Annotated in this window: 109 protein-coding genes and 5 pseudogenes (1 of these 114 running past the window's edge); 40 read left to right on the top strand and 74 right to left on the bottom strand. The window is 62.2% G+C overall.

What is annotated here, in order from left to right; genetic code table 11:
- Window positions 1-196: 196 nt before the first annotated feature.
- Genes queE through queC form a run of 3 tightly spaced genes read right to left on the bottom strand, consistent with a single transcriptional unit; the run spans window position 197 to window position 1955 of the window.
- Window positions 197-904 (bottom strand): 7-carboxy-7-deazaguanine synthase QueE, encoded by a 708-nt coding sequence (gene queE / locus A7A09_RS10305; protein WP_106691304.1) that lies wholly within the window; start codon window positions 902-904, stop codon window positions 197-199.
- The gene (locus tag A7A09_RS10300) at window positions 901-1254 is read right to left on the bottom strand and encodes a 6-pyruvoyl trahydropterin synthase family protein (RefSeq protein WP_106691303.1); all 354 of its coding nucleotides are present in this window, start codon (window positions 1252-1254) and stop codon (window positions 901-903) included. The genes queE and A7A09_RS10300 overlap by 4 nt, the downstream gene beginning before the upstream one ends.
- Window positions 1254-1955 carry a 7-cyano-7-deazaguanine synthase QueC gene (gene queC, locus A7A09_RS10295; RefSeq protein ID WP_106691302.1) on the bottom strand — a complete coding sequence of 234 codons (702 nt, stop codon included), beginning with the start codon at window positions 1953-1955 and terminating at the stop codon, window positions 1254-1256. Before queC ends, A7A09_RS10300 begins: the two co-directional genes overlap by 1 nt.
- A 196-nt stretch (window positions 1956-2151) precedes the next feature.
- Here queC and A7A09_RS10290 point away from each other — a divergent pair, with 196 nt between their 5' ends.
- Window positions 2152-3732: a hypothetical protein gene (locus A7A09_RS10290; RefSeq protein ID WP_106691301.1), complete on the top strand. Its 1581-nt coding sequence runs from the start codon at window positions 2152-2154 to the stop codon at window positions 3730-3732.
- Window positions 3733-3756: 24 nt separating this feature from the next.
- On the opposite strand, the gene A7A09_RS10285 is transcribed toward A7A09_RS10290, so the two are convergent.
- The 3 genes from A7A09_RS10285 to A7A09_RS10280 are packed head-to-tail and all read right to left on the bottom strand — an operon-like array spanning window position 3757 to window position 6181.
- A complete protein-coding gene (locus tag A7A09_RS10285; protein WP_245999266.1) occupies window positions 3757-4701 on the bottom strand; it encodes a Zn-dependent hydrolase in 945 nt (314 codons plus the stop codon).
- The gene (locus tag A7A09_RS21445; protein WP_245999265.1) at window positions 4698-4991 is read right to left on the bottom strand and encodes a hypothetical protein; all 294 of its coding nucleotides are present in this window, start codon (window positions 4989-4991) and stop codon (window positions 4698-4700) included. The genes A7A09_RS10285 and A7A09_RS21445 overlap by 4 nt, the downstream gene beginning before the upstream one ends.
- Window positions 4991-6181, bottom strand: a complete 1191-nt coding sequence (locus A7A09_RS10280) for a hypothetical protein (RefSeq protein WP_106691300.1) — start codon at window positions 6179-6181, stop codon at window positions 4991-4993. The genes A7A09_RS21445 and A7A09_RS10280 overlap by 1 nt, the downstream gene beginning before the upstream one ends.
- Before the next feature lie 203 nt (window positions 6182-6384).
- On the opposite strand from A7A09_RS10280, the gene A7A09_RS10275 reads away from it, so the two are divergent.
- Window positions 6385-6885, top strand: coding sequence for a MarR family winged helix-turn-helix transcriptional regulator (locus tag A7A09_RS10275; protein WP_245999264.1), 501 nt, complete (start codon window positions 6385-6387; stop codon window positions 6883-6885).
- 11 nt (window positions 6886-6896) lie between these two features.
- On the opposite strand, the gene A7A09_RS10270 is transcribed toward A7A09_RS10275, so the two are convergent.
- From A7A09_RS10270 to A7A09_RS10255, 4 genes are read right to left on the bottom strand one after another with little or no spacing between them, the layout of a single operon-like run.
- Window positions 6897-7739 (bottom strand): metal ABC transporter permease, encoded by an 843-nt coding sequence (locus A7A09_RS10270; RefSeq protein WP_106691299.1) that lies wholly within the window; start codon window positions 7737-7739, stop codon window positions 6897-6899.
- Window positions 7736-8602 (bottom strand): metal ABC transporter permease, encoded by an 867-nt coding sequence (locus A7A09_RS10265; RefSeq protein WP_106691298.1) that lies wholly within the window; start codon window positions 8600-8602, stop codon window positions 7736-7738. Before A7A09_RS10265 ends, A7A09_RS10270 begins: the two co-directional genes overlap by 4 nt.
- The gene (locus tag A7A09_RS10260) at window positions 8599-9492 is read right to left on the bottom strand and encodes a manganese/iron ABC transporter ATP-binding protein (protein ID WP_211341094.1); all 894 of its coding nucleotides are present in this window, start codon (window positions 9490-9492) and stop codon (window positions 8599-8601) included. The genes A7A09_RS10265 and A7A09_RS10260 overlap by 4 nt, the downstream gene beginning before the upstream one ends.
- A gap of 38 nt (window positions 9493-9530) precedes the next feature.
- Complete coding sequence (locus A7A09_RS10255; protein ID WP_106691356.1) at window positions 9531-10433, bottom strand: metal ABC transporter substrate-binding protein; 903 nt, start codon at window positions 10431-10433, stop codon at window positions 9531-9533.
- Window positions 10434-10578: 145 nt separating this feature from the next.
- Between A7A09_RS10255 and A7A09_RS10250 the strand changes: the two genes are divergently transcribed.
- Window positions 10579-10998, top strand: coding sequence for a Fur family transcriptional regulator (locus A7A09_RS10250; RefSeq protein WP_106691296.1), 420 nt, complete (start codon window positions 10579-10581; stop codon window positions 10996-10998).
- Window positions 10999-11150: 152 nt separating this feature from the next.
- Here the strand turns inward: A7A09_RS10250 and A7A09_RS10245 are convergent, their stop codons facing one another.
- The 3 genes from A7A09_RS10245 to A7A09_RS10235 are packed head-to-tail and all read right to left on the bottom strand — an operon-like array spanning window position 11151 to window position 12990.
- Window positions 11151-12011: a carbon-nitrogen hydrolase family protein gene (locus tag A7A09_RS10245; protein WP_106691295.1), complete on the bottom strand. Its 861-nt coding sequence runs from the start codon at window positions 12009-12011 to the stop codon at window positions 11151-11153.
- The gene (locus A7A09_RS10240) at window positions 12008-12592 is read right to left on the bottom strand and encodes a GNAT family N-acetyltransferase (protein ID WP_106691294.1); all 585 of its coding nucleotides are present in this window, start codon (window positions 12590-12592) and stop codon (window positions 12008-12010) included. Before A7A09_RS10240 ends, A7A09_RS10245 begins: the two co-directional genes overlap by 4 nt.
- Window positions 12589-12990: a ketosteroid isomerase-related protein gene (locus A7A09_RS10235; protein WP_106691293.1), complete on the bottom strand. Its 402-nt coding sequence runs from the start codon at window positions 12988-12990 to the stop codon at window positions 12589-12591. Before A7A09_RS10235 ends, A7A09_RS10240 begins: the two co-directional genes overlap by 4 nt.
- Before the next feature lie 139 nt (window positions 12991-13129).
- Here A7A09_RS10235 and A7A09_RS10230 point away from each other — a divergent pair, with 139 nt between their 5' ends.
- Window positions 13130-14521 (top strand): phosphohexomutase domain-containing protein, encoded by a 1392-nt coding sequence (locus A7A09_RS10230; protein ID WP_106691292.1) that lies wholly within the window; start codon window positions 13130-13132, stop codon window positions 14519-14521.
- A 37-nt stretch (window positions 14522-14558) separates the two neighbouring features.
- Here the strand turns inward: A7A09_RS10230 and A7A09_RS10225 are convergent, their stop codons facing one another.
- The 8 genes from A7A09_RS10225 to cysQ form a co-directional block, all read right to left on the bottom strand.
- A complete protein-coding gene (locus A7A09_RS10225) occupies window positions 14559-15962 on the bottom strand; it encodes a sulfotransferase family 2 domain-containing protein (protein WP_106691291.1) in 1404 nt (467 codons plus the stop codon).
- A complete protein-coding gene (locus A7A09_RS10220) occupies window positions 15962-17647 on the bottom strand; it encodes a DUF5927 domain-containing protein (RefSeq protein ID WP_106691290.1) in 1686 nt (561 codons plus the stop codon). Before A7A09_RS10220 ends, A7A09_RS10225 begins: the two co-directional genes overlap by 1 nt.
- The gene (locus tag A7A09_RS10215; protein WP_245999263.1) at window positions 17644-18672 is read right to left on the bottom strand and encodes a glycosyltransferase family 2 protein; all 1029 of its coding nucleotides are present in this window, start codon (window positions 18670-18672) and stop codon (window positions 17644-17646) included. The genes A7A09_RS10220 and A7A09_RS10215 overlap by 4 nt, the downstream gene beginning before the upstream one ends.
- A gap of 34 nt (window positions 18673-18706) precedes the next feature.
- Complete coding sequence (locus A7A09_RS10210) at window positions 18707-19828, bottom strand: glycosyltransferase family 2 protein (protein ID WP_106691289.1); 1122 nt, start codon at window positions 19826-19828, stop codon at window positions 18707-18709.
- The gene (gene galE / locus A7A09_RS10205) at window positions 19825-20811 is read right to left on the bottom strand and encodes a UDP-glucose 4-epimerase GalE (RefSeq protein ID WP_106691288.1); all 987 of its coding nucleotides are present in this window, start codon (window positions 20809-20811) and stop codon (window positions 19825-19827) included. The genes A7A09_RS10210 and galE overlap by 4 nt, the downstream gene beginning before the upstream one ends.
- 4 nt (window positions 20812-20815) lie before the next feature.
- Window positions 20816-21712: a UTP--glucose-1-phosphate uridylyltransferase gene (locus A7A09_RS10200; RefSeq protein WP_106691287.1), complete on the bottom strand. Its 897-nt coding sequence runs from the start codon at window positions 21710-21712 to the stop codon at window positions 20816-20818.
- A gap of 211 nt (window positions 21713-21923) precedes the next feature.
- A complete protein-coding gene (gene kdsB / locus A7A09_RS10195) occupies window positions 21924-22724 on the bottom strand; it encodes a 3-deoxy-manno-octulosonate cytidylyltransferase (protein ID WP_106691286.1) in 801 nt (266 codons plus the stop codon).
- 2 nt (window positions 22725-22726) lie between these two features.
- Window positions 22727-23524, bottom strand: a complete 798-nt coding sequence (gene cysQ, locus A7A09_RS10190) for a 3'(2'),5'-bisphosphate nucleotidase CysQ (protein WP_106691354.1) — start codon at window positions 23522-23524, stop codon at window positions 22727-22729.
- Window positions 23525-23684: 160 nt separating this feature from the next.
- Here cysQ and A7A09_RS10185 point away from each other — a divergent pair, with 160 nt between their 5' ends.
- A complete protein-coding gene (locus A7A09_RS10185; protein WP_106691285.1) occupies window positions 23685-24506 on the top strand; it encodes an ABC transporter permease in 822 nt (273 codons plus the stop codon).
- Between the two features lie 21 nt (window positions 24507-24527).
- Here the strand turns inward: A7A09_RS10185 and A7A09_RS10180 are convergent, their stop codons facing one another.
- Both A7A09_RS10180 and dapD read right to left on the bottom strand, forming a co-directional pair.
- Window positions 24528-24983, bottom strand: coding sequence for a YaiI/YqxD family protein (locus A7A09_RS10180; RefSeq protein ID WP_106691284.1), 456 nt, complete (start codon window positions 24981-24983; stop codon window positions 24528-24530).
- A gap of 30 nt (window positions 24984-25013) precedes the next feature.
- The gene (dapD, locus tag A7A09_RS10175; RefSeq protein ID WP_106691283.1) at window positions 25014-25835 is read right to left on the bottom strand and encodes a 2,3,4,5-tetrahydropyridine-2,6-dicarboxylate N-succinyltransferase; all 822 of its coding nucleotides are present in this window, start codon (window positions 25833-25835) and stop codon (window positions 25014-25016) included.
- Window positions 25836-25948: 113 nt separating this feature from the next.
- Here dapD and A7A09_RS10170 point away from each other — a divergent pair, with 113 nt between their 5' ends.
- Window positions 25949-26776 carry an LOG family protein gene (locus A7A09_RS10170; RefSeq protein ID WP_106691353.1) on the top strand — a complete coding sequence of 276 codons (828 nt, stop codon included), beginning with the start codon at window positions 25949-25951 and terminating at the stop codon, window positions 26774-26776.
- 170 nt (window positions 26777-26946) lie between these two features.
- Window positions 26947-27627: a ZinT family metal-binding protein gene (locus A7A09_RS10165; RefSeq protein WP_106691352.1), complete on the top strand. Its 681-nt coding sequence runs from the start codon at window positions 26947-26949 to the stop codon at window positions 27625-27627.
- Window positions 27628-27699: 72 nt separating this feature from the next.
- On the opposite strand, the gene rlmN is transcribed toward A7A09_RS10165, so the two are convergent.
- On the bottom strand, window positions 27700-28872 hold the full coding sequence (rlmN, locus tag A7A09_RS10160) for a dual-specificity RNA methyltransferase RlmN (protein ID WP_106691351.1): 1173 nt from the start codon (window positions 28870-28872) through the stop codon (window positions 27700-27702).
- Between the two features lie 115 nt (window positions 28873-28987).
- On the bottom strand, window positions 28988-29512 hold the full coding sequence (locus tag A7A09_RS10155) for an invasion associated locus B family protein (RefSeq protein WP_106691350.1): 525 nt from the start codon (window positions 29510-29512) through the stop codon (window positions 28988-28990).
- A 153-nt stretch (window positions 29513-29665) separates the two neighbouring features.
- Between A7A09_RS10155 and A7A09_RS10150 the strand changes: the two genes are divergently transcribed.
- Window positions 29666-30652, top strand: coding sequence for an asparaginase (locus A7A09_RS10150; protein WP_106691282.1), 987 nt, complete (start codon window positions 29666-29668; stop codon window positions 30650-30652).
- Between the two features lie 162 nt (window positions 30653-30814).
- On the opposite strand, the gene A7A09_RS10145 is transcribed toward A7A09_RS10150, so the two are convergent.
- Entirely contained in the window at window positions 30815-31471 is a 657-nt protein-coding gene (locus tag A7A09_RS10145) for a TSUP family transporter (protein ID WP_106691281.1), read from the bottom strand.
- A gap of 119 nt (window positions 31472-31590) precedes the next feature.
- Here A7A09_RS10145 and A7A09_RS10140 point away from each other — a divergent pair, with 119 nt between their 5' ends.
- Window positions 31591-32622 (top strand): NAD(P)H-dependent flavin oxidoreductase, encoded by a 1032-nt coding sequence (locus tag A7A09_RS10140; RefSeq protein WP_106691280.1) that lies wholly within the window; start codon window positions 31591-31593, stop codon window positions 32620-32622.
- Here the strand turns inward: A7A09_RS10140 and serB are convergent.
- From serB to A7A09_RS10110, 6 genes and pseudogenes are all read right to left on the bottom strand, one after another.
- Window positions 32612-33490 carry a phosphoserine phosphatase SerB gene (gene serB / locus A7A09_RS10135; RefSeq protein WP_106691279.1) on the bottom strand — a complete coding sequence of 293 codons (879 nt, stop codon included), beginning with the start codon at window positions 33488-33490 and terminating at the stop codon, window positions 32612-32614. The genes A7A09_RS10140 and serB overlap by 11 nt on opposite strands.
- 119 nt (window positions 33491-33609) lie before the next feature.
- Window positions 33610-34570 (bottom strand): annotated as a pseudogene (locus tag A7A09_RS10130) (ABC transporter substrate-binding protein).
- Window positions 34571-34587: 17 nt separating this feature from the next.
- Window positions 34588-35559 carry an ABC transporter permease gene (locus A7A09_RS10125; RefSeq protein ID WP_106691278.1) on the bottom strand — a complete coding sequence of 324 codons (972 nt, stop codon included), beginning with the start codon at window positions 35557-35559 and terminating at the stop codon, window positions 34588-34590.
- Window positions 35556-37061 carry a sugar ABC transporter ATP-binding protein gene (locus A7A09_RS10120; RefSeq protein ID WP_245999262.1) on the bottom strand — a complete coding sequence of 502 codons (1506 nt, stop codon included), beginning with the start codon at window positions 37059-37061 and terminating at the stop codon, window positions 35556-35558. The genes A7A09_RS10125 and A7A09_RS10120 overlap by 4 nt, the downstream gene beginning before the upstream one ends.
- Window positions 37036-38133 carry a Gfo/Idh/MocA family protein gene (locus A7A09_RS10115; RefSeq protein WP_106691276.1) on the bottom strand — a complete coding sequence of 366 codons (1098 nt, stop codon included), beginning with the start codon at window positions 38131-38133 and terminating at the stop codon, window positions 37036-37038. The genes A7A09_RS10120 and A7A09_RS10115 overlap by 26 nt, the downstream gene beginning before the upstream one ends.
- Window positions 38130-39185 (bottom strand): sugar phosphate isomerase/epimerase family protein, encoded by a 1056-nt coding sequence (locus A7A09_RS10110; RefSeq protein WP_106691275.1) that lies wholly within the window; start codon window positions 39183-39185, stop codon window positions 38130-38132. Before A7A09_RS10110 ends, A7A09_RS10115 begins: the two co-directional genes overlap by 4 nt.
- Before the next feature lie 103 nt (window positions 39186-39288).
- Here A7A09_RS10110 and A7A09_RS10105 point away from each other — a divergent pair, with 103 nt between their 5' ends.
- Window positions 39289-40320, top strand: coding sequence for a LacI family DNA-binding transcriptional regulator (locus tag A7A09_RS10105; protein ID WP_106691274.1), 1032 nt, complete (start codon window positions 39289-39291; stop codon window positions 40318-40320).
- Between the two features lie 44 nt (window positions 40321-40364).
- Here the strand turns inward: A7A09_RS10105 and A7A09_RS10100 are convergent, their stop codons facing one another.
- The 4 genes and pseudogenes from A7A09_RS10100 to A7A09_RS10085 form a co-directional block, all read right to left on the bottom strand.
- On the bottom strand, window positions 40365-41522 hold the full coding sequence (locus A7A09_RS10100; RefSeq protein ID WP_106691349.1) for an NAD-dependent epimerase/dehydratase family protein: 1158 nt from the start codon (window positions 41520-41522) through the stop codon (window positions 40365-40367).
- 185 nt (window positions 41523-41707) lie between these two features.
- Window positions 41708-42423, bottom strand: a pseudogene (locus A7A09_RS10095) (ATP-binding cassette domain-containing protein).
- The gene (locus A7A09_RS10090) at window positions 42417-43121 is read right to left on the bottom strand and encodes an ABC transporter permease (RefSeq protein WP_106691273.1); all 705 of its coding nucleotides are present in this window, start codon (window positions 43119-43121) and stop codon (window positions 42417-42419) included. The pseudogene A7A09_RS10095 and the gene A7A09_RS10090 overlap by 7 nt, the downstream one beginning before the upstream one ends.
- A gap of 95 nt (window positions 43122-43216) precedes the next feature.
- Window positions 43217-43621 carry a group II truncated hemoglobin gene (locus A7A09_RS10085; RefSeq protein WP_106691272.1) on the bottom strand — a complete coding sequence of 135 codons (405 nt, stop codon included), beginning with the start codon at window positions 43619-43621 and terminating at the stop codon, window positions 43217-43219.
- A 407-nt stretch (window positions 43622-44028) separates the two neighbouring features.
- On the opposite strand from A7A09_RS10085, the gene A7A09_RS10080 reads away from it, so the two are divergent.
- The 7 genes from A7A09_RS10080 to A7A09_RS10055 are packed head-to-tail and all read left to right on the top strand — an operon-like array spanning window position 44029 to window position 48382.
- Window positions 44029-44322: a hypothetical protein gene (locus A7A09_RS10080; protein ID WP_245999261.1), complete on the top strand. Its 294-nt coding sequence runs from the start codon at window positions 44029-44031 to the stop codon at window positions 44320-44322.
- A 1-nt stretch (window position 44323) separates the two neighbouring features.
- Entirely contained in the window at window positions 44324-44704 is a 381-nt protein-coding gene (locus tag A7A09_RS10075) for a hypothetical protein (protein WP_106691271.1), read from the top strand.
- A gap of 10 nt (window positions 44705-44714) precedes the next feature.
- Window positions 44715-44882 carry a hypothetical protein gene (locus tag A7A09_RS20785; protein ID WP_170167057.1) on the top strand — a complete coding sequence of 56 codons (168 nt, stop codon included), beginning with the start codon at window positions 44715-44717 and terminating at the stop codon, window positions 44880-44882.
- Window positions 44883-44893: 11 nt separating this feature from the next.
- Window positions 44894-46315, top strand: coding sequence for an APC family permease (locus tag A7A09_RS10070; protein WP_106691270.1), 1422 nt, complete (start codon window positions 44894-44896; stop codon window positions 46313-46315).
- A gap of 58 nt (window positions 46316-46373) precedes the next feature.
- The gene (locus A7A09_RS10065; RefSeq protein ID WP_106691269.1) at window positions 46374-47069 is read left to right on the top strand and encodes a hypothetical protein; all 696 of its coding nucleotides are present in this window, start codon (window positions 46374-46376) and stop codon (window positions 47067-47069) included.
- Entirely contained in the window at window positions 47066-47347 is a 282-nt protein-coding gene (locus tag A7A09_RS10060) for a hypothetical protein (RefSeq protein WP_106691268.1), read from the top strand. The genes A7A09_RS10065 and A7A09_RS10060 overlap by 4 nt, the downstream gene beginning before the upstream one ends.
- An 18-nt stretch (window positions 47348-47365) precedes the next feature.
- Window positions 47366-48382 carry an NAD(P)H-dependent flavin oxidoreductase gene (locus A7A09_RS10055; protein WP_106691267.1) on the top strand — a complete coding sequence of 339 codons (1017 nt, stop codon included), beginning with the start codon at window positions 47366-47368 and terminating at the stop codon, window positions 48380-48382.
- On the opposite strand, the gene glyA is transcribed toward A7A09_RS10055, so the two are convergent.
- From glyA to A7A09_RS10025, 6 genes are read right to left on the bottom strand one after another with little or no spacing between them, the layout of a single operon-like run.
- Window positions 48367-49662 carry a serine hydroxymethyltransferase gene (glyA, locus tag A7A09_RS10050; protein ID WP_106691266.1) on the bottom strand — a complete coding sequence of 432 codons (1296 nt, stop codon included), beginning with the start codon at window positions 49660-49662 and terminating at the stop codon, window positions 48367-48369. The two genes, A7A09_RS10055 and glyA, sit on opposite strands and share 16 nt — an antisense overlap.
- Before the next feature lie 19 nt (window positions 49663-49681).
- Entirely contained in the window at window positions 49682-52348 is a 2667-nt protein-coding gene (locus tag A7A09_RS10045) for a phosphoenolpyruvate carboxylase (RefSeq protein WP_106691265.1), read from the bottom strand.
- Window positions 52348-53319, bottom strand: a complete 972-nt coding sequence (locus A7A09_RS10040; RefSeq protein ID WP_106691264.1) for a 2-hydroxyacid dehydrogenase — start codon at window positions 53317-53319, stop codon at window positions 52348-52350. The genes A7A09_RS10045 and A7A09_RS10040 overlap by 1 nt, the downstream gene beginning before the upstream one ends.
- Before the next feature lie 9 nt (window positions 53320-53328).
- Complete coding sequence (sucD, locus tag A7A09_RS10035; RefSeq protein ID WP_106691263.1) at window positions 53329-54210, bottom strand: succinate--CoA ligase subunit alpha; 882 nt, start codon at window positions 54208-54210, stop codon at window positions 53329-53331.
- Window positions 54207-55406: a malate--CoA ligase subunit beta gene (locus A7A09_RS10030; RefSeq protein ID WP_106691262.1), complete on the bottom strand. Its 1200-nt coding sequence runs from the start codon at window positions 55404-55406 to the stop codon at window positions 54207-54209. Before A7A09_RS10030 ends, sucD begins: the two co-directional genes overlap by 4 nt.
- Window positions 55407-55429: 23 nt before the next feature.
- Window positions 55430-56677, bottom strand: coding sequence for a pyridoxal-phosphate-dependent aminotransferase family protein (locus tag A7A09_RS10025; protein ID WP_170167071.1), 1248 nt, complete (start codon window positions 56675-56677; stop codon window positions 55430-55432).
- A 231-nt stretch (window positions 56678-56908) separates the two neighbouring features.
- On the opposite strand from A7A09_RS10025, the gene A7A09_RS10020 reads away from it, so the two are divergent.
- The 3 genes from A7A09_RS10020 to A7A09_RS10010 all read left to right on the top strand — a co-directional run bounded on the left by A7A09_RS10020 (window position 56909) and on the right by A7A09_RS10010 (window position 59877).
- Window positions 56909-57526 (top strand): response regulator transcription factor, encoded by a 618-nt coding sequence (locus A7A09_RS10020; protein ID WP_106691261.1) that lies wholly within the window; start codon window positions 56909-56911, stop codon window positions 57524-57526.
- 116 nt (window positions 57527-57642) lie between these two features.
- Window positions 57643-58617, top strand: a complete 975-nt coding sequence (locus tag A7A09_RS10015; protein WP_106691260.1) for an HpcH/HpaI aldolase/citrate lyase family protein — start codon at window positions 57643-57645, stop codon at window positions 58615-58617.
- Window positions 58618-59877 carry a glycerate kinase type-2 family protein gene (locus tag A7A09_RS10010; RefSeq protein WP_211341093.1) on the top strand — a complete coding sequence of 420 codons (1260 nt, stop codon included), beginning with the start codon at window positions 58618-58620 and terminating at the stop codon, window positions 59875-59877. It begins immediately after the preceding gene.
- A gap of 79 nt (window positions 59878-59956) precedes the next feature.
- Here the strand turns inward: A7A09_RS10010 and A7A09_RS10005 are convergent, their stop codons facing one another.
- The 8 genes from A7A09_RS10005 to A7A09_RS09970 form a co-directional block, all read right to left on the bottom strand.
- Window positions 59957-61156, bottom strand: a complete 1200-nt coding sequence (locus tag A7A09_RS10005; protein ID WP_106691259.1) for an aminotransferase class V-fold PLP-dependent enzyme — start codon at window positions 61154-61156, stop codon at window positions 59957-59959.
- Window positions 61157-61165: 9 nt separating this feature from the next.
- The gene (locus A7A09_RS10000) at window positions 61166-61657 is read right to left on the bottom strand and encodes a RidA family protein (RefSeq protein ID WP_106691258.1); all 492 of its coding nucleotides are present in this window, start codon (window positions 61655-61657) and stop codon (window positions 61166-61168) included.
- On the bottom strand, window positions 61644-62609 hold the full coding sequence (locus A7A09_RS09995; RefSeq protein WP_106691257.1) for an ABC transporter ATP-binding protein: 966 nt from the start codon (window positions 62607-62609) through the stop codon (window positions 61644-61646). Before A7A09_RS09995 ends, A7A09_RS10000 begins: the two co-directional genes overlap by 14 nt.
- Window positions 62602-63603, bottom strand: a complete 1002-nt coding sequence (locus A7A09_RS09990; RefSeq protein ID WP_106691256.1) for an ABC transporter ATP-binding protein — start codon at window positions 63601-63603, stop codon at window positions 62602-62604. Before A7A09_RS09990 ends, A7A09_RS09995 begins: the two co-directional genes overlap by 8 nt.
- Complete coding sequence (locus A7A09_RS09985) at window positions 63600-64715, bottom strand: amidohydrolase/deacetylase family metallohydrolase (RefSeq protein WP_106691255.1); 1116 nt, start codon at window positions 64713-64715, stop codon at window positions 63600-63602. The genes A7A09_RS09990 and A7A09_RS09985 overlap by 4 nt, the downstream gene beginning before the upstream one ends.
- 1 nt (window position 64716) lies before the next feature.
- Window positions 64717-65574: an ABC transporter permease gene (locus A7A09_RS09980; RefSeq protein ID WP_106691254.1), complete on the bottom strand. Its 858-nt coding sequence runs from the start codon at window positions 65572-65574 to the stop codon at window positions 64717-64719.
- Between the two features lie 12 nt (window positions 65575-65586).
- Complete coding sequence (locus A7A09_RS09975; protein ID WP_106691253.1) at window positions 65587-66528, bottom strand: ABC transporter permease; 942 nt, start codon at window positions 66526-66528, stop codon at window positions 65587-65589.
- Window positions 66529-66594: 66 nt separating this feature from the next.
- Window positions 66595-68124, bottom strand: a complete 1530-nt coding sequence (locus A7A09_RS09970) for an ABC transporter substrate-binding protein (RefSeq protein WP_106691252.1) — start codon at window positions 68122-68124, stop codon at window positions 66595-66597.
- A gap of 176 nt (window positions 68125-68300) precedes the next feature.
- Here A7A09_RS09970 and A7A09_RS09965 point away from each other — a divergent pair, with 176 nt between their 5' ends.
- The gene (locus A7A09_RS09965; RefSeq protein ID WP_106691251.1) at window positions 68301-69068 is read left to right on the top strand and encodes an IclR family transcriptional regulator; all 768 of its coding nucleotides are present in this window, start codon (window positions 68301-68303) and stop codon (window positions 69066-69068) included.
- A 63-nt stretch (window positions 69069-69131) separates the two neighbouring features.
- On the opposite strand, the pseudogene A7A09_RS09960 reads toward A7A09_RS09965, so the two are convergent.
- The 7 genes and pseudogenes from A7A09_RS09960 to A7A09_RS09930 form a co-directional block, all read right to left on the bottom strand.
- Window positions 69132-70414 (bottom strand): annotated as a pseudogene (locus A7A09_RS09960) (ammonium transporter family protein).
- A 384-nt stretch (window positions 70415-70798) separates the two neighbouring features.
- Window positions 70799-71842 carry a heme-dependent oxidative N-demethylase family protein gene (locus tag A7A09_RS09955; protein ID WP_106691250.1) on the bottom strand — a complete coding sequence of 348 codons (1044 nt, stop codon included), beginning with the start codon at window positions 71840-71842 and terminating at the stop codon, window positions 70799-70801.
- Window positions 71843-71989: 147 nt separating this feature from the next.
- Window positions 71990-72937 carry a PDR/VanB family oxidoreductase gene (locus tag A7A09_RS09950; protein ID WP_106691249.1) on the bottom strand — a complete coding sequence of 316 codons (948 nt, stop codon included), beginning with the start codon at window positions 72935-72937 and terminating at the stop codon, window positions 71990-71992.
- Window positions 72934-73536: a dimethylamine monooxygenase subunit DmmA family protein gene (locus A7A09_RS09945; protein WP_106691248.1), complete on the bottom strand. Its 603-nt coding sequence runs from the start codon at window positions 73534-73536 to the stop codon at window positions 72934-72936. The genes A7A09_RS09950 and A7A09_RS09945 overlap by 4 nt, the downstream gene beginning before the upstream one ends.
- 64 nt (window positions 73537-73600) lie before the next feature.
- Window positions 73601-74733, bottom strand: a pseudogene (locus A7A09_RS09940) (aminomethyl transferase family protein).
- A 37-nt stretch (window positions 74734-74770) separates the two neighbouring features.
- Complete coding sequence (locus A7A09_RS09935; protein ID WP_106691246.1) at window positions 74771-77137, bottom strand: trimethylamine N-oxide demethylase; 2367 nt, start codon at window positions 77135-77137, stop codon at window positions 74771-74773.
- Window positions 77138-77198: 61 nt separating this feature from the next.
- Window positions 77199-78542 carry a trimethylamine monooxygenase gene (locus tag A7A09_RS09930; RefSeq protein WP_211341092.1) on the bottom strand — a complete coding sequence of 448 codons (1344 nt, stop codon included), beginning with the start codon at window positions 78540-78542 and terminating at the stop codon, window positions 77199-77201.
- A 170-nt stretch (window positions 78543-78712) separates the two neighbouring features.
- Between A7A09_RS09930 and A7A09_RS09925 the strand changes: the two genes are divergently transcribed.
- Window positions 78713-80011, top strand: a complete 1299-nt coding sequence (locus A7A09_RS09925; RefSeq protein ID WP_106691245.1) for an ABC transporter substrate-binding protein — start codon at window positions 78713-78715, stop codon at window positions 80009-80011.
- Here A7A09_RS09925 and A7A09_RS09920 read toward each other — a convergent pair.
- From A7A09_RS09920 to folD, 3 genes are all read right to left on the bottom strand, one after another.
- Entirely contained in the window at window positions 79974-80699 is a 726-nt protein-coding gene (locus A7A09_RS09920) for a FadR/GntR family transcriptional regulator (protein ID WP_245999260.1), read from the bottom strand. The two genes, A7A09_RS09925 and A7A09_RS09920, sit on opposite strands and share 38 nt — an antisense overlap.
- Window positions 80700-80784: 85 nt before the next feature.
- Entirely contained in the window at window positions 80785-81669 is an 885-nt protein-coding gene (purU, locus tag A7A09_RS09915) for a formyltetrahydrofolate deformylase (RefSeq protein ID WP_106691244.1), read from the bottom strand.
- A gap of 80 nt (window positions 81670-81749) precedes the next feature.
- A complete protein-coding gene (folD, locus tag A7A09_RS09910) occupies window positions 81750-82655 on the bottom strand; it encodes a bifunctional methylenetetrahydrofolate dehydrogenase/methenyltetrahydrofolate cyclohydrolase FolD (protein ID WP_123225483.1) in 906 nt (301 codons plus the stop codon).
- Between the two features lie 289 nt (window positions 82656-82944).
- On the opposite strand from folD, the gene A7A09_RS09905 reads away from it, so the two are divergent.
- On the top strand, window positions 82945-83847 hold the full coding sequence (locus A7A09_RS09905) for a GlxA family transcriptional regulator (RefSeq protein ID WP_106691344.1): 903 nt from the start codon (window positions 82945-82947) through the stop codon (window positions 83845-83847).
- A gap of 111 nt (window positions 83848-83958) precedes the next feature.
- Here the strand turns inward: A7A09_RS09905 and glnT are convergent, their stop codons facing one another.
- The 5 genes from glnT to A7A09_RS09880 all read right to left on the bottom strand — a co-directional run bounded on the left by glnT (window position 83959) and on the right by A7A09_RS09880 (window position 89045).
- Window positions 83959-85263 carry a type III glutamate--ammonia ligase gene (glnT, locus tag A7A09_RS09900; RefSeq protein WP_106691243.1) on the bottom strand — a complete coding sequence of 435 codons (1305 nt, stop codon included), beginning with the start codon at window positions 85261-85263 and terminating at the stop codon, window positions 83959-83961.
- 70 nt (window positions 85264-85333) lie between these two features.
- A complete protein-coding gene (locus A7A09_RS09895; protein ID WP_106691242.1) occupies window positions 85334-86659 on the bottom strand; it encodes an FMN-binding glutamate synthase family protein in 1326 nt (441 codons plus the stop codon).
- 12 nt (window positions 86660-86671) lie between these two features.
- Window positions 86672-87355, bottom strand: coding sequence for a GltB/FmdC/FwdC-like GXGXG domain-containing protein (locus A7A09_RS09890; protein ID WP_106691241.1), 684 nt, complete (start codon window positions 87353-87355; stop codon window positions 86672-86674).
- A 1-nt stretch (window position 87356) separates the two neighbouring features.
- Entirely contained in the window at window positions 87357-88244 is an 888-nt protein-coding gene (locus A7A09_RS09885) for a class II glutamine amidotransferase (RefSeq protein WP_106691240.1), read from the bottom strand.
- Window positions 88245-88400: 156 nt separating this feature from the next.
- Window positions 88401-89045, bottom strand: a complete 645-nt coding sequence (locus tag A7A09_RS09880; RefSeq protein WP_106691343.1) for a helix-turn-helix domain-containing protein — start codon at window positions 89043-89045, stop codon at window positions 88401-88403.
- A gap of 385 nt (window positions 89046-89430) precedes the next feature.
- On the opposite strand from A7A09_RS09880, the gene A7A09_RS09875 reads away from it, so the two are divergent.
- Both A7A09_RS09875 and A7A09_RS09870 read left to right on the top strand, forming a co-directional pair.
- Window positions 89431-90234: an NAD-dependent epimerase/dehydratase family protein gene (locus A7A09_RS09875; RefSeq protein ID WP_106691239.1), complete on the top strand. Its 804-nt coding sequence runs from the start codon at window positions 89431-89433 to the stop codon at window positions 90232-90234.
- Window positions 90231-90836, top strand: coding sequence for a sugar transferase (locus A7A09_RS09870; RefSeq protein WP_106691238.1), 606 nt, complete (start codon window positions 90231-90233; stop codon window positions 90834-90836). Before A7A09_RS09875 ends, A7A09_RS09870 begins: the two co-directional genes overlap by 4 nt.
- Here the strand turns inward: A7A09_RS09870 and A7A09_RS21440 are convergent.
- Window positions 90767-92562, bottom strand: a pseudogene (locus tag A7A09_RS21440) (polysaccharide biosynthesis protein). The gene A7A09_RS09870 and the pseudogene A7A09_RS21440 sit on opposite strands and share 70 nt — an antisense overlap.
- 593 nt (window positions 92563-93155) lie before the next feature.
- On the opposite strand from A7A09_RS21440, the gene A7A09_RS09855 reads away from it, so the two are divergent.
- Complete coding sequence (locus A7A09_RS09855; protein WP_106691235.1) at window positions 93156-94892, top strand: carbamoyltransferase family protein; 1737 nt, start codon at window positions 93156-93158, stop codon at window positions 94890-94892.
- Complete coding sequence (locus A7A09_RS09850; RefSeq protein ID WP_106691234.1) at window positions 94883-95746, top strand: polysaccharide deacetylase family protein; 864 nt, start codon at window positions 94883-94885, stop codon at window positions 95744-95746. The genes A7A09_RS09855 and A7A09_RS09850 overlap by 10 nt, the downstream gene beginning before the upstream one ends.
- A 16-nt stretch (window positions 95747-95762) precedes the next feature.
- On the opposite strand, the gene A7A09_RS09845 is transcribed toward A7A09_RS09850, so the two are convergent.
- Window positions 95763-96785: a glycosyltransferase gene (locus A7A09_RS09845; RefSeq protein WP_170167069.1), complete on the bottom strand. Its 1023-nt coding sequence runs from the start codon at window positions 96783-96785 to the stop codon at window positions 95763-95765.
- 198 nt (window positions 96786-96983) lie between these two features.
- On the opposite strand from A7A09_RS09845, the gene A7A09_RS09840 reads away from it, so the two are divergent.
- The 9 genes from A7A09_RS09840 (at window position 96984) to A7A09_RS09810 (ending at window position 104939) form a co-directional block, all read left to right on the top strand.
- Window positions 96984-98441 (top strand): NfeD family protein, encoded by a 1458-nt coding sequence (locus A7A09_RS09840; protein ID WP_211341091.1) that lies wholly within the window; start codon window positions 96984-96986, stop codon window positions 98439-98441.
- Between the two features lie 2 nt (window positions 98442-98443).
- A complete protein-coding gene (locus A7A09_RS09835) occupies window positions 98444-99223 on the top strand; it encodes a slipin family protein (protein WP_106691231.1) in 780 nt (259 codons plus the stop codon).
- A 162-nt stretch (window positions 99224-99385) separates the two neighbouring features.
- Window positions 99386-100594: a M20/M25/M40 family metallo-hydrolase gene (locus A7A09_RS09830; RefSeq protein WP_106691230.1), complete on the top strand. Its 1209-nt coding sequence runs from the start codon at window positions 99386-99388 to the stop codon at window positions 100592-100594.
- A gap of 177 nt (window positions 100595-100771) precedes the next feature.
- Entirely contained in the window at window positions 100772-102511 is a 1740-nt protein-coding gene (gene araD, locus A7A09_RS09825) for an L-arabinonate dehydratase (RefSeq protein ID WP_106691229.1), read from the top strand.
- Between the two features lie 11 nt (window positions 102512-102522).
- The gene (locus A7A09_RS21435) at window positions 102523-102840 is read left to right on the top strand and encodes a dihydrodipicolinate synthase family protein (protein ID WP_245999258.1); all 318 of its coding nucleotides are present in this window, start codon (window positions 102523-102525) and stop codon (window positions 102838-102840) included.
- Window positions 102840-103034, top strand: coding sequence for a hypothetical protein (locus A7A09_RS21430; RefSeq protein ID WP_245999257.1), 195 nt, complete (start codon window positions 102840-102842; stop codon window positions 103032-103034). The genes A7A09_RS21435 and A7A09_RS21430 overlap by 1 nt, the downstream gene beginning before the upstream one ends.
- Window positions 102971-103420 carry a dihydrodipicolinate synthase family protein gene (locus A7A09_RS21425; protein ID WP_366465814.1) on the top strand — a complete coding sequence of 150 codons (450 nt, stop codon included), beginning with the start codon at window positions 102971-102973 and terminating at the stop codon, window positions 103418-103420. The genes A7A09_RS21430 and A7A09_RS21425 overlap by 64 nt, the downstream gene beginning before the upstream one ends.
- Window positions 103421-103437: 17 nt before the next feature.
- The gene (locus A7A09_RS09815; RefSeq protein WP_106691342.1) at window positions 103438-104148 is read left to right on the top strand and encodes a ribonuclease activity regulator RraA; all 711 of its coding nucleotides are present in this window, start codon (window positions 103438-103440) and stop codon (window positions 104146-104148) included.
- A gap of 32 nt (window positions 104149-104180) precedes the next feature.
- The gene (locus A7A09_RS09810) at window positions 104181-104939 is read left to right on the top strand and encodes an HpcH/HpaI aldolase family protein (protein ID WP_170167068.1); all 759 of its coding nucleotides are present in this window, start codon (window positions 104181-104183) and stop codon (window positions 104937-104939) included.
- Window positions 104940-105019: 80 nt separating this feature from the next.
- Here the strand turns inward: A7A09_RS09810 and fghA are convergent, their stop codons facing one another.
- From fghA to hrcA, 7 genes are all read right to left on the bottom strand, one after another.
- Window positions 105020-105853, bottom strand: a complete 834-nt coding sequence (fghA, locus tag A7A09_RS09805) for an S-formylglutathione hydrolase (protein WP_106691227.1) — start codon at window positions 105851-105853, stop codon at window positions 105020-105022.
- On the bottom strand, window positions 105843-106364 hold the full coding sequence (locus tag A7A09_RS09800; protein WP_106691226.1) for a GNAT family N-acetyltransferase: 522 nt from the start codon (window positions 106362-106364) through the stop codon (window positions 105843-105845). The genes fghA and A7A09_RS09800 overlap by 11 nt, the downstream gene beginning before the upstream one ends.
- The gene (locus tag A7A09_RS09795) at window positions 106361-106993 is read right to left on the bottom strand and encodes an ATP-dependent Clp protease proteolytic subunit (protein WP_106691225.1); all 633 of its coding nucleotides are present in this window, start codon (window positions 106991-106993) and stop codon (window positions 106361-106363) included. Before A7A09_RS09795 ends, A7A09_RS09800 begins: the two co-directional genes overlap by 4 nt.
- Before the next feature lie 78 nt (window positions 106994-107071).
- Window positions 107072-108199, bottom strand: a complete 1128-nt coding sequence (locus tag A7A09_RS09790; protein WP_106691224.1) for an S-(hydroxymethyl)glutathione dehydrogenase/class III alcohol dehydrogenase — start codon at window positions 108197-108199, stop codon at window positions 107072-107074.
- Window positions 108200-108297: 98 nt separating this feature from the next.
- Complete coding sequence (gene gfa / locus A7A09_RS09785; protein ID WP_106691223.1) at window positions 108298-108882, bottom strand: S-(hydroxymethyl)glutathione synthase; 585 nt, start codon at window positions 108880-108882, stop codon at window positions 108298-108300.
- 331 nt (window positions 108883-109213) lie between these two features.
- Window positions 109214-109756: a nucleotide exchange factor GrpE gene (locus A7A09_RS09780; RefSeq protein WP_106691222.1), complete on the bottom strand. Its 543-nt coding sequence runs from the start codon at window positions 109754-109756 to the stop codon at window positions 109214-109216.
- Window positions 109757-109764: 8 nt separating this feature from the next.
- On the bottom strand, window positions 109765-110820 hold the full coding sequence (hrcA, locus tag A7A09_RS09775) for a heat-inducible transcriptional repressor HrcA (protein WP_106691221.1): 1056 nt from the start codon (window positions 110818-110820) through the stop codon (window positions 109765-109767).
- Window positions 110821-110892: 72 nt separating this feature from the next.
- Between hrcA and rph the strand changes: the two genes are divergently transcribed.
- The 4 genes in view from rph to hemW are tightly spaced (each overlapping or abutting the next) and all read left to right on the top strand, a layout consistent with a single transcriptional unit that may run on beyond the window.
- Complete coding sequence (gene rph, locus A7A09_RS09770) at window positions 110893-111606, top strand: ribonuclease PH (protein ID WP_106691220.1); 714 nt, start codon at window positions 110893-110895, stop codon at window positions 111604-111606.
- The gene (gene rdgB, locus A7A09_RS09765; RefSeq protein ID WP_106691219.1) at window positions 111603-112211 is read left to right on the top strand and encodes an RdgB/HAM1 family non-canonical purine NTP pyrophosphatase; all 609 of its coding nucleotides are present in this window, start codon (window positions 111603-111605) and stop codon (window positions 112209-112211) included. Before rph ends, rdgB begins: the two co-directional genes overlap by 4 nt.
- Entirely contained in the window at window positions 112204-112578 is a 375-nt protein-coding gene (locus A7A09_RS09760) for a RidA family protein (protein WP_106691218.1), read from the top strand. The genes rdgB and A7A09_RS09760 overlap by 8 nt, the downstream gene beginning before the upstream one ends.
- Window positions 112575-113145, top strand: partial view of a radical SAM family heme chaperone HemW gene (gene hemW, locus A7A09_RS09755; protein ID WP_106691217.1) — the beginning only. It continues 623 nt past the right edge of the window; the window shows 571 of its 1194 coding nt (coding positions 1-571); its start codon is at window positions 112575-112577; its stop codon lies beyond the right edge, outside the window. The genes A7A09_RS09760 and hemW overlap by 4 nt, the downstream gene beginning before the upstream one ends.

Genomic DNA, 113145 nt, shown 5'->3' with positions numbered 1-113145 from the left:
GGACTCGATTTTCTTGATTATTGCCCACCCCGGGAAATCTGTCGCGGGACGGGATAGGTTCGGGCGCGGCGATAACCGCAACCATAGGCAGCAGCCCCTTTCCACGGATAGAGAGGCGGGCGATGCCGGTATTCGGGAGCCAGTGTACTCACTGCCCCTGTCGCCGCAACCAACAAGGTGCCAACGGTTTCAGACTTCAGACGCCGCGCTTGTTGCCCCAGACCAGCACATGAAGCTGCGGCAGGACGCGGGGGGCGAACCAGCCGTCACCCGTGACTTTCTCGATCAGCCACAGCAGCCGGTCGGTGCAGGCTTGCAGATCGACGGGTCGATCCGGATCGACCTCCGGGTTGCCGGGCTGGAGATAGAGCGGCAGGTCGGGAAACTTCCCGGCAACCGCTCTGGCCCACAGGTAATCCTCGTCATCGAAGATCACGATCTTCATCATGACATTCGGGCAGGCCTCGGCAGCAGTCAGGCAACGCCCGAAACCCGCCCAATCCACGCTTTCACCGCTCGAAGGCGGCTTGGGGCTAAGAACCAGCGTGTCGAGTGCAGAAAACCATGGCCGGGCGATCGAGCCCTGGGTTTCGCAGGCGAAACGGTATCCTTCCGCCTTGCCCATCGCGATCACCGGGGCGAAATCCTGGATCGCCGGATTGCCGCCCGAGATGGATATGGTGAGCGGACGTCCGCCCGACAGCCGGCGCACCTCTTGCCAGATCGCCTCGGGCGTCATCACCATCCAGTCATGGCGATAGCTGCTGTCCACGGCATGCAGCGAGTCGCACCAGGAGCAGCGGTAATCGCAACCGCCTGCCCGGATGAACACCGTCGGCTCTCCGATCAGCGCACCCTCGCCCTGGATCGTGGGTCCGAAGATCTCGGCGATGCGCAGCGTCATGGCCGGTACTCGGCCCAGGTCTTCGGCGTCTCGGACACGCGCACGGCTGCGGTTTCCGGCCAGCGCGCCTTGCACCAGTCAAAGAAATGCTTCGCGAGATTCTCGGCAGTCGAAGGGCCGTCGATGATGTCGTTGAGATGCCGGTGATCGAAATTTTCATCGATATAGGCCTTGAGCAACCCAAGCTCGTGATAATCCCGGACGAAACCCGCAGCGTTCAGCTCCTGCGCGGCCAGTTCGACAATGACGACATAGTTATGCCCATGCAGGCGCGCGCATTGATGCTCCGGCGGCAAATGGGACAGTTGATGCGAGGCGGAAAAGTGGAATTCCTTGGCGATCCTGTACATCACGCCTCCGCCTTGCTGGCGATGGCCTCGCGCCAGAAATCCGGATCTTCGTAGACCGTCGGATCGTCGATCCCGGCAAGGTGAAAGGCTTCGCGCCGCTCGACGCAGGTGCCACAGCGCCCGCAATGATTCGCACCGCCCTTGTAACAGGACCATGTTTCCGCGAAGGGCGTGCCCGCGCGCGCGCCCTCGGTGACGATATCGGCCTTGGAGCGATGGACGAACGGGGTCAGAAGCGTCACATCCGCATAGCCGTCGAGCGCGGCGCGCTGCATCCGGTCGAAGGCCGTCGTGAATTCCGGGCGGCAATCGGGATAGATGAAGTGATCGCCGCCATGAACGGCGGTGGCCACGGCCTGGTCCCCATTTGCCGTCGCGATGCCATAGGCGATGGTCAGCATGATGGCATTGCGATTGGGGACGACGGTGATCTTCATCGTCTCCTCGGCATAATGCCCGTCGGGGACGTCGATATCCTCGGTCAACGCCGATCCGGTCAGCGCCGCACCGACCGGACGCATGTCTATGACGTGATGCGGCACGTCCAGGCGCTTGGCGCAGGCGGCAGCATAGTCCAGCTCCTTGCGGTGGCGCTGGCCGTAATCGAAAGAGACGAGACGGGAAAGCTCCCCCCGCGCCGCGATGATATGGGCGAGTGAAACGGAATCGAGCCCGCCCGAGCAGATGACAATTGTTTTCATGTTTCAGTCCTTGTTTTGATGACCGGGTAGGCTGCGACCGGTGCCGCGCTCATAGAAGAGGCGCGGGCAGAAAGCAACTTTCGAAGCGGCGGCAAGATCATTGGCGGGAAAGCGCCGGTTCGCGACCGTTGGACATGCACATCTCCGCCGGTTATGGATTTCCTGCCATTTCATTTCTCGCCCAAGGAGTATTTCGATGTCCCCGATTATCCGTTGCCTGACAACCGGCACAGCCCTTGCGGTCTTGCTGACAAGCTCGGCGATGGCAGAACCCGCACCCGCCTCGAACAGTATATTCTCTCCCTCGAATATCGCCGCAGGCTTTCTGCGCATGGCCGTATCCTATGGCCGTATGATCGCGGATATCCGTTATGACGCGTTGGAAATCGATCCGGAGCGTGGCGAACTGGTCATCCGCGAATTGACGATCGCAGGCCTTGGTCCGCATGCCAATTGCCGTGTATCATTGGGACGGATGCGCCTGTCCGGCATCTCCATCTGGGGTGCGGAAAATTCGCATACGCGGCTGGATGCGGGCGATATATCGGTGGCGAATAACTGCTTCGGCGCGAATGCGGCGATGATCGGCATGGTGACCGGGGGTGATGCCATCCCGGTCTCTGACCTCGCCGTCGACACGCGCCAATCCATGGGCCGGGGGGCGCTCATCGCGGATATCGAGATCAACAGCCCGGGCATCGCCCGGATCGAGGGAACGGCGGATTTCGACTATGTCTCGTTCTTCGCCCCCGGAATATTGCAGGAATTAGTGAAGGACGAGCAGTCCTCGTTCCTGATTGATCCCGAGATCAACGAATATCCCGGCACCGAAAGCGATGATACGGAGGAACCCACCCCCGAGATGGGCCTTCGCGGAACCCTGCGCTCGGCACATCTGTCGGTCGAGAATCTCGGTCTGTGGGAACGCATGCAGCCGATGATCCCGCCCGACATGCTGGATCCCGCGACAATCGACAATATCGTCAGTGCAGAACCCGGCACCGAGCTGCACGGCATCGAACAGGATCTCGCCGAGACCGCCAAGGCATTCATCGCGGAACCGGCACGGGTCACCGCGGAAATCCGGCCCGATCAGCCGATCGCCTTCGACAGCACCGAATGGGAGACCCCGCTGGATGCCGCGACGCTGTTCAAGCCCGGCTTCTCCAATGCCCTGCCGACCCCGCCCGTCGCGTTGATCGTCGATCCCGCAGGGGATGGCGAAGACCCGCGCGCGCTCGGCCTCGCGCTGGCGCGTGGACAAGGCGTGCCGCAGAATATCAGCCGCGCCATCGAATTGCTGACCCCGATGCAGGACGACGGAGAGGTTGCCCTGACGCTTGCGGATCTGAAAACCGCCAGCGACCCGGCTGCTGCCTATGCCCATGCACTGACGGCGGCAGAGACCGGGACCTCTGGCGCGTTGAGCATGCTGGATCGCATCGAGGCCCGGATGTCGACCGCCGATCTGCTGGCCGCGCAACCGGCCGCCGACAGCGACTTGCCGGATTCCGTCTTTGCCTCGGCCGTTGCGCTGCGTGATGCGGCATTGGCACGCGAAGAGGGTGCCGGGGCGCCTCGCAGCTATGCGCTGGCCTGGCGCCTGGCGTCATTGGCCGCTGCTGCCGGAGACAGCCCGGCACGCTCGCTCATGGCCCGGCTCGATGCGCGTTTCGGCGCGGATCCGGCCTGGATCGACATCCGTGACGAGACCGCCGATCTGGCCCTGGCGGACTGGTCCGAGCAGGATCTGGCAAACCGGCTGGCGGCACAGTGAAACAAGGGGGATGGTCGGCTGAACTCAGCCGGCCATCTCCTGCACGGTCCGGAACATGACATCGATCCCACGGGCCAGTTGATCGAAATCGGTCCATTCTTCCGGCGCGTGCGAGATGCCATTATGGCTGGGAACGAAGATCAGGCCGGTCGGAGCGAAATCGGCCATGATCATCGCGTCATGACCCGCGCCGCTGACCATTACCCGGCTTTTCAGGCCCAGATCATCCGCATGCCGCGACAACGCGCCGTGGATCTCTGAAGACAGGAGCGTTGGCTGCGCGAAAAGCTGCAATTCCACCTCGCTGGTCAAGCCGTTACCATTCACCCTTTCGACCACGGCGCGGGTCTGCGAGATCAGCTCGCGCACGACCTCTTCCTTCGGGGCCCTGATATCGACGCTGAAGGTTACCTGGTCGGGAATGACATTCGCACCGCCGGGCAGGACCTCGACCTTGCCGACGGTCAGAACGGCGTCCTGACCAATACTGCGGGCAAGATCGGGCAATTCGGACAGCACCGAGACCGCGCCGACCAGCGCGTCCCGGCGGGCATTCATCGGCGTGGTGCCCGCATGGCCCGCCTGCCCCCGGATCGTCACCTTCAGTTGCGACAACCCGACGATGCGGTCCACGATGGCGACATCCTCGCCATGTGTTTCCAGCACCGGCCCCTGTTCGATATGCAGCTCCAGAAAGGCATGGATCGCGCCGGGCGACAGCACCGCATGACCTGCATTCGCAGGATCAAGCCCATATTCGCGCATCGCCTCGGGCACGGAAATGCCGTTATCGTCGCGAAGATCGGACAGGTCATCCATATCGATCTTGCCAGTCAGGATACGCGAGCCGAACAGCCCGCCACCGAAACGCGCGCCCTCCTCTTCGATCATCGCGATGAATTCTATGGGGCGGTTGGGAACCAGCCCCTGCTCCTGGAACAGGAACGCGATCTCGATGCCCGTGATCACCCTGCGGGACCGTCGAATTTGCCGCCATTCGGCACCGAGTCGAAATGCGAGCCGACGATGATCGGGGCAAGTCCCGGATTACGTCCCTCCAACCGTCCGAAGATATTGCCGACGGCATCCTCGCGCACGATCAGCCCGGCCTTGACCATCTGATCGCACAGGTAATCACGTGCCTGGCGAAACTCCGGGCTATATGTCAGCCGTGTCGTGCCGTTGCCCGGCGTGGCCGTGAAGCGATCCAATCCCTCGATCAGATCCTGGATACGTTCGGTCCTGGCAATGCGCGTCATCAGAGCAACCCCACGAAGATTCCGGCCAACACCACCGATACCATGGTCACGGTCACGAAACCCGCAACCAGCATCGACGGCAACATATGCGCGGTCAGCACCTCGCGCTCATCCTGATCATCGGTGAGCGTGTTCACGACCTCGTTGGTAATGATGTAATCGGCCGGGAACCCGTAGAGTGCAGTCAACGCGCAAGCGAATGCCATGGCGGGAGTCTTCCCCACCAACCGACCCGCGATGAAGGCAAACACATACATCCCGAAGACACCTATCGCGATGGTGCCAACCATCGGCACTGCCAGTTCAAGCAGCATCTCGGGCGTGGCGCGCTTCAACCCGTCGAAAACAAAGACCATCAGAATCAGGATCGTGAAGCCGAAGGCATTGGCGGCACGCAGCGGCTGACGCTCCAGGAACCCCACCGACGTTGCGAGAACCCCGAAGACGAGGCAGAGTACAAAGGGGCTGATGCTGAAAACCGGCTTGACCAGCTCGGCCGCGCTCCAGGCCAGCAATGCGACGACGCCAAGGCGCAGGAACTTGAAATAATAGGTATTGTAGGCGGCCGGCATGGCCGAGAACAGCGCCGGCGGGTGATCCGCTTCGCCGCCGTGATCCATCGGTGCGGCACCCTGGACCGTCCAGTCGCCGGCGCGATAGCGCGCCAATACCCGCTTGCCTTCGCGCTTGAGCATCACGGCGGTCAGGGGGTAACCGACGAAGCCCTGCATCACATAGATCAGGATTGCCAACACCGAGAGGCTTTCCAGCCCCGCCTCGGTCGCGGCCTGCGACATGATCAGGGATGAAACGATGCCGCCCACCAATGGCGGCGTGGCGACCACGACGGTCTGATAATCCAGCACCAGCAATCCGACGGTGAACAGGATCGCCACGATCCCCGCTATCCCCGCCAAAGCCACGACCACGGTGCGCCATTGCTTCATCAGTTCCTCTACGGACAGCAATGTGCCCATATTCGTGATCAGCAGATACATCGCCAGGAACACGATGGGCGTCTGGAAACCGGCTAGTTCGACGATATCGGTGGGAAAGAAGGTCCAATATCCGAACAGGAACAGCACGGCGCAGACAAAGACCGAAGGCAGCCAGGATTTTGTCCGGGTAGAGACGACGTCGCCGATATAGAGAATGAGCGCAAGAATGGCAAAGGCCAGCAATTGTGGCATCGTTCAAAAGCCTCCGCATGGGCTGGTGGCACCGCCGGTCGTCCGGAGGCCGATCACGGGCAGATGGTCGGAAACGGGTTGCGACCGATCAGGAATGCGTGATTTTTGATCCATATGGATGTATTTTGCAATGGATAATCGCTTACCAGATACAATAACGGTATTGCTCAAGGCAGATTCGTCGAGACGTGGTGGAGGGTGTCATGGAAACCGGAACGCCTTTGGACAGACAGCGGATGCTGGACCAGACATTGTCCTCGGATCTGCGTTACCTGATGGCGGTCAGTTATGTCGTGCTGGCCAATAACCAGGTGACGAACCGCTATATCGAACGCCGATACGATATGCCGGTGCATGCCTGGTCCGCGCTTTATGCCATCGTCACCTATCCCGGTTTGCGCGCCAAGGATATCCAGCATCTCTTTCCCCGCCCCCAGAACACGATCAGCCGGGTCGTGGCGCTTCTCGAACGCCGGGGTCTTGTGCGGCAAACCGTCTCGGATCAGGACGGGCGCGCCAAAAGCCTGATGCCGACGGCGGAAGGAAAGAAACTGCTCGGCGAGATGAAGGCGAAAGCCCTTGAGCGTCAGGAAGAGATGTTCAGCGCGCTGGATGACGGGGAACGCCGGATATTCCTGAAGCTGTGCCGCAAGATCGCAGCCGGGGAGCGGCTATGCCACTCCGAGGCGATGGGCGATTCATAGGGGAACTGTCGTCAGCCCCCGGCGGTCCCGGCGCTTTTCGTTCGGACCTGCCATATCCTGCGGATGAATGCCGCCACGAAAAACGCGGTCAGGATCAGGATGATCGTGGGCGCGGGGGCGCTGTCCAGGAAGAAACTGAGATAGACGCCGCTCAGCATCGCGATCAGGCAGACCAGCACCGCAACCGCCAGCATCAGGCCAAAGCTGCGCACCAGCAGGAAGGCGATGGCGCCCGGAGCGATCAGCAGGCCGACCGCCAGGATAAGGCCGGTTGCCGAAAGCGTAGCGACTATGGTCAGCGACAGGATGGTCAGCAGCCCGTAATGCAGCACCGCCACCGGCAGCCCGGATGCCTGGGCCTGGGCAGGATCGAAGGCGTGCAGCATCAGGTCTTTCCATTTGAGCAGCAGCGCCACCGACACGGCCAGCGCGATCAGACCGGCGGTCCACAGATCCCCTGCCCCGACTCCGAGCATATTGCCGAACAGGATATGGTCGAGATGAACATCCGTGGTGATCGAGGTATAGATGACGATCCCCAGCCCGAACATGCCCGAGAACACCACCCCCATGACCGTGTCCTGCTTGACCCGGCTGTTGTTCGACAGATAGCCGGTGGCCAATGCGGTCAACATCCCGGCCCCGAAAGCTCCGAGGATCAGTGGAAATCCCGTGATATAGGCCAGCACGATGCCCGGCAGGACGGCATGGCTGACCGCGTCGCCCATCAATGCCCAGCCTTTCAGCACCAGGAAACAGGACAGCAGCGCCGTCGGCACGGCGACCATGGCGGCAATCAGGAACGCCTTCTGCATGAAGGGAAACTGAAGCGGCATCAGAAGCGTGTCGATCATGGCGCCACCTTGCCCTTGCGCAATGACGCAGCCGCCTTGGCCCTGGCAGCCAGCAATCCATGTTTCGGTGCCCAGACGAATACCGCCAGAAAGATCAGCGTCTGCAGGCATACGATGATCCCGCCCGTCGCCCCGTCGAGGAAATAGCTGAGATAGGCGCCGGTAAAGCTCGAGATCGTGCCGATGGCCACCGATACCGCGATCAGGCGCGGAAAACGGTCGCAGAGCAGATAGGCCGTGGCTCCCGGGGTCACCACCATGGCGATGACCAGGAAGGCCCCCACCGTCTGCATCGCCGCCACGACACAGGCCGACAGCAGGACGAAGAAGACCGCTTTCAGCAACCCGGGACGAAGTCCGATGGAACGTGCGTGGCTTTCATCGAAGAACACCACCATCAGGTCCTTCCATTTCAGCAGCAGAACGGCCAGCGAAACGAAACCGATGATGGCAAGCTGCAAGGTGTCCTCGGGCGTGATCGCGAGGATATTGCCCATGGTGATGGTCTGGACCGAGATGGCCATGGGATTGATCGACACCATGAACAGGCCCAGCCCGAAAAATGAGGTGAAGATCAGCCCGATCACCACATCGACCTTGAGCCCCGACCTGTCGGACAGGAACAGCATGGCCGCCGCCGCCAGTCCGCCCGACAGGAACGCCCCCAGGGCAAAGGGCAGGCCCAGCATATAGGCTCCGGCCACGCCCGGCACGACGGAATGGGACAGCGCATCCCCGATCAGCGACCAGCCCTTCAGCATCAGGTAAGACGACAGGAACGCGCAGACCCCGCCCACCAGGGCCGAAACCCACATCGCATTGGTCATGTAACCATAGGCGAAGGGTTCGAGCAGGATGCTCATTCGGACTCCTCCCGCGTATGGGTACGGTCGCCATATTGCACCAGCGGCCGCTCGTCATCCGACAGGATGGTGACGTGACGCGGATCGGCATCGTCATGCAGCGCATCACCACCCAGGGTGAAGTGGCGCAGCACCCCGCCAAAGGCCTTTTCCAGATTGTCGCGGGTAAAGGTCGTCTCGGTGGGCCCATGGGCGAGCACCGTTCCCTTGACCAGCACCACCCGGTCGCAGAATTCGGGCACCGAACCCAGGTTATGGGTGGAGACCAGCATCACCCGCCCCTCGTCACGCAATTCGCGCAGCAATCCGATGATCTGCTCTTCGGTCTTGACGTCGACACCGGTGAAGGGCTCGTCCAGCAGGATCACCTGTCCGTCCTGCGCCAGGGCACGGGCCAGGAAAACGCGCTTTTTCTGGCCACCCGACAATTCGCCGATCTGGCGGTGGCGGTAATCCTGCATGTTCACCCGGGCCAATGCGGCATCCACCGCTGCGTGATCCACCTTCGACGGGCGGCGCAGGAAACCCATATGGCCATAGCGCCCCATCATCACCACATCCTCGACAAGCACGGGAAACGACCAGTCCACCTCCTCGGCTTGCGGGACATAGGCCACCAGGTTTTGCTTCAGCGCCTGCACCACATCCATGCCAAGCAGGCTGATCTTTCCCTCGGCCACGCGAACGAAGCCCATGATGGCCTTGAAGAGCGTCGATTTCCCGGCCCCGTTCACACCCACAAGCGCGGTAACCGTCCCGCGGGGAATCTGAAAGCTCGAATGCCGCAAAGCGGTATGTCCGTTTCGGTAGATGACCGTGATGTCACGGGCGTCGATGCCACTGCCTGGATCGGCATCCGCGTCAACGGGAACGGCTTGATTGTCGCGCATCATATCAATCTTTCCGCCGGAAGGCCTGTCTTCCGGACTTAGTTCATCTTGGCTGCCAGGCCCTCGGCAATCGTCGTCGAAGTCACGTTCAGCAGTTCCAGATAGCTTGGCACGGGACCGTCAGGCTCGGAAAGGCTGTCGACATAGAGAACCCCGCCATATTGCGCCCCTGTCTCGCGTGCGACCTGCTCTGCCGGTGCGGTGTTCACCGTGCTTTCGCAGAATACCACCGGGATGTCATGTTCTCGCACCCCGTCGATCACCGCCCGCACCTGTTGCGGCGTGCCCATCTGATCGGAATTCATCGGCCAGAGATAGAGCTCCTTCATGCCGAAGTCACGGGCGAGATAGCTGAACGCCCCTTCGCAACTGACCAGCCATCGCTGAGCCTCGGGCACCTCGGAGATCCGCTGGCGCAGGGGCTCCAGCGTGGCACGCAGTTTCTGCTTGTAGCTTTCGGCATTCCTTGCGTAAGCGGCGGCATTGTCCGGATCGTGCTCCGCGAAGGCCTTTTCGATATTATCGATATATACCAGCGCGTTATCCAATCCCATCCAGGCATGGGGATTCGCCTTCCCCTCATAGGAACCGGACGAGATGGAGATCGGATCGATGCCTTCGGTCAAGGTGACCGACGGGACATCGCCCAGGTTGGACAGGAACTGTTCGAACCACAATTCGAGATTCAGCCCGTTCCACAGGATCAGATCCGCATCCTGCGCCCGGACGATATCCTGCGGTGTCGGTTCATAGCCGTGGATCTCGGCCCCCGGCTTGGTGATCGACACCACTTCGGCGGCATCTCCGGCGACATGCTGCGCCATGTCGGCGAGAATGGTGAAGGTCGTCACCACCTTCATCTTGTCATCCGCCCAAGCCGCGCCAGCCAGCAAGGCCGAAGCCGTCACCGTGGCGAGAAGCCGCCTCACCGAAGAATTCATCAGATGTCCTTTCATGGGTCGAGGGATCACCGCCATGTAAATGCAACGCATTCGCAATAGTCAAGAAGAATGCGACGCATTCGCATTTTGTTGTCCACCCGGACGGATCGGGTTAAGGAATGTATCCGGAACAGGAGAATGCGGGATGTGCGCCGATATCACCGATCTTGCCCAGGCCTTGCGCAATGCCGGTCTAAGGGCGACCCAGCAGCGGACGGTCCTGCTGTCGATCCTGATGGAATCGGCGGATCACCCCAATGCGGACGAGCTATACGCCCGCGCCAAGACAATCGATGATTCGGTTTCCCTGGCCACCGTTTATCGCACTCTGTCGGCGCTGGAAGAGGCCGGCCTGGTCCGCAAGCTCAGTTTCGAGAACGAGCCCTCGCGTTTCGAGATCACCCCCGTCGCCGAGCATGACCACCTGATCGATATCGACAGCGGAGAGGTGATCGAATTGAGCAGCGACGAGATCACCCGGCTGCGGCAGGAGATGGTCGAGCGGATGGGATATGAGATCCTGAGTCAGCACACGCTGATACGGGCGCGGAAGAAACCCGGCTAGATCGGCTTCGGTGGCAAGAAAGGGTTTTGTGTTCTGCGAAAGCCGGGATGCTTCGCCTCCGTCACCAGAGGATATTTGCATGAAGAAGGACGGGCCTTCCGTTCCTCATCTGTCACGCGGCTTCCGCAAAGCTTGACGACTCCGGGGATTCCTCAATCCGAAAGCAGCTTGGCTGCCGTGGATTCGGGCCAGTGCGCAAATGGTAGAACGGCACCCTCGCGGCGGCTTCGGCTTACTTCCGACAAGTCTATCCGGGCGAAGACCCATCCGGGCCGGTCCATCTCGCCCTCGGCTATGACCCCGGTTTCCGGCCAAAAGCCATCGGGCGGGCCATAGATCGCCGCACGGCCCCGGTTCTCGTCCACCGCCGGGCTCCAGTCGCAGGACCCGACGGTCGGGGAATGCACCACCACGCATTGACTTTCCAGCGCCCGCGCCATCGCGCCGATGCGGACACGGTGGAAACCCGCGATCGTGTCGGTGCAGCTCGGCACCAGGATCAGCTCGGCCTGCGCTTCGGCCAGAACCCGTCCCAACAGGGGAAATTCGCTGTCATAGCAGATCAGGATACCGATCCGGCCCAGGGCCGTATCGAAGATCCGCAGGCCCGAGGCACCGGTGACATTCCACTCCTCGCGCTCGAAGCGGGTCATGATCTGCTTGTCCTGGTGACCGACAAGCCCACCGGGGCCATAGAGAACCGCACGGTTCACCGGCCGTTCCCCGGTAAATACCGGCCCGGAGGCGGCTAGGATATGACAGCCATGCCGGGCCGCCAGTCTCTGATGCAACTCGCCGACTGCATCCGCATGGCGGGCAACCTCGTGCAGGGACGCTTCCAGATCGCCAGCCACCTCGCGCCCGCCAAGCGAGGCGAGTTCCATCGCGCCATATTCGGGGAAGACCAGCAGATCCGCTCCTTCGGCCTTTTCGACCCAGGATGTCAGCTTGATCTCGTATTCGGCAAAATCCTCGAACCAGTCGATCGGATAGGCGGCGGCGGCGATTTTCACAATTGCCTCATCCAGAATTGCAGCGATTTCTCGGTCTGAACCGAATCCCCGACATCTTTCCACGAAAAATGCGCGGTGACACCCGGTAACGGCGCATAGCCCCGCTTGCGCCAGAAACCGTCCAGAGGCCTATAATCGACAGGCCGTGCAGGGTGATCCACAGGGCGCATGACACTGCAAAAGGCGCAATAGCGCGCGCCCAGCCTTTGGGCATGATCCTCGCGCGCGTCGAAAAAGGCATGGCCCAGACCATGGCCGCGATATTCCGGCAGCAATACCGACTCCGCGCAATAGAAGATATCCTCCAGCGGCTCGGTGCGGTCCTTGAACGCGGCGGCGAAATCATCGGCGTGATCGGTCATCGGCGCCCCGGTCGAGGCGCCGATGATCCTGGTCCCGTCCAGGGCAGCCACGACGACGGCGCCCGGTGACTGATAGGCCCTCAGGTAGTTCCGCTCATAATCCAGATCGCCATCATAGAGATAAGGCCAGGCACGGAACACCGCGATGCGCAGACGGGCGACATCGTCCAGCGCCGCCTCAAGCGCCTCGCCGGTCAGAACCCGCGTCGTGATGCTCATGCGCTGACCTGCCGGGTCCATTCGCCAAGGTTGTAATAGGTCGTGACGCGCGAAATCCTGCCGTCGCGGATGGTAAAGAACGACCCGGCGGGCAGGCGATAGGTCTGGCCATTCGCGGGTGGCAACCCTTCGTCGGTCCTGAGATAGGTGCCGTTCACGACGAATTCCGCCGCCGCGCGATCCCCCGCGTCATTGGCGAAAATCACCATGTCGGTCAGGTTCTCGTGATAGCATTCGCTCATATGCGCATTGAATTCCGCGAACAGTTCCTTGCCCTTACGGATCTGCCCCTCATTGACATGATGCTCGACCTCATCATGCAGCAGTTCCAGCATCCGGTCGGTCCGGCCCGCGTTGAAGGCTTCGAAATAGGCCGCGATCAGCGATTTGGTGTCCATGCGAATCTCCGTGTTTTCCCGCCCGATCTAGCGTTCCCAAGCGCTCGCGTCACCTCCGCCCAAGGGACCAGAAGGCTTGAATTCTGCACGCAAGCTGTTAGCGCTACTAATAACTGCTGCGTAAAAAGGGAACGCGCTCATGAACGATCGAAACAAGCTTGGCCATCGCGAGATCACCTGTTTCAAGGCATATGACGTGCGGGGCGAGTTGGGCGTCAATCTTGACGCGGATGTCGCTTACCGGATCGGCCGGGCCTTTGCCCAAGCCCGGAACGCCAAGCGGGTCGTCGTGGGGCGAGACAGCCGCGCGAGTTCTCCGGAACTGGCCAAGGCGCTGATCAGCGGGCTGACCGATGGCGGCGCGGATGTGCTGGATATCGGGTTGGCGGGCACCGAAGAGGTGTATTTCCATACCGGCTTCCATGACACTGATGGCGGGATCGAGGTCACCGCCTCGCATAACCCGATCAATTACAACGGCATGAAGATCGTCGGGCGCGGCTCTGCCCCGCTGGATCCGGCCACCGAATTGCCGCCCATCGTCGAATTGGCGACATCGGGCGATTTTGCGCCGGCGGCGAAACAGGGAGAGGTCACCGATTTCAGCCATGCGCGGGCGGATTACGCCAAGGCAATGGCGGATTTCGTCGATATCGGCGCGCTGAAACCGATGAAAATCCTGGTCAATGCCGGGAACGGCACCGCCGGCCCGACCTTTGACGCGATAGCCGAGGAATTGCAGCGCCGGGGTGCTCCGCTGACCTTCGTGCGGTTGCATCACAATGTCGATTCCAGCTTTCCGAACGGCATTCCGAACCCGCTCCTGCCCGAAAACCAGCCGCCCACGGTTCAGGCCGTCAAGGATGAGAATGCCGATCTCGGCGTCGCTTGGGATGGCGATTTCGACCGTTGCTTCTTCTTTGACGAGAATGGCCGCTTCATCCCCGGCGAATATATCGTCGGCCTGTTGGGCGCCGCGTTCCTCGAAAAATCTCCGGGCGAGAAGGTCGTGCATGATCCCCGCGTCATCATGAACACCCGCGCCATGATCGAAGAGGCCGGTGGCGAAGCGGTCGTCAGCAAGACCGGACACGCCTTCATCAAGCGCAAGATGCGGGATGTCGGCGCGATCTATGGCGGCGAGATGTCGGCGCATCACTATTTCCGCGACTTCTATTATTGCGACAGCGGCATGATCCCCTGGCTGCTGATGGTCGAGCTTCTGGCACGCAAGGGCAAGACCTTGGCCGAATTGCTGTCGGAGCGGATGACGCTTTACCCTTCCTCGGGCGAGACGAATTACACGATCGAGGATCCCGATGCCGCGATTGCCCGCCTGATCGAACGTTACGAGGCGCAGGCCGACAGCCGGGACGACCTGGACGGCGTATCACTGAATTTCGGCAAATGGCGCTTCAACCTGCGCAAGTCGAATACCGAGCCGGTGGTTCGCCTGAATCTCGAATCCGATGGCGATGCCGCGTTGGTTGCCGAGAAACAGGCCGAACTGGCCGCATTGCTGAAGGGCTGAACCCCGTTCGCATGGGCTGCGCCAGCCATGGCGCAGCCTATTCCTTCGGAGATTTCGGAAAACCGAAGGCGACATAGTCCCGCATATAGGCCGCCCGAGCCGCCGAGATCAGGTCCTTGTCGGACAAGAACGCCGGATAGCTGCCCGGCTCCAGTTTTTCCGCCTGTGGATCGGAAATTCCGGCGGTCCGGCAAAGATAGGCGATATCCTCCTCCAGCCGGTCCTCGCGCAGGAGCATATCGGCTTGGGCAAAACGGCCGAAACCGGCAAGAACCGCCGATTGGCTGGCCCAATGCGGATGCGTCGGCAAGGTTGTCTGGCCATTCAGGTTGCGGCCCAGAAACTCCAGGAAATCTCGGAACAGGGGTATGACCTGATCATCCCCCATCTCGGCCAGCGCAGCATCCTCGGGCAGTGGCACGCGATGGGTCTCGCGCATCAATTGCCGCAATTCTGGCTTGGCCTCCGACAGCAGATGCAGGAACGCGTCCCAGGCCCGATGCAGGGGATGCCGCAGGATGGTGAAGCTGCGATGCCCGGGATGCTGCCGCTTCCACTGACGCAGGCTGCCTTGCGTATAGTCGCGCGTCACCGCACCCAGGGCCTTGAACCATTCCTGCTGGCTGATCGCCACACCGCACTTGACCGGCATATAGATCAGCCCCGCCCCTGCCTCGCTGGTTATGAAACTGGGAACGGCCGGGCCCCGGCGCGGCTCGAAATTCGGGATCTGGCTGAGCGCGAAAGGATCCAGCTTGTGCAGGTCGGCCTGCATCTCCTGGAAATTCGAGACCTTGTCCTCCATCGAGCGCGGGTTCTGCGGCACCTGGTCGCTGGCGGGATCGACCCGCTGCAAATCGGTGCGTCCCAGCCAATGCATCAGCCCGGTCATCACCTCGCTGTCCCGTAGATCACTATATCCCAGCCAGAAGCTGCTTTGGCCGCTGGTCTGGAGGCGATGCATGACGCTGAGCTGAAATTCCCGGATATCCGACAGCATCTGCCGGAACTCTTCGCCGTCATATTCGATCGATGCAGGGATCGGCGTCTCGGTCTCGTTCAGTTTCCACTGGTTGGTCTCCCATGCCAGCCGGGTCGAGACATAGCTTTCCAAGGGATTGCGGGTCAGAATGATCTTGGCGCAGCTTCGATCGTCCATGATCGCGTCGAATACCCGCGGATCGTGATCGTGGAAATAGCGGAAACCCGGCAAATGCCCCGGCTTGTCGAACAGCTTGTTCAGCAGCAGCATCGGATCGGCCTCGCGCTCTTCACGCGTGACGCCCTGCAACTCGTCCTTGTCGGGCCAGCCCATCATGTAGGGATTGAACGCCTCACCGAAGCAGGTGACCTTCTTGATGGCGTTCAGCGTCGCCTCCAGCAGGTTCGAACCGGTGCGCATCTCGGCGAAAATCACAAAACTACGGAAAGTCTCGGCCATCAAATATTGTTCCTCGCCAGAATATGAGACGCTTTCGTGATCGGCTGATCGCCGGTCAGATGAGGATGCAGCCCGGAATTGCGCAGCCGTTGCAAATGTTCCGGCAGCCCGGTCATGTCGCGCATCGGGGGCAGTTCCGTCACCGGGTTGGCATCCGGATCGATCTGACTCAAGACCTTATCCAGGATCGCCTGTGGCCGGGCAATGAAATCGTTGAACTCCCAAAGCTGCACCCGCGCTTTTACCCACACCGAATTCAGCACCTGCAACTGCTCCATTTCGGTGCGTTGCAGCATCGCGGTGATGCGGCGAACATCGTCGAAAGGCATGTCCATGTCCAGAAGGGGCAGGTTCCATGCCCCGGTGACGACAAACAGATATGCGTTCGGATCCGTTGCCATGAACCAGTTCAGCTCCTGGTTGTCGCGCGGGCTGAACTGAAATACCTGCATTCTCTCGGTCACGCGGATCAGGGCGGTCAGGAAACGCTGCGGATCGTAATCGCGCACCACGGCGCTGGACGAAAGCGCACCGGGCCCGATTTCGGGGCGTCCGGCAAACTCCACCATTTCCGGCCCCAGAAGATGACCGTGAACATCGCCCGGCATATGGTCGCGCAGCCAGTTCTCGAAATCCGGGAATATGTCCGTCATGCCCTGAAACACGGCATATGGAGCAGAGGTCTTGCCGTTTTCCGCATCCTTGCGGGGAAAACGGCTCTGCATGTAAAGCCCCGGTCTTCCCAGGATGCGCCTGCTCAGGGTGCGCGCGATCAATCTTTCGATATTGGCGGGTTGCGGCGGTGCCGGATCGGGTGTCGCGTCGGCCGGTCTTGGAAAATGTTCGAGCAATCGCGCCGCACCCGGCCAGATCTTGCGGGCGACGAAACAATTGGCTTCCTCCAATACCTGCAAATGGTCGTCATAGGCCTGGTAAGGGCGGCCCCGGTGATCGAATCGCGCGAATGTCAGCGAGCGGCTTTCGATTCCACTCGAATGGCGCCGTGCCAATGTCTGGAAATAGCTTTCATCCGGGATCCAGGTGCGGCGGAAGAAGCGGTCATATTCATCGCGGCGAGGATCGTCCAGGATCGCGCGCAAGGTCCTGGCCGTGAGACACCACCATTGCGAGCCAAGATGAGGCGTCAGGCCCCGGGGCAATTTGCGCCTGATACGCAATCTGCGCTGTATTGCGACGCAGCGATCGAACAGCTTCCGGTATTTGCGCCAATCTATCGGGAAATACAGGGTGAAACGCTCTTCGTTTAGACCGCCGATAACCCAACCGACCTCGTTCGTATCGACGCTTTCGATGAAATCGCGCCCGGGATGCGCCGCCAGGAAGGCGCTCAGGTCGGCAATCGGCCGCAGCGGCAGGCAAGACCCCGAGGCAAGATAGACATGCGTGCAATCGGGATATGCTTCGAGCAACTGGCTTGCGGCATGCTGCGTCGCCTCGATCAGGCTGAACCGGCCCCAATTGCAACGTATCCGCCGCGAGTACAGGATGCCCGGCAGATCCGACAGCTCGCGCTTCATTTTGTCCGCGGTGGCGGCGGGAACCTTGGCGTCGATATGGATCACGACCCTTGCCCCGCCATCGGCCCAGATCCGCGCCATCCGCGCAGCCATCGGCAGATTCGCGTGGCAGAGCAGCACCACGCCCAAGCGCACCTCGTCGATCATGGCCAGTTTCCGCTCGATATGAGACCGAGATCCTCGAGTTGCCGCCAATCATGATATTCACGCGACTCGCTGCACCACAGATGCGCACCCTCCTGCAACCCGGCATGATATGCGCGATATTCCTGGCTATTCGCATAATGCTGGCCACGATCCAGCTCTTCCGCGGATTTTTCTGCGAATGTGGACAGGAACTTGGCATGCAGCAGGCATCCGGACGCCATCTCGCCGCCATCCTCGTCATAGACCCAGTTCAGGGATCGCGGCAGCAGCATATGGGTCGAGCTGTAATATGCGTATCGCCTGTTCCAGTTCACCAATGGAATCTTGTTCAATGCGGGTCCCGATTTGGGATCATAGGAAAAGAAGGTTCGCGTTCTCGGGCCGCCCTGTATCCACAGATTGCCAAGATACTTGTTCTTGCGGATGGAATAATTGGCCGGGTCGAACCAGCATGCGATCTCGAACGGATTCTGCCCCTCCCGATAGACGGTCTCATCCAGCGCACCCCTGGGATACATGTCCAGCAGCATCGCCGGATATGACCGCCGACCCGAATCCTCCAGCCAATCCGTCAGCGCGGTCAACGGACGATCATCGCAATGCGGATAAACCAGGAACTCGTCGGGATCGACGGTCAGGCACCAATGCCCATGTCCGTAACGGAACAGCAGCCAGCCCAGCCAGTCCATCCCGAACCGCGACTGCTTGTATCCGGCTTTCGTCCACCACAGGGACACATCCGGCTGCTCGCACAGATATTCGGTGCTTCCATCATCGCTGTTGTTATCGACAAACAGGAAATGCCGGATACCGAGCTTGCGATAGTAGTCCAGGAAATAGGGCAACCTCACCCGTTCGTTGCGTTGGGTGACAAAGGCAAGGATGTCACGCGATGCGATCTGCCTGGTTCGATCCGTCAGCAGGGTCAGCGCGTGGCGGCGCTTGATGGCGCGCCCGATCAGCCATTGCCGTTCTATGCGGCGGCGGAGTCGGCCCGGTATTGGCAGATGTTCGAGAGTCCGCACGTTATGGTACCTATCACTGCGATCACTTTATTATTCATTCATTTTCCGCCATGCCTTCCACCGCCGCAAGAGGCAAGCCCGCCTCCACGTCGCCAGGTATCGCCGGCGCCGGCGGTGACTCGCCGGTTCCCATCAGGCCCAGTTCAACCATCTGCTTCCATCCCTGATAACGCAGTGAACCGCCGTGCCACAGAATCGGCGCATCGGCGATAGCCCGGTGATAATCCACGAAACTATCGGGATCCGTGAAATGTTGCCGGCGCTGAAGCTCCTCGACGGATTTCTCGACGATCTCAGGCAGGAACTTGCTATGCAAAAGCACACCGGAAAGCCGGGAATCGCCGGGGCCGTCATACAGGTCGTTCAGCCCTGCCGGCAGCAGGGAATGGGTCGAATTGACATAGACATATCGCCAATGCCAGCGGATCAGGGGCAGCTTGTTCAGGGTCGGCGCACGATCGGGCTCCGACGAGAAGAAAACCCGCTCACGAACACCGCCCCTGACGATGCGATTGCCCTTGGGCTGTGCGATCGTGCATCGATAGGGACCGGCATCGAACCAAGGCAAACGCTCGGTCAAAGGGGCATCTGCCAAGGCATCCGCCTGTCCGAGCGGAGCCCGTGGATAGAGATCCAGCATCAATGCGCCCATGCCACGCTGACCCCGGCCGTCCAGCCGTGACGTCAGGTCAGAGAGATTGCGACGATCCCAGTCCGGATAAACCAGTAGCTCGTCGGCATCGACCGTAACGCACCAATGGTCATGGCCATGGCGCAGCAGCAACGCCCCTACCCAGTCCATCCCGAATCTGGTTGTCCTGTAGCTGTCGCGGCTGCGCCATAACGACAGATCGGATTGCCGCAGCAGGAACTCGGTCGAGCCGTCATTGCTGTCATTGTCCACGATCAGGAAATGCTGAACCCCCAACCGCCGGTAATGCGCGAGGAACTCGGGCAAACGGGCGGCCTCGTTCCGGATCGAGGCAAACAGCAGGATATCACCCTTTCCGATCGACGCGGTGCGATCCGAAAGCGGCGACAGCCTGCGACCGGTCCGGATCGCCCGCCACAGCAACTCGCGCCGTTTCCAGCGCAGGCGATATGCGATCCAGGCCCGGTGCAGGCGGCCGGTTGTCTGACCCGATTCCGTGCTCAAGCCCGGTAATTGCCGGTTTGATGCCAGCGCCAGGCATCACGGATCATCTGTTCCATGGTCGAGCGGTCGGGCCGCCAACCCAGCTCATCCCTGGCCCGCTGACTTCCACAGACCAGCTTGACTGCATCACCACCGCGGCGCGGCCCATCGACCATCGGCACTGGGCGGTTGGTCACGTGGCGCGTGGCATCCACGACCTCGCGAACCGAGAAACCATCGCCGGTTCCCAGGCAGAAGACCTGGCTTTCCTTGCCCGACCGAAGCCATTCCAGCCCCTTCACATGGGCGTCCACCAAATCCATCACATGAACATAGTCACGGATGCAGGTGCCATCGGCGGTCGGATAATCGGTGCCGTGGATCGTCAAGGCTTCGCGGCGGCCATCCACGGCATCGAGGATCAGCGGGATCAGATGGGTCTCGGGGCGGTGAAACTCGCCGATCTCGGTTTCGGGATCGGCACCCGCAACGTTGAAATAGCGGAAGATCACATGCCGCAGCCCATGCGCCGCGCCGAAATCGACCAGCATGTCCTCGATCGCCCGCTTGCTGGCGCCATAGGCGTTCAGCGGCGCTTGCGCCGAATGCTCGTCCAGCACCTCGCCATCGCAATCGCCATAGGTCGCACAGGTCGAGCTGAAGACGAAATCCAGGCAATCCGCCGCAACCGCCGCCTCGATGAGATTCAGCGAGCCGCAGACATTGTTACGCCAGTATTTTCCGGGTTCCGCCATGGCCTCGCCCACCTGGCTGAGAGCCGCGAAATGCAGCACCGCAACCGGCTTGTACTCGGCAAAAACCGAACCGAGCGCGGCCCGGTCCATCAGGTCGGCCTTGACCAGCGGTCCGAATTTCACCGCATCGGCCCACCCGGTCGACAGGTTGTCCAGTGTCACCGGCACATATCCCGCCCGAGCCAGCGCCTTGCAAGCATGCGAGCCGATGTAACCGGCCCCGCCGGTAACCAACACTTTATCGGGCATGCAATTACTCCGCCGCGCGCCGTGTTGCCGAAACACCGTTCAGATAATCGAGGAATTCTTCCCTCAGCTCATCGCGCTCCAGGCCGAAGGCGACCGTCGCCTGCAGGAAACCTGCCTTCGAACCGCAGTCGAACCGTTGCCCACGGAACCGCAAGCCAAAGACGTCATGGCCATTCTCGATCTCATCGGCGATCGCATCCGTCAGCTGAATCTCGCCGCCCGAGCCCTGCTTCAGGCTGTTGAGATTCCTCATCACGCTCGGCGCGAGGATATAGCGACCGATGACGGCAAGGTTCGACGGGGCGGAGCCCAGCGCGGGCTTTTCCACCATACCCTTGGCCCGGACGATGGCGCCCATATCCTCGGCCACGTCCAGCACACCGTAGGCGGAGGCTTTTTCCTCGGGAACCTCCATCGTGGCGACCATGCTGCCGCCGGTCTCGCCATAAGCTTCGATCATCTGCTGGAGACAGGGCGGCTCGCCCATGATCACATCATCGGTCAGGATAACCGCGAAAGGTTCGTCATCGGCCAGCAAGCGGCGCGCACACCAGACCGCATGTCCCAGTCCCAGGGCCTTGTGCTGCCGGATATAGGCGATGGCGCCCGATTCCATGTTCGTTTCGCGCAGCGTCCGCAGCAATGCGTCCTTGCCGGCCTTCTTGAGATTGGCTTCCAGTTCGTGCGCGTGATCGAAATAATCCTCGAGCGCGCCCTTGCCCCGGGAGGTGACGAAGATGAACTCCTTGATCCCGGCTGCCCGCGCCTCGTCGATAGCATATTGGATCAACGGCCGGTCGACCAGCGTCATGATCTCTTTCGGAATGCTCTTGGTCGCGGGCAAAAAGCGCGTTCCCAGACCGGCCACCGGGAAAATGGCTTTGGTTACTTTACGACTCATGCATAGTACCCTTTTTTCTGCAGTTTGCTTGATCACACATGTGATACGGCAAAGTTCGGGGCGTATAGCCCCATCGCGTCCTAACGCGTCGCAGACACGATAGTTCGTTCAATTGCTCAAAGAAAGATGACGGTTCTTGTAAATATCAGGCATAAGCCGGTTTCCACTCATCACACAAATCCACTCTTTAACACAGGCCGAGACCACACCGTCAGTCGAGCTTCATGGCTCCCATCATCGCTTCCAACCGGGAAACATCCTCGGGATTGTTCAGTTCCCAGAACTGGCGGCCGCGCGACTCGACTTCGACACAGAGAACCTTGCCACCACGCTCCAGAAAACGCAATTGCTCCAATCCTTCCAGTTTTTCCAGCACCCCTTCGGACCACCGGGGATAGGCCTTCAACGCAGGGGGACGGTAAGCATAGACCCCGACATGATGATAAACAGGGCTGGGATCATCCGCGCCGAATTCGTCGGCGGCATAGGGGATGACCTCCTTGGAAAAATACAGCGCCTGCCCGTCATGACCGAAGACCGCCGTTGTCCCGCCAACCCGTCCCGCCTTGCGATCCGCCAGCAGATCCGCGCGCATCCGGCCGGTGCAGCGCAGAACCGGGGTCGCCACATCGGCACCGGGATCGGCACGCAACCCCGCCACCAGATCCTCGACGAACCATGCCGGTGTAAGCGGCGCGTCGCCCTGGAAGTTCACCACGATCTCGGGTGAGATTCCCAGGATCTCCACGGCCTCGGCACAGCGTTCCGTGCCGTTTCGGCAGTGCTGCGAGGTCATGACCACTTCGGCGCCGAAATCCTCGGCATGATCGCGAATCCGTTCATCCTCGGTCGCCACGACGACCCGGTCCGCGCCCGATACCGCCGACGCGGCATCCCAGCTGCGGCGAATCAGGCTGCGGGACTCGCCCGACACCCCTTTCAATTCAACCAGAGGCTTGCCCGGAAAGCGCGTCGAGGCATGGCGTGCCGGAATGACGATCAGGACCGACATCTTCAGGTCTTCACCAGCAGCACCCCGGGTGCATAGGCAATGAAGAACGGGTTCTCGAAGCCCGGCTTTCCGTAGGCGAGCGGGCTGTGATCGTCGAAGCGCACCACTTCTCCGCCGGCGCCGCGCAATACCGCGTCGCCCGCAGCCGTGTCCCATTCCATGGTGCGACCAAGCCGGGGATACAGATCCGCCTCGCCTGTCGCGACAAGGCAGAATTTCAGGGACGAGCCGGCGCTCGTCATGTCCCTGACGCCGTATCGGGCGATATAGTCGTCCGTTGCCGCGTCACGGTGGGATTTCGAGGCCACCACCATCAGCCCGCGATTGTCGGGCGTCGGGTTCACGCCGACCGAATGCTGCTCTCCCGGCTGATCTCCGAACGGCCCCCGCTCCTCGACGGAACGGCCATCCGCGGTCGTATAGAAGAGGCGGCCTTTCGCAGGCGCGTAAACGATACCGCGCACCGGGACACCATTCTCGACATAGGCGATATTGACGGTGAAATCCCCGCGGCGCTGCACGAACTCCTTCGTTCCGTCCAGCGGGTCGACGATCAGGAAGGTCCCGCCGGTCTGTGCATGAGTCGCGGCCTGCTCCTCGGTCACCAGCGGGATATCGGGAAAGGACTCGCGCAGCCCGGCGGAAATCAGCGCATCCGCGGCCTCGTCGGCGGCGGTGACCGGCGAATCGTCGGATTTGGCACGAACATCAAAGTCATCCGCCTCGTAGATTTCCATGATCTTCTGCCCAGCCTGCAACGCGAGGCGGCGCATTTCGGTGATGAGTCGATCAAATTGCATCCAGTTTTCCTTCACTTCGTTACCAACCGCCCCTCGTCCCGATTGTGCGGGCTTACATATTCACTTATGCTCGCGCAACATCGGTTGGACAAGGCTCCAACAAACTTGGCGTGATATCGCGTTTTTCATTGTCCGAACCACAACACGGCTGATTTTCACATTGTTTACCCAACGCCGAAACCGCAACCTGCTGGAAGCAACCGGCACGACGCTGACCCTGATATACCATCAGACGGTCTACAGCCTGCGCAACAGTCACAGCAACGCGATCATCGGGCTCTTGCTGACGATCCTTCAGACGGCGATTTTCGTGGCCATCTTCCTGCTGCTGTATATGCTGATCGGGCTGCGCAGTTCACCCATTCGCGGCGATTTCATGCTTTATGTCATGTCAGGCATCTTCACATTCATGACGCATGTGAAGACAGTGGCCGCTGTCGCCAACAGTCATTCCATCGGCGGCGCCCTGGGCAAGCACGAGCCTCTCAATCCCGCCATCCTGATTGCCGCGGCGGCGCTTTCCACCCTGTATCAGCAGATCATTGGTGGCGCCACGATCATGATCCTCTACCATATCTTGATGGAGCCGGTCTCGGTGTATTTCTTCCCGGGCTGTCTCGCGATGTTCCTGCTGTCCTGGTTCGGCGGCGTCTGCGTCGGATTGGTTTTCCTGGGAATCAGGCCCTGGTCCCCCAAGACCACCGGGCTGCTCACCATGATATACCAGCGTGCGAACATGATCGCCTCGGGAAAGATGTTCGTCGCCAACTCCCTGCCGAACATCATGCTGCCATGGTTTTCATGGAATCCGCTCTTCCATCTGATCGACCAGACTCGCGGCTTTCTCTTTGTCAACTACACGCCGCAAAAGACGGATTACCATTATGCAATCTGGGTGTTCATCGCACTCCTGATGATCGGATTGCTGATCAATTTCACGACGCGCAAATACGAATCGATCAGTTGGAACGCAACCGTATAGGCACCTGATCCGCAGCATCGCCTACCGGTTACGCAGCGCCGCCTGAATTGCCTTGTCGAGGGATTGCAGAAAGCGCGACCGGTCGGCCCTGGTGAACGCCGCGCCGCCGCCGCGATGGAATGGATCCGCCGCGCGGATATCGCTCATCAAGTCGCGGGTCGCGAGGCGCGGGCCGATATTCGCCATGGTCAGCATGTCGCCATCATGCTGCATGACCTGCGCCCCGGCCTTCAGACATCGATCAGCCAGCACGATATCCGCCGTAACCACGATATCGCCCGGCCCGCATCTTTCGGCAATCCAGCGGTCGGCGATATCGGGCCCCTCGTCAACGATGACAAGCGACACGAGCGGATTGGCCGAGGGCCGCAATCCGCCATTGCAGACAAGGATCATCGGGACGCGCAATCGGGTGGCGACCCGCTCGGCCTCTGCCTTGACCGGGCAGGCATCCGCATCGATATACAGGGTGGTCATGCGGCCCCCCCTCCCCGGCAGGGTATGCAATCAGTCACGCAGCAATTCGTTGACCGAGGTCTTGGCGCGGGTCCGGGCATCCACCCGCTTCACGATCACCGCGCAATAGAGGTTCACCCCGTTCTTCGAGGGCAGCGACCCCGACACGACGACCGAACCGGCCGGAACCTCGCCATACATGATTTCGCCGGTTTCGCGATCCACGATCTTGGTCGACTGGCCGATGAAAACGCCCATGCCCAGCACCGAGCCCTCGCGGACGATACAGCCCTCGACCACCTCGGAGCGTGCGCCGATGAAGCAGTCATCCTCGATGATGGTCGGCCCGGCCTGCAGCGGTTCAAGTACGCCGCCGATCCCGACGCCGCCCGACAGGTGGACATTCTTGCCGATCTGCGCGCAGGATCCGACCGTGGCCCATGTATCAACCATCGTTCCCTCGCCCACATTGGCGCCCAGGTTGACGAAGGACGGCATCAGCACCGCCCCCTTGCCGATAAAGGCGCTGCGCCGCACGATAGCACCCGGCACCGCGCGGAACCCTGCGGCGCGCCATTGATTGTCGCCCCAGTCCTTGAACTTGCTATCGACCTTGTCCCACCAATTCGCGCGCTGAGGAGCACCGGCCATTTCCTCCATATCCCGCAGCCGGAACGACAGCAGGACCGCCTTCTTGGCCCATTGGTTCACATGCCAGTCATTGCCCTGCTTCTCGGCAACGCGCAGCGTGCCGCTATCCAGCCGTTGCAGCGCCTCATCGACCGCTTCGCGGGCTTCGCCTTGCGTGGCGGGAGTGATCTCGGCCCGCTTCTCCCACGCGGCTTCGATGGCTTTTTCCAGGGCTTGGGTCATCTTGGCATTTTCCTTGATCTGTCGCGTTCGGGTGGAAACTGTTTCTTCAGCGCTATAAGCGTAGGAAAAGCCCCGTGCAATCCGCACAGGCCGCCAATCGCGCCGAGGACCCGATGACCGACAAGGAAGAACGCGCCCATTCCATGCCCCATAGCGACGAAGATGCCGCGCGCGCCGAGCGTATTCCGGACACGCCCCAGACCCGTGCCCCGGCCTATCGGCTCGCCTTCACAGACCGGGAGTTTCTCTTGCGCAAAGAACTACGCCCCGTAAGACTGCAACTCGAACTGCTCAAGCCCGAGATGATCATGGATGAGCGGGGGATAGAATCGACGGTGGTCCTGTTCGGTGGTGCACGAATTCCCGCGCCCGAACATGCGGATACGGCGCGCACCCCGACCCTTGGCGCATTGTCCAAATACTACGAACAGGCCCGCCGCTTCGCCCGGATCATGACGGAACGCAGCCTCGCGACCTATGGCCGCGAATTCGTGATCTGCACCGGCGGCGGCCCGGGCGTGATGGAGGCGGGCAATATGGGCGCGGAAGAGGCCGGCGGCCAATCCATCGGCCTGTCCATCGTGCTGCCACATGAACAGGCGCCCAACGACTATGTCACCCCGGATCTGTGCTTCAATTTCCATTACTTCGCCATCCGCAAGATGCATTTCCTGATGCGCGCGCGGGCTGTCACCGTGTTTCCCGGCGGTTTCGGCACCATGGACGAGTTGTTCGAGACACTGACCCTCATCCAGACCGGGCGGATGAAGCGCATTCCGATCCTGCTGTTCGGCCGGGAGTTCTGGGACGAGGTCATAAACTGGAAGGCCCTCGCCAAGGCCGGAACGATCAGCGACGAGGACCTTGACCTGTTCCGCTATGTCGAAACCGCAGACGAGGCGGTCCAGATCATCGACGATTGGGAAACGCCCCGCGACTGAGAAGGGCTGCCCAACGCACCGCCTCTGCACGGCGGTAATTTACATCGAGACAGCTTCAATTCCCGATTGTCAGCGGGATCGGATTTCGCTACGCCCAGATTGTTACGGTATAACGTAACAAACACGAAACATCCCTCCCTGGATGCATTAACCGGAAGAGGTCCATGACGATGCAAATGGCAATCACCAAATATCTTGGCGCAATGGCGGTCGGCTCGATGCTGCTTTTCGCCGTGCAGGCGCAGGCGAACGAAAGCGCCGACAAATCCTCGGCACATGATCATTCGCATGAACATGATCACGCGCATGACACCGACAAATCCGTCTACAAGGGCTATTTCGAAGACAGCCAGGTCGAAGACCGCCCGCTCTCGGATTGGGAAGGCGATTGGCAATCGGTCTATCCCTACCTGATGGATGGCACTCTCGACCCGGTGATGGCCGACAAGGCCGCACATGGCGACAAGACCGCCGAGGAATATCACGCCTATTACGCGACCGGATATAAAACCGATACCGACCGGATCGTCATCGAGGGCGACAGCGCGACCTTTTACGAGGGCGACGCATCGGTGCAGGGAACCTATGCATATGACGGCTATGAAATCCTGACCTACGAAAAGGGCAATCGTGGCGTTCGGTTCATTTTCCAGAAGACCGAAGGCGATAACGAGGCCCCGGACTTCTTCCAGTTCAGCGATCACCGCATCGCCCCCGAGAAATCCGATCACTACCACCTCTACTGGGGCGATGACCGCGCGGCATTGCTGGAAGAAGTGACCAACTGGCCGACCTATTACCCGTCGTCACTCAGCAAAGAGCAGATTGTCGAGGAAATGCTGGCGCATTGACATGGCCGGCCGGCTGCCCGCGTTTCGATCCGGGCAGCCCTTTCGAGCCATCCCGATCCGCAGACGGGAACCTCAGCCCGCCGCTTCGGCGGCGATCTCTGCCCGGCTCTTGCGGCCCCGCTCGGTCGCGGATTTCAACTGACCGCAGGCGGCCATGATATCCTCGCCGCGCGGGGTGCGGATCGGGCTGGCGTAACCGGCCTTGTGGACGATATCGGCGAATGCCTCGATCCGTTCCCAGCTTGACCGCTTATAGGGCGCGCCGGGCCATTCGTTGAAGGGGATCAGGTTGATCTTGGCCGGGATGCCGCGAATCAGTCTGACCAGGCGCCGGGCGTCCTCATCACTGTCATTCACCCCGTCCAGCATCACATATTCGAAGGTGATCCGCTCGCTGTTCGACAGGCGCGGATATTCGCGCAGCGCTTCCAGAAGCGCCTGGATATTCCAACGGCGATTGATCGGCACCAGCTTGTTGCGTATCTCGTCGGTGGTGGCGTGGAAACTGACCGCCAGAAGGCAGCCGATCTCTTCGGCGGTACGCGCGATCTCGGGCACGACACCGCTGGTCGAAAGGGTGATCCGGCGGCGCGACAGGCTCAAGCCCTCGTTATCCATGACCACTTTCATCGCATCGCGCACGCCCTCGAAATTATACAGGGGCTCGCCCATGCCCATCAGCACCATGTTGCTGACCAGCCGCGTCTCGTCCCGGGGCGCCCCCGGCACCGGCCATTCCTCCAGATCATCGCGCGCCACCATGAGTTGGCCAACGATCTCGCCCGGGGTCAGGTTGCGCACCAGTTTCTGAGTGCCGGTATGGCAAAAGGAACAGGTCAGCGTGCAACCCACTTGCGAGGAAACGCAAAGCGTGCCTCGCCCCTCCTCGGGAATGTAGACCGTCTCGACCTCGTGCCCGCCGGCGATTCGCAGCAGGTATTTCCGCGTGCCATCGGCACTGACCTGGCGGCTCACGATCTCGGGCAGGGCGATCTCGAATGCCTCGGCCAGGAGCGCGCGGTAATCCTTGGCCAGGTTGGTCATCTGCGCGAAATCGCGGACGCCCCAATGATAAACCCATTGCCAGACCTGCCCGACCCGCATCTTGGCCTGCTTCTCGGGTGTTCCCGCGGCAATCATCGCCTCACGCAGCTGGTCGCGCGTCAGGCCGACAATATTCACCCGGCCGCCTTCGGGCAGTTTCCGGGGGATGGTCAGGACATCCTGCGTGATCGGAGCGGACATATCGGGGTCACCGGCAAATTGATTGAAGGACCCGCACATAAGCGAAACGGGGCCGTAAATCAACAGGCCCCGCGCAGGACCGCCGGCCCTGCGTGATCAAACTGTCTTCGCTGCCTTACTGGCAGCGCTCTTTCGCGGTATTGGTCGCGGCGGTGATGCCCGAAAGACTGAAAGTGTCCTTGGTAACCGTGCCGCGCGACGACCGGCCGGTGATCGTCGCATTCGACCCTGCCCGCAGCGCACCGATCAGTTTCTGATCCTCCTCGGGGCTGCCGGTCCAGGCGCTCTCACCCTCGGTGAACAGGTTGAATTTCTGTCCACCCACATCAAGTTCGACCGTCGAGTCGGGCGCAAAGGGATAACCGCCGGTAAAGGACACTTCACCGTTCTGACCCGGGCGGTAAGCGACATAGAGGCGGATATCGCCACGGGTCACTTCCTTGGGACTGCCATCCGAATCAGTGTTCACCGTGGATTTCGGAGGCGACACGGCCCAGCATTCCTGCGGATCCGTTGCCGCGAACACGGTCCAGTCCCCTTCGGTCGCAACGACATTGTTGGATTCCTGTGCGCCCGCTGTCCCCAGCCCAGCCATCAGGAGTGCGACTGCGGCCATGCCGCGCAGCGTGATATTCTTCATGCTCTGGTCTCCTGCCATGTTTCGCCGCTCAGTTCGACGTTCTTTTCCCGATTGCGTTGGTCTTTTCAACCACCTGTGGACAGGATAACGAAAATCACCGCATGAAAAAGGGGAACATGCGTAAAATCGCGCAATTGTCAGGGGGAAATCGCGATGCGAGCGGCTGAAATGATCGAGCTATGGCGCGGAGACCGGCGCGAGAGCCTTCATCTGGGCCATGCCGTGATCTGCGACAGCGCCGGGGTGGTCGAGGCCTGGGGCAGCCCGGGCGAGGTGATATTCCCGCGATCCTCCTGCAAGATGATCCAGGCATTGCCGCTGGTGGAAAGCGGCGCCGCGGATGCCGCAGGCCTCAGCGACCGCCAGCTTGCCCTGGCCTGCGCCAGCCATAACGGCGCCCATATTCACGTCGAGGCGGTCGATCGCTGGCTGACCGCGCTTGACCTGCAGGAAACGGATCTGCGCTGCGGCTGCCACATGCCCAAGGACACGGAGGAAAACCGCCGCCTGACCTGTTCGGACCAGAAGCCGGACCAGCGGCATAACAACTGCTCGGGCAAGCATGCCGGTTTCCTGACCCTCAACCGGCATCTGGGCGGCGGGCCGGAATATGTCGAGCCCGACCACCCGGTGCAGAAGGCCGCGAAAGCCGCCTTCGAGGAGGTCACCGGCGAGGACAGCCCCGGTTACGGCATCGATGGCTGCTCGGCACCAAACCATGCTTGCAGCCTCACCGGGCTGGCCAGTGCGATGGCCGCATTCGCCAGTTCCGGCGGCGACCGGAGGGGGCAGGCGATGCGGCGCCTGACCGACGCGATGCGCGCTCATCCGGAAATGGTCGCGGGCGAGGGGCGTGCCTGTACCAGCCTGATGCGCGCGATGCGTGGCAAGGTCGCGGTCAAGACCGGCGCCGAAGGCGTTTTCGTCGCCATCCTGCCCGAACAGGGGCTGGGCATCGCGCTCAAGGCGCAGGACGGTGCCAGCCGTGCCAGCGAAGCGGCAATCGTTGCGCTGCTGCTGCATCTGCAGGTGCTGGACCGGGACGATCCGGTGGTATCGACCTATCTGACCGGCCCGATCCGGAACTGGCGCGGCATCGTCACCGGAGAAATGCGGACCGCGCCGGGATTTCCCGGCTGATACGTCACGAATCCGACGCATTTTTCTGTTTGAATACCGCCATGAGGGCCACGCCCCCAATCGCCCTCTGGATACCGTTCGGCCGGCATCCCTTGGCAGAGCGGGTGCCGGCCCGCCACTCCGCCTCACGCATCCCCGGTCTGACCGCCCGGAATGCTCGTTTCAGACCATGTCCCAGATCAGGCGTAATGCCAGCGCGCCCGATGTCAGGACCAGTAGCGGCTTGATCAGCCGGGCACCGATCCGCGCGGCCAGCCTTGCCCCCAGGGCCGCGCCCGCGATCTGCGCTATCCCCATCATGATCCCCAGCAGCCATAATGGCTGCCCGATCAGCGCGAAGCTCAGCAATCCTCCCAGGTTGGAGAACAGGTTCAAAAGCTTGGTATGGGCGGTCGCCTTCAGCACGCCATATCCGGCAAGCGTCACGAAGGCGATCATGTAGAACGATCCCGCCCCCGGCCCCACCAGCCCGTCATAGAAGCCGATCAGGATCACCGGCAGTCCCAACCGCAGGCCGTCGGTCGGCAGGTATGTAACCAGCGCCGCCCCCGCGATCCCGCCAAGCCCCGCGATCAGCGCGGCCCGCCATTGCGTCCGCGGATCGACCAATCCACGGCGCGCATAGCTGATCGCCGCCGTCGCCGAGCCGAACACCCCCTGCACCTTGTTGGTCGCCAAAGCCTGCGCCGGCGGCACGCCGGCCAGCATCAGCGCCGGCACCGTGATCAATCCCCCGCCACCGGCGATGGCGTCGACGAATCCGGCGACGAATCCCGCGGCAAGCAGGACCATGACAAGATCGAATGACATGTCGAGCATGAAGGATGTCCGGTAACAGGGGATCGGTTTCGCGCCGGGCAATGCGCCTCTTGGCGGATGTTGTAAAGACTGCGGCAAGGCGGGGGTTTCACACCCCCGCACCCCCGTGGGATATTTGCATGAAGAAGAAGGGAGAAAGATCCATGCTGGACCGGTTGGATATGCGGCATCCGCTGATACAGGCGCCGATGGCGGGCGTCTCGACACCGGAATTGGCGGCGGCGGTAAGCGAAGCAGGCGGGTTGGGTTCCGTGGCCCTGGGGGCACTGGATATCCCGGGGGCGAAAGAGGCGATCTCGAAGACACGGGCGCTGACCGCACGGCCCTTTGCGGTGAATTTGTTCTGCCATCGGCCCGCCCGCCGCGACCATGCACGCGAGGCGGCATGGCTGGACCGTCTGCGACCGGAATTCGAGCGTTTCGGCAGCGCTCCGCCGGACCGGTTGGCCGAGATCTATGAAAGTTTCCGCGCCAGCCCTGCCATGCTGGCCACGCTGATCGAGGCGCGCCCGGCAGCAATCAGCTTTCACTTCGGCCTGCCCGAACCTGCGCAGTTGCAGGCGTTGCGGGCCACCGGCGCCGTATTGCTGGCCACCGCGACCAGTGAGACCGAAGGACGGGCCATCGCGGAAGCCGGGCTGGACGGGATCGTCGCGCAGGGATGGCAGGCGGGCGGGCATCGCGGCATGTTCGATCCCGATACCCGGGACGAGCGCCTCGAAACCCTGCCGCTGATCCGCCGGTTGACCGGGCTGGGCCTGCCGGTGATCGCGGCGGGCGGGATCATGACCCGTGAGGATGCGCGGAAGGCGATGGAGGCCGGAGCAGTGGCGGCGCAATGCGGGACGGCCTTCCTGCTGGCTCCCGAGGCCGCGACCTCGGCGGCGCATCGGATGGCGCTGGCCAATGGCAGGACAGCCATGACCCGCGCGATCTCGGGCCGCCCGGCGCGCGGCATGGAAAATCTGTTCACGGCGATCGATGGGACGGATGCAGCGGATTACCCGATTGCCTATGATGCCGGAAAGGCGCTGAACGCGGCGTCGCTGGTGGCGGGAGAAACGGGTTACGGCGCTTTCTGGGCAGGCACGGGCGGGGCAAGCGCCATCGCTCGCCCCGCGGCCGAGACAGTAGCGGCGATCAGCCCGTAACGAAATCCGCCGCTGAATAGCCCTGCAGATACAACAGCGCTGTCAGATCACCGTGATTGATCCGGACCCCCGCCTGCGCGGCGACCGCAGGCTTGGCATGCAGCGCCACGCCCGCCCCGGCCCGTTGCAGCATGCCCAGGTCATTCGCGCCATCCCCCACGGCAAGCACATCCCCGAATGCCAGGCCGCGCGCGGCGGTGATCTCTTCCAGCGCCTCGGTCTTGGCCTCCCGCCCCAGCACCGGCAGGGCGACATGGCCGGTCAGCACCCCGTCCTCGGCCAAGAGCGTATTGGCACGATGCTCGTCGAAACCCAGCCATTGCGCCACCTCCCGGGTGAATGCCGTGAACCCGCCAGAGACCAGCGCAGTATAAGCACCATTCGCGCGCATCGTGGCGACCAGTTCCCGCCCGCCCGGAGCAAGGGTGATCCGTGTCTTCAGCACCTCGCCTATGACGGTTTCCCGCAGCCCCGCCAGCAGGCCGACCCGCTCGACCAGCGCCTCGTGGAAATTCAGCTCGCCATTCATCGCGCGGGAGGTGATCTCGGCGACCCGCGCGCCCACGCCGGCCATATCGGCCAGCTCGTCGATGCATTCCTGCTCGATCATGGTCGAATCCATATCCGCCAGCAGGATCTTCTTGCGCCGCCCGCTGCGAGGCTGGATGACAAGATCCAGCCCGATTGTCTGCAAATCCCCCCAAACCTGGTCGAGATCCCCGGGCATGGCCGGGATGTCGAATTCGGCCGCAATCCCGGGATTGAGCCAGCGCGCCGTGCCGCCCTGCCAGCGCCTCGCCAGTTCGTTGAGCAGTCCGGTCTGCAGATTGGCAAGCTTCGGCGCGGCGATCAGCGAAACGGTATACATGGGGCGGGCCTCCGGCGTGAGTTGCCGTCACGCTCTAGACCAAGTCGCGAATGAAGGGAAATCATTAACGAAGCCATGCCGTGGCCAGCCGAAAGGGCCGGCCACGGACTCGGTTGCGATCAGAATGGGCTGTCGGGGAAGTGGAACTGCTTGGCGTTCTCGGGGGTGATCAGCTGCGAGCCGATGATGAACCGCCCGGTCATCGGCGCGTTCGACACGAAATTCAATGCCGTCATCTCGATCGCCGAGGAAATCAGCGCCGGCGGATAGGTCACGTTCACCGGCAGTTGCGGGTCGCCATCCATGATCCGCTTGACGATCTCTTTCATCCCGCGCCGCCGATCACCCACATCTCGTCCTCGCGCCCGGCTGCCGCGATGGCTTCGAGCACACCGATGGCCATATCGTCGTCAGCCGCCCATACTGCGTTGATTTCTGGGTATTTAGACAGGAAGTCCTGCATCACCGTAAAGGCATCGTCACGGTTCCAGTTGCCGTGTTCCATACTGAGGATCTCGACTTCCGAGCCCTCCAAAGCGGCCTGGAACGCCTCGACCCGCTCATTGTCCAGCGTGGTCGGGATGCCGCGCAGCACCACGATCTTCGAGCCGGGTTCGAGATTGTCCCTGAAATACTCGCCCGCGACGCGACCGAAAGCGGTGTTGTCACCGGCAACATAGAGATCCTCGATCCCTTCCTGGCTCAACCCGCGATCCACGACGGTCACGAATTTGCCCGCCTCTTTCACGGCGGCGACCGGCGCGGTCAGGGGCTCTGATTCAAAAGGCAGAACCACGAGCCCATCGATGTTGCGGGTGGCCATCATGTCCTCGATATCGTTGACCTGCTTGGCGGGATCCCCTGCCGTCGCCAGCACGAATTCGAGGTTGGGATAGTTTCACCCAAGCGCTTGATCGTATCCTGCGCATGCCAGTTCAGCCCGCCCATGAATCCATGCGTTGCAGACGGGATCGACACACCGATCACCTTCTTCTCGGCCTCCTGTGCCGTAGCAGCTCCGGCGGACAGCCCGATCACCGCCATCAATGCGGCAGCTTTCATCAGGTTCCTGCGTTTCATTTTTATTCCTCCCGGTTTTACCGCTCCTCCGCGGTGCGTTTCTCCCGCTGCAGGATCACAGCAAGAACAATAATGACCCCCTGGATCGCCCCGTTGAGATAGGGGCTGACCAGGTCGGCAAGGTTGAGAATATTGTCGATCAGCGACAGGATCAGCACGCCCACGACCGTGCCCCAGACACGCCCCGTGCCGCCCTTGAGCGCGGTGCCGCCGATAATGACGGCGGCGATCGCCTCCAGCTCCCACAGCACCCCGGTCGAGCCCGAGGCCGAACCGAGGCGCGGCACGTAAAGCACCGTCGCCACCCCAACAAGCAGGCCCAGCAGCATATAGGTCATCAGCCGGATACGGTTCACGTCGATGGCCGAATAGCGCGCCACCCGGTCGTTCGAGCCGATGGCCTCGACATGCCGCCCGAACCGGCTGTGCTGCATGATCCATTCGCCTGCGAAGGCAACAAGGGCAAAGGTGATGATCGGCCATGTGATCCAGCCGATACCGCCGTAATAGACGGGCCGATACAGCGTGCGCAGCCCGTAATCGAGGCTGAGCGTGCCGCCATCCGCCAGCCATGTCACCAGCGAACGGAAGATCCCCATGGTGCCCAGGGTCACGATGAAGGGCTCGATCCGCGCCTTGGTGATCAGCGCGCCATTCAGGTAACCGGCGACCAGCCCACCAAGCACCGCCACCCCCATGCCAACCAGGATCGTGCCCCAGTTCTCGCCCATTCCCGGCAGGGCGGCATTCATGGCGATGATGGCGATTCCGGCCAGGAAGGCCGCCATCGAGCCGACCGACAGGTCCAGCCCTCCGGCGGTAATGACAAAGGTCATCCCGACAGCGATAAGGCCGATGAAAGCCGAGCGCGCCAGCACATTGGTGATATTGCCCGGCGCGAGAAAGGCGGGGTTCAGCAACGCGCCCAGCACGATCAGGGCAATCAGCGCGACCAGCGGGCCGAGAGTGTGAAGATCGGGTTTGCTCATGCGGCCTCTCCGGAAACGCCCATGGCGAGGCGTACGATATTGTCTTCGGTCATGCTGTCCCCTTCGACCTGTCCCGCCAGCCGCCCCTCGCGCATCACAAGCACGCGGTCGGAAAGGCCGATCACCTCGGTCATTTCGCTGCTGATGACGATCACACTGCGGCCTTCCGCCGAGAGATTGCGGATGAAAGCGTAGATCTGGCTCTTGGTGCCGACATCTATGCCGCGTGTCGGCTCGTCGATGATGATGATCTGCGGATCGGGCAGCATGGTCTTGGCGAGAAGCAGTTTTTGCTGGTTTCCGCCCGACAGCTTGCCAGCCACCATGTCGCGGCGCGGGGCACGGATGTCGAAATCCCCGGTCGCCTTGTCCAGTGCGGCGTCCTCGGCCGCGGTATCCAGCCGGAACCTGCCGAAACGCTCCAACGTGGCCAGCGTCAGGTTCTCGCGCAGCCCCTTGTCCAGCAGAAGGCCCGCTTCCTTGCGATCCTCGGTCAGATAGGCAAGCCCGGAGGCGAAAGCATCACGCAGGTTATTGATTGCAACGGGCTGGCCATTCACCCGGATCTCACCGCTGGCAGCGCGCAGACCGACCAGCCCCTCGGCCAGTTCGGTCCGTCCGGAGCCGACCAGCCCGGCAATGCCCAGCACCTCGCCCTTGCGCAGGGTGAAGCCGACATCGCGGACCTTTCCCGGAATGCTCAGGCCACTGACCTCCAGCGCGGATTCGTCGGATGGCTGGCCCTTGGGCGGGTAGAAATCCTGCAATTCGCGCCCGACCATGGCGGCGGCCATGCTGTCCTCGTCCAACTCCCCGCGCATGGCACGGCGCACGACGCTGCCGTCACGCAATACCGTTATGCGGTCGGCCAGATGCGCGACCTCGTCCAGCCGGTGCGAGCAATAGAGGATCGCCACACCCTCGGCCCGCAAGCGGTCGATCTGCTCGTAAAGAGTGCCGACCTCGCGATGGGTCAGCACGGCGCTTGGCTCGTCCATGATCAGGACACGGGCATTGCGCGACAGGGCCTTGCCGATCTCGACCATCTGGCGGTCGGGAACCGACAATTCGCGGATCCGGGCTTCCGGTGCGATAGGGCTGTGCAGCCGTTCCAGCAGCGCTGCTGTCTGCTTGCGCATGGCAGCGTGATCCAGCCGCCAACCGCCGATCTCGCGCCCCAGGAACATGTTGGCGGCAACCGAAAGATCGGGCGCAAGGTTGAATTCCTGGTGGATGACGACGATTCCCGCCGCCTCGGCCTCGGGGCCACTGCCGAAAGCCACCGGTTGACCGTTCAGCAAGACATGCCCCCCGGTCGGGTCCAGGAACCCGCCGAGGATCTTCATGATCGTCGATTTGCCCGCGCCGTTCTCGCCGATCAGCGCGTGAACTTCTCCCGGTTCAAGGGCTAGGTCAACATTGTGTAGAACCTCGATGGGACCGAAGCTTTTCGAGACATCCTGCAGCGCAGGATCGTCATTCGCCCAGTTCGACCCAGGCACCATCCTGTGCGGATGATGCCTTGGCCGCCGCGATGAAGCTCATCCCCGACAGCCCCGCCATCAATCCCGGCACGCGATCCTGATCGGTGGTGTCGCCCCGGATGATCGCGGCGATATCGCTGTAGAGATTGGCGAAACCTTCCAGATAGCCCTCGGGATGGCCCGGCGGGGTGCGATAGGAGGCGGAACGATCCTGCGCCCGCGTCAGGATTTGCGCCGGGCCGTCCTTGGGCGTCAGGATCAGCCTTTCGCTTTCCTGCAAGCGCCACTCCAGCGCCGCCTCGGTCCCGAACAGCCGTAACGACAACCCGTTTTCCTGCCCCACGGCGACCTGGCTGGCCCAGAGCCCGCCCTTGGCGCCAGAGGCATAACGCAGCGACACGCGCGCGTCGTCGTCGATAGGACGCCCCGGAACGATGCTGGATACCTCGGCCGACAGATGGCTGGGCGTGTAGCCGGTGACGAATTGCGCCAATTGCCACGCATGTGTCCCGATATCGCCAAGCGCTCCCGCCCCGGCCTGCGCCGGATCTGTGCGCCACGCGGCCTGCTTGTTGTCCACCTCGTCGGTCAGCCAGCCCTGCAGATACTCGGCCTGCACCAGCCGGATTTGCCCGAGGGCCCCCTCTGCAACCAATGCGCGGGCTTCGCGCACCATGGGCAAGGCGCAATAATTATGGGTCAGGAAGAATCGCACGCGCGATGCCCGGACCGCTTCGGCCAGGGCCTGCGCCTGCTCGGGCGTCGCGGTCAGGGGCTTGTCGCAGATGACGTGAATGCCCGCGTTCAGGAAGGCGATGGCCGGGGCCGCGTGCAGATGGTTCGGCGTCACGATGCTGACGGCCTCGATCCCGTCCTCGCGGGCGGCCTCGGCCTGCGCCATCTCGTTGAAATCGGCATAGCTGCGATCCAGCCCCAGTTCCGCCGCGCTTGCCGCCGCCCGCTCGGGATCCGACGAGAGAGCACCCGCGACGATCTGGTAATGCCCGTCCATCCGGGCGGCGATGCGGTGGATCGCGCCGATGAAAGCCCCGCTGCCACCGCCGACCATGCCTAAACGTATCGGTTTCATGTCAACCCCAATGCCTTGTCGATTGCCGCGCGATCGAAGCCGGATGCCGCGAAATCGTCGAAGGCATGCGGCGTCACCCGGATGATGTGATCGCGCACGAATTGCGCCCCCTCACGCGCCCCGTCCTCGGGATGTTTCAGCGCGCATTCCCACTCTACCACGGCCCAACCATCGAATCCGTATTGGGTCAGCTTGGAAAACACCCCGCCGAAATCCACCTGTCCGTCGCCGGGACTGCGGAACCGCCCCGCCCGGTCGGCCCAGCCCTGATAGCCGCCATAGACGCCCTGCCGCCCGGTCGGTCGGAACTCGGCATCCTTGACGTGGAACATGCGAATCCGCTCGTGGTAGATGTCGATATTCTGCAGGTAGTCCAGTTGCTGCAGGATGTAATGCGACGGATCGTAAAGCATGTTCGCGCGGGCATGGCCGCCGACGCGATCAAGGAACATCTCGTAGGTCACGCCATCATGCAGATCTTCGCCCGGATGGATCTCGTAGCAGATATCGACACCCTGTTCCTCGGCCAGATCCAGCAGAGGCCGCCAACGCTCGGCCAGCGTGTCGAAAGCCGCCTCGACCAGCCCCGGCGCGCGCTGCGGCCACGGGTAGAGATAGGGCCAGGCCAGGGCACCGGAGAATGTCGCCATCGCATTCAGCCCCAGCAACCGGCTGACGCGGATCGCACGGGCGACCTGATCGACAGCCCATTCCTGCCTTGCCTTGGGATTGCCATGCAGCCGGGCGGGCGCGAAAGCATCGAAGCCCGCGTCATAGGCGGGATGCACGGCGACCAGTTGCCCTTGCAGATGGGTGGAAAGCTCGGTCACCTCGACGCCGTTCTGCCGGGCGATGCCCAGGAATTCGTCGCGGTAATCCTGCGAATCCTCGGCCCGGTCGAGATCGAGTATCCGGGGATCGTTGGTCGGCACCTGCACCCCGGCATAGCCGCATTCGGCCGCCCATTTGGTGATCCCGTCCCAACTGTCGAAAGGCGCCTCATCACCGATGAACTGCGCCAGAAACAATGCCGGCCCCTTGATGGTCTGCATGAGTCCTCCCTCGCTTGCGGGCAATCTGCACTGGCCTGCAATCGATTGCAAATAATTTCTTCGCGTCCTTGCGGGCCGCATTCCGGCGGCATAGGATTCCACGATGAACAAGAGCTTGTCTTCACCCGGCCGGGCGCGGCTTTCGGATGTGGCAAAACTGGCGGGCGTTTCGACCTCGACCGTCAGCCGGGTGCTGTCGCATCCCGATGTCGTGGCCGAATCGACCCGCAATGCCGTGGCCGAGGCGCTTGCGGCAACCGGCTACCGAATGAACCACGCGGCCCGAAACCTGCGCAAGCAGCGCACCGGCTGCGTGGTGGCGCTGGTTCCCAATCTGGGCAATCCGTTCTTCGCCAAGATCCTTGACGGGATGGGCAGGGAACTGGCCCGGGCGGGCTATGACCTGCTGGTGGCCGATACGCTGGACGAAGCGGGCAGGCACACCACCCTGAGTCGCTTCATGGATGTATCGCGCGCCGACGGGATCGTCCTGCTGGACGGCATGGTTCCGATGGATCGCATCGGCGAACGGCCCAACCTGCCCCCCTTGATTACCGCCTGCGAATGGGTCGAGGAAATCCACCTGCCGCGGGTGATGCTGGACAATCGTGCGGGCGCACGTCTGGCCATCGGCCACCTGCGCGAACTGGGCCACCGGCATATCGGCGTGATCGGCGGACCGACACGGAACGTCCTGCACAAGTCCCGCCTCGCCGGTGTGCATGATGCCGCAGGCGAGGCTCGCCTGACCCTGTTCGACGGCGATTTCACATTGCAGGCCGGAAGAAAGGCGGCGGAATACTGGGAACGGCTTTCACCCGAAGAACGACCAAGCGCCATATTCGCCTTTTCCGACGAGATGGCCTGCGCCTTCATGGCCAGCCTGCAGCGCCGCGACATCATCGCGCCGCGCGACATATCGATTGTCGGTTTCGACGATATCGAACTGGTTTCGCATCTGGCGCCTGCCCTGACGACGATCCGCCAGCCCAAGCGCGAGCTCGGCCGTCAGGCCGCCCGCACGATCCTCCAGCGCATCGCGGGGGCAGAAGTGGACCCCGTGACGCTCCTGGAACCGCAACTGATGCTGCGCGAGACGACCGCGCCCTTCACGCTTGCCCGGATCGCGGGCTGATCCGGGCAAACCGGGTCACCGGTCCACCGCAGCCGCCTTGACAATCAGCGCCAGCGGGACACGCAGGGGATCTTGGTCCGGTCGCAACGATCCGCATATTTCCGCGCGATCTCGCTCACCTCTTCCATGATTCCTGCCTGCAGCCTGATCGGCTCCAGCCCCATGCCGATGAAGCGGTCATTGATGACATGCAGGTCGTTCTCGGAGGCCTCGTTGCGCGGATTGTCCAGATAGGCGATCTCGACCCCGGTCTGCTCGTGGATCATCTGCGCAAGATCGCGAACCCGGTGCGTCTCGGTCATCTGGTTGAGGATATTCACCCGCTCTCCCTTTTGCGGCGGGTTCAGCAGCGCAAGCTCGATGCAGCGGCAGGTGTCCTGGATATGGATGAAGGCGCGGGTCTGTCCGCCGGTGCCGTGAACGGTCATCGGATACTCGACCGCAGCTTGCATGATGAAACGGTTCAGAACCGTACCGTAATCGCCATCATAGTCAAAGCGGTTGATAAGCCGCTCGTCCAGCTTGGTGTCCTCTGTCTGGGTGCCCCAGACGATCCCCTGATGCAGATCGGTGATCTTGACCCCGTCATTCTTGTTGTAGAAGCCGAAGAACAGCTGATCCTGGCTTTTCGTCATGTGATAGATCGAGCCGGGATTGGTGGGATAGAGGATCTCCTGCTCGGCATCGCCGCTTGGTGTCTCCACCTTGACCTTGAGATAACCCTCGGGGATCTTCATCCCGGCGGTGCCGTATCCATAGACCCCCATCGTGCCCAGATGCACGAGATGGATATCCTGCTTCGATTCGACGATCGCGGCCAGCACGTCATTGGTGGCGTTGAGATTGTTATTGACCGTGTAGCGCTTGTGATAGCTGGATTTCATCGAATAGGGCGCGGCGCGTTGTTCGGCGAAATGGATCACGGCATCCGGCTGCTCTTCCCTGAACAGGGTCAGAAGCCGGTGATAATGCTCTCCGACCGTGAAATTACAGAACCGGATCTCGTTGCCGGTCAGTTCCTTCCACACGCGCAACCGCTCGCCGATGGGCCGGATCGGGGTCAGGCTTTCGACCTCGAGTTCAAGGTCGATGGCCCGGCGGCTGAGGTTATCGACGATGATCACCTCGTGACCGCGACGCGACAGATGGAGAGCAGTAGGCCAGCCACAGAATCCGTCGCCGCCGAGAATGACTATCTTCATGTCCTGGACTTCCCACATTAGCCGTCCGATTTGCGGCTCTGTATCTCCCATTCTCGTCACGAGATAAAGCCGGAATGCCCAAGATTATTTGTTGCTTTTCCGTCCGGCGCGGCATGGCGGCATGATCCTGCCCGCAGCTCCTCGACCTGTGCGCCAGCCTCCGGTCTCGGCCATCCGCAAGCGTGTCATTCGACAATGTCTCCCTTCAGGAACGCCCGCGCCTGTGAGGTGGCGGGCCCTTCGAAGAATTCCGGGGCCTCGCCCTTTTCATGAACCTTGCCCCGCAGCAGGAACAGGACCTGATCGGCCAGGCGCCGTGCCTGCCCCATGTCATGGGTTGACATAATCAACCGGGTTCCCTGTGCCTTGGCCGCGCGCAGGATTTCCTCGATCTCCCTAGTCGCCCGCCCATCAAGCGACGAACAGGGTTCATCGAGGAATACGAGCCTCGGATCGGTGATCAGTGCCCGGGCCAGGGCCAGTTTCTGCTGCTCGCCCCCCGAAAGGATCGAGGCCTGCCGGTCGAGCATCCCGTCCAGGCCGACCTTTTCTGCCCACTGCCCTGCCCGTGCCCTGGCATCGCGGCGGGATGTGCCACGGATCACCAGCGGATAGATCAGGTTATGCTCGACCGTGCGCCGCAGCATGATCGGGCGCTGGAAGACGAAAGCCTGCTGCCGCCGCGCCTCCTGGATCGGACAGGCCCATGTGATCGCCCCTCCGGTCAGCCGCGCCGCGCCGTGCAACATGCGCAGAAACGAGGTCTTCCCCGAGCCGTTGGGCCCGATGACGACACAGGTTCCCCGCCCCGCCAGCGTCAGGTCGATCGGGCGACGAGCACGATTCCGCGGCGCGACGTCCGGGCGCCGGTCATCGTCACCGGAAAGAGATCGTTCACCATCCCGCCTCCCGCTCGGTCCCGCTCAGCCAATGGATCGCGATATTGACCGAGATGGCCAGCGCGATCAGCACGAAGCCAAGCGCCAATGCCAGGGCGAATTCCCCCTTGCCGGTTTCAAGCGCGATGGCGGTGGTCAGGACGCGGGTGACATTGTCGATATTGCCGCCCACGATCATGATGGCGCCGACTTCGCCGATTGCCCGTCCGAAACCGGCAAGAGCGGCGGTTAGCAGACCTCGGCGTGAGTCCCATAGCAGGGTCCGGATTTTCTGCGCCTGCGTGACATTCATCGAGATCAGCAGGTCATGATAATCCTGCCACAATTCCCGGATCGACTGATGCGCTATGCTGGCGATCAGGGGCACGACGATGATGACCTGCGCGATGATCATAGCCGTCGGCGTGAACAGCAGGCCAAACACCCCAAGAGGCCCCGAGCGCGACAGGAACACATAGACGATCAGCCCTACCACGACCGGGGGCAGGCCCATCATCGCGTTCAGAAGTGCCACGACATTGCGGCGCCAGCGAAAACGATAGACGGCAAGGTAGGCGGCCAGGGGCATGGCCACGAGCGCGGCGACAAGCACCGCGCTGACAGTCACCTGCAAAGATCGCAACGATATCTCGATCAGCTCGGCATCCAGCGTGACAACCAGCCAGAAAGCCTGCGCGAGACCGTCCCAAAGATCGACCATGCGCCGATCGCCCTCCCGAATTTGCGCTCAAGCTGCAGGATCGCGGCGGGATTTCCAACCCCCGTTGCGACAGATATCGCCTTGCTTGTCGTTGATCAGTCCATGTTTCTGGCAGCTTCGGCAGCCGTGGTGAAATTCCGCATCATCATGCAGGCAAGATCGTCCCCGATACCCAGCTTCCCGATGGCCCTTGCCATGCACCGCAGCCAGAGATCGCGCATCTCCGGGCCAATAGGCACATGCTCGTGGATCTGTGCAAGCCGCGAATGTCCATGCTTCATGACGTAGTATTGAGGTCCTCCAAAGAAGCCGCAAAGATAATTGAACTGCTCCTCCCTGGACTGGGCTATCCCGGCCCCCCGAAGATGGAGAAGATGTAGCTCTCTGGCCTCTGGATCCTGTTCGGCGATATCGTAGAATTCCTTGACCAGGGCGCGAATCCCGTCATCTCCTCCCAGCTGCTGATAAAGCGATTGCCTGCTCTGTGCGGCAAGATACATGTCCCCCTCCCTGGAAATTTCACCTCGGGTCCATCACGACGACATTGTTTCCTTAAAGAGAATAATTATTCCTGTAAAGAAACTACATTTGCGTTGCGCTCACCTCTCCGGCACCGCCTACATGAAATAATATTTTTATTATTCAATTATTTAAATTAACAAGACTTCAAATCGACCAGCAAGCGAGAGATGCGATTCCGCCCGATCCGTTGCGATCGCTCCCCTTCCAGTAAATTGATGCACAGGAAGTAATTTTTCTCCCTTGTAAATTTTTTCTTGCTCCCGGGTGCCTCGATGGTGTTTCATGGCCAGCACAGATTCCCTGCGCCGGGACATAAATTCCGCGGAATGACAGGGGTCGCCTTTCCGGCGGTCTTCCGTGGAGCATCAACATAGGGAGGAGCGCTATGTCTGATCTCAACCGACGGATCATGGCCATGCATCGCCGTGATATCATCGTGGCATGGGCTTTCGTTGTCGGATTATGGTTCTCGATCATCTTCGTCGCCATCGCAACCTGGTCACTCGCGCCCAGCGGCATCGCACGCATCGTCCTGCTGATCGGAGGAGCCGTCGTGCTGCTGTTCAACACCGCCGCGATCCTGGCAATGCTGCGCCATTACCGCGAGGATCGCGATTTCATGTATGGGCTGGACATCAAGTTCCTGGATGCCGCCCGCGCCAAGCGGAAGGGAGCGTGAGATGTCACGATACACACCTCCGCCGCAAGGCAAGCTTGGACAGATCTTCGATGTTCTGGTGCTTCTGATCCTGACCGTGGGCGCGCTTTACATCCCGCTATGGTTGGGATTGGCGGGCAGCGACCAGATCCATGAGGCGGTCGATGCCCCCAGTTGGGAAAGCCTGCAGCAAAACGCCGCGATGATCGAGCAATGGGGCAAGCTGGGCTTCGCCGATGCCGAAGCGGCCGCGCCGCTGATCACTGCCAGGTTCGACTATTCCTTCAGCATCCCGGCCCTGATCGCCGTGATCGTCACGGTGGTCGGCTATTACATCATGATGCTGAAACTGTCGGAAAAGGAATATCGCGAGGTCATCGCGGAAAAGTTCGGCAAGGAATAGGGAGAAGGCAATGCTTATCTGGAATCTCGCGGAATATGTCGCCTGGGCACTCTCTGCCGTGCTTGGCATCCATATCGTTATCGACTGGCTTCGAACCGACAGCCGCTACAGCGAGGAACAGCTCACCTCCTCGCATGAGGGGCAGATCGAAGCGATGACCGAACAGCACGAGCTTTGAGGAACAATCATATGTCGGATACAGTCAGCAATACTCCCGGCATCGCCGGCGAGGCCGAAAGCACGGCCGTGCAAAATGGGGGGCTTCTCAGGGTCCTGGGGCCGGCGCATATCTGGGCGCTCGGCGTCGGGATCGTGCTTGTCGGCGAATATATGGGATGGAACTTCGCGGTCGGCAAAGGCGGCGCCTATGCGGCCCTGATCGCCTGCTGGTTCGCAGGCATCCTTTACAGTTGTGTCGCCATGCTCGACAGCGAGGTCACATCGACCGTCGCCGCCGCGGGCGGGCAATATACGCAGGCCAAGCATATCATCGGGCCGCTGATGGCCTTCAATGTCGGACTTTACCTCGTTTTCGCCTATACGATGCTGGAGGCCGCCAACGCGATCACCGTCGGCTTTCTTGTCGAAACCGTGGCGGGAATGAGCGGTCACGAGGGGCTCGATCCGCGGCCTTTCATCGTCCTCTCGATCATGTTCCTGGCATGGCTCAATTATCGCGGCGTGTTGGCGACGCTGACATTCAGCCTGGTGATCACCGCCATTGCCTTCTCGGCGATCCTGATCCTGTTCCTGGCCACATCGCCCGTCTTCGGCGAGAGCCCGCTGAGACATGTCGAGTTGATGACCGACCTTCCCTATGGCTGGCTGGGCGTCCTAGCGGCGATGCATTTCGGGCTATGGTATTACCTGGGTATCGAGGGCACCTGCCAGGCCGCCGAAGAGGTCCGCTCGCCCGCCCGGTCGCTGCCCTTCGGGACGCTTGCGGGCGTCATGACGCTGGCCATCGCGGCGACCCTGACATGGTATGTCTGCGTCGGGCTGATGCCGTGGGAATATCTCGGGCAATCGGGTGTGCCGCTGTTCGATGCCGCCAGGCTGTCGGGCTCGACCTCATTGGCGGTGCTGCTGGGCATCGGGACGCTGTTCGCCACGCTGGCCTCGGCCAATGGCTGCATCAATGACGCCTCGCGGGCATGGTTCGCGATGGGCCGCGACCACTACCTGCCCTCGTGGTTCGGCGCGGTGCATCCGGCTTACCGGACACCCTATCGCTCGATCATCTTCCTCGTGCCCATCGCGCTGATCTTCGCGCTTGGCGCGCCGCTGGACCAGGTGATCACCTTCTCGATCCTGTCGGGGCTGCTGGGATATACCTTCATGCCGTTGAACATGATGTTGTTCCGCCGCAAATGGCCGCTGGATTCGATCAAGCGCGGCTACGAGCATCCGTTCCACCCGATCCCGGCGATCACGCTTCTGTGCCTGTGCGGGATCACCTATTTCGCGGTCTTCCTCGGATACGGGACGCAACTGGTGGCGATGATCGCCTTCTATATCGTCGTGTCGCTGTGGTTCCATTTCTGGCGCTACCGCTTCGTATACCGGGCAGCCCAGTTTACCATGCCCTGGCCGAAGCCCAAGGGCTATTGAAACCCCGCCGGCCGCTTGCCGCGAGGCAGGCGGCCAGCCCCTTCCAGAGGTCTCATCCATGTCGGAAACCGCATTGACTCCGCTGCTGGTTCTGGCGGGCACGGGCCTCGCCCTGCTCTTATACCGGACCATCCGCGCGGCACATGCGCGACGCCTGTCGCGGCTCGCCTATTTCGACCGATGCAAACCATTGCTGACGGCGACCCGTTTCGGCAAGGGCGCGACCGGCTTTCCGCGCCTGTCGGGGCTCTGCAAGGGAAGCGAATGCGATCTGCAGGTCGTTCCCGACACGCTGACCTTCCGCAAGCTGCCCGCCCTGTGGGTGCTGATCTCCCTGCCCTGCCCGCTGCCGGTCCGGGCGACGCTTGACCTGATGATCCGGCCGACGGGTGTCGAGTCCCTCTCGGGGTTCCACCGCCTGCCCGAACAGATCGCCCTTCCCGGCGGTTGTCCCGAGGATTGCGCCATCCGGACGGATCAGCCCCGGCATCTGCTGCCGGAACATGTCCTGCGCCCGCATCTGTCGCTATTCGACGATCCCCGGATCAAGGAACTGGTGATCTCGCCCAAGGGCCTGCGGATCGTGTTCCTGGCCGAAGAGGCGAACCGCTCGCGCTATCTGCTGTTCCGCGACGCCGAAATGGGCCGGACAGCGATTTCACCGGACCGGATCCTGCCGGTGCTGGACCGGCTGTTGGCGATCAAGGCCGATATCGAGCGCCACAGCCGCCATGCCACGAGAGAAGCCGCATGAAACGCCTTTCCGATCACCCCCCGAACCCCTATCTCGTCCTTGCCTCGGCCATCATCCTGCCTGGAACCGGACAGGTCCTGAACCGGCAGCCCTTTCGCGGATTGCTGTTCCTGTTCTTCATGTTCCTGCTCGGAGGCTATACGCTCAAGACCGCCGCGCCGGATGTCTCGCTTCTGGGAAAATTCGCCGGGGGCGTCTTTGTCTATGCAATGGCGATATTCGACGCCTACCGCCATGCCCGCATCCGCCATGCGGTCTGGCGGTACAGGAACGGCTAGGCCACGGGAGTGCATGACATGACGATCGATCCTCTGCATACACCGCTTTGCGATCTGCTCGGCTGCGAAGTGCCGATCCTGCTGGCGGGGATGGGAGGGGTTGCGCGATGGGAACTGGCCGCCGCGGTCGCCGGGGCCGGAGGTTATGCAACGCTCGGCATGGTCCGCGAAGACCCGGCGCTGATCACTTCAGAGGTCACCGCCCTGCGTGCCGCCACCGACCGCCCCTTTGCGGTCAACCTGATCCCCGCCGCAACCGATCCGGCTTTGCTGGATGCCCAGATCAAGTGCTGCCTCGATCTGGAGATCCGCGCCTTCTCCTTTTTCTGGGATGTCATGCCCGATGTCATCGCCCGTGTGAAACGGGCCGGATGCCTGGTGCTGCACCAGGTCGGCACGACGGAGGCCGCATCAAGGGCCGAGCAGGCCGGGGTGGATGTCCTGGTCGCGCAGGGCGTCGAAGCCGGAGGCCATGTCCATGGCCGGACTGCCGGATTGGAACTGGCCCAATCCATCCGCGACATCAGCAAGCTGCCCGTTGCCATTGCGGGCGGCATATCCACCGGCCGGGATCTTGCCGCCGCGCTTCGTGCCGGGCTGGACGGGGTGCAATGCGGCACTGCCTTTCTGGCCACCGATGAATCCTTCGCCCATGATTATCACAAGACCCACGTGACGGCGGCGACTGGCACCGACACGGTCCTGACCGATGCCTTCGTGCTGAACTGGCCCAAGGGGGCCGCCGTGCGGGTGATCGGCAACAGCGTGACCGAGGCGCTGGAGGGTCGCTATTTCGGCCATGACCCCGCCACCCTGCCCCGTGAAACCATTGCATGGGACGAAGACCAGCCCCGGTTGCGTTTCAGCACCGATTCCCCGTTGCGCACAACGACCGGGGACCTGGAAGCCATGGCTCTCTTTGCCGGTGAGGGAGCGGGCGGGATCAACGAGATCACGCCCGCAGGATCGCGCCTTCGCGAGATGGCCGAGACGGCGCGGCACATCCTGACGCGGGAAGATCAGAGCCCCGGATAGACGGGAAAGCGTTCGCAAAGCGCGGCGACCTTGGCCTTCACCCCTGCCTCGACCTCGCCATTGCCGTCCTCGCCATTGGCTACCAAGCCATCCACCACCTCGATGATCCAATCCGCGATCTGGCGGAACTCGGTCTCTCCGAAGCCCCGGGTCGTGCCTGCCGGGCTGCCAAGACGGATGCCGCTGGTTACGGTGGGCTTTTCCGGATCGAAGGGCACGCCATTCTTGTTGCAGGTGATATGGGCGCGGCCCAACGCCGCCTCGGTCGCCTTGCCGGTCACGCCCTTGGGCCGCAGATCCACAAGCACCACATGCGTATCGGTGCCATGCGTCACCGTGTCCAGCCCACCCTTGATCAGCTGATCGCTCAGGGCCTGGGCATTGATAACCACCTGGCGGATATAGGTCTTGAAGCCGGGTTGCAGTGCTTCGCCGAATGCCACCGCCTTGGCGGCGATCACATGCATCAGCGGCCCGCCCTGCAGGCCGGGGAAAATCGCCGAGTTCACCTTTTTCGCGATGCTCTCGTCATTCGTCAGGATCATTCCGCCGCGCGGGCCACGCAGGGTCTTGTGCGTGGTGGTGGTGGCGACATGCGCATGCGGGAAGGGGCTGGGATGTTCGCCCGCCGCCACGAGACCTGCAAAATGCGCCATGTCCACATGCAGATAGGCATCGACCATATCGGCGATCTGCCGCATGCGGGCGAAATCGATCTGACGCGGAATGGCGCTGCCCCCGGCGATGATCAGCTTTGGCTGATGCTCTTTCGCCAGCGCCTCGACCTGATCGTAATCGATCATGTTGTCCTGCTTGCGCACGCCGTATTGCACCGCGTTGAACCATTTCCCCGACTGGTTCGGAGCGGCTCCGTGGGTCAGGTGCCCCCCCGCATCAAGGCTCATCCCCATGATCGTGTCACCGGGTTTGCACAGGGCCAGAAAGACACCCTGATTGGCCTGACTACCTGAATTCGGCTGAACATTGGCGAAATCGCAGCCGAACAATTGCTTTGCGCGGTCGATGGCGAGGTTTTCGGCGATATCCACGAATTGGCAGCCGCCATAATAGCGCCGGCCCGGATAGCCTTCGGCATATTTGTTGGTAAGCACCGTGCCTTGCGCCTGCATCACCGCGCGGCTGACGATATTCTCGGACGCGATCAGCTCGATCTCGTCGCGCTGGCGGCCCAGCTCTTTCTCGATCGCCTCGAAAATCTGCGGGTCGCCCGTGGCAAGATCCTCGGTGAAAAAGCCGGAGATCATCTGTTGTTCGTTCATGTCGTTCCTCCTGTTATATCTATCCGGTCCAGCCGAGCGCCGCCGAAATGCTGTTCATCGACTGCATCAGTGGCACCGATACGCCGCGTTCCGAATTGCCGCGAATGTCACGCAACAGCTCGATCTGAAGGTCGTGAACCCGGTCCAGATCGTGCCGGACCCGGCCGAAACGGGCGGACATGTTGGGAAAACGCGCCCCGATTTCCGCGCCATCGTTCAGAAACGAGATCGCCTCGCAGCTTTGCTCGTATTCCTGCCGGATCCGCCCGAAGATCTCGCTGCGGATCACGTGGTTCGAAACCAGCGCCGCGTATTTTTCGGCAATGCGCATATCCGCCTGGAACAGCGACTTCTCGACCTCGTCCACGATCAGCCGGAACAGGCGGGACTCGCTGAACATCCTGCGCAACAATTCGTCGCCCTCGTCCCGCCGGAACCGGCGGAACGAGCTCACGGCCGAGCCGAAGCCATACCAGCCGGTGAGCAGGTGGCGGTTCTGCGACCAGGCGAAGACCCAGGGGATCGCACGCAGATCGTCAAGACTCTGCGCTCCGAACCTCCGCGCCGGGCGCGAGCCCATCTTGAGCATCGCCAGTTCTTCGACCGGGCTGGCCTGCTGGAAATAATCGATGAAACCGGGCTCGTGCAGAAGCGTGCTGTAGGCGGTCTGCGACATGCCCGACAGGGCCTCGAAACTGTCATTGAATTCGGGGCGCGCAGGCTCCGGCCTTGAGTTCAGCGAATGCGCAAGCACCGACGAGGCCAGCAATTCCAACTGGTGCTGCGCGGTGCCGCGATTGGCGAATTTCGAAGATACGACCTCGCCCTGTTCGGTCGTGCGCAACTGCCCGTTAATGGTGCCCCGGGGTTGCGCGGCAATCGCACGCTCCGTCGGAGCGCCGCCTCGGCTGACCGATCCGCCGCGGCCATGGAAAAACACCGGAACAAGATCATGCGCCGCCAGGATACGGGTAATGCTGCGCTGCGCCTTTTCCAGTTCCCAGCTCGAACAGAGGAAACCGCCATCCTTGTTGCTGTCGGAATAGCCCAGCATGATCTCGATCCGGCGGTTTCCGGCGGTCAGGCTGCGCCGTGCCAAGGGCACCCGCAACAGCTTGTCCAGAATCTGCGGTGCGGCACGCAGATCATCGATGGTCTCGAAAAGCGGCACCACCTGCAAATCCAGCCGCTCTGCCCCGAAGCCAGCATAGCGGGCCAGCAGGAACACCCCCAGAAGATCGTCGCAGGACCGGGTCATCGACAGGATGAATGGACCCATGGCCTGTGGATCCGGACCGAGCCGGGTCTTGTGCATCAGTTCAAGCAGGTCAAGCAATTCCCGGGCCTGATCGCTCAACCGGCCACGGTCGATCCAAGGCAATCCAGCCGCCACCAGTTCGGCGCGCAGACGCCCGGACCATTCTGCCGTCCCATAATCGGGCGCGGCCCCGCCCAGACCCCAGATTTCCGACAGGACCCGGGTCGTGACCGACGAATTCTGCCTGACATCCAGCGTAACGGTCCGAAAGCCGAAAACTTCGGCTTGCCAGCGGATCGGACAAAGAAAACGCGCGGCCAGCCCGTCGGCATCAATCGCCGTCAGAGCCGCCTCGACCATGCGAAGTTCGGAAATGAACTCGCCCACATGCGTATAGGCGGGTCCATCGCCTTCAAGCATGGCATTGACGCGCCTGTGCATCGCGCTCATCGCCTGTCGGAACAGCTCCCCCGGGTTGCGGTGCCGATCCCTCTCTCCCGGCGGCGCATTGCCGATGACCGCCGCCAGGTTTTCCCGGGCATCGTCGGGCAGGCCGGAAATCGAACTGCTGATGCTCAGATGCTGTGCCGCAAGGGCAAGCACGGACAGGTATTTTTCAAGAATAGCCGTCCTGTTCCTGTCCAGAGCGGCCCGGGTCGTGTCTACCGTCACATTGGGATTGCCGTCGCGATCGCCGCCGATCCACGAATGGAAATGCAGGCAAGGCTTGAAATCCCCCGGACAGCCGAAACGTTGCGTCACCGCATCACTGAATTGCCGGTACAGATTGGGCACCGCATCGAACAGGCCGTCGCGGAAGAATTGCAGCCCCCAGTCTATTTCATCCAGCGGCGAAGGCCGCTTCAGGCGCAACTCGCCGGTCAGCCATAGCAGATCGATTTCGTTCTCGATGTCGGACAACAGCTCGGCCCGTTCCCGGGGCGTCCAGCGCTGCGTCTCCAACGCCACCAGGGTCCGATAGATGCGCCGATGGATTTCAAGGACCGTGACCCGCTTTGCCTCGGTCGGATGGGCGGTCAGGGTGGGGCCGACCGACAGCTTGTCGGCCACCCGCCGGAATGCGCTCAGCGAGATCTCGGGGCTGCCCTGCAACACCCTGGCAAAGCTGCCTCCGATCGCCGCAGGGCCCTGCCCGGTCTCGGTCATGCGCCGCTTGCGCATCCCGGCATTCTCCTCGACGATCTTCAGAAGCTGGAACCAGATGTTCAGCCCCTGAAGATAGGCCGTGAGATCGGCATCCTCGGGCAGATCCTCGCGGTCTCCGGACAATAGTGGCAGGATGGCGGGCGCACGCCGGCCGATGACATTCAGCCAGAGCCTGCGCAACTCCAGACGCAGCCCGCCCGCATAGGAACGGTCCGCCCCATCCGGTTGCCCGGCTGCGACATATGAGGCGTCCCCCTGCATCAGTTCACCCTGTCACGAGGTTCGCGGCCATCGAAGAAGTCGCGCAGATTGTCGAGAACCCGGAAACCCATCGCCTCGCGCGCCTCGCGGGTGGCGCTGCCCAGATGCGGCAGCATCACCAGGTTGTCACTGTTCTGCAGAGCCGGGTTGATGTTCGGCTCTCCGTCGAACACGTCCAGCGCGGCGCCGCCGATGGTCTCGAACCACAGTGCCTGCGACAGGGCCATCTCGTCGATGACCTCGCCACGGGCAGTGTTGATCAGGAAGGCATCGGACCGCATCAGGTTCAGGCGCCTGGAATCGATCAGGTGCCGGTTTTCCGCCCCGCCCGGACAATGCAGCGAGATGAAATCGCAAAGCGGCATCAACTCGTCGATGCTGTCCACCTGCGTGGCGTCGCATTGCGCAAGGATGTCGGGGGCTACCTTGCTGCGGTTATAGGCGATGATCTTCATGCCAAAGCCGTGATGCGCCCGCTTTGCCATCTGTTGCCCGATCCGGCCAAAGCCGATGATGCCCAGGGTCTTGCCCGACACCTTGGTGCCAACCAGATGCGTCGGCCGCCATCCCGTCCATTCGCCCGCACGCAATTCACGCTCGCCCTCTCCGGCACGGCGGGCCGCCATCAGCATGAGCGTCATGGCCAGATCGGCGGTGCATTCGCTCAGCACATCCGGCGTGTTGGTCACCACCATGCCGTGCCGCCCCACCCGATCCAGGTCGATATGGCTGTATCCGACCCCGTAATTGGCAAGGATCCGGGTCTGGGGCTTGGCTAGTTCCAGCGCCGGGGCGCCGATCTTGTCGGTCACCGTGGGCAGCACCGCGTCATAGTTCTGCAGTGCCGACTTGAAGTCTTCCGGCGTCAGGGGCTTGTCCGACATGTTGAGATCGGTGTCGAACAGGTCCGATAGCTGCGCCTCGACGGCCGCAGGCCAGCGCCGGGTGACGAGAACCTTGGGTTTTGCCATTCGCCCCTCCTATTGCATGATTCTGGCGATGGTTTCGCCGATCACGGCCGGATTTTCTGCAACGGTGACACCCGCCGCGCTCAGGATCTCGACCTTCTCGCTGGCGCTTTCGCCGAAGGCCGAGATGATCGCGCCCGCATGGCCCATGGTCCGACCCTTGGGCGCGGTCAGGCCCGCGACATAGGCGACCACCGGCTTGCTGACGTGATCGCGGATATATTCGGCGGCCTCGGCCTCTTGCGGGCCACCGATTTCCCCGATCATGCAGATCAGATGCGTCTCGTCGTCATCCTCGAAATGCTGCAGGATATCCTTGAAGGAGGACCCGTTGATCGGATCGCCGCCGATGCCGACGCTGGTGGACACACCGATGCCGCGTTCCTTCAACTGCGCCGCCGCCTCGTAGCCCAGGGTCCCCGACCGGCCGATGATGCCGACATTGCCCTGCAGATAGATATGACCGGGCATGATCCCCAACAGCGCCTTGCCGGGACTGATGGTGCCTGCGCAATTCGGGCCGGTCAGAACCATGCGCCGCTCCTTGGGATAGCGGTACATGTAGCGCTTGACGCGGATCATGTCCTGCGCGGGAATGCCGTCGGTGATGCAGACGCAGTAGCGGATCCCCGCATCGGCAGCTTCCATGATCCCGTCGGCGGCAGCGGGAGGCGGCACGAAGACCAGCGTGGCCTCGGCCCCGGTCTCGGCCACGGCTTCCTTGACCGTGTTGAACACAGGCACGCCCTCGACCATCTCGCCGCCCTTGCCCGGCACGACGCCGCCCACGACGTTCGAGCCGTATTCGATCATTTCGCGCGCATGGAACCGAGCCATCTTGCCGGTGATGCCCTGAACGATGATCTTGGTATCGCGATCCAGAAAAATGCTCATTGGACGGCCCTCAGGTTGGGATTGTTCTTCATGTCGCTCTGCCAGGCCGCGACGGCCCGCTCGGCAGCTTCGTTGAGTGTGGTTGCGCGGATCAGGGGAAGCCCGCTTTGCGCAAGTATCTTCTGCCCTTCCTCGACATTGGTGCCCGCAAGGCGGACGATCACGGGCACATCCACCGGGTTTTCGCGCAGCGCCTGCACGACACCCTCGGCGACCCAGTCACAGCGGTTGATCCCGGCGAAGATATTGACGAGGATCGCCTGCACATTCTTGTCCGACATGACCAGCCGGAACGCCTTGGCGACCCGCTCGGGCGTCGCGCCGCCGCCGATATCCAGGAAATTCGCCGGTTCACCGCCAGCCAGCTTGATCGTGTCCATCGTCGCCATCGCCAGACCGGCACCGTTGACGATACAGCCGATATTGCCGTCCAGCCCGACATAGGACAGACCACGGTCGGCGGCGCGGGATTCGCGCGGGTCCTCTTGCGACTTGTCACGCAGTTCCGAGATCTGCGGATGCCGGAACAGGGCGTTGTCGTCGAAGGTCATCTTGGCATCCAGGGCGAGGATGCGGTTATCGCCGGTGATCACCAGCGGATTGACCTCGACCATGGTGGCGTCGAGTTCGCGGAAGGCGCGATAGCAGCCGCGCAGCGTGCGCACCATCTGCTGGACCATGCCCGCCTCGATCCCCAGGGCAAAGGCGATCTCGCGGCATTGGAACTCTTGCAGGCCGACGGCGGGTTCCACCGTGGCGCGGACGATACTGTCGGGACGTTCGGCCGAGATATCCTCGATCTCCATCCCGCCCTCGCCGCTGGCGACGATCATCACCCGCTGGCTGGCGCGGTCCAGGACGAAGCCCAGATAGATCTCGCGCTCGATCGGCACCGCCGCCTCGACATAGACGCGGTAGATGCCCTTGCCCTCGGGGCCGGTCTGATGCGTGACCAGCTTCTGGCCGAACATGCCTTCGGTCGCGGCCTGGATCTCGGCGTCGCTGTCACAGACCTTGACGCCCCCGGCCTTGCCCCTGCCTCCGGCATGGACCTGCGCCTTGACCACCCAACGGCTGCCGCCCATCTCGCGGGCACGGTAGGCGGCCTGTTCGGGGCTGTAGGCCAATGCGCCCTGTGGAACGGCCACACCGAAATTGCTGAGAATTTCCTTGGCCTGGTATTCATGGATATCCATCTTTGCTCCTCCCTTGAGCGCCGTTACTGGGCGACCATCGCGGTCTCGAAATGCCGGTCCAGCCGGGCGGTGATCTCATTCATGTCGATATCCGCCCCCATCGCGTTCATCGCCGCCCCGAAGCGAGTGACGATATCGGCAATCGCCGCCTGATTGAGCAGGTTGAGAATGCCGATCCGGACCTGAACCGGCTCGGACAGCGTGGGCCAGATGCCGAAACCGGCGGCACGGCATGATTGCACCAGTTCCATCTCGCGACCGGCCAGCTTGTCGGGCAGGTTGAGAACGACCAGCGAGGTCATGTTCGACGTCACCTTGCAGCCCATTGCCGTGACGGCATCGCGTAGCGCGGCCTCGTGGAACTCATAATCCTTGGCACGCCGGGCAACGGTATCCTGCAACAGGATACGCAGCGCCTCGTGGAAGGCGGCGACCGCATAGGCGCTGTGGGTGCGGTGGTAGCTACCCTTATCGACATCCTTGCCGTCAATGATGCCCCAATGCCGAGCCTCCATGATCGGGTGATGCACGAAGGTCCGGGTCCCGCTGGCACGGAGCGTCTCGATATATCGGTCGGTGAAGGATACCGGCGCATATGTCAGCGGCAGGCAGCAGATGCCCTTTTGCGGGCAAGAGGCCCAGCCATGCACGCCCGGGAAGTCGTCGATCCGGAAATCCTCGACCCCGAGCGATGACACCGCGTCGATCAGCCCCATGACCCCGTGCCGTTCGCAGGCATCGGAAAAGCCCCGAAGATCGTTGATCCGGCCCGAGCCGGTTTCCCAATGCGCCATCGCGGCCCATTTCGGCTTATGCCTGGCCAGCGCCGCCTCAACGATCTCGCCGGTGACGGATTCGCCATGCGGCACATCGATGATCGTCACCGAGGCCGGTTTCGGGTCCAGCGAATTGGCAGCCAGTTCCTCGGCTGTGGCGGCCTTCATGCGAACCGTCAGACCGTCGATGCCCGAAAAGGTGCCATTGGTGAACACCACCACCTTGTCGCCGGGCATTACCGCGCTGAACATGACGTCAAGACCGCTCCACCCCGTTCCGGCCACGCCGAAGGTATGAATATTGCTGGTTCCCATGATCTCGCGTAACATGAGCTTGGCTTCGATCATGCCGCGCAGGACATCTGCCTGCATGTGATCCGCGACACCGGCGCTGGCAAAGCGCTGCAGGACTCGTGGATCGGTGTTGCCCGGACCGGGGCCAGCCGCGATCGTCTCGGGAATCTCAAGCTGCGGGAAGATCGTGATGTCGGCCATCGGCTTATTTCCTCCAGATACAATTTGCTTAACCCGAGGGGACGGGATCTCGACAACTTCCGCAACGTAAGTTAATCCTGCTTTCAGGTATCTATATGGATGGGGATTTACCTACCCATATTGGTAAGGATGCGAATGTATACCGCGAGCGGCCTCACCCAAAAGGGTAGGTTTTCGTAAAAAACCAAGGGAATGCAAATGACTGGCAGCTCTCACACCAAAGTCTCGGTCATGCTGGCAGACAGCAATCCGCTGGTCCTGTCGGCCATGTCCGAGGTTTTCGAGCGCGATCCCCGATTCTCTCTGGTCGCCACCTCCGCAACCGCCGAGGGGTTCCTGGGAACGGTCATGCGCGTTCCCTGCCAGGTCGGCATCATCGATTGGGCATTGCCGGTTCTGGGCGGGGCAAGACTGCTCGAAGTCCTGCGCGAACAGGAAAGCGCGCCGCGCATCGTGGTCTATGCCGATCAGGGAAGCGATGCCCATCGTGCGGCGATGAGCGTGGGCGCCGCCGGTTTCGTGGCGCGCAACGGCCCGGTCGAAACCCTGCTGGATACCTGTGTCGCCGTTGCGGCGGGAAAAATGGTGTTCCCCTATCTCGATGTTCGCGAATTGCAGCGGGATCCCATCCAGTCCCTGTCCCGCCGCGAGGCCGCCATGCTGGAAGCTCTGTCCAAGGGACTGACCAACAAGGAACTTTCGCGAGAGCTGGAGATCTCGACCAATACCGTGAAGTTCCACCTGTCGAATCTTTACGACAAGCTTTCGGTCAAGAATCGGGCCCAGGCCATCGCTTTCTACTACTCAAGTAGAATACCCGGCGAGCGTAAATTCGAGGACAACCAGTGATCTTGAGATATCATCCGGCGCGAAACTTTCGGGAAATATTATTTCTTGACAGGAAATATTATTTCTCCTTTGTATAAGCCGCACCGATCCAATCTTCACCGCAGGAGCATTCCACCATGAGTTTCCACCCTATCGAACAGGCCCCCGCGCGTCTCAATCGGAGCGAGCTCGCCGTTCCGGGCAGTCAGCCGCAAATGTTTCAAAAAGCAGCGGATTCCGACGTCGACGTAATCTTTCTCGACCTCGAGGACGCGGTCGCGCCAGATGAGAAGGCGCAGGCCCGCAAGAATATCATTAAGGCCCTGAACGAGATTGACTGGGGCAAGAAATCCATGTCGATTCGAATCAATGGCCTGGACACGCATTACATGTATCGCGATGTCGTCGATGTCGTCGAACAGGCCGGCGAGCGGCTGGACCTGATCATGATTCCCAAGGTCGGCACCGCTGCCGATGTCTATGCCGTGGACATGATGGTCACGCAGATCGAGGACGCCAAGGGCTATAAGAAGCGCATCGGCTTCGAACATATCATCGAGACCGCCCTCGGCATGCAGAATGTCAGCGAGATCGCCGCCGCATCCAAGCGCAACGAAAGCCTGCATTTCGGCGTGGCCGATTATGCCGCCAGCACCCGCGCCCGCACCACGGTGATCGGTGGCGTGAACGAGAATTACGCCGTGCTCACCGACCCCGATCCCGAAGGTAACCGGCAGGTTCACTGGGGCGACATGTGGCATTACGCGCTCTCGCGCATGGTGGTCGCCGCCCGCGCCAACGGGTTGCGCCCGATTGATGGCCCGTTCGGCGATTTCTCGGATCCCGACGGCTACAAGGCTGCGGCCTATCGCGCCGCCGTCCTTGGCTGCGAAGGCAAATGGGCCATCCATCCCAGCCAGATCGCGCTTGCCAACGAGGTGATGAGCCCCTCGGCAGAGGAAATCGCCCGCGCCGAAAAGATCCTCGCCGCCATGGCCGAAGCCGAAGCGGCTGGAAAGGGCGCTGTTTCCCTGGATGGGCGCCTGATCGACTATGCTTCGATCCGGCAGGCCGAGGTGCTTGTTGAAAAAGCCCGGCAGATTGCCGCGTAAATGATGGAGTTGGCTGATATGCGCGCCTTGGCAAGGCAGCTTTATGACCATGCCGTTGCCGCGGCTGACCCCGCCCGAGCCGTGCATCAGCACTTTTCCAAACACCCGCCTGCCGGTCTTCCGGCGGGCGGGCATAGCTATGTGATCGCCATCGGCAAGGCCGCTCCGGCCATGCTGGGTGAAGCATTGCGCCATATCCCAGGCCCGGTGACAGCCTTGGGCGTCACTCACCACGAGAACGCCCAAACCGTCCCCGGTGCCCGCATCCTCACGGCGGGCCATCCCGAACCGGACGAGGCCGGGTTGCACGCGGGTCGCGAAATCATCGCCCTGCTGCAAAAGGCCGGGCCGCGTGATCAGGTCTATGCGCTGATCTCGGGCGGAGGTTCGGCGCTTGTGCCCGCCCCGAAACCGCCGCTGACGCTGGCGGACAAGCGGGCGGTCAACCGGCTTCTGCTGGAAAACGGTCTCGGGATCACCGAGATGAACCTGATCCGGCAGCAGCTTTCCGAGCTGAAAGGCGGAGGCTTCCTGCGCTACGCCGCTCCCGCCCCGGTCACGGCGCTGATCCTGTCGGACGTGATCGGCAACGAGCTAAGCGCCATCGCCAGCGGTCCGACAACCACCCCGCTTGGCAATCGTGCCGAAGCGCTGGCCCTGTTGCGGGACCGTGGGTTGCTGGCAGCCCTGCCTGTGCCCACTCGCGATCTTCTGGAGGCGCCAGAGCCATCCGCCCCGCATTACACGGCAGAAAATCACCTGATCGGCAGCAACGAGAAATCACTGGAGGCAATGCGCGATGCCGTGAGTGACGGCTGGACCGCCCGGATCGTGAGTGACCGCTTGATCGGAGATGTGGGCGATGCTGCCGCCCGGATTGTCGAGGCAGCATGGGACAGCGATCATGTCGGCCCGACCGCCCTCATCTTTGGCGGCGAGACAACCGTGCATCTACGCGGAACCGGGCGCGGAGGCCGCAACCAGGAGCTTGCCCTGCGAATCGCGATGCAAGGCGACCGCCTGCCCGAAGGCTGGGTCTTTCTCAGCGGCGGCACCGATGGCCGGGACGGTCCCACAGATGCGGCGGGTGGCATCGTCGATGGCGGCACCATCGCCCGTATCAGGGCCAGCGGAAATGATCCCGAGGCGCTGCTTGCCAACAATGACAGCTTTGCCGCATTGAAGGCCGCAGGCGACCTGCTGATCACCGGCGCGACTGGCACCAATGTCGCGGATGTTCAGGTGCTCTTGCTGCCCTGAAGCATGATCGCGGGCGATCCATGAACGAATTTGCGAGTGGCTGGATATCACGACAATCCAGCCGCCCGCGGCTCATGTCTTAGCCAAGCCCCCATTCCAGGTATCCCCGAATTGCACCATTGCGCGGGTCCGCCTCGGCCTGATCCATCCCTTCACTCCCAGCTCCAAGCACACGGCGAAGTGCATCGGTAACCAGCGATTGCTGGCCCGGAAGGAGGTTACAGGGATCAAGCTGGAAATAGCCCAGTTCGACCTCGTGATCGCGCACGATGATCGCCGGATTCTGCTGTCCAAAGGCGGCTGCGAAGACGGCAGCATTCGCACCGGCTTCCTGCGGATCGACGTCGATCTGCAAGCGATCAAGCGGATTGCCGGTCGGGTCGGGAACGATACGGGCCGTAATGCCGGGCAGATCGGCCACCGCCGCCTGCCATTCGTCAAGTGCGGCACGCTCGGCGGCACGGATCGCGGCGGCATCGCGGCTCATCCAGGCTTCCATTGCGGCGACCAGCCCCATGATGCTTTCCTTGCCGACCTTCATGCCGCGCCCGATGCCGATATTCTGCAGATAGGCGGCGCGCACCAGGTCCCGGCGTCCGGCGATGATGCCGCTGGTCGGACCGGACAGGAACTTGTGCCCCGAATAGATCGCCAGATCCGCGCCCTGTTCGATAAAGCCGGTCAGGTCATATTCCGACGCGGCATCGACGATCACCGGCACCCCGGCGCGATGGGCAATCTCAGCAAAGCGGGCAAAGGGGATCTGGCCGTAATGCACAACGTGATGCGACACGACATACAGCGCCGCTGCCACGCTGTCGTCCAGCGCGCCTTCAAGCTGATGGTCGGCGCATTGCGTGGACTGCCCGATGACACGCAGCTTGCCCCCGGTCAGGCCAACGGCGGTCTCGACCGGCGCGCCGTAATGGCACAGGTGACCTGCCTGGGTCACCACGGTGTCGCGCGGCCCCGGATCAGCCGGCAGGGCTTCTGCCCGGCTCGGGTCCAGCCCGGTCATGCAACCCGCAACGCAAAGCGAGATCCCCGCGCTTGCCGAGGCAGTGACGCAACCCGCCTCGGCCCCGGTCAGGCGGGAAATCACCCGTCCGGCATGTTCCTGCAACTCGTGCATCTTCACGAAATGGCCCATCGCCTCGGCCGTCGCCTTCTGCGCGGCCGGGCCGGTGACCGAGGCCCCCAGCCCCGTCATCGTCCCGCTGACATTGATCAGCCGGGTGAACCCGTTCGCGTCGTGCCAATCCCACAAGCTTCCTGTCATCTCGATCTCCTACGCGTCAATTTCGAATATGGCTTCGATTTCCACGGTGATATTGTTGGGCAGCGAGCCGACCCCGAAGGCCGAACGGGCGTGGATTCCCTCTTCGCCGAACAGCTCCGCCAGCAGGATCGAGGCGCCGTCGATCACGAAGGGATGGCGGTCGAAATCCGGCACGGCATTGACCAGCCCCAACAGCTTGACCACGCCCCGCAGCCGGTCGAGCCCGCCGAAATGATCCCGCAACGCGCCAAGGATGTTCACCGCCACAAGCCGCGCATGGTCGCGGGCGGTCTCGGCGCTGACCTCTGCGCCCACCTTGCCGCGCAGCAATGTTCCATCGGCAAGCACCGGCCCCTGACCCGAGACATAGACCAGGTTGCCGCTTTGCCGCACATTGCGAAAGGCGCCGATCGGGGTCGGGGCGGCCTCGGGCAGTTCCACGCCAAGGCGCTGCAATCGTGCGGCGATCGGGACGGTGCCCAGAATCTCAGGTTGTGGCATGACGTCCTTCTATTCTCTTGCAATAGCTTTGGTGGAACTGGCCCACGGTGACGGGCTCGGGCGTGCCTGCGGCGCAGATCTCCGCCGCCTTGGGGCAGCGCGTTCGGAAAACGCAGCCCGAGGGCGGGTGCAACGGGCTGGGGATGTCGCCCTTCAAGAGCGTCCTGCTACGCTCCAGCCCCGGATCCGGCATCGGAATCGCCGACAGCAGCGCCTGCGTGTAGGGATGCGACGGATTGCGGTAGAGCGGCCGCGAGGGGCCTTTCTCGACGACCCGGCCCAGATACATCACCACGATCTGATCACAGAGATATTCAACCACCGACAGGTCATGCGCGATGAACAACATGGTCAGGTTGCGCTTTTCCCGCAAGTCGAGCAACAGGTTGAGCACCTGTGCCTGGATCGACACGTCCAGGGCCGAGACGCTTTCATCGGCGACGATGAACTCGGGCTCCAGCGCCAGCGCCCGGGCAATGCCGATGCGTTGCCGCTGACCGCCAGAGAACTCATGCGGAAAGCGGTTCATGTGATCGGCGCTCAGCCCCACCTCCTCCAGCAGTTCCGCCACCTTGTCGCGGCGGGAACGGGCATTGCCGATGCCATGGGCGCGCAAGCCTTCGGCGATCACGTCGCGCACGCGCAGGCGGGGATTGAGCGACGAGACCGGGTCCTGGAAGATGATCTGCATGCGCCGGCGCGCGGCCCGCAGCCCGGACTTGTCGAGCCGGTTCAGATCGGTCCCGTCAAAGATCGTCTGCCCCTCGCTCGGTTCGATCAGGCGCAGCAGGGATCGCCCCAAGGTCGTCTTGCCCGAGCCGGATTCGCCGACCAGGCCGGTGATCGAGCCGCGTGGAATGTCGAAACTGACATCGTTCACGGCATGGACCGTTCCGCGCGGCGTCTCGAACCGCTTGGAAAGGTTGCGGATTTGAAGCAACGGTTCAGACATGTTCCACCTCTTGCGAGACCGGGTGGAAACAGGCGATCCGGTGCCCCTGCCCCAACTCCGACAATGTCACCGGATGTTCGCAGGCATGATCGGCCCGCTTGCAACGCGGCGCAAAGGCGCAACCGGGCGGCATGGCGTGCAAGGGGGGCACCGTGCCCGGAATCGGCACCAGCCGCTCGCCCTCGGGGCGTCCGGGCATCGGGATCGAGCCGAGCAATCCGCGCGTATAGGGATGCGAGGGTCGGGCAAAGAGCGTATCCACCGCGGCCTGTTCGACGATGGCACCGGCATACATCACCGCCACGTCATCGGCCACTTCCGCCACCACGCCCATGTCATGGGTGATGAACAGGATCGACATGCCCATCTCTTTCTGCAGCCGCCGCATCAGGTCGAGAATCTGCGCCTGGATGGTCACGTCCAACGCCGTGGTCGGCTCATCCGCGATCAGCAGCGTGGGGTTGCACACGAGCGCAAGGGCGATCATGACCCGCTGCCGCATTCCGCCGGAAAGCTCGTGCGGGTAATTGTCCAGGCGTGAGGCGGCGGCGGGAATTTCCACCAGCTCCAGCATCTCCAGCACCCGCTTGCGCCGCGCCTGCGCGTCGAGCGGATCATGCAGCAGAAGCATCTCTCCGATCTGGTCGCCGATGGTGAACAGGGGGTTGAGCAACGACATCGGCTCCTGGAAGATCATCGCGATGCTCGACCCGCGCAGCTTGCGCATTTCCCGCTCGGGCAAGGTGGTCAGGTCACTGACCTTGCCATCGGGACGGCGATAGCGGATTTCACCCCCGGCCACTGCGCCGTTCTTGGGCAAAAGTCCCATGATCGCCAGCGACGAGACCGATTTCCCCGACCCGGATTCGCCGACCAGTGCAAGCGTCTTGCCGGGATGGAGCGTGAAGCTGACATCGCGCAGGGCCGTCACGCTGCGCCCGCGCGCGCGAAACGTCACCTGCAGATTGCTGACATCCAGAACCGGCCCGGTCATCCGCCCCTCCGCTGCGCCTTCTGGGCGCTGGCGCCGATTACCGTCAGGCGCGGCTCGAACAGCTGCTCCAGCGTCAGGCGGGCGCCTTGGGAATCGATGGTTTCGGCCTGACTGTCCTTCAGGTCGAACAGGGTGAAATCGGCCTTCTGGCCCGGCGCGGCCCCATTCCGCGCGCCAAGGCCCAGCACGCTGCGCGGGCGTTCGGTCACCGCCGCGATCACCTCGTCGAACTCCATGCCGACGGCCAGCAGCTTGGACATGGTCGTGGCCAGGTCGTAAACCGGCCCCTCGATATTGCGCAGATGCAAATCGGTCGAGATGGAGAAGGGCTTCAGCCCATCCGCCAGGGCGTCCCGCGCGGTGTCAAAGCTGAACGAGGCCACGCCGTGACCGATATCCATCCGCACCCCGTTCCCGGCCAGTTCCTGCGCCTGTCTGAACAGCGCCGCCGTGTCCCGGATCGAACCGGCACGCTTGCCGTTGAAGCAATGGGTGACGATATCGCCTTCGGTCAGGATATCGAACACCTCGTCGATCAGGGGGGGCGGCTCGCCGATATGCACCATCAGCGGCAGGTTCAGGATTTCCGCCACCCGCTTGGCGATCTTGGCGGGGGTGATGCCCCAGGCCCCGGAAATGACCCCGCTGGCCCGCACCTTGATGCCGCAGATCACGTCGCGATTGGCCTCGGCCACCTCCAGCGTCCGGTCCACATCGACCGAGCGCAGGTCGATCAGTTCCGGCACCCGGTTGCAGGCAACCAGCCCGATGGAACCGATATTCAGGAATGCCCGCACGGTTTCCTGCTGCGCCTCGATGACATATTCGCGCAACCCGTGGAACGCCGCCTCGCCCGCCGAGCCCGCATCCGCCATCGCCGTCACGCCCGTGGCCCGCCCGGCCTCGGAGGCGCGGACCGAGATGTCGGTGCCCCCGTGCCAGACATGGACATGCAAATCGCACCAGCCGGGCGACAGGTAGGAACCGCCGCAATCGACGGTCTCTGCCCCTGCGACCGGACCGGATGAGACCAGCCCGTCATCGCCGACGAAGATCTCGCCGGGGGCATTGTCCAGCCCGAGGGGGCGGTAATTGATGAGATGCAGAGCCATGTCACATATCCTTCGCCAGCCGCGGATCGAGCGCATCGCGCAACCCGTCGCCAATCAGTTGCAGGGACAGGACCGAGATCGAGATCGCCAGCCCCGGAAAGAGGATCAGGTAAGCCGCCTGATCGATATACTGCCGACCTTCATTGATCATCGTGCCCCAGCTTGGGGTCGTGGGGTCGAGCCCGACGCCAAGAAAGGACAGCCCCGCCTCGGCCAGCATGGCATAGGCGAAGATGAAAGTGGCCTGCACGATGATCGGCGACAGGATGTTGCGCAGCACATGCGTCACCATGATGGTCAGCGTCGACGACCCAAGCGCCACGGCGGCCTCGACATAGGGCAATTCACGGATCACCAGCGTCGAGGCCCGCACGATCCGGGCGATACGCGGCGCATAGACGATGGACAGCGCGATCACCACGTTGACGATCGAACCGCCAAGGATCGAGACCAACGCGATCGCCAGCAGAATGTCGGGAAAGGCCATCATCGCGTCGATCAGCCGCGACATCGGCGCGTCGAGCTTGCGGAAGAAACCCGCCATCAGCCCGATGATCACCCCGATCACCGATGACAGCGCGGCCACCCCCAGCCCGATGCTCAGCGACACCTGACCGGCAAAGAGCAGCCGTGACAGGACATCGCGCCCGAAGGCATCGGCGCCCAACAGGAAATCTCCGCCCGGCGGCGACAGGCGCGCCCGCACCGACATCTTGGCCGGATCCGCCGGGGCCACCAGTGTAGCCAACAGGCACAGCCCGGCAATCGCCACAAAGACGATCAGCGCGATCAGCACCGCCCGGCGCGAAAACAGCAGGGCAAGGAATTTCGGTTCATTCGTAACGCTTGCGGCAGTCACGGCATTCCTCCCTCAATATTTCACGCGTTTGTCGACGACCAGGTACAGCAGGTCAGTCAACAGGTTGATGAGCACGTAAAGCGATGCGACGACGATCAGCGCCCCCTGGATCACCGGGTAGTCACGGCGCAGGACGGCGCTGACGACCAGGTTTCCCATGCCGGGAATGTTGAACACCCGCTCGGTCACCACCGCACCCGATACCAGCAGGGCAAAGGTCAGGCCCACGACGGTGATGATCGGAATAGCGGCATTCTTCAGCGCGTGGCGCAACACCACCCGCCTTTCTCCCATCCCCTTGGAACGTGCAGTGCGGATATAATCCTCACCCAGGATGTCCAGCATCGAGGCACGGGTGAAACGCAGGATCAGCGCGGAATTGACGATGCCCAGCACGATGGAGGGCAACAGCAGGTAGCGCATCCTCTCCAGAAAGCCGGTATCGGGGCCACCATAGCCAGACACCGGAAACCAGCCCAGATCGGTGGCAAGGTAGCGCTGCAACATCAGCCCGGTCCAGAAGCTGGGGATCGAGGCCGCCAGCATCGCCGTGGTGATCGCCGCCTGATCCAGAAACGACCCGCGCCGATAGGCGGCATAGATCCCGATGGGCGTGGCGATCACCAGCGCGATCAGCAATGAGAACAGCGACAGGAATATCGTCGGCTCGGCCCGTCCGGCCAGCACTTGCGTCACCGGTTGGTTGAAGAACAGCGACTCGCCCAGATTGCCTTGCAGCGCGTTTCCGACGAATGACAGGTATTGCACCATGATCGGCCGGTCGAGGCCAAGTTGCTGGCGCAATGCCGCGGCGTCCTCGGCGCTCGCGTCGGGGCCGAGCATCAGCGCCGCCGGATCTCCCGGTGCAAGGCGCACGATGATGAAGGCGATGGTCAGCACGATGAAGATCACGATCATCATGCCGATCAGGCGTTTGAAGATATAGCGGGCCATCCGAGAACTCCGGTCGCTGGCTAGGAAACGGGGGCGGGCTGTGACCCGCGCCCCGGGCACATCACATCACTCGGCGGACTCGGCGTTCCAGAAGAACGGCCAAGGCGTCTCGGTCACGCCCGTCAGCCCTTCGGCCAAGCCCGACAGGGCGTTGAACGCACCGATCTTGATGAAACCGACATCCTCGAACACCTGTCCCTGCAACTGGGCATAAAGCTCCTTGCGCTTCTCGGGGTCGGTCTCGCTGGTGAAGTGGGCAAGGATCTCGTCCTTTTCCGGGTTCGACCAGCCAAGGCGCGAGGTCTTGGAATACATGTCGGTCAGGGACGGCTCGGGCAGGAAGGGCGAATGGGTGATATAGATATCCCACAGCGCCGGATCGTTGCGCCGCTCGCCCAATGTCGCCCAATCGACCACGTCCATCTGCACGGTGAACCCGGCCGCCTCAAGCGCCATCCGCGCCACCTCGGCCATCTTGAAATGGAACTCGTATTGGCGCGAGGTCAGGATCCGCAAGGGCGTGCCGTCATAACCGGCCTCTTGCAGCAATTCGGCCGCGCGAGCCTGATCGTTCTGGTTGAACAGCTCGATTCCGGCTTCGTTGCGCCATGCCCAGCCTTCGGGATAAAGCGGCCCGTCGGTCAGGAAGAACTTGTCGTCGCCAAAGGCCGCGAACAACATGTCATCCATCGGCAGCGCCGCCTGCACGGCCTGGCGAATGGTCTTGTCGGTCATCAGCCCGTCCTTGTGGTTGATCGCGAAAACCGGCCAGCCGAAAGGCTGCAACAGCATCGGATCAGCCGCATCCGAGGAGTCCAGCCGGTCATAGCTTTCCGCAGGCAATCCGTCGGCAAAATCGAACTGTCCCGAAAGCAGCCCCTCGACGCGGGTATTGGGATCGGGCACCGGGACAAAGCGAATCTCGTCCACTGTCTGCTTGCGCGCGCCCGCCGCCCCGTCCGGTTCTTCGCTGCGCGAGCTGTATTCGTCGAACCGCACCAGTTGCAGATACTGGTCCGGCACATGCTCGGCGATCTTGTAGGGTCCGGTGCCGATGACGGGATCAATGGTGTCGCCGATGATTTCCTCGGGATAGACCGCCGCCGCCGAGTTGGAGAAGGCCAAAAGCGACAAGAGCGGCGAATAGGCTTCGGTCAGGGTGATCGTCACCTCGTAATCGCCGGTCGCTTCGACCGAGGCGACCTTGTCGGCCACCAGTTTCCCCCGCGAGGCGACCTCGAGCCAGCGCTCCAGCGACGCCACGACATCCTTGGCGTCCATGGATGAGCCGTCATGGAATGTCACGCCTTCGCGGATGCCGATCTTGTAGGTCAGCCCGTCATCGCTGATCTGCGGCAGATCGGTGGCCAGCAGCGGCGCGACATTCCAGCCTGAATCGAACGTATAGAGCGTCTCGACGAAATGCTGGGTGACGATGGAAACGACATCCTTGGTCGAGACCATCGGATCGAACGTGTCGGGGTCGCCGACAATGGCGACATCCAGCGTGGTCTGAGCAGCCAGCGGGGAAGCCAAGGCAGTACCCGCCAGAAAGGCGGCCAGCAGCGAGGCGCGTTTGGGCAGCCGGGTTTCCATTCATACCTCCATTATTATGTAATGTATTCTCTTATATTGATAGTTCCCGGTCGGGAGTTTGTCAAGATAATGTCTTCAGCACGGCTCTCCGCGACAGATCGTTTCAGCCTTGCCTTCATTTCCATTGGACGATATTCAATTCCATAATTGTAGAAGTCGCTCCGCAGGATACCGAAATGACCGATAAAACCAGAACCCGAGTCGGCGCGATCGATCGCAGCCTGCAGATTCTCGACCTGCTGACCGAGCGGCGCCAGCCGATGACCGCCTATGATCTGGCGCGCAGCACCGGCGCCCCGGTTTCGACGATCTACAAGCTCGTGGAAGAGCTTCTGGACCGTTCCATGCTGTCGCGAATCGGCGAAAACGGCATCTGGCTCGGGCCGCGGCTGATGCGCTACGGCCTGACCTATCGCGCCCGCATGGACGTCTTTGCCGAAGCCCGGCGCGAGATGAACCGGCTATCGGAGAATCTTGGTGAAACGGTGCAGATATGCGCCCGCGACGAAGGCATGATGACCGTGATCGGCATGGCTCGCGCCGGCGGGCATTTCAACGTCGCCTCGGATGTCGGCACCCGCGTGCCGCTCAACTGGACGGCCTCGGGGCGGCTCCTGCTGGGACATCTCGATGACGAGACGCGGCTGCGCATCTTCACCGAAAGCGCGCGCCCATCCGAGACCGGGCAGGCGGAAACCGACCCGGCCAGGCTGTCGCGGCTGGCCCGCGAGGAATTCGAGGCACGGCTGGCGGTGCAGATGAGCGCGTCCGAATTCGCGGTCGCCTGCATCGCCGCGCCGATATGTGATGACAGCGGCGCCTGCCTTGCGACCATCTCCATCGTGCTGCCCGAAACCCGCGCCCGTTCCGCTTATGACGAATTGACCCGCGAGGTGCAGAATTCGGCGCGTACCATCGAAACGGCATTGGGCAGACGGGGTTGAACCCGCCCGCCCTTCTTGCCGTGAAACCGTCCCCGGGGCGTCGTTGCCCGAGGAAGGGATGTCTTACTTGAGCGACCCCGCCAAATCCGCAGGTATATCGGCCGCTGATTGTCCGGCATTCTTCTCATCGGGTTGCAGACCCCAGTAAAGCTGGTCCAATCCGGCGGCCTGATCCTCGACCGGCACACGCAGCCCCACCGTCCGGTCGAGAACAAAGCCGAGGATGGCCGCTGTCAGGGCACCGGCTCCGATACAAACGGCGATGCCAACAAGCTGCATGACAATGCCGATCTCGCCATGCTGGAAGGCGAAGGCGCCTTCTTCGATACCGAAATAACCGCCCCGGGCTGTCCCGGCCTTGATCAGCCCGACCATGATCAGGCCATAGATACCGGCGCCGAGAAACAGCGGGAACAGCTTGTGCTCATCGATGCCGCGCTTCAGGGTGAACTCGTAAACCGCCCATGAGGTAATGGGAGCGAACAGCGCCACCAGGAACGCCTGCCACGGCAGGAAGACATCGAAACCGGATGCATTGGCGACATAGCCCGCAAGAGGTCCAAGCAGCAGATAAGCGTAGTTCTTCGTCCGGTAGGAGATGATCGCGCCGGTAATCGCCCCGCCAGCCCATGCAAGGCCGTAATTGTTGAAGGCGATGCCGACGCTGGTATCGGCCATGGTCACGCTGACGGCCAGCGCCTCGGGATCGAAGAAGAACAGGCATGACAGGATCACCATCGGCAGACCGGCAAAGATCGTCATCAGCCCTGTCGCGGCAAGTCCGATGCTGGGCGCATTATAGGACGGCACCTTCGGATGAGGCTCGAACATGCCCGGCCGCTGACCCAGTTTCGGCACCAGCACCAATGCCATTCCCGCCGGGAACAGGTAGACGAAACCGACCCCGAAGAAATCGTGGAACCCGGCATTGGTCAGCGGACCGACCGATCCCCAGGTAAACCAGCTCAGGACCGAGGACACGACGGTCGCCACGACCGCAGTGATGTAATAGGCGGAAGCTTCATCCGCTCGGATACGGAAAAATGCAGCAGCACATTGATGATCCCCGCGAAACTGGCAAGGAAGAACACGAATATCTGGAAGTTGTTCAACCCCGGGAACACCGCCGGATCGGTATGGTTCGCCAGGCTGTTGGTCAAGGCGCCGCCCAGCCACCAGTCGCTGATGGCATCGCCAAGCGTCGCACCTTCCATGATGTAATACTGCGCCGCCCAGAAACCGAAACCGATCAGGAAATAGGTTGTAAAGCCGATGAAAAATCCCACCAGCTTCTCGATGGTGGAATTATAGAGGTTCTCGCTACGGGTCGTGCCGGCGTCGATCATCAGAAGCCCAACCACGACAAGGATCGCCCCGACCGTGCCCGAACCATAGACGAGATTCTGCACCAGCGAACTCAATGTTACTTGCTCTGGATAGAGCATGGCTGCGTGTTCCATTTCTTACTCCCTGTTATAGAGTTCGGTTATTTTTTGAGGTCTTTCTCTTGTTCGGGAACCACGAGACTCGTCACGTTTCCCGGCCTTCGGCCGACCGGCATCGTTCTTTGGTCCGGAATAGCCGCCAGCCCCGCCGGATCAGATGATCGGCGTTCCGTTCTCTCGCGCGTCCGGCGATGAAATTCGTTGTCAGGCCGAGAAAACCCCCAAGCGGGTTCGACCGGGCATGCAGGATCTCCGCCCGCGTCTGAGCATTGAACGGTAATTTTTCTATTCATCGGGGAATATCCCCGGCGATGTCGGCTTTCCGTCGTCGAACTGTGCGAGGTAGTCGATGATAAGCTGGCGGTTGACGGCGAAGCCCTTGTATTCGGCCAATTCGTCGGGCAGGTCGCGGATGACGCGGTGCAGGCGGCGGCCCCATTTCGGCACCGTCACCAGGTCCTGCAACGAGATCAGGTAGCAGCGGATCGGAAAGGCCAGCCCGTTCGAGCGCGGCAGCCGGAAGAAGGTCTGCAGCTCGACCCGCAGAAACTGCTTTTCACCGACATTTTCGGGCGTCAGGGTGCGCTTTTCCGGACCCCATTTATGGTAATTCTCGGGGCTGGTATCGAGGCGCGGATTGACCGTCATCGTCCAGTTCAGCCGCCGCGAGGGCGCGCCTTGCTGGATCGCCAGCAGGAATTTCAGCGCCCGCTGGAATATCCCCATCTCATGCGCCTTGGGCACCGGCGCGTGCCATTCGAAGAAGTTCATCCCGATGTCGAAATCCAGGCTCCAGTCGGCCTGGCTGGTGACCATCCCGGCCTCCATCCACAGGTTGCCCTCGCGCTGATCCAGCAGCGCGAAATCGCCCTGCGCCTGGCGGGTGATATATTCCATCGGGCCATAGGGCAGCGTGGTCGGATCGAGGAAGGTGAACTTGTGGTCGATCCCGAGCGGTCGGTTGATCCAGTGCCAGCGGTCGCCGTCGCGGTGCAGGCTGAACAGCTCGGGATAATCCTCGGCCTTGCACTCCATGATCAGTTCCAGCAGGTCCCACCCCGCCAGTTCCATATGCGGCAGGGACTGGCAGCGCAGCGGGTCCTCGTTCAGGGTAATCTCGCGGTCCCGCATTTCGGCGACGTAATGTTCATCGACATCGAAGCGGTTCTCGAAGGGGCTGCCCTCGCGGCCCCCGGCATGCGGCTCCATGTTGACCGCATACATGTAGTCGTCCTTGTCGAATGGAAACGGAAAGCGCCGGATCGCCTCGGCCGAATTGTGATAGCTGTAATCGTCGCGGAAGGTCTCGTCGTTGAACTGGATGGTCATGGCAACCTCCTGGATCGGGATGGGTGGGATGCGAGCCGGGGTTCCACCCCGTCGCCGGTTGGTTCTCGAACCGGTGGCACACCACCCGACAACCCCGGGATATTTGCGTGAAGAAGAAGAAGAGGCGGGCAATTGCGGGGCATGGCGCTACCTGTTGAGAATCAGTTCGCGGCCCCGGAATCGGGATACGCAGGGCATGATCCTGGTCTGTGACGAATGCTCGTCCTCGGACAGCCAGTGGTCGTGATGCTCGATCCGGCCATGGCACGAGACCACCTCGGTCTCGCAGCGCCCGCAGGCCCCGCCCCGGCAGCTCCAGTCAATCTCGACCTGCGCTTCCTCCAGCGCCTCCAGCAGGCTCTGATGCGGGCCGACCGTTATGGTGCGGCCCGAGCGCGCCAATGTCACCTCGAAGGCGCGCCCCGGCGGCGGCGCCAGGAACACCTCGGAATGAAGTGACCCCTTCGGCCAACCCAAGCGTTCGGTGCATTGCGCCACGGACGCGATCAGCCCCTCGGGGCCGCAGGTATAGACATGCGTGCCGATCGGCTGGCGGTCGAGGATCGCGCCAAGATCCATCCGCCTGCCCTCGTCCGAGATATGGGCGTGGATATGCGGAAGATCGGGCAATAGCCGCAGCCCGGCCGCCTCGCGGCGCGAACGGGCCGCGTAATGGATCTCGAACCGGCCCTGCATCCGCAGAAGCTGCTGCATCTGGGCGATGATCGGGGTGATGCCGATTCCCCCCGCGATCAGCACATGCTTGCGCGCCCGCATGTCCAGCGAGAACAGGTTCAGGGGCGTCGAGATGCGCAGCATGTCACCCTGCCTGACGCAGGCATGCATGAAGCGTGAGCCGCCCCGCCCGCCATCCTCGCGCCGCACCGCGATCTCGTAGCCCGAGCCGTCCTGCGGATCGGAGATCAGTGAATAGGCATTGCGGCGCAGCATGTCGCCATCCGGCATCTCGACCACGACATGCGCCCCGCCCGAGAATAGCGGCAGCTTCGCGCCGTGCGGATGTTCGAAGCGAAAACGCTTGACCAGCGGCGACAGCGCCTCGATCTCGGTGACTCGCAGCATCTGGGCGCTCATGCCTTGATCTCCTGCCTTGGGGGGATTTCGCCGGGGGTCTCGGCATCCACGCAGACACCCTGGAACGCGGCGTGGCGGTGCGAGTAATGGTCACGCACGAACAGCGACAGCCCGCAATGCGAACAGGTGAAGGGGTCGGTGGTGACGTTCTCGGTAATGCCCTTGCAGTGGACGCATTGCATCCGCCGCGCCAGGCTGCCGCGATGTTCGGCATCGATCGCCTCGGGCAGCATTCCCGCCTCCAGCGCCTCCGAGGTTGCCTGACCGATCAGCCCTTCGGTGCCGGCAAGGTAGAGCCGGGTGTTCATCCCGGCCTCCGCCAGCAGCTTGCGGAAACGCGGCAGGACCGAGGCATAGCTGGCAGCCTCGAAATAGCTGGCAAATCCCTTGGATTCTAGCGTTTTCCCAAACCCGCATCCTTCCGGGATATAGATCACATGGGCATGACCCGGTATGGTCGGATCGGTCTTGATCAGTTCCAGCAGCGCCTCGCCGCCCGGGCCATTGGCCAGCATCAGCGCGGGCACGGCACCATGCGGCGTCAGCCCGTCATAGACCGGACGGCTGGTGATCGAGGGGGTGAATTTCGTGGCTGGCATCGGCTACATCTTCCCTGTCGGTCGGGCGGGGCGATCTGACGCCGCCTCTCGCCCGGAATATGGTTCAGCCCTTCGCGGTGCGGCGCTTCTTGTCCTGGTCATAGAAGGGCATCGGATGGGCGACGGCGCGGATCTCGCCGCCCGAGTTGCGGATTGTCAGCTTCGTGCCCTCGACCGCGCAATCCACCGGCATCCGGGCGATGCCGACATTGTGCTCGTTCAGCGGGCTGTAGAAGCCGATGGTGACGACGCCGACCTCGTTGCCGTCACGCAGGATCGCCGCGCCTTCCTCGGCTGCCTCGGTGCCCTCGAGCTTGACGCCATAGATCTTGAAGCGCTCCTTGCCCTGCAGGCGGTAATGCTCCTCGGCGCCACGGAAGCCGGTCTTGCCCTTCGAGACGGTGAAATCGAGGCCCAGTTCCCACAGCGTGTCGCCGCAGGGCTCGTTCTCGAACGGGTACATCTCGGAATTGTCATAGGGGAAGAACAGCAGGTAGCTTTCCGCCCGCAGCATGTCCAGCGTGGTGAAGCGGGTCGGGATGATCCCCATCTCGCGGCCCTCGGCCACGATGGTGTCCCAGATCTCGGGCGCATCCTGGCGGCGGCAGAAAATCTCGTAGCCGCGCTCTCCGGTATAGCCGGTGCGCGAGATGGTCACCGGTTTGCCGAACAGCGTCGTGTGAATATGGCTGAAATAGACCACATCGCGGATGCCCGGCACGTGCTGTTCCAGGTAATCCACCGCGAGCGGTCCTTGCAGCGAGATGTCATGCAGGTCGTCGTCGAACAGCACGTTCACGTTGCGCCCGGTCGCCGCCATGGTCAGCTGTTCATGCCCCTGGCCCGAACCGTGTACGACCATGAAACTATGCGGCCCCATCCGGTAGACCACGCAGTCATCCACGAACTTGCCCGCATCGTTCAGCATGCAGCAATAGGTCGAACGGCCCGGCTTGAGCTTTTCGATGTCGCGGGTCACCGCCCGGTCGATCACATGGCTCGCATGTGGGCCAATCACGTGAACCTTCTTGAGCCCGGACACGTCCATGACACCCGCCCTGGTGCGGATCGCCATATATTCCTCGATCTGGTCCTTGTCATAGCTCCAGGCGGTTCCCATCCCGCTCCAGTCCTCCAGCTCCGAGCCCATCGCACGGTGCCGGTCGCCAAGGCCGAAAATCTCCATGATGCGGTCATGATATATGTCCTTCTATCCTGTTGATTCCTGATCCCGTCACGACCGGGGCCGTTTCTTCTCGGGGTCGTAATGCGGGAAGGGGGCCACCCTCGCCGCGATGCGTTTCTGATGCCCATCCAGCCGACCCACCTCGACAGCGGTCCCCGGTTCGGAATGGGCGATATCCACCCGCGCCAGTGCGATCATCTGCCCCGTCCGAGGCACCCGCATGGCCGAGCAGACCTCGCCCACCTGCGCGCGCCCGATACGGATGCAATCGCCATGCGCCACTGGCTCCTGTCCGTCGATTTCGAGGCCCACGAATTTGCGTGAAGGATGTTCCTTGCGCCGGATCAGCGCATCGCGCCCGACGAAATCGGCAGTCTTGGATTTCAGCGGCACGGTAAAGCCGATCCCAGCCTCGAACGGATCGGTCTGGTCGTCGAAATCGTAACCCGCAAAGATCAGCCCGGATTCGATCCGCACCAGGTCCAACCCGGCGAGGCCCATCGGCTTGATGCCAAGGGGTTGCCCAGCCTGCCAGACAGCGTCGAACACGGCCTCGCCGTCTTTCGGATGGCAGAACACTTCGTAACCCAACTCTCCCGTATAGCCGGTGCGAGAGACGACGACCGGCAGGCCTTGCTCTCCGCCGATCCGACCGACGGTAAAGCGGAACCAGCCAAGCTCGGGCAAGGCGGGCTGATGCGGGGGCGTCCAGATGATCTCGGACAGCAATTCCCGCGATTTCGGCCCCTGCACCGCCAGGTTATGCATCTGGTCGGTGGACGAACGGATCATCACGTTCAGCCCAAGCCGGGCGGCCTCTTCGCGCATCCAGACACCGCCCTCGTCCGATCCCCCGATCCAGCGGAAATTCTGCTCGCCCAAGCGGAACAGCGTGCCGTCATCGATCATGCCGCCATGGGGATAGCACATCGCGGTATAGACAACCTGCCCATGGCCCAGCTTGCTGACATCGCGGGTCAGAACCCAGTTCAGCAGGGCTTCGGCATCCGGGCCCGTAACCTCGAACTTGCGCAAGGCCGACAGATCCATCGCCACCACGCCTTCGCGGCAGGCCCAATAGCTTTCGACAGGGTCGCATTCAGGGAAGGAATTCGGCAGCCAAAAGCCGCGATACTCGACGAAATCACGTGTCATCCCGGCGAATTTCTGGTGAAAGGCGGTCTCGCGCGTCATGATCGGCTCCGAATCTGGTGTGGCTCGCCATGCGACGGCGCGTTGAAGGCGCTCGGTCGCGGCATAGCTGCGCATGTGAATATCGGTCGGCATCCAGCCATTGGCCGGCGACGTGTCATCGGGGCAGGCCGATGATACGCAGACGATGTCCGTCAGCGCCCTGAGCAGCACGTAATCGCCGGGGCGTGACCAGGGCTCGTCCGCATACATGACGCCATGCGCGTCGATGCTGGTGTTGAAGAAGAAATTCGCCGCCATCCAGCCCGGGCGCCCCGGCACACCATAGGGTGCCAGAGCCGCGTTGAAATTGTCGGTGCAGTTCACATGGCCGGGATAGCCGATATCGTCGTAATACTTGGCCGAGCAGGCCATGGCGAAGGCATCGTGCCGTCCGCAGGTATCCTGGATCACCTCGACCAGCGGGGTCAGGTCCTGGTCGAAATATTTCGCATGCAGACCCGGCATCGGATAGGCGTGGCCCTGATAGGTCCGGGTCGTCGTGACATCCAGCGGATGGGCAATGCCGCGATCCAGCTTGCGTGCGTCGAAACACTGGAAATCGGTGCATTGGCGGCCATCAACATCGATGATCTGGATGAACTCGCCCTTGCGAACCAGGTATGCCTTGGCGGTTGACGATTTCACCCGCAGATCAAGGATCGGATCGGCCAGAGGATCGGGCAGGGCGAAACCGGCATTCTGGCGCGGCGCGGCACGGGTGATGCGCAGGGTCAGCGGTGTCGTCGTGTCCTGACGCTCGAAATCCATCGGCTTGCCGGGGGCCGCAACCACCAGCCAGCCCTCGGCCGCAGCAATGAGTTCGGCCCTGTCGCCCGGGGCAGCATCCGTGCCAAACAGTCCGATCGAGCGTTCGACCGTGATTCCGCGCGCGGCCAGCCCCTTGCGCAAACGCGCAAGACCGGGCTGATCCGAGGAAAGCAGTGCCCGCAACCCTCTTGCCGGCTGATCCGCCTTGACCCCCAGGATCTGACCATCCACCCGGCCATCGCGATGCGCGGCCAGTATTTCTGCAGGCTGTCCGCCCTCGTCATTCATGATCTCGATCCGGTCGCCGGTAGCGATCTGAACCAGGACGGCGCCGCCGCCGGGAACCGCATAACGCTCGGTCGCCGGCGAAAGGTTATAGCCCGCGGCCCGGCGCGGGCGCGTCGCAACCGGCGGACCCGGTCTGAACAGGCTGTCTGGCGGTAATGACAACATCTTTCGCCTCACCTTGGGAAAAGGTTCCGAGGCGCCGGATGGCGCCCCCGGCTATTCATCGTCAGTTCTGCAGGTAGACTTCCTTGCTGTCGTCCAGCGCATCCTTCCACGGCGTATGATGGACAGGCGCCATCGTGCCCGTGATGACCGAGCGATAGCTGTGATCCCGGAAGGTCATGATGTTTTCGGCCTTGTGCTTCTTCCATTCGAAGAAGGCCTGGCAGGCGCCATCGACATCGAAACTGGGATAATCCGTCTCGGCGATCAGTTCCTTGATGTAATCGCCCTGGTACTGGATCGCGTATTTCGCGTCATCCGATGCTTCTTCACGTGCAACACGCTCCTCTATATCGGCCAGCATCTCCTGCTTGTCACTGGGCAGGCCGATGCGGCCAAGGATCACGTCGCGCACCCACCATGCCTGGGCATCGAACATGTTGAAGGTGAACCACTGGTCCTGCATGCCCAGGTAGAACATCTTCGGATTGTGGACATAGACGACGCCCTTATACAGATCGGCGGCTGCCAGCCGGTTGGCAGTCTTCAGTCGCAGATCGTCGGGCAGGAACGGGAAATAATGCCGATAGCCGGTGCAAAGGATGATCGCATCGACCTCCTTGCTGGTGCCATCGATGAAATGGGCGGTCCGACCCTCGACGCTTTCAAGCGCGGGCAGTTCCTGCCAGTTGTCCGGCCATTCGAAGCCCATCGGCGCGCTGCGATAAGACGTGGTCACCGACTTCGCGCCATATTTCCAGCATTGCGAGCCGATATCCTCGGCTGAATAGGACGAGCCGAGCAGCAGCACATCCTTGCCGGCGAATTCACGGGCATCGCGGAAATCATGTGCATGAACGATCCGGCCGTTGAACTGCGCGAAGCCGGGATATTCCGGCACGTTCGGACTCGAGAAATGGCCCGAGGCGCAGATCACGTGATCGAACTGTTCCTTGTAGACATGGTCCTTTGCCATGTCATGGACGGTAACGGTGAACTGCCCGGTTCCGGGGTCGTAGTCGATCCAGCGGATCACGCTTCTGAAGCGGATCCAGTCGCGCACCCCGGCCTTCAGCACCCGGCCCTCGATATAGTCGAACAACACGGCGCGCGGTGGATAAGAGGCGATCTGCTTGCCGAAATGCTCCTCAAAGGAATAATCGGCGAATTCCAGCCCCTCTTTCGGGCCGTTGCTCCACAGGTAGCGATACATCGATCCATGGACCGGATCGCCATTCTCATCGACGCCGGTGCGCCAGGTGTAGTTCCAGAGCCCGCCCCAGTTCGACTGCTTCTCGAAACAGACAATCTCGGGGATCTCGGCGCCTTGCATGGCGGCCGACTGGAAGGCCCGCAATTGCGCCAGCCCCGAGGGCCCCGCACCGATGACGGCAATCCGCTTGGTCATGATCCTAGCTTCTCCCTGTTTGTGGTCAGACCAGTATTGAAAACTGGTTCATTCGGTTTGAACCTATACAACCACAAGACCGTCCGCCTAGGCAACAATTTTTCTTCACAGGAATGTAGATTCACGTTTTCTTGCGTTTTTCCCGCAAGAATCAGGCTATAAGCGACTCCATGAACAGATCGACCTTTGCCCAGAGATTGGCCGTCAGCGGTTCCTTACCCCGCCTTGGCGCCACGAATCGCTCCCCTGTCCGAATCGGAGTCCTGACCCCGCTTTCCGGGGCCGAGCAATATTGGGGACGGCCGGGACTGGACGGTTGCAGGATTTGGACCGACTGGATCAACGACCGTGGCGGCATGATGGTCTCGGGCAAGCGTCACCGCGTCGAGATCGTCGAATTCGACAGCGCCCAGGGGGCCGAACAGACGCTTGAAGCCGCCCGAGACATGATCGAGCGGCTGCATGTGAGGCTGATCCTGACGCTTGGCGGCGACAGTTTCGCCCCCGCCCTGCGCTACCTGATGGAGCGCCGGGCGCTGGTTGCCACATTGCTGCCTTCGGATCTGACCCCCGACACGCCCTTCCTGATCGCGCCGGCCGAAGTGCACCCGCTGTTCAACGTGACTGGCGTCGAATACCTCGCCCGGCAGTTGCCGCCATCCCGCCGCGTCGCATTATGCAGTCAGCGCGACAGCCTCGGCCTGCCCTCTCTCGCGGTTTACCGTGCGGCTTTCGATGTCGTGGGCTGGTCCCGTATCAAGGAGCTGCGCTACGATCCGGGCGAAACCGACGCCGAAGCCATCGTCACCGCGATGATGGCGGACAAGCCGGATATCCTGTGCTGGTGTTCGTCCACACCGCCGATGATGTTCGCCCTGACGGAGGCCGCTCACCGATTGGGCTTCGACGGGCATATCCTTGCCTGCACGGCGGATGACTATCCGCAGATGATCGCGCACACATCACTCGATTTCATGGAACGCTACATCTTCCAGTTTCCGGATTTCGACGACCCGAAACTGGCCGATACCGCGTTTTTCTTTCGTCAGCCTCGCGCCTTCTTCGACGCCTATAACACACGATTTCCGGGAGAGTGGAGCGCGGTCAGTTGGGAATATGCCTCGATCCTGGATCTATGGCACAACGCGGTCGAGATCGCCGACACGGTCGAGCCGGTCTCGGTCCTGGCCTCGATGAAACACGCCCAGCAAATGCCCCACGCCTTCGGCCCCGCGATCTGGAGCGGGCGCGACCTTTTCGGGATCGACAACGCGCTGGTCGGCGACTGGCCGGTGGTGGCGATCCGCGAAGGCCGCGCCCGGATCCAGGAATTCGGCTCGGTCCCGGACTGGCTGGAAAAGCATGGCGACAAGCTGATCCAGCAGCTCGGAGATCTGGGTCAGCTCTGGCACCAGCGGCTCGGCGATCCGCTCAGCCGTCCTGCAGCAGCAGCTTCTGATCCTCGATAAGGGACAGCTTCATGAATTCGCTGGCCTCTTCGATGTCACGCGCGGCAATCGCGTTGAACAGCGAGTTGTAGCCGCGCTGATAGGTAGCGATGCGGCTTGGCGTCAGGTGGCGGCGATACATTGGCGCCCGGAACGATTGACGGCGCGCATCGATCACCAGGTTATAGCAGGCGATCAGCAACGGATTGCCGGTGCCCGCCGCGATCTGGCGGTGGAACTCCTCCTCCAGCCGCACGAAGGCCATCGCGTCGATCTGCACCGCCTCCATCTGCGACAAGGTCTTGCCGAGCGCCTCGATCTGACGCGGCGACATGTTGACGATCGCCAGCCGCACCATCTCGGGTTCGATGATCCCGCGCATCACCTGCAATTGCAGCGGCCCGGTTTCCGCCGCGACCGGGGCCAGCGACTCGCTCGCCCCGTCCGGGTCATAGATGACGAAGGAACCCGCCCCCGCGCGGCGGCGGATCATGCCACGCGCCTCGATCATGTCCAGCGCCTCGCGCACGGTATTGCGCGCCACGCCCAGATCCTGCGCCAGTTGCCGCTCGGAGGGCAGGCGCTCGTCCAGTCCGTATTCCTGCGACACGATCCGCATTGTCAGCGTATCGATCACATATTGAACGGTCGCGCCAAGCACGGGCTCGGCACGGCCCGGATTCGCGGTAATATGACTGGCAGGCGGCACCTTGCTCTCCTCCGAAACGCCCGGTCAGGTGGGCTGAGGGAGGATAGCTTACCCCTCGCCGGGGAATCCAGCCGTCATTGCGGCCTCAGCCCATCCGCTCGCTCGAGAACGATCCCGGCGAGGCGGGGAACACCACCGTCTTGTTGCCGTTCAGGAAAACCCGGTGATTGGCATGGGCATGGATGGCGCGCGCCAGGACCTGGCTTTCCACGTCGCGGCCAAGGCTGACATAATCCTCGGGAGACTGCCCGTGCGTCACCCGGATGATGTCCTGCTCGATGATCGGACCCTCGTCCAGATCGGCAGTGACGTAATGCGAAGTCGCCCCGATCAGCTTCACCCCGCGCTCATAGGCTTGCTTGTAGGGATTGGCGCCCTTGAAGCTGGGCAGGAAGGAGTGATGGATATTGATGATCCGTCCCGACATCTTCTGGCACATCTCGTCCGACAACACCTGCATGTAGCGCGCCAGCACGACCAGCTCGGCCCCGGCTTCCTCGACGATCCGCATCTGCGCCGCCTCGGCCTCGGGTTTGTTCTCTTTCGTGACCTTGATATGGTGGAACGGGATGTCGTGGTTCACCACCACCTTCTGATAGGTCAGATGGTTCGAGATCACCGCCACGATATCGACCGGCAATGCGCCGATCCGCCAGCGATACAGCAGGTCATTCAGGCAATGGCCAAAGCCCGAGACCATCACGACGACCTTCATCTTCCTTGCCTCGTCGTGGAAGTCATATGTCATCCCGAATGGCTTCGCGGTCTCGGCAAAACCTTTGTTCAGCTTGTCCAGTGTGACGCCCTTCTCCGAGGCGAAGCTGACACGCATGAAGAACTTGCCCGTCTCGGGATCGTCAAATTGCGAGCTGGCGGTGATATTGCAGCCCTGATCGGCGAGATAGCCGGAAATGGCGGCAACGATGCCCCGCGTGGAAGCGCAGGCAACTGTTAGGCAGAACTTGGTCATTTGCATCTCCTGTCGTGAGCGGGTCGGAGCTGTTTGCAGGCCCGCGATTCGTCTTCATGTCATTTTCTCGAATGCCGGTCTCAGGCAGTCAGCCCCTCGGGCTCGGGCAATCCCGCGGCACGGCAGCAGGCGGTCAGCGTATTGGCCAGCAGGCAGGCGATGGTCATCGGTCCGACCCCACCGGGCACCGGGGTGATGGCACCGGCAACGGCACGGGCACTGTCGAAATCGACATCGCCGACAAGGCGTGTCCTGCCGCCCTCCTCGATCCGGTTGATGCCCACGTCGATCACCGTCGCGCCCGGCTTGATCCAATCGCCGGGGATCATCCCAGGCCGCCCCACTGCGGCGACAAGGATATCAGCGCGGCGGCAGACCTCGCCCAGGTCCCGGGTCTTGCTGTGAGCGATGGTCACGGTGCAGCTGTCGCGCAGCAAAAGCTGCGCCATCGGCTTGCCGACGATATTGCTGCGCCCCACGATCACCGCGTTCAGCCCCGCCAGATCACCCAAGCGATCGCGCAGCATCATCAGGCAGCCAAGCGGCGTGCAGGCCACCATGGCCTTCTGCCCTGTCGCCAGAAGCCCGACATTGAGGATATGGAACCCATCGACATCCTTGGCCGGCTCGATCGCATTGAGCACCGCCTCGGCATCCAGATGTCCGGGCAGCGGCAATTGAACCAGTATTCCATGCACCGCCTTATCGGCATTGAGCTGTGCGACCAGTGCCATCAGCGCCTCTTGCGTGGTATCGGCGGGCAGCTTGTGCTCATATGAATTCATCCCCGCCTCGCGGGTCTGGATCCCCTTGTTGCGGACATAGACCTCGCTGGCAGGATCCTCACCCACCAGGACCACCGCCAGGCCCGGGGTGATCCCCTGTTCCTTCAGATTGGCCACCTGTGCGGCGACCCGCTGCCGGACATCTGCGGAGAACGCCTTTCCGTCGATCAAGGCTTCACGGTCGGTGATTGAGCCACTCATTCCAACTCTCCTTCAGGCGTTCTTGCGGATTGCTCCGACGCGCTCCAGACTTCATCGCGATGCCACCGTTGATGCGGAAACCAGGGTGAAGCATCGCACGGCACTTCTTGTTCAAAATTCAATCTGGCACAGCACCGAGTGAATAATGTGCCTGTATGCGACATTCCATTGCCCAAACAGGTCATTCATGTCAGGCTGAATATGCAACGAGAAAGGTGTCATCTTGCCTGTTTCCGATCCGCGGCGCCCGGCACGTTATGGATTTCTGCTGTTACCGGATTATGCGCTCATGTCCACCGCTTCGGCCATCGAGCCATTGCGGGCCGCGAATCTGCTCAGTGGAAGAACACTGTATGACCTGCGGTTCCTTTCGGTCCATGGCGGCTGGATGCAAAGCTCGGGCGCGGGGGGATTCCATACCGCTCCCATCGCCGATACCGGGGAGGGGTTCGACATTCTCTTCGTCGTCGCCGGTGGCGATCCGCTGGCGCAGCGGGACGAAACGGTGCTTGCAATCCTGCGGAGGCTGGCCCGGCATGGCGTGTCGCTTGGCGGGATCTCGGGCGGGGCGGCGATTCTCGCGGCGGCGGGGGTGATGACCGCGCGCCGCTTTACCATCCACTGGCAGCATATCGACGCGATGCGCGAAACCTATCCCGACGCGCTGATCGAACGGCGGCTTTTCGTCATCGACCGCGACCGTTTCACCTGCGCGGGCGGCATGGCGCCGTTGGACATGATGCATGCGCTGATCGCGGCGGATCATGGCTCGGCCCTGGCCCGCTCGGTCAGCGACTGGTTCATCCATACCGGCATCCGCGAGGCGGAAGCTCCGCAGCAGCTCGACCCGGCGCGCAAATACGATCTGCACCACCCGGCGCTGGTGGCCATGATCGACCTGATGACCAGCCATCTGGCCGATCCCCTGCGGCTGGAGGATCTGGGCCATCTCTGCGGTATCGGCCCAAGGCAGCTGGAGCGGCTGACACAGGCGCAGATGGGCCAGAGCGTCATGCAGTTCTACCGCCGCCTGCGGCTGGACAAGGCCGATGAGCTGCTGGGCCAATCCAGCCTGCCGCTGACCGATATCGCGCTGACCACTGGCTTCGCCTCCCGCAGCCATTTTTCCCGTGCATTCCGGGAGCAATTCGGACACCCCCCCTCGGCCCGCCGCGCCCGGCCCCGACCGTAAAAGGATCGGCCCGGGTCATGAATGCCCAAATCCGCCGACCGGGAGAGGGTCGGCGGATTTGAGAGACGATCAAAGCCCTTGGGGGAGACAGGAGAACCGCTTGATCGTCGTTCAGATGTCGAGGGTGTTGGCCCGTTCCCAATCCGAGAGATGCGAACAGTAATTGTTCCACTCCTGGGTTTTCAGCTTGATATACGCAGACGAGAAATCCTCTCCCATCGCGATTTTCAACTCTTCGTCGGCATCATAGCTGCGGATCGCGTCCAGCAGATTCAGCGGCAGTTTCGGCGCATCCTTCACCTTGTAACCCTCGGCATACATGTCGATGTCGTGGCGCGGGCCGGGATCGGCCTTGGATTTCAGTCCCGACAGACCAGCGGCAATGATGACAGCCTGCAACAGGTAGGGGTTCGCGGCCCCGTCCGGCAGCCGCAGCTCGAACCGGCCCGGGCCGGGAACACGGACCATATGGGTGCGGTTGTTGCCGGTCCATGTGACGCTGTTGGGCGCCCATGTCGCCCCCGAGGTGGTGCGCGGCGCGTTGATCCGCTTGTAGCTGTTCACCGTCGGGTTGGTGATCAGCGCCAGCGCCTCGGCGTGCTTCATGATCCCGCCCAGGAAATGCCGCCCGCGATCGGACAGGCCCAGTTCCTTGCCGTCATCGGCAAAGGCGTTCTCGCCGGTCTCGCTGTCCCAGACAGATATATGCGCATGGCAGCCATTGCCGGTCAGACCCATGATCGGCTTGGGCATGAAGGTCGCGCGCAGCCCATGCTTTTCGGCGATCGCCCGAACCATGAACTTGAAAAAGCTGTGCTTGTCGGCGGTGGCCATGGCCTCGTCATATTTCCAGTTCATCTCGAACTGGCCGTTCGCATCCTCGTGGTCGTTCTGATAGGGTTCCCAGCCCAGTTCGAGCATGTAGTCGCAGATCTCGGCGATCATGTCGTAGCGGCGCAGGATGGCGAGCTGGTCGTAGCAGGGCTTGACTGCCGTGTCGGCGGGATCGGCCACCTCGGTCCCCTCGGCATTCAGCAGATGGAACTCCGCTTCGATCCCGGTCTTGACGGTCAGCCCCATCTCGGCGGCCTCCGCGACCAGCCGCGCCAGCACATTGCGCGGAGCCTGGGCAAGCCCCTTGTCCTCCATCACGCAATTCGAGGGCACCCAGGCCACTTCCTTTTTCCACGGCAACTGGATCACCGAAGAGGCATCGGGCATGGCCAGCATGTCGGGATGCGCGGGCGTCAGATCCATCCAGGTCGCGAAACCCGCGAAACCGGCGCCATCCTCCTGCATGCCCGAAATCGCGGCGGCCGGCACCAGCTTGGTCCGCTGGCTGCCGAACAGGTCGGTGTAGGAAATCATGAAATACTTGATCCCGTTCTCACGGGCGAAGGCGGCAAGATTTGTCATCGGCGGCTCCCCTGTTGCGTATATGTGTATCCCCGGGGCGGGGTCGGTGCCCCGCCCTTCTGGGTGACGATCAGAACCCGGATTGTCCGGGGATCCAGTTGCTTCCGGCCAGCGGGACGCCTGCCATTGCCGCCGCCTCGATGGTGAGCGCGCAAAGGTCCTCGGGCTCCAGGTTATGGACATGGCTCTTGCCGCAAGCGCGCGCGAGCGTCTGACATTCCAAGGTCATGACGCTCAGATAATTGCGGAGACGGCGTCCGGCCGCAACCGGGTCAAGCCGCTTCATCAGTTCCGGATCCTGCGTGGTGATCCCGGCCGGATCGCGGCCTTCGTGCCAATCGTCATAGGCGCCGGTAGTGGTGCCCAGCTTCTGGTATTCCTCTTCCCAACGCGGATCGTTGTCGCCAAGTGCGATCAGGGCCGCCGTTCCGATGGCCACGGCATCGGCGCCAAGCGCCAACGCCTTGGCGACATCGGCACCGCCACGGATCCCGCCCGAGACCACCAGCTGCACCTTGCGATGCATGCCCAGGTCCTGCAGCGCTTTCACCGCCGGGCGGATACAGGCCAGCGTCGGTTGGCCGACATGTTCGATGAACACGTCCTGCGTCGCCGCCGTGCCGCCCTGCATGCCGTCCAGCACGACCACATCGGCCCCCGCCTTCACCGCCAGCGCGGTATCGTAATAGGGCCGCGCACCACCGATCTTGATATAGATCGGCTTTTCCCAATTGGTGATCTCGCGCAGTTCCAGCAGCTTGATCTCCAGATCGTCGGGCCCGGTCCAGTCCGGGTGACGGCAGGCCGAGCGCTGGTCGATCCCGACCGGCAGGTTCCGCATTCCCGCAACCCGCTCGGTGATCTTCTGACCCAGCAGCATCCCGCCGCCGCCCGGCTTGGCACCCTGCCCGACCACCACCTCGATGGCGTCGGCGCGGCGCAGATCGTCGGGATTCATGCCATAGCGCGAGGGCAGATACTGATAGACCAGCTTCTCGGAATGGCCGCGCTCTTCGTCGGTCATGCCGCCATCGCCGGTCGTGGTCGAGGTTCCGGCCATCGTCGCCCCGCGCCCCAATGCTTCCTTGGCATTCGCGGACAGCGCGCCAAAGGACATTCCGGCGATGGTGATCGGGATCTTCAGCTCGATGGGTTTCTTGGCAAAACGGGTGCCAAGCACCACCGAGGTGTCGCATTTCTCGCGGTAGCCTTCCAGCGGATAGCGGCTGATCGAGGCCCCCAGGAACAGCAAGTCGTCGAAATGCGGCACCCGGCGCTTTGCCCCGCCGCCACGAATATCATAGATGCCGGTCGCGGCAGCACGACGAATCTCGGAATTGATCTCGTTCGAGAAGGTCCAGTTCTGCCGAGGCAGGGTTTGCGGTGTCTTGTCCATCGCCTTCTCTCCTCAGTATTCGTCTGCGTGATCGACGTTGAAATTGTAAAGCTTGCGGGCCGAACCATAGCGGCGGAATTCCTGCGGGCTGGCATCGGCCCCGGCGCGCTCCAGCAGATCGGCCAGCAGCTCAAGATGCTCGGGGCGCATCTCCTTCTCGATGCAATCCGCACCGAGGGATTTCACGTTGCCGCGCACGAAAAGCCGCGCCTCGTACAGGCTGTCGCCCAAGGCATCCCCGGCATCGCCCAGGATCACCAGGTTACCCGACTGCGCCATGAAGGCCGACATGTGACCGACATTGCCATGCACCACGATGTCGATCCCCTTCATCGAGATCCCGCAGCGCGAACTGGCATTGCCCTTGATGACCAGCAGCCCGCCATGCCCGGTCGCCCCGGCATATTGGCTGGCGTCGCCCTCCACGATCACCGAGCCCGACATCATGTTCTCGGCCACGCCCGGCCCGACCGAGCCGGTCACATGCACGTTGGCCTGCTTGTTCATGCCCGCGCAGTAATAGCCCGTCGAACCTTTCACCGTCACCTTGATCGGCGCATCCAGTCCGACCGCCAGCGCATGCGATCCGCGGGAATTCTCGATCACCCATTCGGCCTCATCGCCATTCCCCGCCTGCGCCTGAAGCGTGCTGTTCAGCTCGCGCAACTCGGTCGAAGCCATATCGATGGTCTGCATATCAGCGCTCCCAGAAATAGACGGTTGCGGGTTCGGGTTCCCAGACCCGGGCGGTCTCGATGCCCGGCAGGTTGGCGAACGCACGGTATTCCGAGCCGAAAGCGACGTAATCCTCCGTTTCGGCCATCACCGCGGGCTTGCAGGCGATCGGGTCGCGCACGACACCGAAACCGTTCTTTGTGCCGACCACGAAGGTGAAGAAACCGTCCAGATCCTGCAGCGTCCCGTCCAGCGCCTCGCCCAGATTGGCGCCCTCGGCCAAGCGGGACGAGATATAGCAGGCCGCAACCTCGGTATCGTTCTGCGTCTGCGGCGCAAAACCCTTGCGCGCGAGTTCCCGCCGCATCCGGTTGTGGTTCGACAGCGAGCCGTTATGGACAAGGCACTGATCGCCATCGGTCGAGAAAGGATGGGCGCCAAGCGTGGTCACCGCGCTTTCCGTCGCCATCCGGGTGTGGCCGATGCCGTGGCTGCCGGCCATCTGGCGGATACCGAAACGGGCCGCCACGTCCCTGGGCAGGCCGACCTCCTTGAAGATCTCCATCGAATTGCCGACGCCCATCACCCGGATGCCCTTTTCGGTCATGAAGGCACGCACCTCTGCCTCGCTGCCCTCGGGCAGGGTCAGGACCGCATGAGTATCGATCACCCGCATCCGGACCGGAGCGCACAAAAGCTCCGTCAGGGTCTCTTCCAGCCCGGCGAAATGCTCGTCCGGCGTCGCCGATTGAATGGTCATCTTCAGACCGTCCGCATCGTCACCATAGATCGCGATCCCGGCACTGTCCGGACCACGGTCGGTCATGGTGATCAACATATCCGTCAGAAGATCCCCGAGACGCGGACGCAAATCGTCCTTCTTCAGGAACAGACCAACAATGCCACACATAGTCACCTCCGTTCAGCTTGGCTCAAAGCCCTCACGGATTAACTAATAGGAAAATTTATTGCCTGACAAGATATTTTTTGCGCCCAGGCCCATTCGCCCGCTTTTGCTGCCTGTCGCTGCTTGATAGAGTACCGCAAAACGGCGGCTTATCCTGTCCTACTTCGCTTGCGGATAGGTGATGATCGACAGATAGCGAATCGGCAACTGGCGCATCTCTTCGGGGCCATGCGGCGCATCGGCATCGAATAGCAGGCTGTCGCCGGACTCGAGATCATAGAGCCGGTCGCCATGCCGATAGCCCAGATGCCCCTCAAGCATGTAGATCAGCTCTATCCCCTCATGCTGGAATGTCGGGAAACGGTCGCTTTCCGTGCTCAGAACGATCAGATAGGGCTCGACCACCACGCCCGAATTGTTCGATCCGATATGCCCCAAAAGGTGATACTGATGCCCCGAGCGGGTTCCTGCCCGCTCCACCTCGACTGCGGTGCCCGCCTTCACATGCATGGCCCCGCGCGGTTCTTCGTATCCCGAGAAAAGCTGCACCAGCGGCACCCGCAAGGCGTTGGCCAGCGTCTGCAATGTCGTCAATGACGGAGAGATCACCCCGTTCTCGATCTTCGACAACATGCCGACCGACAGCCCGGCCTGACTGGCCAGTTCGGAACCCGTCATGCGCTGACGCTTGCGCAATTCGCGCACCTGCCGACCAATGGCGACCTCGAGATTCTTCTCGCGGCTTTCGCGCAGGGCATGGGGATCCTGGGTCAGCTTGATCTCGGGCTTCACGATCTTGGTCATATTGTTATTCCCTGCGCATTCTCTGGTCTTAAAATGGTTGTTCGGCAGAAAATGGCCGAACCCGGTTTCAATATAGGAGGGTTTCACAACGCATAGAAACCATCGATACAGCATTACCTATCGAGACACCGGCGCCGCAATGTCTTTTGGCACCGACCGATGCGGGCCGATATGCAAGAGCGACCGTCATCGCCCCGGAAATGCAAGAACCGCAAGCTCACGGCCCCTTTTCCGTTCTTGCCTGTCATGACCGGGCTGATTATCCACATCTGATCCGGCAACAATGGTATTCCCGACGCAGCCCTGATGACAACACACCCAGACCCCATGGCAACCCGTGCCTGACCACTGGCTCCTGATCGGTTCGACAGGACGCGTCGGCCGTATGCTGGCGCGTCACTGGGATGTGGAACCGCCCAAGCGGGCGGAGCTGCTTCGGCAAAGCCGGTGGGGGGCAGCGGAAATCCGGTGGGATCCCTTGCGGTCCCCCTTCCCGCGCCAACATGGCGGCTTTTCATGTTTCATCGGGCTCGCAGGGATCGTGCCCGGCACCGGATCGGATTTGCGGCTCAACCGCGACCTTGCCGAAGCGATCCTGCATGCCGCCCATGACATGGGCGTAGCGCGGGTCCTGCTGTCATCCTCCTCTGCCGTCTACGGCGCAGCAAAGGGCCGCCATGCCTTCCGCGAGGAGGATCCACCCGGTCCCCGCAACGCCTATGGCGAGGCGAAATCCGAGATGGAGGCCGTTTGTGCCCCGTGGCGCACACGCGGGATGGAGATCTGCTGCCTGAGAATCGGGAATGTATGCGGCGCGGATATGCTCTTCACCAACAGCAGCCGTGCGGCGGCGGGAGAAATGCTGCATATCGACCGGTTCGATGACGGCACAGGCCCGGAACGGTCCTATATCGGTCCGGCAACCCTGGCCCGCGTGATCGAGACGCTTGCCCGCCATCCGGCCCCCCTGCCCGAGACCCTGAACCTGGCTGCGCCGGAACCCGTCGCGATGACGGATCTCGCCAGCGCCGCAGATATGCGCTGGACGTGGAAACTCGCGCCGGCCAGCGCCCTCCAGAGGATCACGCTCGATTGCGGACGCCTCGCAAAATTGCATTCCTTCACGGCCTCTGACAGCGATCCCGTTGAAATGGTTCGGCAATGGCTCCGGTTGAGGGATCCGAAATGACCTTGACCAAGCGCTGTTTCGACATCCTGCTTGCGCTGATCCTCGGCTGCATCCTGTCACCGGCCATCCTCGTCATCGCCGTGGTCCTGCTTATGCGCGACGGACGCCCCGTATTCCATATATCCGAGCGCATGAAGAGCTTCGACGAGGGTTTCAACCTCGTGAAATTCCGCACGATGACGGAAATGGCCGGGGACAACGGCGTGTCCGGCGGGGACAAGGCGGCGCGGATCACCCCGACCGGCCGCTTCCTGCGCCGAACCAGGCTGGACGAGATCCCCCAGATCTGGAACGTCCTGAAGGGCGATATCAGCTTTGTCGGCCCCCGGCCTCCGCTTCGGCAATATGTGGAGCGATTTCCGCATCTCTACCGCGAGGTATTGAAATCCCGGCCGGGGATCACCGGGTTGGCCAGCATCTATTTCCATGCGCATGAGGAGCGATTGCTGGCGCGGTCCTCGTCGGCCGAAGAAACGGACGAGATCTATTGCCGGGCCTGCGTTCCGCGCAAGGCGAGGCTGGACCTGATCTATCAGAAGCGGCGAAATCTCTGCTTCGACATGGCTCTGATGCTGAAGACGGTGTTCAAGCGCCTGCGGTGATTCCGGCGAAAGTCAGGCGGTTCCCTGCTTGGTCGGCAGAACCCCGGCGCGGATTCTCTCGGGGACGATGGATTTCTCCACCGTATATTCATTCTCTGCGATATCCCTGCGGCGCTGGTCCATCGGAAGGGTGTCGGCCAGCAAGGACCGAATCGCGGTGACATCATGCTTTTGCAAAACTGCTTCAGCCGTTCGAGAACACCGGCGAGATTCTCCGGGGGCTGCGACATGTCGGTTTCGGTCATGATGCGCGGGTGCTCGGTTCGCATCGCCTCGTTACCGATCAGAAGCTCTTCATAGAGCTTCTCGCCGGGGCGCAGACCGGTGAAACAGATCTCGATATCGCTCTGATCCCGGCTCGGGGACGGCTTGGCGCCCGGCGGAACCACGACTGGCGAAAGCCCGGAAAGCTGGGCCATGCGGACCGCCAGATCCACGATCCGCACCGGAGCCCCCATATCCAGCACGAAGACATCCCCTCCCTTCGCCATGGCGCCAGCCTGGATGACCAGTTGCGAGGCCTCCGAGATGGTCATGAAATAGCGGGTGATCTCGGGATGGGTCACGGTGATCGGACCGCCGGCCGCGATCTGTCGGCGGAAAAGCGGTATCACCGAACCCGAGGAATCCAGCACGTTCCCGAAACGCACGATTGAGAAAAGGGTGTCATCCTGGCGCGCGGCGATGGTCTGGCAGACCAGTTCGGCCAACCGCTTCGAGGCGCCCATGATGTTTGCCGGTCGAACCGCCTTGTCCGTGGAAATCAGGATAAAGGCGCGGACTCCGGCCTTGACGGCAGCCTCGGCCAGAACCTCGGTTCCGAAGATGTTGTTGTGAATGCCCTCGACCACATTGCTTTCGACAAGCGGAACATGCTTGTAGGCGCCGCGTGATAGATGGACTCGACACCATGGCTGCGCAGAATGGCAGAGACGCGGCCGGGATTCTGCACCGATCCGATGACGGGAATGATCTCGACCGAAGGGTATCTGGCGCGCGTAAGCGCCTGGAGTTCCTGATCGACCGCATAGAGATTGAATTCCGAAAGCTCGAACAGCACGATCCGCTTCGGACCGTATTCGAGGATCTGGCGGCAGAGTTCCGAGCCGATGGTTCCCCCGGCTCCGGTGACCATGACCACCTTGCCGCGCAGGTTCCGGTTCATCAGGTCGCGGCGCGGTGGAACAGGATCCCTGCCCAGCAGGTCATCCACGGAAACCTCGGTGATGTCGCTGATCTTCGTTCGCCCCGAGACGATATCGGTCATGCCGGGGATTGTCTGGATATGGATCGGCAGCCTGTCGAGCCGGCGCAAGACCTTCGCCCGTGCCGTCCGGCTGATACTCGGCATGGCCAGGAGCAGGCTCTTGGCGCCGTAATTGTCGATGAGCCTCGGCAGGCTCTGGGGCGCATGAACCGGGCAGCCGCTGATCGTCCGCCCCTGCAGGCTCTTGTCGTCATCGACAAAGGCGACCGGCAGGTATTCGGAGCCGGTCTGCAACGACAGTTGCAATTGCCGCCCCGCCGTTCCCGCGCCATAGATGATGACCCGGGTTTTCGGCCTTTGCTGGACGCCGATCAGCATGCGGCGCATGAAAATCCGCAAGCCGCCGATCGAGACCAGGGCCAGAAGCGCATAGATGACAAGGACGGACAGGGAAACGCGCGTTTCGGAAATGCCGCTGACCAGACCAAGCACGAGCGTCGAAAACACGACGCCGGTCATGATGGTCTTATAGGCCCGCGCGGTGATGTAGCGTATCACCGCACGGTAGAAGCCGAGCTTGACGAAACTCGCAAGACTGATCGGGATGACGATCCCCAGTATTCCCCAGAACGGCAGTTCAACCAGAAAGCCCAGTCTTTCGTGATATAGCAGCATCGCGAATACAAGGCTGAGCGCGATAAGAACCGCATCCATGCAAAGCTGGATGAGGCGCTTCTTGCCAAGACTCAAGCCAACGAGCCAGTTGGCCAACTGATGCGGCATATGCTACAGCCTCACTGACAGAAGACAAAGCACAAGAAACTTCATCATCCGGATCTGCGGTGGTGATACAACGATACGATGATATAACAGCACGTTCATTTATTCCTTTCGCAAAAATTATACAAGGAAAGAGCGGCAAACCCAGCCTGACCTGATGCTTTCGAACAACTTGTGCAGACGGGTTTCGCAATCCCTCGAAATGCCGCAGGCAACGCAAGGGCAGGTAAAGGCGGCTCATGATCCGGCCCGCTTGTATCCACCGAACCGGCGAAAGTATGGTTGTGGCGAAAGGCATGCCCCGGCAGCGGGGCTGAGAAAGATCGGAACGGATGTCGTATACTCTTGGGCTCGCCACGATGGACAACAGCGCCGCCGCGCTGTTTCAAGGCAACCGGCTGGTCGCCGCCATAGAGGAGGAACGGCTGAGCCGGATCAAGAACGATGGCAGCTTCCCGCATCTTGCCATCGCCGAGGTGCTTGATATCGCTGGCATAGGGTTGTCGGACATCACCACTGTCGCGGTTTACTGGAAACCGTGGCAGCTTGATGTCCGGATCTCGGGCACCCTGCGAAAGCTCGTCTCGGCCCCGCTTGCGCGCGGGGCGATCCTGGCGCGGCTGCGGGACATGGCGGGAACTGGATCCGCCCGGCAGGATCCACCCCCCGGGTCCTGGCGGGATCTGTTCCGGCTGCGCAAGATATTGACCAGCCGTCACGGCCCGACCGCCGCCCGCCTCTGCTTCATCGATCATCACGACAGCCACCAGTTATATGGCGAGGCGATGCGGGATTGGGACGACTGCCTGTCATTGTCCTATGACGGGGGCGGTGAGCGGAACTCCACCGTTCTGGCCGCCGTCCGGGGCGGGCAGAGACAGGTCCTCAGCCAGCATCGCTGGCCCAATTCGCTCGGTCATTACTATGCGACCTTCACGGGTTATCTCGGCTTCAAGATGCTTGAGGGCGAATACAAGCTGATGGGGCTCGCGCCTTATGGCCAGCCGCGCTGGCGCGATGCGATCCTGGCCGAGATACTGCGGCTGGAACCCGAGGGACGCTACCGGCTCAACACGCGGATCTGCGATTACCACGCCGCCCTGCAAGGCCGGTTCCATCCGCGCCTGCGCGAACTCTTCGGTCCGCCGCGCGCGCCCGACGCCCCCCCAACGGAAGCGCATATCGATCTGGCCACCAGCCTGCAGGCGGCATTCGAAGCGGCGCAGGCCCATGTGCTGTCCTACGGGCAAAAATTGCATCCCGACCTGCGCCGGCTGGTCATCTCGGGCGGATCGGCGCTGAATGTCACCGCCAATGGCCGATTGTTGCAGGCCGGGATGTTCGACGAGATCATCATTCCGCCCGCCCCCCATGACGCGGGCTGCGCGATCGGCGCAGCACTTGCTGTTCTGCCGGATGCCGAGCGCGCATCCATCCGCAGCCCCTACCAGGGCCGCGACCATTCCGCCGCCGAGATCGCCGCGGCGATTGCCGCGTATTGCCAAACGCCTCCGCAACCCCTGCCCGAAGACCGGCTGATCGAGACCACCGCGCAGATGCTGACCGAGGGCAAGCTGATCGCCTGGTTCCAGGGCCGTGCCGAATTCGGTCCCCGCGCGCTTGGCGCACGGTCATTCCTTGCCGATCCGCGCCGCGACGAGATTCGCGAAACGCTGAATGACAAGATCAAGAAGCGCGAGCTCTTTCGCCCCTTCGCACCCTCGGTGACCGAGGACGCAGCGCCATCGTTTTTCAAGCTGGACCAGCCCAGCCCCTATATGAACATCGTCGCGGATGTGATCGGCACCTCCATCCCCGCCGTCACCCATGTCGACGGGACGGCGCGCGTTCATACCGTCAGCCGCGATGCGCACGCACGCTATCATGCGCTGATTTCCCGTTTCGGCGAATTGACCGGCGTGCCGGTGCTTCTGAACACCTCGTTCAATATCCAGGAACCGATCGTCTATTCTCCGGAGCATGCCCTGCGGACCTTTGCCGCATCTGGCGTCGATGCCCTTGTCATCGGCGATCACGTGATCACGCGCGAGGATTTGACGTGCCCCTGATCCTCAGCATCGATTTCGAGGATATGGCCCATGACATGAAGCGCGATCTCGGCCTGTGGGAAACCGGCCCGATCCGCACCGAGGCGCTTTGGCAAAGCTATCACGATATCGACGATTTCCTTCGGGCACATGGCGGGGCAAGGGGCCGGAAGGCCACTTTCTTCTGCACCGGCCTGATCGCCGAGCAGGCGCCCGACCTGATCGCCAGGATCGCCGCCGATGGGCATGAGATCGCCTGCCACTACCATTTCCACGACCGGATGGACGGGCAGGATGTCGCCACGATCGACCGCATGCTCGGACGGGCCAGGACCGCGCTGGAGGATGCGTCGGGCACAAGCGTACGGGGTTTCCGTGCCCCCCAGTTCCGGATCGACCGAACCGGGCCTGCGCAATATCAGGCCGTGATGCGGCATTTCGACTATGACAGTTCCTTTCCGGCCGAAAGCCGCGAAGAGGTCGCCGCCTTCCGCGCCGCCATGGGCCTGGGCGATTTCCCGATCCTGCCGATCTATCGCGGGCGGGTCATGGGGCGGCATTTCAGGCTTGGCGGCAGTTATCTGAAGCTGTTTCCCGGCGTGATGGCCCGCCGGTTGATCGCCGACGCCGAAAAGGCCGGGTTCGCTCCGCATATCTATCTGCACCCCTATGAGTTCACCGCGAGCGGCAGCTATCGGCTTTCATTCGGGGAGCGCCTCCCGCTTGGCATGGCCAGGACGCTTTACTGGGGAGTCCGGCAGGAACAATGGCACCGGGCGGGAAATCGAGGCCTGCCCGCGAAACTGGCGCGGCTGATCGGCCACGACGGGCTTGCCGGCCGCCTCGGCGATCTCGTGCCCGCCATCCGGGCCTGAGGCGTTCGGGACAGCCTTAGCGCTCGCGATCCGTTCCGGAGATCACTGCCGCCATGCGATGCACCTCGTCCATTCGCCCGCGGCGGCGCAAAAGCCCGTCGCGGATCCCGATCCACATCAGGCGCCGATAGGCAGGGCGCTGCGCCGGAGCGGCATGGCGGGCGCGGCGCGCCCATATGACGACATACCAGGCAAGCGCCAGCGGAAAGATCAGCGGTCCGGCCGAAGCACGGGCAATGTCGACGCCGTTACGGCAGTGGTAATAGATCTTCCACAGCGGATGATAGACGAAATTCTGGTCCATCGAGCCGCAGTCATGCACGAAGCGGGTCGCCGGATCGAAGAACATTCTCAGCCCCGCCCGGCGCAGCCGCAGGCTGTACAGGATATCGTCGCCATAGATGAACAACCCGCCTTCCGGCAATCCGGCCTTCCGCCATCCCTCACGGGACACGAAAAAGCCGACGAAGGAAGCCGTGTCGATTTCGACAAGCCGGTTTGCGGCAGGACCGGGGGCGGGAATATAGGCCTTGTCAGGCTGCTTGAAACCGGCGCGATTGCCTCGAGTCAGCGTCGCCCAGATCATTCCTGGATGCCAGAACGGGTTATGGCCGGGCCGGTTCATTTCGGCCGGGCTTCCATTGGGGGAAAAGACGGCCGCCGCCACCGCTCCGGTATCGGGCGGCAAAGCCGAAGCCGTTTCCGCAAATATCGACAGCGCCTCTCTCTCCGGCCAGGCATCATCGTCCAGAAGCAGGATCCAATCGGGTTCCTCCTCGGCGATCAGCCAATTCATCCCGGCCTCGAAACCACCTGCCCCACCGCAATTCTCGGCCATGGTCAGGATCTTGAGACGGGGATCGTCCTGCGCCGCCAGAAATTCGGCGGTGCCGTCGGTCGCGGCATTATCGACCACCACGACCCGCGCGGGGCCGCTGTCCAGCAATAGGGGCAGGGTCTCGCGCAGCCGGTCCAGCCGGTTATAGGTCACAAGAACTGCTGCAATGCGGGACGGTGCTGGCGATATGTCCTGGGTCACAACGGGTTCCTTGTAAAACGCTTTGCAGGGTGGTTGCTGGCGAGGGTGCCGGCCGAATTTCCCGCGGGAGATAGCACCAAGCGGTGCCGCTGGCCACCATCGGCACGGAAAATCCTGCCCCTGCCGCGACCGCATTGCCTGGCCCCGGGCATTGTTGAGCACCCCGGCGGCGCCTATATTGATACGAGGGAGGCGAAAGTGCCACATTTCAGGCGACTGCGTCGCCTCGCTGCGACCATTGCCGTATCGATGATGGCCGTATTCCCCGTGGCGGCGCAAGAGAGCGACGAAGCCGACGCCCGTTCAATAGTGCTCATGTCCGCGATCGAGGGTCCCATCGGACCGGCGACGGTCAAGCATATCAATCGTGTCATCGGCCTTGCCGAGGACCGGGCGGCGGCGGCCGTGGTGCTGCGGCTGAACACACCCGGCGGCCTGGCGGATGCGATGCGAGAGATCATCTCGGAGATTCTTGCCTCGGACGTGCCCGTGATTGGCTATGTCGCGCCTTCGGGCGCGCATGCTGCAAGTGCGGGAACCTATATTCTCTATGCAACGCATGTGGCCGCCATGGCCCCCGGCACCAATCTCGGCGCAGCCACCCCCGTTCAGATCGGCGGAATGCCCGACGGGTTTCCCGGCTCTTCGCCCGAAGAAGAACCCGGAACGGATGACAGGCAGACAGGTGACGATGCAGCCGGGAAAGAAACTTCGGAACAAGAGAAAGATGACCTGAGGCCAAAGGATGCCATGACCGCCAAGGCCACAAATGATGCCGTGGCACTGATCCGCAGCCTGGCCGAGATGCATGACCGCAACGCCGATTGGGCAGAGCGCGCCGTACGCGAAGCTGCCAGCCTTTCGGCAAATGCGGCGCTTAAGATGAACGTGATCGACCTCGTGGCAGGAGATGTGCAGGAACTCCTTGCCGCGGCGGATGGGCGAAGCGTCGAGATCGCTGGCGCGTCACGGGTCCTGAACATCGCCGGCCTGCCCGTGGAAACCATCGAGATGGACAGGATCACCCGTATCCTGAGCGTCCTGTCCAATCCGAACGTGGCGCTGATCCTGATGATGATCGGGATCTACGGGCTGATCTTCGAGTTCTGGAATCCCGGAGCGGTGGTGCCGGGCGTGGTGGGTGCGATCAGCCTGACGCTTGGGCTTTATGCGCTCAATCAGTTGCCGCTCGATTATGCCGGACTTGCGCTCATCGGGCTGGGCATCGCCTTCATGGTGGTGGAGGCATTGACCCCGACCTTCGGCATACTCGGCTTCGGCGGGCTGGGTGCCTTCGTTCTGGGGGCGTCGATGCTGATCGACACGGATGAGCCCGCCTACCAGATCTCGTGGTGGATGATCGGCACCATGGCGGCGGTCAGCGGCGCCGTTCTGATACTGCTTCTGGGCTTCACCCTGCGCTTCTATCGGGCCGTGCCGGTGGTCAGCGGCCGGACGCGGATGCTCAACAGCCCCGCCAGCGTTCAGGAATGGTCCGGCACGGAGGGATTTGTCTGGGCCGATGGTGAACGCTGGCACGCGGAAGGTACCGCCGGTCTGGTTCCCGGCCAGACAGTCCGTGTGCGTGAGGTCGCGGGCCTGACGCTGATCGTCGAGGCCGACCCCGACGCAAAGGCTCCGGAAAGGAAAGGTTAATCATGCAGATCGACATATTCGACTGGATATTCCAGTTTGCGGCCATCGTGCTGGTGGTCTTCGTTGTCTACCACGCCATTTATATCTTCCGCGAATACGAACGCGGTGTGATCTTCACATTGGGGCGGTTCACACGGGTTGGCGGGCCGGGCCTCGTGTTCCTGATCCCCTTTGTTCAGCAGGTCGTGCGGACCGATCTGCGGATGTTCGTCGAGGATGTACCAAGCCAGGACGTGATCAGCCGCGACAATGTTTCGGTCAAGGTCAATGCGGTGATCTATTTCCGGATCGTCGATCCTCAGCGCGCCATCATCAATGTCGCCGATTTCGCGGTCGCGATCAGCCAGTTGGCGCAGACGACACTGCGCTCGGTCCTCGGCAAGCACGAGTTGGACGAGATGCTGGCCGAGCGGGACAAGCTGAACGTGGACATCCAGGAAATCCTCGACCGTCAGACCGAGGCCTGGGGCATCAAGGTGGCCAATGTCGAGATCAAGCATGTCGATATCGACGAAAGCATGGTTCGGGCAATCGCCAAGCAAGCCGAGGCCGAGAGATTGCGGCGGGCAAGGGTGATCAATGCCGAGGGCGAGCAGCAGGCGGCGGCCAAGCTCGTCGAGGCCGGCAGGATGCTGGCGACGCAGCCCAACTCCATGCAACTGCGATTTTTCAACGCGCTCAACGACATCACGACCGAGAAAACCAATACGATCGTGTTCCCGCTTCCCGTCGATCTCCTGCCCCAGGGGATGATGGGCAGGGAAAAAAAGGACAAGGCGTGAGCCCTGCTCATATCCCGCGCGGGATGATCCGTTTCGTCGGGATGCCACCGGATTCCGGGAACGGGAACCGGCAGGGTGAGCATGCGATTTCGGGCTTGCCTGACACATCCGCAAATATCAAACCACGGTCAATGCCTGCCGGAACCAGAATGGGAATAGCGAATGACATATGACGTGGCCGAGATCATCTCTTCCGACGCCTTCAAGAAAGCCCAGGACATATTGCGCCGCCAGCATGATCTCTTCGTCGAGGAGATCGTCGAACTGACCGAGATCCCCGCCCCGCCCTTCAAGGAAGAGCGCCGGGCAAGACATTACGAGCAGAAATTCCGTGAACTCGGACTTGATGGGGTTCATCGCGACGAGGAAGGCAATGTGCTGGGCGTCCGGCGCGGACGCGGCAATGGCCAGATGATCGTGGTGGCGGCCCATCTGGACACGGTGTTTCCCGAGGGAACAGATTGCACCGTGCGCCGCGAGGGCAGCAAGCTTTTCGCGCCCGGCGTGGGCGACGACACGCGCGGACTGGCCGTCCTGCTGGCCTTCATTCGCGCCCTCGACGGTGCCGGGATCACGACCGAGCAGGATCTGCTTTTCGTCGGGGATGTCGGTGAAGAGGGCAAGGGCGATCTGCGCGGCATTCGCTACCTGTTCACCAAGGGCAAATACCGGGACCAGATCGCCGGTTTCTTCACGGTAGACGGGCTCAGCCTGGAAGAAATCACTACCGTCGCGGTCGGCTCTTACCGGTACCGCGTCAGTTTCCGGGGGCCGGGTGGGCATTCCCTGTCGGCATTCGGCACGGTCAACCCGGCCTATGCGCTTGGCACATTGCTGGACGGCATGTCCCGATTCGAGGTGCCAGAGACGCCCCGCACGACCTATTGCGCATCGACCTTCGGGGGCGGAACCTCGATCAACGCGATTCCCGAGGAGGTCTGGGTGGAAATCGATCTGCGTTCGGAAGGACAGAAGGAACTAGACGATCTCGATACCGCGATGCGGAGCCTGGTCGATCGGGCAGTCAAGGTGGAGAATGCACGCGCCGACATATCGGATGGCGCGATCTCGGCCGAGATCACGCAGATCGGCAATCGTCCGGCCGGGGCCACGGCGCATGATTCCCGCATTGCACAGGCGGCTTTCGCCTCGCTTCCGCATTTCGGCTTTGAACCCAGCACGGGCGCGAGCTCGACCGATGCCAATATTCCCATGAGCCTTGGCATCCCCGCAATCCGGCTTGGCTCCGGAGGCACGGGCGGGCGCGCGCATTCGCTGGACGAATGGATCGATGTCGAGACGGAAGAATCCCTGCGAGGTCTCTATGCCGGATTGGCGACGATACTTGGAACAGCAGGCATGGCGGAGTGATGGTTCAGGCTGATGATAACGTATACATCATGACTGCCTGAAATCACCCCTCAAACCTCAAAATCAAACCATATATGAGACAAATGTTGAGGTAATCTGCAGTTGATCCGCCTTGACCCTCTCTCTATGAAAGCGCATACATGGATGCGTTGGCCGAGGTGAGGGAGGTTCGTCAGCATGGGAGACAGGGTCAAAACCGCGGCAGATCTGCGTTCTGCGCGCTGGTTCGCGCCGGATGATCTGCGCAGTTTCGGGCATCGTTCACGGCTGATGCAGCTTGGCTATGCCGAAGAGGATTTCCGCGACAAACCTGTGATCGGTATTCTCAATACCTGGTCTGAACTCAACAGTTGCCATGCCCATTTCCGCGAACGCGCGCAGGACGTGAAGCGCGGCGTCTTCCAGGCGGGCGGCTTTGCGGTCGAACTGCCCTCGCTGTCGGTGGACGAAAGCTTCACCAAGCCGACCTCGATGCTTTATCGCAACATGCTGGCGATGGAGACCGAGGAAATGATCCGCTCGCACCCGTTGGATGGCGTGGTGCTGATGGGCGGTTGCGACAAGACCACGCCGGGGCTGGTCATGGGCGCGATCTCGGCAGGGGTGCCGATGATCTACCTGCCGGCCGGGCCGATGCTGCGCGGCCATTATGCCGGCAAGATCCTCGGCTCGGGCTCGGATGCGTGGAAATACTGGGACGAGCGCCGCGCCGGGAATATCTCGGACGAGGAATGGCTGGGTGTGCAGGGCGGCATCGCACGCTCGGCGGGCACCTGCATGACGATGGGCACCGCCTCGACCATGACGGCGATCACTGACGCGATGGGGCTGACCCTGCCCGGCGCTTCCTCGATCCCGGCGGTGGATAGCGGCCATCAGCGCATGGGTTCGGCCTGCGGGCGGCGCATCGTCGAGATGGTGTGGGAGGATCTGACCCCCGACCGGATCGTCACCGAGGCGTCCGTCCGCAATGCCGCCATCGTCGCCATGGCCACCGGCTGTTCGACCAATGCCGTGGTGCATCTGATCGCAATGGCCCGGCGTGCGGGCATCGACCTGACGCTTGACGATCTGGATGCCTTGGGCCGGGTGACTCCGCTGATCGCCAATGTCCGGCCTTCGGGCAAGGATTACCTGATGGAGGATTTCTTCCAGGCGGGCGGGCTGCGCGCGCTGATGAAGCAGATCGAGGACCGGCTGGACGGCAGTGTCCTGACCGTGACCGGCCGCAGCCTTTCCGACAATCTGGAGGGGGCCGAGGTCTATAATGACGATGTGATCCGGCCTTTGTCGAACCCGGTCTATCAAGAGGGCTCGCTGGCCGTTTTGCGCGGAAACCTGTCCCCGGATGGCGCGATCATCAAGCCCGCCGCCTGCGATCCCAAGTTCCATGTCCATGAAGGCCCGGCGCTGGTTTTCGACAGCTATCCCGAGATGAAGAAGGCGGTCGATGACGAGAGCCTGCAGGTGACTCCGGATCACGTGATGGTGCTGCGCAATGCGGGGCCGCAGGGGGGCCCGGGCTTTCCGGAATGGGGGATGCTGCCGATCCCCAAGGCCCTGATCAAGCAAGGCCATCGCGACATGCTGCGGATTTCCGATGCCCGCATGTCCGGCACGTCATATGGGGCCTGCGTGCTGCATGTCGCCCCCGAAAGCCATGTCGGCGGGCCTCTGGCGCTGCTGAAAACAGGCGATACCGTGCGGCTGGATCTGCCCGCGCGGCGGTTGGACATGCTCGTGGACGAAGATGAGCTTGCCCGTCGCCGCGCCGAATGGACCCCACCCCAACCCCACTATCAGCGCGGCTATGGCTATATGTTCCAGCGCCACGTCACGCAGGCCGACAAGGGCTGCGATTTCAACTTCCTCGAAGCCGGATTCGGGCATGCCGCCGATGAGCCGGATATTTTCTGAAGGAAAAGCGGATGACCAAGGATCTCGATCAGGCCCTCACCGGCATTTCCGGCATTCTCGTGACCCCCTATGACGCGGATGGAGAGATCGCGCCGGACCGCCTGCCCCCGATCATCGACCGGGCGCTTGCAGCCGGAATGCATATCCCCGTGGTCAACGGTAATACCGGCGAATTCTATGCCCTGACCACCGGGGAAGCCATCACCATGGTCCGCGAGGTGGCAGGGATGGTCGCCGGACGCGCACCGCTTCTGGCCGGGGTGGGGCGCGGCATCCGCGACGCCTGCGCTTGGCGAAAGCATCGGCCGAAGCCGGGGCAGCGGCGCTGATGGTCCATCAGCCGCCCGATCCCTTCGTCTCGCCACGCGGAACGGTGGATTACCTCAAGGCCGTCAGCGATGCGGGCGACGGGCTGCCGATCATGCTCTACCTGCGCAACGACGCCATCGGCACGCAGCTATCGCCGATCTCTGTGCCCTGCCCGGCGTCCGAGGCGTCAAATGGGCGACGCCGAACCCGCTGAAGCTGGCGGCGGCCAAGGCAGCCTGCGATCCCTCGATCGTGTGGGTCGGAGGACTGGCCGAGATCTGGGCCCCCGCCTTCTATGCCGTCGGGGCGCGGGGCTTCACCTCGGGGCTGATCAATATCTGGCCCGAACGCTCGATGGCTATCCACGTGGCACTGGAGGCAGGCGATTACGCGGGCGCAAATGCCCTGATCGCCGGAATGAAACCCTTCGAGGATATCCGCGCCGAGGAACTGAACGGCACCAATGTGACCGGCGTCAAGGCCGCGCTTCAGGCAACCGGCCATGATTGCGGCCCGACCCGCCCACCTTCCGCATGGCCGCTGACCAGTGCGCAGCAAGCGAAGATGTCCGAATTCCTGGCTTCAGTGGGACTGACATGAACGCAGGAGAAACCGGAATGGACAATGAAATTCGCGACAAGCTGAAAAGCGTCTCGGTAGCGACGCTGGCCACGGCGTTATTCAAGCGTGGGCTGCGTCAGCAGGTGATCCAGGGCGTGCATCCCATCGCGCATAAGGGCGGCAACATGGTCGGCCCCGCCTTCACTTTGCGCTACATGCCCGCGCGCGAGGACCGCAACCAGTTGACCGAGTTCCGCAACCCCGAACATCCGCAGCGCGTGGCCATCGAAACCTGCCCCGAAGGCCATGTGCTGGTCATGGACAGCCGCAAGGATGCCCGCGCCGCCTCGGCGGGCGACATCCTCTTGACCCGGCTGATGAAGCGCGGGGCGGCGGGGGCCGTCACCGATGGCGGCTTCCGCGATGCCGACGCCATCGGCAAGCTGGACATGCCGGTTTATCACCAGCGGCCCTCGAGCCCGACCAACCTCACCCTGCACGAAGCCATCGAACTGAACGTGCCCATCGGTTGCGGCGATGCCCCGGTCTTTCCCGGCGACATCATCGTGGGCGACGCCGATTGCGTCATCGTGATCCCGGCGCATCTGGCCGGCGAAGTTGCCGAGGAAGCCGTCGAGATGAGCATCTACGAGGATTTCGTGATCGAGCGGGTGCGCGACGGCGAAGGCATCATCGGCCTCTATCCCTGCACGCGGGACGAACATCGTGCGGCATTCGAGAAATGGCGGCAGGACAAGGGGCGCTGAACGGCCCGCACAGGCGAAAGGACATTTTTGGCATGACGCGCAATCCTTTCAAGACGGCGCTGCGGGAGCGTCGCAAGTTACCGGGCTTCTGGCTTTCGCTCTGCTCGCCCACGGTAACCGAGATCGCCTCGCAATCCGGCGCGGACTGGCTGCTGGTGGATATGGAGCATTCGCCGGGCGATCTGTCGCAGATCTCCGATCATCTGCGCGCCGCGACCGGTGGCGGGGCCGAGGTCGTCGTCCGCCCACCCTTTTCCGAACCGGTGATGGTCAAGCGGCTTCTCGATATCGGCGTACGCAACCTGATGTTCCCGATGATCCAGACCGCCGAGGACGCGCAGCAGGCGGTCAGTTGGACGCGCTATCCTCCTCGCGGCATTCGCGGCATCTCGGCAACGGTGCGGGCCAATCGCTATGCGCGGCAAAAGGACTACCTGCAAACCTATACCGAGGACATGACCATCATCCTGCAGGTCGAGACTCCGCAGGTCGTCGCCAGTATTCCCGGGATTGCCGAGGTGGAGGGCGTGGATGCGATCTTCATCGGACCGGGCGATCTTGCCGCCTCGATGGGGCATGCGGGAAACGTCTCCGCCCCCGAGGTGCGCGCCAAGATCGTCGAGGCCGTGTCGCTGATCCATGAAGCGGGGCTTCCCGCCGGTATCCTCGGCTATGGCGAAGAAACCGCTAGGGGTTATTTCGAAACCGACGGGATCGAATTCGTCGCCATTGCGGGCGATGCCTGGCTATTGGCACGGCATATGGACCGGATGGTGAGCGCATTCAAGTAATGCGACACCTCCGGGACAGGCCGGATCGCAGTTGCCGATCATACCCGCCCGGATCGAAACGAAACCATGAGCTGAAATCCTCAGATCAGCCGCTCCGCATGCCACATGACATGATCAGCCATGAAACTCTGCACGAAGAAATAGCTGTGATCATAGCCCGGTTGCATGCGGAACTGCCCCGGCTGGCGGCGGGCCATCATCGCATGCGCCAGCGATTCGGGCTTGAGCAGGTCAAGGAACTGATCACTGCTGCCCTGGTCGATCAGAATCTCGCCGGGATAGCCCCTTTCCGTCATCAGGACGGTTGAATCATGCGCGCGCCATGCGGCACGATCATCCCCCAGATAGGCGGTCAGTTGCTTCCTACCCCAATCCGACTCGGTCGGATTCGCAATGGGCGCAAAGGCCGAGACGGATCTGTAACGTTCGGGATGAGTCATGGCGATGGTCAGCGCGCCATGGCCGCCCATCGAATGTCCGGTGATGCCCATCGCATCGCGGTCGATGGCGAAATTGTCGCTGAGCAGCTCGGGAAGTTCATGCACGACATAATGCCACATCTGGAAATGCGGCTTCCATGGATCCTGCGTGGCATTCACGTAAAAGCCCGCGCCCTTGCCCAGATCATAGGCCTCGTCATCCGCCACGTCATCGCCGCGGGGCGAGGTATCGGGAAAGACAATGGCGATGCCCGCCTCGGCGCACCATTCCTGCGCGGCGGCCTTGGTCATGGCGTTCTCATGGGTGCAGGTCAGCCCCGACAGATACCACAGCACCGGCACCCGGCCATGCTGCGCTTCTTCGGGCAGGAACAAGCCGAAGGTCATATCGGTCCCGGTAGCCTGCGATCTGTGGCGGTAAACGCCCTGCGTGCCGCCAAAGCTGCGGTTCTCGGAAAGGGTCTCAAGGCTCATCGGATTCTCCCTTCAATTCTTGGAACATGACCAGCGCATCCACCGGCCCCTGCTGCGGGTGAAGAAACGCGCGTGGCAGCCGTCCGACAATCTCGAATCCGGCTTTCTGCCACAAATGGACGGCATCGGCATTGGTCGAGACGACGAAATTGAACTGCATCGCCCGGAAATTCTGCTCCCTTGCCCAGATCTTGGCGTGTTCGACCAGAGCGCGGGCAACGCCCTTGCCCCGTGCCTGCGAATGCGTGGCAAAGGAAGCGTTGGCGACATGCGCCCCGCCTCCGGGCCGGTTCGCGCCGATATGGCTGGTGCCAAGGATTCTGCCATCGATCTCCGCCACGAAAGCGGTAAACGGATGCGCTAACCAGTCGGCCAGAGCATCCTCGCGCCCGATATCGCGCGGGATGCAATAGGTTTCCCCCGCGCGATAGACCGGTTCGAGGATCGCCCAGATCGCGTCGCGATCGGCTTCATGGGCGGGGCGGATCGTGACCTCCCCGCGCGGGTTCATTTCAATTCGTCCACGCTGCGGATGACCTTGCCCAGCAACCCGTATTCAAGCGCCTCTTGCGTGTTCAGCCAGAAATCGCGCTTGGTGTCTTGCTCGATCCGCTCGGCCGTCTGGCCCGTCGCCTCGGCAAAGATCTCGTTCAGGCGCTGACGCATCTGACGGATCTGTTCGGCCTGGATCATCATGTCGGACGAAGTCCCGCCGATCCCGCCCGAGGGTTGGTGCAGCAGGAAACGGGTATTGGGCAGACAGAAGCGGTTCTTCTTCTGCGCGCCGACGAAGATCAGTGCGCCCGCACTTGCCACCCAGCCCGAGCCGATGGTGCGCACGGTGGGACGGATGAACTTGATGACGTCATGAATCATGTCACCCGATTCGACATGGCCGCCGGGCGAGCTGATCAGCATATTGATCGGATCGTCACCATCCTCGGCCAATGCCAGCAGATGCGCCACGGTGCGCTGCGCCAGCTTGTCGTTGATCGTGCCCGCGACAATCACGGTGCGCGATTTGAAATAGAGCTTGCCGATATTGTCGCCTTCCGGAAGGCCCAGCCCGTCCTTGTCGCCCTTTTGCGGTTCGTCCTCTTCCTGATCGTCGTCGTCATCGTCCAGCCATTGGTGCCGCATGGGACCGCTCTCCTTCATTCGCATGGCAACGGCGGGACCGGAGCCCCGCCGTTTCACTACCTAAGCAGCCGTGAAGGATCAGTAAAGCACGACCGAACGAATCGACTCGCCGTGATGCATCAGGTCGAAGCCCTTGTTGATGTCATCCAGAGGCATGGTGTGGGTGATCATCGGGTCGATCTCGATCTTGCCATCCATGTACCAGTCGACGATTTTCGGCACATCGGTGCGGCCCCGCGCGCCACCAAAGGCAGTGCCTTTCCAGACCCGGCCGGTGACAAGCTGGAATGGACGGGTGCTGATCTCGGCCCCTGCGGGTGCGACCCCGATGATGACAGACTGGCCCCAACCGCGATGGGTGCATTCCAGCGCGTCGCGCATCACCTTGACATTGCCGGTGGCGTCGAAGCTGTAATCCGCGCCGCCGATCTGGTCGAAGGGCGTCTTGGTCAGCTCGACGATTTCCTGCACGGTATTATCGACATTCTTCGGGTTGACGAAGTGAGTCATGCCGAAACGCTCGGCCATCTCCTTCTTGTCGTCGTTCAGATCGACGCCGATGATCATGTCCGCTCCGGCCAGGCGCAGGCCCTGGATGACGTTGAGGCCGATACCGCCCAGTCCGAAGACCACGGCCTTGGCACCGATTTCGACCTTGGCGGTGTTGATCACCGCGCCGATGCCGGTGGTCACGCCGCAGCCGATATAGCAGATCTTGTCGAAAGGCGCGTCCTCGCGGACCTTGGCGACGGCAATCTCGGGTAGCACCGTGTAGTTCGAGAAGGTCGAGCAGCCCATATAGTGATGGATCGGGGTGCCGTCGGGCAGGCTGAAACGGGAGGTCCCGTCGGGCATCAACCCCTGCCCCTGTGTCGCGCGGATCCGGGTGCAGAGATTGGTCTTGCCCGACAGGCAGGACGCGCATTCGCGGCATTCCGGGGTATAGAGCGGGATCACGTGATCACCGGGTTTCACGGAGGTCACGCCAGGGCCGACCTCGACCACGACACCTGCGCCTTCATGGCCCAGGATCGAGGGAAACAGCCCTTCGGGATCGGCACCCGAGCGGGTGAATTCGTCGGTATGGCAGATTCCGGTCGCCTTGATCTCGACCATGACCTCGCCTTCTTTCGGCCCTTCGAGATTGACCTCCATCACTTCCAGCGGTTTGCCGGCCTCAAGGGCTACGGCTGCACGAGTTTTCATCGCAGTTCTCCTATCAATCTCAACAGCTTCTTGTCATGGCCGAAAGGGCCGGCTGCTGCGGCCCCGTCGCATTTCGGTTTCAGCCGGACGGACCGCCGTCAAGCGGGTAGCGCGCCGGATTTCTTTGCCACATGGGTCGCGATCGCGTCCATCAGGGGTGGCGACAATGCGTCATAGGGCTCCAGCCCAAGCTCGCGCAGACGCGACCGGATAGCGTCCATCTCCGACGGATCGACACCCGATTCGATGATAGAGCTGACAAAGGCGGCGAATTCAGGTGCAGACCAGCCGTCCTCGGATGACAATTCCGTATGAACGAAATCGAGGCCGTAGAACGGGTGATCCTTGTTCTCTATGCGGCCATACATATGCACGCCACAATCGCGGCAACGATAGCGCTGGATCGGTGCCTCGGCATTGACGACTTCCAGTTTGTCCGCGTTTTCAGTGACTTCTACCGCATCGCGCGACACGACGGCGATCTGGCTGAAAACCGCGCCGTCCGGTTTCCAGCACTTGGTGCAGCCACAGACATGGTTATGCGCGGTCTGTGCGCCGACCCGCACCTTGACCGGATTGCGGGCGCAGTGACAACTGAGCGTACCACCGGAAAAGTTCGGGTTTCCTGATTTGACGCCGTTATCGACGGCAGGATGAATCTTCACCCCTGCTGGATTTGCCATGGTCCCCTCCTCCGATGACCTATTACCTTCCCAAGCGTCGCGCGGACGGGAAAAAACGGCAAGTCAGCGGAAGGTTGTAGCATCGCGGTTGCAGGGAGGCGCAGAACGAGGCGGCAACGGCTGCACGCAGGCAACGCATGTTGCCGAGGTAACGCCCGATGTCACGCGTGGATCCGCGATCAGGCCCTGGTTTCATTGAGGGTAATGCCGGAAGGATGTCGGAGGGCTGGATCGCCGGGATATGACATTACTTCTGGGACAGGCGCACCAATGCTTGCCCGGGGAGCCTTGGACCCCGATTCCGGGCAAGAAGCTTGTGGCCAGGAAAGCCTCAGCTTTCCTGGGTCGAGGAGACGCCCACCTTGGCCGGGCGCAGCAGGCGGTCATGCAGGCGGAAGCCATTATCCATGACCTGGATGATCTCTCCGGCCTTGGTGCCGGGGACGGCGGCCTCGAACATCGCCTCGTGATAGGTGGGATCGAATTTCTCACCGGGCTCGGGCCGGATCACGGTGATCCCATGCTTGCTGAAGACATTCGACAATTCGCGCAGGGTCAGTTCGACCCCTTCGATCAGGGCCTTGGCGGCCTCCCGCTGTTCTTCCCCGGCGGCATCCAGGGCACGGGTCAGCGCGTCATGAACGGGCAGCAGGTCGCGGGCCAGACGCGAGCCGCCATATTGCTCGGCGTCGCGGCGGTCCTTGTCGGCACGCTTGCGGGAATTTTCCGCGTCGGCCAGCGCACGCATGAACTTGTCGCGGAATTCATCCCGTTCGGCCGTCAGCCGTGCGATTTCGTCGGCCAGATCCTCGATCTCGGCGAGCTGATCCTCTTCGGTGATGTCTTCGGTCGGCTGTTCGTTCTGCTCGTTCATTCCAAATCTCATCCTTTCCGGCCGGACAGCACCCGCCCGACCAGCTGCGCGGTATAATCGACGATCGGCACGATGCGGCCGTAATTCAGCCGAGTCGGTCCGATGACGCCAACCGCGCCTACAATCTTTCGGTCGGCATTCATATAGGGTGAAACCACCAGAGCGGAACCCGAAAGTGAAAAAAGCTTGTTCTCGGCGCCGATAAAAATGCGCACGCCATCGCCTTGCTCGGCCAGTTCGAGAAATTCGACGATATCGCGTTTGCGTTCGAGATCGTCGAACAGCACGCGGATGCGGTCGAGATCGGCGGCCTCGCTGTCCAGCAGATTCGCCCTGCCCCGCACGATCAGGCGCGGATCGGTTTCCTCGCTGTCCCACAGGGCGAGACCGGACTGGACCAGATCGGCGGCCAGGATATCCAGTTCGCGCCGTCTTTCGGCGAGCTGACGGGTCATGTGGCTGCGCAATTCGGCCAATGTCTTGCCTTCGGCCATGGCGTTCAGGAAGTTGCCCGCCTCGCGCATCGAGGACGGGGTCTGGCCCTCTGGCGGGATGAAGATGCGATTCTCGACATGGCCATCGGCGAAGACCAGCACGACAAGGGCGCGGTCCGGCGCGAGGCTGACGAATTCGATATGGCGGATCGGGGCCTCGTGCTTGGGCATCAGGACCAGCGAGGCGCCATGCGTGATCGAACTGAGTGCGGTGCTGACCCGGCCCAGCAAAGCGCTGGTATCCGAATCGTCATTGCCGAGCGTGCGGTCCATCATCGCCTGATCGTCGGGATTGACGGCGTCGACCTCCATCATTCCGTCCACGAACAGCCGCAGACCCATATGCGACGGCAGGCGCCCCGCAGAGACATGCGGGCTGTCGAGCAGGCCCATGAACTCGAGATCCTGCATGACATTGCGGACGGTGGCGGCGCTCACCTTCTCGGACAAGGCCCGGGTCAAGGTGCGCGAGCCCACCGGCTCTCCGGTTTCCAGATAGGTCTCGACCACCCGGCGAAAGATTTCGCGGGAGCGGTCGTTCAGTTCTGACAGCAGCGTTTCCTGACTCATGACCTTCACGGGCTTGCGTGACCGGGGCGCGGGGCGGTATTGGGCAGCCAATCATCAATGAAAGGATTACCCATGCGCCCTTCTGGCCGGAACTTAAGCCAAATGCGCCCGATTTCAATCGAAACCGGGGTGATGCGGCACGCCGAGGGGTCGTGCCTGATCCGCTGCGGCAACACTCATGTGCTGTGCAGCGCCTCGATCGAGGATAACCCGCCGCGCTTCCTGAAGGGTTCGGGCCTTGGCTGGGTGACGGCGGAATACGGGATGCTGCCGCGCGCGACCAATACCCGCAACCGGCGGGAAGCGGCACAGGGCAAGCAATCGGGGCGGACACAGGAGATCCAGCGGCTGATCGGGCGCAGCCTTCGGGCCGGGATCGATCGGGTTGCCCTGGGAGAGCGGCAGATTACCGTGGATTGCGATGTGATCCAGGCGGATGGCGGCACGCGCTGCGCCTCGATCACCGGAGGCTGGGTGGCACTGCGGCTTGCTGTTAACAAGCTGCTGGGGGCCGGGGTGCTGACCAGCGATCCGATCGTGGATCACGTGGCGGCCGTAAGCTGCGGGATATATGCGGGTCAGACGGTGGTCGACCTGGATTATGCCGAGGATAGCGAGGCGGGAACGGATGGCAATTTCGTCATGACCGGCGCGGGCCGGATGATCGAGGTGCAGATGTCGGCAGAAGGCGCCACATTTTCGCGCGACGAGATGGGGCAGCTTGTCGATCTGGCCGAGGCAGGCGTGGCCGAGTTGGTGGCGGCGCAGAAGGCTGCATTGGAATGAGGAAGTTCACAGATAAGCGCCTGCTGGTGGCGACGCATAACGCCGGGAAGCTGGCCGAGATGCGGGCACTGCTGGCTCCCTATGGCGTCGAAATCGTGGGCGCGGCCGAGCAGGGTCTGAGCGAGCCTGTCGAGACCGAGGACAGTTTCCTGGGCAACGCGCGTATCAAGGCGCAGGCCGCGGTCGAGGCGACCGGATTACCGGTGCTGGCGGATGACAGCGGTATCAGCGTCGATGCCCTGAACGGTGCTCCGGGGGTCTACACGGCGGATTGGGCCGAAACCGGCAATGGCCGCGATTTCGGCATGGCGATGGCGAAGACCTGGGAAGCGCTGGAAGCACGGCAGGCGCCCGAACCGCGCATTGCACAGTTTCGCTGCACGCTTGTCCTGATGTGGCCTGACGGACATGAGGAGGTTTTCGAGGGGGTATTGCCGGGACGTGTCGTCTGGCCTCCTCGTGGGGCCGAGGGGCATGGCTATGACCCGATCTTCATGCCGGACGGGCATGGGATCACGTTGGGGGAAATGGCTCCGGAGATGAAGAACCGCCTCAGCCATCGGGCACTGGCCGTTGAGAACATGATAGGAGGTTGTTTTGAATAAAATTTCCACAGGTTCGCCGTTTGAGGCCACGATGGGCTACAGCCGTGCCGTGGTGAAGGGAAACTGGTGCTTCGTATCGGGCGTTACAGGTTATGACTACACCACGATGGCCATCCCGGAGACAGCGGCCGAGCAGGCGCAAAACTGCTTTGACACGATTTTCCGGGTTCTGGATGAGGCTGGCTTTGCTCCCGACGACATCGTCCGGGTGCAATATACCGTAACCGATGCGGCTTTGGTGGAGGAGATTACCCCGGTACTGGGCAAGAACCTGGGTGAGATCAGACCGGCGGCAACCATGGTGGTTTGCGGGTTGATCCGGCCAGAGATGAAGGTCGAGGTTGAAGTGACCGCGATGCGCGAATGAGCAATGCTGCGCTGACACGGTCATGTTTCACGCCGGAGGAGGATTGGCGGGCCGGGGGTTTCGGCCTGTATGTCCACTGGCCGTTCTGCGCCGCCAAATGCCCCTATTGCGATTTCAACAGCCATGTTGTCGAGCGTGTCGACCAGGAGCGTTGGGCCAATGCATTATGCGCCGAGATCGCACGGTTGGCCGAGGAATTGCCGGGCCGGCATCTGGACAGTATCTTTTTCGGCGGCGGCACTCCGTCTCTGATGATGCCCGAAACCGTGGATAGGGTGATCCGGGCCGCAAGGGCAGGCTGGGGATTTTCCAACGAGATCGAGATCAGCCTTGAGGCCAACCCGACCAGTGTCGAGAAGGGGCGCTTTCGCGGCTATGCCGAGGCGGGAGTCAATCGGCTTTCGATGGGCATACAGGCACTGAATGACGAAGATCTGAAACGATTGGGGCGGTTGCATTCGGTCGCCGAGGCGCGGGCGGCTTTCGATGTGGCCCGGGATTGCTTTGGGCGCGTCAGCTTCGACCTGATCTATGCGCGGCAGGGGCAGAGCATCGGAGCGTGGCGGA

The sequence above is a fragment of the Paracoccus methylarcula genome (assembly GCF_003007735.2).
Lineage (GTDB): Bacteria > Pseudomonadota > Alphaproteobacteria > Rhodobacterales > Rhodobacteraceae > Paracoccus > Paracoccus methylarcula.
This window is presented reverse-complemented; position numbering and strand designations above follow the sequence as displayed.

Bases quoted from the DNA above. Each gene is read 5' to 3' on its own strand.
- queE (WP_106691304.1), bottom strand. From the start codon at position 904: ATGACGCTGCGCATCGCCGAGATCTTCGGACCCACGATCCAGGGCGAG.
- A7A09_RS10300 (WP_106691303.1), bottom strand. From the start codon at position 1,254: ATGTACAGGATCGCCAAGGAATTCCACTTTTCCGCCTCGCATCAACTG.
- queC (WP_106691302.1), bottom strand. From the start codon at position 1,955: ATGAAAACAATTGTCATCTGCTCGGGCGGGCTCGATTCCGTTTCACTC.
- A7A09_RS10290 (WP_106691301.1), top strand. From the start codon at position 2,152: ATGTCCCCGATTATCCGTTGCCTGACAACCGGCACAGCCCTTGCGGTC.
- A7A09_RS21445 (WP_245999265.1), bottom strand. From the start codon at position 4,991: ATGACGCGCATTGCCAGGACCGAACGTATCCAGGATCTGATCGAGGGA.
- A7A09_RS10280 (WP_106691300.1), bottom strand. From the start codon at position 6,181: ATGCCACAATTGCTGGCCTTTGCCATTCTTGCGCTCATTCTCTATATC.
- A7A09_RS10275 (WP_245999264.1), top strand. From the start codon at position 6,385: ATGGAAACCGGAACGCCTTTGGACAGACAGCGGATGCTGGACCAGACA.
- A7A09_RS10270 (WP_106691299.1), bottom strand. From the start codon at position 7,739: ATGATCGACACGCTTCTGATGCCGCTTCAGTTTCCCTTCATGCAGAAG.
- A7A09_RS10265 (WP_106691298.1), bottom strand. From the start codon at position 8,602: ATGAGCATCCTGCTCGAACCCTTCGCCTATGGTTACATGACCAATGCG.
- A7A09_RS10260 (WP_211341094.1), bottom strand. From the start codon at position 9,492: ATGCGCGACAATCAAGCCGTTCCCGTTGACGCGGATGCCGATCCAGGC.
- A7A09_RS10255 (WP_106691356.1), bottom strand. From the start codon at position 10,433: ATGAATTCTTCGGTGAGGCGGCTTCTCGCCACGGTGACGGCTTCGGCC.
- A7A09_RS10250 (WP_106691296.1), top strand. From the start codon at position 10,579: ATGTGCGCCGATATCACCGATCTTGCCCAGGCCTTGCGCAATGCCGGT.
- A7A09_RS10240 (WP_106691294.1), bottom strand. From the start codon at position 12,592: ATGAGCATCACGACGCGGGTTCTGACCGGCGAGGCGCTTGAGGCGGCG.
- A7A09_RS10235 (WP_106691293.1), bottom strand. From the start codon at position 12,990: ATGGACACCAAATCGCTGATCGCGGCCTATTTCGAAGCCTTCAACGCG.
- A7A09_RS10230 (WP_106691292.1), top strand. From the start codon at position 13,130: ATGAACGATCGAAACAAGCTTGGCCATCGCGAGATCACCTGTTTCAAG.
- A7A09_RS10225 (WP_106691291.1), bottom strand. From the start codon at position 15,962: ATGGCCGAGACTTTCCGTAGTTTTGTGATTTTCGCCGAGATGCGCACC.
- A7A09_RS10220 (WP_106691290.1), bottom strand. From the start codon at position 17,647: ATGATCGACGAGGTGCGCTTGGGCGTGGTGCTGCTCTGCCACGCGAAT.
- galE (WP_106691288.1), bottom strand. From the start codon at position 20,811: ATGCCCGATAAAGTGTTGGTTACCGGCGGGGCCGGTTACATCGGCTCG.
- A7A09_RS10200 (WP_106691287.1), bottom strand. From the start codon at position 21,712: ATGAGTCGTAAAGTAACCAAAGCCATTTTCCCGGTGGCCGGTCTGGGA.
- kdsB (WP_106691286.1), bottom strand. From the start codon at position 22,724: ATGTCGGTCCTGATCGTCATTCCGGCACGCCATGCCTCGACGCGCTTT.
- cysQ (WP_106691354.1), bottom strand. From the start codon at position 23,524: ATGCAATTTGATCGACTCATCACCGAAATGCGCCGCCTCGCGTTGCAG.
- A7A09_RS10180 (WP_106691284.1), bottom strand. From the start codon at position 24,983: ATGACCACCCTGTATATCGATGCGGATGCCTGCCCGGTCAAGGCAGAG.
- dapD (WP_106691283.1), bottom strand. From the start codon at position 25,835: ATGACCCAAGCCCTGGAAAAAGCCATCGAAGCCGCGTGGGAGAAGCGG.
- A7A09_RS10170 (WP_106691353.1), top strand. From the start codon at position 25,949: ATGACCGACAAGGAAGAACGCGCCCATTCCATGCCCCATAGCGACGAA.
- A7A09_RS10165 (WP_106691352.1), top strand. From the start codon at position 26,947: ATGCAAATGGCAATCACCAAATATCTTGGCGCAATGGCGGTCGGCTCG.
- rlmN (WP_106691351.1), bottom strand. From the start codon at position 28,872: ATGTCCGCTCCGATCACGCAGGATGTCCTGACCATCCCCCGGAAACTG.
- A7A09_RS10155 (WP_106691350.1), bottom strand. From the start codon at position 29,512: ATGAAGAATATCACGCTGCGCGGCATGGCCGCAGTCGCACTCCTGATG.
- A7A09_RS10150 (WP_106691282.1), top strand. From the start codon at position 29,666: ATGCGAGCGGCTGAAATGATCGAGCTATGGCGCGGAGACCGGCGCGAG.
- A7A09_RS10145 (WP_106691281.1), bottom strand. From the start codon at position 31,471: ATGCTCGACATGTCATTCGATCTTGTCATGGTCCTGCTTGCCGCGGGA.
- A7A09_RS10140 (WP_106691280.1), top strand. From the start codon at position 31,591: ATGAAGAAGAAGGGAGAAAGATCCATGCTGGACCGGTTGGATATGCGG.
- serB (WP_106691279.1), bottom strand. From the start codon at position 33,490: ATGTATACCGTTTCGCTGATCGCCGCGCCGAAGCTTGCCAATCTGCAG.
- A7A09_RS10125 (WP_106691278.1), bottom strand. From the start codon at position 35,559: ATGAGCAAACCCGATCTTCACACTCTCGGCCCGCTGGTCGCGCTGATT.
- A7A09_RS10115 (WP_106691276.1), bottom strand. From the start codon at position 38,133: ATGAAACCGATACGTTTAGGCATGGTCGGCGGTGGCAGCGGGGCTTTC.
- A7A09_RS10110 (WP_106691275.1), bottom strand. From the start codon at position 39,185: ATGCAGACCATCAAGGGGCCGGCATTGTTTCTGGCGCAGTTCATCGGT.
- A7A09_RS10105 (WP_106691274.1), top strand. From the start codon at position 39,289: ATGAACAAGAGCTTGTCTTCACCCGGCCGGGCGCGGCTTTCGGATGTG.
- A7A09_RS10100 (WP_106691349.1), bottom strand. From the start codon at position 41,522: ATGAAGATAGTCATTCTCGGCGGCGACGGATTCTGTGGCTGGCCTACT.
- A7A09_RS10090 (WP_106691273.1), bottom strand. From the start codon at position 43,121: ATGGTCGATCTTTGGGACGGTCTCGCGCAGGCTTTCTGGCTGGTTGTC.
- A7A09_RS10085 (WP_106691272.1), bottom strand. From the start codon at position 43,621: ATGTATCTTGCCGCACAGAGCAGGCAATCGCTTTATCAGCAGCTGGGA.
- A7A09_RS10080 (WP_245999261.1), top strand. From the start codon at position 44,029: ATGTCTGATCTCAACCGACGGATCATGGCCATGCATCGCCGTGATATC.
- A7A09_RS10075 (WP_106691271.1), top strand. From the start codon at position 44,324: ATGTCACGATACACACCTCCGCCGCAAGGCAAGCTTGGACAGATCTTC.
- A7A09_RS20785 (WP_170167057.1), top strand. From the start codon at position 44,715: ATGCTTATCTGGAATCTCGCGGAATATGTCGCCTGGGCACTCTCTGCC.
- A7A09_RS10070 (WP_106691270.1), top strand. From the start codon at position 44,894: ATGTCGGATACAGTCAGCAATACTCCCGGCATCGCCGGCGAGGCCGAA.
- A7A09_RS10065 (WP_106691269.1), top strand. From the start codon at position 46,374: ATGTCGGAAACCGCATTGACTCCGCTGCTGGTTCTGGCGGGCACGGGC.
- A7A09_RS10060 (WP_106691268.1), top strand. From the start codon at position 47,066: ATGAAACGCCTTTCCGATCACCCCCCGAACCCCTATCTCGTCCTTGCC.
- A7A09_RS10055 (WP_106691267.1), top strand. From the start codon at position 47,366: ATGACGATCGATCCTCTGCATACACCGCTTTGCGATCTGCTCGGCTGC.
- glyA (WP_106691266.1), bottom strand. From the start codon at position 49,662: ATGAACGAACAACAGATGATCTCCGGCTTTTTCACCGAGGATCTTGCC.
- A7A09_RS10045 (WP_106691265.1), bottom strand. From the start codon at position 52,348: ATGCAGGGGGACGCCTCATATGTCGCAGCCGGGCAACCGGATGGGGCG.
- A7A09_RS10040 (WP_106691264.1), bottom strand. From the start codon at position 53,319: ATGGCAAAACCCAAGGTTCTCGTCACCCGGCGCTGGCCTGCGGCCGTC.
- sucD (WP_106691263.1), bottom strand. From the start codon at position 54,210: ATGAGCATTTTTCTGGATCGCGATACCAAGATCATCGTTCAGGGCATC.
- A7A09_RS10030 (WP_106691262.1), bottom strand. From the start codon at position 55,406: ATGGATATCCATGAATACCAGGCCAAGGAAATTCTCAGCAATTTCGGT.
- A7A09_RS10025 (WP_170167071.1), bottom strand. From the start codon at position 56,677: ATGGCCGACATCACGATCTTCCCGCAGCTTGAGATTCCCGAGACGATC.
- A7A09_RS10020 (WP_106691261.1), top strand. From the start codon at position 56,909: ATGCTGGCAGACAGCAATCCGCTGGTCCTGTCGGCCATGTCCGAGGTT.
- A7A09_RS10015 (WP_106691260.1), top strand. From the start codon at position 57,643: ATGAGTTTCCACCCTATCGAACAGGCCCCCGCGCGTCTCAATCGGAGC.
- A7A09_RS10010 (WP_211341093.1), top strand. From the start codon at position 58,618: ATGATGGAGTTGGCTGATATGCGCGCCTTGGCAAGGCAGCTTTATGAC.
- A7A09_RS10005 (WP_106691259.1), bottom strand. From the start codon at position 61,156: ATGACAGGAAGCTTGTGGGATTGGCACGACGCGAACGGGTTCACCCGG.
- A7A09_RS10000 (WP_106691258.1), bottom strand. From the start codon at position 61,657: ATGCCACAACCTGAGATTCTGGGCACCGTCCCGATCGCCGCACGATTG.
- A7A09_RS09995 (WP_106691257.1), bottom strand. From the start codon at position 62,609: ATGTCTGAACCGTTGCTTCAAATCCGCAACCTTTCCAAGCGGTTCGAG.
- A7A09_RS09990 (WP_106691256.1), bottom strand. From the start codon at position 63,603: ATGACCGGGCCGGTTCTGGATGTCAGCAATCTGCAGGTGACGTTTCGC.
- A7A09_RS09985 (WP_106691255.1), bottom strand. From the start codon at position 64,715: ATGGCTCTGCATCTCATCAATTACCGCCCCCTCGGGCTGGACAATGCC.
- A7A09_RS09975 (WP_106691253.1), bottom strand. From the start codon at position 66,528: ATGGCCCGCTATATCTTCAAACGCCTGATCGGCATGATGATCGTGATC.
- A7A09_RS09970 (WP_106691252.1), bottom strand. From the start codon at position 68,124: ATGGAAACCCGGCTGCCCAAACGCGCCTCGCTGCTGGCCGCCTTTCTG.
- A7A09_RS09965 (WP_106691251.1), top strand. From the start codon at position 68,301: ATGACCGATAAAACCAGAACCCGAGTCGGCGCGATCGATCGCAGCCTG.
- A7A09_RS09955 (WP_106691250.1), bottom strand. From the start codon at position 71,842: ATGACCATCCAGTTCAACGACGAGACCTTCCGCGACGATTACAGCTAT.
- A7A09_RS09950 (WP_106691249.1), bottom strand. From the start codon at position 72,937: ATGAGCGCCCAGATGCTGCGAGTCACCGAGATCGAGGCGCTGTCGCCG.
- A7A09_RS09945 (WP_106691248.1), bottom strand. From the start codon at position 73,536: ATGCCAGCCACGAAATTCACCCCCTCGATCACCAGCCGTCCGGTCTAT.
- A7A09_RS09935 (WP_106691246.1), bottom strand. From the start codon at position 77,137: ATGTTGTCATTACCGCCAGACAGCCTGTTCAGACCGGGTCCGCCGGTT.
- A7A09_RS09930 (WP_211341092.1), bottom strand. From the start codon at position 78,542: ATGACCAAGCGGATTGCCGTCATCGGTGCGGGGCCCTCGGGGCTGGCG.
- A7A09_RS09925 (WP_106691245.1), top strand. From the start codon at position 78,713: ATGAACAGATCGACCTTTGCCCAGAGATTGGCCGTCAGCGGTTCCTTA.
- purU (WP_106691244.1), bottom strand. From the start codon at position 81,669: ATGACCAAGTTCTGCCTAACAGTTGCCTGCGCTTCCACGCGGGGCATC.
- folD (WP_123225483.1), bottom strand. From the start codon at position 82,655: ATGAGTGGCTCAATCACCGACCGTGAAGCCTTGATCGACGGAAAGGCG.
- A7A09_RS09905 (WP_106691344.1), top strand. From the start codon at position 82,945: ATGTCCACCGCTTCGGCCATCGAGCCATTGCGGGCCGCGAATCTGCTC.
- glnT (WP_106691243.1), bottom strand. From the start codon at position 85,263: ATGACAAATCTTGCCGCCTTCGCCCGTGAGAACGGGATCAAGTATTTC.
- A7A09_RS09895 (WP_106691242.1), bottom strand. From the start codon at position 86,659: ATGGACAAGACACCGCAAACCCTGCCTCGGCAGAACTGGACCTTCTCG.
- A7A09_RS09890 (WP_106691241.1), bottom strand. From the start codon at position 87,355: ATGCAGACCATCGATATGGCTTCGACCGAGTTGCGCGAGCTGAACAGC.
- A7A09_RS09885 (WP_106691240.1), bottom strand. From the start codon at position 88,244: ATGTGTGGCATTGTTGGTCTGTTCCTGAAGAAGGACGATTTGCGTCCG.
- A7A09_RS09880 (WP_106691343.1), bottom strand. From the start codon at position 89,045: ATGACCAAGATCGTGAAGCCCGAGATCAAGCTGACCCAGGATCCCCAT.
- A7A09_RS09875 (WP_106691239.1), top strand. From the start codon at position 89,431: ATGCTGGCGCGTCACTGGGATGTGGAACCGCCCAAGCGGGCGGAGCTG.
- A7A09_RS09870 (WP_106691238.1), top strand. From the start codon at position 90,231: ATGACCTTGACCAAGCGCTGTTTCGACATCCTGCTTGCGCTGATCCTC.
- A7A09_RS09855 (WP_106691235.1), top strand. From the start codon at position 93,156: ATGTCGTATACTCTTGGGCTCGCCACGATGGACAACAGCGCCGCCGCG.
- A7A09_RS09835 (WP_106691231.1), top strand. From the start codon at position 98,444: ATGCAGATCGACATATTCGACTGGATATTCCAGTTTGCGGCCATCGTG.
- A7A09_RS09830 (WP_106691230.1), top strand. From the start codon at position 99,386: ATGACATATGACGTGGCCGAGATCATCTCTTCCGACGCCTTCAAGAAA.
- araD (WP_106691229.1), top strand. From the start codon at position 100,772: ATGGGAGACAGGGTCAAAACCGCGGCAGATCTGCGTTCTGCGCGCTGG.
- A7A09_RS21435 (WP_245999258.1), top strand. From the start codon at position 102,523: ATGACCAAGGATCTCGATCAGGCCCTCACCGGCATTTCCGGCATTCTC.
- A7A09_RS21430 (WP_245999257.1), top strand. From the start codon at position 102,840: ATGGTCCATCAGCCGCCCGATCCCTTCGTCTCGCCACGCGGAACGGTG.
- A7A09_RS09815 (WP_106691342.1), top strand. From the start codon at position 103,438: ATGGACAATGAAATTCGCGACAAGCTGAAAAGCGTCTCGGTAGCGACG.
- A7A09_RS09810 (WP_170167068.1), top strand. From the start codon at position 104,181: ATGACGCGCAATCCTTTCAAGACGGCGCTGCGGGAGCGTCGCAAGTTA.
- fghA (WP_106691227.1), bottom strand. From the start codon at position 105,853: ATGAGCCTTGAGACCCTTTCCGAGAACCGCAGCTTTGGCGGCACGCAG.
- A7A09_RS09800 (WP_106691226.1), bottom strand. From the start codon at position 106,364: ATGAACCCGCGCGGGGAGGTCACGATCCGCCCCGCCCATGAAGCCGAT.
- A7A09_RS09795 (WP_106691225.1), bottom strand. From the start codon at position 106,993: ATGCGGCACCAATGGCTGGACGATGACGACGACGATCAGGAAGAGGAC.
- A7A09_RS09790 (WP_106691224.1), bottom strand. From the start codon at position 108,199: ATGAAAACTCGTGCAGCCGTAGCCCTTGAGGCCGGCAAACCGCTGGAA.
- gfa (WP_106691223.1), bottom strand. From the start codon at position 108,882: ATGGCAAATCCAGCAGGGGTGAAGATTCATCCTGCCGTCGATAACGGC.
- A7A09_RS09780 (WP_106691222.1), bottom strand. From the start codon at position 109,756: ATGAACGAGCAGAACGAACAGCCGACCGAAGACATCACCGAAGAGGAT.
- hrcA (WP_106691221.1), bottom strand. From the start codon at position 110,820: ATGAGTCAGGAAACGCTGCTGTCAGAACTGAACGACCGCTCCCGCGAA.
- rph (WP_106691220.1), top strand. From the start codon at position 110,893: ATGCGCCCTTCTGGCCGGAACTTAAGCCAAATGCGCCCGATTTCAATC.
- rdgB (WP_106691219.1), top strand. From the start codon at position 111,603: ATGAGGAAGTTCACAGATAAGCGCCTGCTGGTGGCGACGCATAACGCC.